This window comes from Vibrio sp. 1288 (assembly GCF_033344475.1).
The window spans coordinates 35,093-129,974 of sequence record NZ_JAWPOX010000014.1 but is presented as its reverse complement, the minus strand read 5'-3'; the positions used below and the strand labels follow the sequence as shown (position 1 = coordinate 129,974).

The 94,882-nt window shown below is 44.6% G+C and carries 85 protein-coding genes and 1 tRNA gene; 35 read left to right on the top strand and 51 right to left on the bottom strand.

The annotated features are described in order from the left end of the window. Positions 1–240 precede the first annotated feature (240 nt). Positions 241–2,943 carry a bifunctional acetaldehyde-CoA/alcohol dehydrogenase gene (gene adhE / locus R8O11_RS12725; protein ID WP_005380731.1) on the bottom strand — a complete coding sequence of 901 codons (2,703 nt, stop codon included), beginning with the start codon at positions 2,941–2,943 and terminating at the stop codon, positions 241–243. Between the two features lie 650 nt (positions 2,944–3,593). Here adhE and R8O11_RS12720 point away from each other — a divergent pair. Beyond that, entirely contained in the window at positions 3,594–4,232 is a 639-nt protein-coding gene (locus R8O11_RS12720; protein WP_005380729.1) for a YchE family NAAT transporter, read from the top strand. A 35-nt stretch (positions 4,233–4,267) separates the two neighbouring features. Continuing rightward, complete coding sequence (locus R8O11_RS12715; protein WP_005380728.1) at positions 4,268–5,131, top strand: ion transporter; 864 nt, start codon at positions 4,268–4,270, stop codon at positions 5,129–5,131. 57 nt (positions 5,132–5,188) lie between these two features. On the opposite strand, the gene asd is transcribed toward R8O11_RS12715, so the two are convergent. Then, on the bottom strand, positions 5,189–6,304 hold the full coding sequence (gene asd, locus R8O11_RS12710; protein WP_005380727.1) for an aspartate-semialdehyde dehydrogenase: 1,116 nt from the start codon (positions 6,302–6,304) through the stop codon (positions 5,189–5,191). A 431-nt stretch (positions 6,305–6,735) separates the two neighbouring features. Here asd and nhaC point away from each other — a divergent pair, with 431 nt between their 5' ends. After that, positions 6,736–8,169 carry a Na+/H+ antiporter NhaC gene (gene nhaC, locus R8O11_RS12705; protein ID WP_005380726.1) on the top strand — a complete coding sequence of 478 codons (1,434 nt, stop codon included), beginning with the start codon at positions 6,736–6,738 and terminating at the stop codon, positions 8,167–8,169. A gap of 89 nt (positions 8,170–8,258) precedes the next feature. Here nhaC and R8O11_RS12700 read toward each other — a convergent pair whose 3' ends face one another. The 3 genes from R8O11_RS12700 to yejK form a co-directional block, all read right to left on the bottom strand. Then, positions 8,259–9,422 (bottom strand): chemotaxis protein, encoded by a 1,164-nt coding sequence (locus tag R8O11_RS12700; RefSeq protein ID WP_033907343.1) that lies wholly within the window; start codon positions 9,420–9,422, stop codon positions 8,259–8,261. Between the two features lie 104 nt (positions 9,423–9,526). Then, positions 9,527–10,855, bottom strand: a complete 1,329-nt coding sequence (locus tag R8O11_RS12695; RefSeq protein WP_318194197.1) for an Hpt domain-containing protein — start codon at positions 10,853–10,855, stop codon at positions 9,527–9,529. Positions 10,856–10,937: 82 nt separating this feature from the next. Beyond that, positions 10,938–11,936, bottom strand: coding sequence for a nucleoid-associated protein YejK (yejK, locus tag R8O11_RS12690; protein ID WP_005380723.1), 999 nt, complete (start codon positions 11,934–11,936; stop codon positions 10,938–10,940). A gap of 85 nt (positions 11,937–12,021) precedes the next feature. Between yejK and R8O11_RS12685 the strand changes: the two genes are divergently transcribed. The 3 genes from R8O11_RS12685 (at position 12,022) to R8O11_RS12675 (ending at position 14,326) form a co-directional block, all read left to right on the top strand. Beyond that, positions 12,022–12,249 carry a YejL family protein gene (locus R8O11_RS12685; RefSeq protein ID WP_005380722.1) on the top strand — a complete coding sequence of 76 codons (228 nt, stop codon included), beginning with the start codon at positions 12,022–12,024 and terminating at the stop codon, positions 12,247–12,249. A gap of 22 nt (positions 12,250–12,271) precedes the next feature. Beyond that, complete coding sequence (locus R8O11_RS12680; protein WP_318194196.1) at positions 12,272–14,080, top strand: DUF3413 domain-containing protein; 1,809 nt, start codon at positions 12,272–12,274, stop codon at positions 14,078–14,080. Between the two features lie 155 nt (positions 14,081–14,235). Further along, positions 14,236–14,326, top strand: a tRNA-Ser gene (locus R8O11_RS12675). A 193-nt stretch (positions 14,327–14,519) separates the two neighbouring features. Here R8O11_RS12675 and R8O11_RS12670 read toward each other — a convergent pair. Continuing rightward, positions 14,520–15,443 (bottom strand): histone deacetylase, encoded by a 924-nt coding sequence (locus R8O11_RS12670; protein WP_005384909.1) that lies wholly within the window; start codon positions 15,441–15,443, stop codon positions 14,520–14,522. A 271-nt stretch (positions 15,444–15,714) separates the two neighbouring features. Here R8O11_RS12670 and R8O11_RS12665 point away from each other — a divergent pair, with 271 nt between their 5' ends. Beyond that, a complete protein-coding gene (locus R8O11_RS12665; protein WP_017635826.1) occupies positions 15,715–16,404 on the top strand; it encodes an SDR family oxidoreductase in 690 nt (229 codons plus the stop codon). 183 nt (positions 16,405–16,587) lie between these two features. Then, positions 16,588–16,794, top strand: a complete 207-nt coding sequence (locus R8O11_RS12660) for a hypothetical protein (protein WP_005380717.1) — start codon at positions 16,588–16,590, stop codon at positions 16,792–16,794. Positions 16,795–16,838: 44 nt separating this feature from the next. Here R8O11_RS12660 and R8O11_RS12655 read toward each other — a convergent pair whose 3' ends face one another. Beyond that, positions 16,839–18,806 carry a DNA topoisomerase III gene (locus R8O11_RS12655; RefSeq protein WP_033907348.1) on the bottom strand — a complete coding sequence of 656 codons (1,968 nt, stop codon included), beginning with the start codon at positions 18,804–18,806 and terminating at the stop codon, positions 16,839–16,841. Between the two features lie 103 nt (positions 18,807–18,909). After that, positions 18,910–19,458 (bottom strand): NAD(P)H nitroreductase, encoded by a 549-nt coding sequence (locus R8O11_RS12650; RefSeq protein ID WP_005380711.1) that lies wholly within the window; start codon positions 19,456–19,458, stop codon positions 18,910–18,912. Between the two features lie 173 nt (positions 19,459–19,631). Between R8O11_RS12650 and R8O11_RS12645 the strand changes: the two genes are divergently transcribed. After that, positions 19,632–20,948, top strand: coding sequence for an MFS transporter (locus tag R8O11_RS12645; protein WP_064376890.1), 1,317 nt, complete (start codon positions 19,632–19,634; stop codon positions 20,946–20,948). A gap of 59 nt (positions 20,949–21,007) precedes the next feature. On the opposite strand, the gene R8O11_RS12640 is transcribed toward R8O11_RS12645, so the two are convergent. Further along, entirely contained in the window at positions 21,008–23,020 is a 2,013-nt protein-coding gene (locus tag R8O11_RS12640; protein WP_005380708.1) for an NADPH-dependent 2,4-dienoyl-CoA reductase, read from the bottom strand. A 224-nt stretch (positions 23,021–23,244) separates the two neighbouring features. Here R8O11_RS12640 and sppA point away from each other — a divergent pair, with 224 nt between their 5' ends. Next, the gene (sppA, locus tag R8O11_RS12635) at positions 23,245–25,095 is read left to right on the top strand and encodes a signal peptide peptidase SppA (RefSeq protein WP_005380705.1); all 1,851 of its coding nucleotides are present in this window, start codon (positions 23,245–23,247) and stop codon (positions 25,093–25,095) included. Between the two features lie 164 nt (positions 25,096–25,259). Next, positions 25,260–26,273 carry an asparaginase gene (ansA, locus tag R8O11_RS12630; RefSeq protein WP_171344346.1) on the top strand — a complete coding sequence of 338 codons (1,014 nt, stop codon included), beginning with the start codon at positions 25,260–25,262 and terminating at the stop codon, positions 26,271–26,273. 95 nt (positions 26,274–26,368) lie between these two features. On the opposite strand, the gene R8O11_RS12625 is transcribed toward ansA, so the two are convergent. Next, the gene (locus R8O11_RS12625) at positions 26,369–26,653 is read right to left on the bottom strand and encodes a YeaC family protein (protein WP_005380700.1); all 285 of its coding nucleotides are present in this window, start codon (positions 26,651–26,653) and stop codon (positions 26,369–26,371) included. 101 nt (positions 26,654–26,754) lie between these two features. Here R8O11_RS12625 and R8O11_RS12620 point away from each other — a divergent pair, with 101 nt between their 5' ends. Continuing rightward, the gene (locus R8O11_RS12620) at positions 26,755–27,576 is read left to right on the top strand and encodes a DUF2989 domain-containing protein (RefSeq protein ID WP_005384926.1); all 822 of its coding nucleotides are present in this window, start codon (positions 26,755–26,757) and stop codon (positions 27,574–27,576) included. Positions 27,577–27,693: 117 nt separating this feature from the next. On the opposite strand, the gene msrB is transcribed toward R8O11_RS12620, so the two are convergent. After that, positions 27,694–28,101: a peptide-methionine (R)-S-oxide reductase MsrB gene (gene msrB / locus R8O11_RS12615; RefSeq protein WP_042522504.1), complete on the bottom strand. Its 408-nt coding sequence runs from the start codon at positions 28,099–28,101 to the stop codon at positions 27,694–27,696. Positions 28,102–28,438: 337 nt separating this feature from the next. Between msrB and gap the strand changes: the two genes are divergently transcribed. The 10 genes from gap to R8O11_RS12565 all read left to right on the top strand — a co-directional run bounded on the left by gap (position 28,439) and on the right by R8O11_RS12565 (position 38,538). Continuing rightward, positions 28,439–29,434 (top strand): type I glyceraldehyde-3-phosphate dehydrogenase, encoded by a 996-nt coding sequence (gene gap / locus R8O11_RS12610; RefSeq protein ID WP_005380697.1) that lies wholly within the window; start codon positions 28,439–28,441, stop codon positions 29,432–29,434. A 155-nt stretch (positions 29,435–29,589) separates the two neighbouring features. Continuing rightward, positions 29,590–30,474, top strand: a complete 885-nt coding sequence (locus R8O11_RS12605) for a D-hexose-6-phosphate mutarotase (RefSeq protein WP_005380695.1) — start codon at positions 29,590–29,592, stop codon at positions 30,472–30,474. A 197-nt stretch (positions 30,475–30,671) separates the two neighbouring features. Next, complete coding sequence (locus tag R8O11_RS12600) at positions 30,672–32,708, top strand: methyl-accepting chemotaxis protein (protein ID WP_033907353.1); 2,037 nt, start codon at positions 30,672–30,674, stop codon at positions 32,706–32,708. A gap of 96 nt (positions 32,709–32,804) precedes the next feature. Continuing rightward, positions 32,805–33,632 carry a 23S rRNA (guanine(745)-N(1))-methyltransferase gene (gene rlmA, locus R8O11_RS12595; protein WP_062730495.1) on the top strand — a complete coding sequence of 276 codons (828 nt, stop codon included), beginning with the start codon at positions 32,805–32,807 and terminating at the stop codon, positions 33,630–33,632. 97 nt (positions 33,633–33,729) lie between these two features. After that, the gene (locus R8O11_RS12590; protein ID WP_053349599.1) at positions 33,730–34,677 is read left to right on the top strand and encodes a ChaN family lipoprotein; all 948 of its coding nucleotides are present in this window, start codon (positions 33,730–33,732) and stop codon (positions 34,675–34,677) included. Positions 34,678–34,928: 251 nt separating this feature from the next. After that, entirely contained in the window at positions 34,929–35,288 is a 360-nt protein-coding gene (locus tag R8O11_RS12585; protein ID WP_053349598.1) for a hypothetical protein, read from the top strand. Between the two features lie 398 nt (positions 35,289–35,686). Continuing rightward, positions 35,687–37,264 (top strand): alkaline phosphatase, encoded by a 1,578-nt coding sequence (locus tag R8O11_RS12580; RefSeq protein ID WP_025767190.1) that lies wholly within the window; start codon positions 35,687–35,689, stop codon positions 37,262–37,264. Positions 37,265–37,400: 136 nt separating this feature from the next. Next, complete coding sequence (locus R8O11_RS12575) at positions 37,401–37,700, top strand: ribbon-helix-helix domain-containing protein (protein ID WP_318194195.1); 300 nt, start codon at positions 37,401–37,403, stop codon at positions 37,698–37,700. Positions 37,701–37,840: 140 nt separating this feature from the next. After that, complete coding sequence (locus tag R8O11_RS12570; protein ID WP_005380685.1) at positions 37,841–38,236, top strand: VOC family protein; 396 nt, start codon at positions 37,841–37,843, stop codon at positions 38,234–38,236. Between the two features lie 17 nt (positions 38,237–38,253). After that, entirely contained in the window at positions 38,254–38,538 is a 285-nt protein-coding gene (locus R8O11_RS12565; RefSeq protein WP_005380684.1) for a putative quinol monooxygenase, read from the top strand. 69 nt (positions 38,539–38,607) lie between these two features. On the opposite strand, the gene R8O11_RS12560 is transcribed toward R8O11_RS12565, so the two are convergent. Further along, on the bottom strand, positions 38,608–40,287 hold the full coding sequence (locus tag R8O11_RS12560; RefSeq protein ID WP_318194194.1) for a mechanosensitive ion channel domain-containing protein: 1,680 nt from the start codon (positions 40,285–40,287) through the stop codon (positions 38,608–38,610). 191 nt (positions 40,288–40,478) lie between these two features. Further along, positions 40,479–40,919, bottom strand: a complete 441-nt coding sequence (locus tag R8O11_RS12555) for a YcgN family cysteine cluster protein (RefSeq protein ID WP_005384948.1) — start codon at positions 40,917–40,919, stop codon at positions 40,479–40,481. A 188-nt stretch (positions 40,920–41,107) separates the two neighbouring features. On the opposite strand from R8O11_RS12555, the gene R8O11_RS12550 reads away from it, so the two are divergent. From R8O11_RS12550 to aqpZ, 3 genes are all read left to right on the top strand, one after another. Continuing rightward, entirely contained in the window at positions 41,108–41,356 is a 249-nt protein-coding gene (locus tag R8O11_RS12550) for a GlsB/YeaQ/YmgE family stress response membrane protein (RefSeq protein WP_318194193.1), read from the top strand. Between the two features lie 138 nt (positions 41,357–41,494). Then, complete coding sequence (locus tag R8O11_RS12545) at positions 41,495–41,743, top strand: YkgJ family cysteine cluster protein (RefSeq protein ID WP_017820793.1); 249 nt, start codon at positions 41,495–41,497, stop codon at positions 41,741–41,743. A gap of 229 nt (positions 41,744–41,972) precedes the next feature. Then, entirely contained in the window at positions 41,973–42,671 is a 699-nt protein-coding gene (gene aqpZ, locus R8O11_RS12540) for an aquaporin Z (protein WP_053349564.1), read from the top strand. 51 nt (positions 42,672–42,722) lie between these two features. Here aqpZ and recR read toward each other — a convergent pair whose 3' ends face one another. From recR to R8O11_RS12505, 7 genes are all read right to left on the bottom strand, one after another. Further along, positions 42,723–43,322, bottom strand: coding sequence for a recombination mediator RecR (gene recR, locus R8O11_RS12535; RefSeq protein ID WP_005380619.1), 600 nt, complete (start codon positions 43,320–43,322; stop codon positions 42,723–42,725). 30 nt (positions 43,323–43,352) lie between these two features. Continuing rightward, a complete protein-coding gene (locus R8O11_RS12530) occupies positions 43,353–43,682 on the bottom strand; it encodes a YbaB/EbfC family nucleoid-associated protein (protein WP_005380618.1) in 330 nt (109 codons plus the stop codon). A gap of 82 nt (positions 43,683–43,764) precedes the next feature. Then, positions 43,765–45,870 (bottom strand): DNA polymerase III subunit gamma/tau, encoded by a 2,106-nt coding sequence (gene dnaX, locus R8O11_RS12525; RefSeq protein ID WP_318194192.1) that lies wholly within the window; start codon positions 45,868–45,870, stop codon positions 43,765–43,767. Positions 45,871–45,878: 8 nt separating this feature from the next. Beyond that, on the bottom strand, positions 45,879–46,424 hold the full coding sequence (gene apt / locus R8O11_RS12520; RefSeq protein WP_005380615.1) for an adenine phosphoribosyltransferase: 546 nt from the start codon (positions 46,422–46,424) through the stop codon (positions 45,879–45,881). A 162-nt stretch (positions 46,425–46,586) separates the two neighbouring features. Further along, positions 46,587–46,973, bottom strand: a complete 387-nt coding sequence (locus tag R8O11_RS12515) for a YbaN family protein (protein WP_412035063.1) — start codon at positions 46,971–46,973, stop codon at positions 46,587–46,589. 33 nt (positions 46,974–47,006) lie between these two features. Beyond that, the gene (locus R8O11_RS12510; RefSeq protein ID WP_005380608.1) at positions 47,007–47,138 is read right to left on the bottom strand and encodes a hypothetical protein; all 132 of its coding nucleotides are present in this window, start codon (positions 47,136–47,138) and stop codon (positions 47,007–47,009) included. Between the two features lie 223 nt (positions 47,139–47,361). Further along, positions 47,362–48,468 (bottom strand): response regulator, encoded by a 1,107-nt coding sequence (locus tag R8O11_RS12505; RefSeq protein WP_005380606.1) that lies wholly within the window; start codon positions 48,466–48,468, stop codon positions 47,362–47,364. Between the two features lie 289 nt (positions 48,469–48,757). Between R8O11_RS12505 and R8O11_RS12500 the strand changes: the two genes are divergently transcribed. Then, on the top strand, positions 48,758–49,633 hold the full coding sequence (locus tag R8O11_RS12500) for a LysR family transcriptional regulator (RefSeq protein WP_005384959.1): 876 nt from the start codon (positions 48,758–48,760) through the stop codon (positions 49,631–49,633). A gap of 66 nt (positions 49,634–49,699) precedes the next feature. On the opposite strand, the gene purF is transcribed toward R8O11_RS12500, so the two are convergent. The 10 genes from purF to fabB form a co-directional block, all read right to left on the bottom strand. Further along, complete coding sequence (purF, locus tag R8O11_RS12495) at positions 49,700–51,214, bottom strand: amidophosphoribosyltransferase (protein ID WP_005380592.1); 1,515 nt, start codon at positions 51,212–51,214, stop codon at positions 49,700–49,702. 36 nt (positions 51,215–51,250) lie between these two features. Beyond that, positions 51,251–51,742 (bottom strand): CvpA family protein, encoded by a 492-nt coding sequence (locus R8O11_RS12490; RefSeq protein ID WP_005380590.1) that lies wholly within the window; start codon positions 51,740–51,742, stop codon positions 51,251–51,253. A 61-nt stretch (positions 51,743–51,803) separates the two neighbouring features. Next, the gene (locus tag R8O11_RS12485) at positions 51,804–52,397 is read right to left on the bottom strand and encodes an SPOR domain-containing protein (protein WP_005380588.1); all 594 of its coding nucleotides are present in this window, start codon (positions 52,395–52,397) and stop codon (positions 51,804–51,806) included. A 14-nt stretch (positions 52,398–52,411) separates the two neighbouring features. Further along, complete coding sequence (folC, locus tag R8O11_RS12480; RefSeq protein ID WP_318194191.1) at positions 52,412–53,674, bottom strand: bifunctional tetrahydrofolate synthase/dihydrofolate synthase; 1,263 nt, start codon at positions 53,672–53,674, stop codon at positions 52,412–52,414. Positions 53,675–53,720: 46 nt separating this feature from the next. Beyond that, positions 53,721–54,647, bottom strand: a complete 927-nt coding sequence (gene accD / locus R8O11_RS12475; RefSeq protein ID WP_005380583.1) for an acetyl-CoA carboxylase, carboxyltransferase subunit beta — start codon at positions 54,645–54,647, stop codon at positions 53,721–53,723. 197 nt (positions 54,648–54,844) lie between these two features. After that, positions 54,845–55,639 carry a tRNA pseudouridine(38-40) synthase TruA gene (gene truA, locus R8O11_RS12470; protein WP_005380566.1) on the bottom strand — a complete coding sequence of 265 codons (795 nt, stop codon included), beginning with the start codon at positions 55,637–55,639 and terminating at the stop codon, positions 54,845–54,847. Positions 55,640–55,781: 142 nt separating this feature from the next. Further along, on the bottom strand, positions 55,782–60,077 hold the full coding sequence (locus tag R8O11_RS12465) for a FimV/HubP family polar landmark protein (protein WP_222716581.1): 4,296 nt from the start codon (positions 60,075–60,077) through the stop codon (positions 55,782–55,784). A gap of 197 nt (positions 60,078–60,274) precedes the next feature. Then, the gene (locus R8O11_RS12460; protein ID WP_005380562.1) at positions 60,275–61,288 is read right to left on the bottom strand and encodes an aspartate-semialdehyde dehydrogenase; all 1,014 of its coding nucleotides are present in this window, start codon (positions 61,286–61,288) and stop codon (positions 60,275–60,277) included. Continuing rightward, positions 61,285–62,418 (bottom strand): 4-phosphoerythronate dehydrogenase, encoded by a 1,134-nt coding sequence (locus tag R8O11_RS12455; protein ID WP_054575360.1) that lies wholly within the window; start codon positions 62,416–62,418, stop codon positions 61,285–61,287. The genes R8O11_RS12460 and R8O11_RS12455 overlap by 4 nt, the downstream gene beginning before the upstream one ends. Positions 62,419–62,758: 340 nt before the next feature. Further along, positions 62,759–63,970, bottom strand: coding sequence for a beta-ketoacyl-ACP synthase I (gene fabB, locus R8O11_RS12450; protein WP_005380557.1), 1,212 nt, complete (start codon positions 63,968–63,970; stop codon positions 62,759–62,761). Between the two features lie 128 nt (positions 63,971–64,098). On the opposite strand from fabB, the gene mnmC reads away from it, so the two are divergent. Further along, entirely contained in the window at positions 64,099–66,117 is a 2,019-nt protein-coding gene (gene mnmC, locus R8O11_RS12445; RefSeq protein ID WP_213868040.1) for a bifunctional tRNA (5-methylaminomethyl-2-thiouridine)(34)-methyltransferase MnmD/FAD-dependent 5-carboxymethylaminomethyl-2-thiouridine(34) oxidoreductase MnmC, read from the top strand. A gap of 76 nt (positions 66,118–66,193) precedes the next feature. On the opposite strand, the gene R8O11_RS12440 is transcribed toward mnmC, so the two are convergent. The 3 genes from R8O11_RS12440 to R8O11_RS12430 all read right to left on the bottom strand — a co-directional run bounded on the left by R8O11_RS12440 (position 66,194) and on the right by R8O11_RS12430 (position 67,684). Beyond that, positions 66,194–66,718 carry an NADPH-dependent FMN reductase gene (locus R8O11_RS12440; RefSeq protein WP_005380552.1) on the bottom strand — a complete coding sequence of 175 codons (525 nt, stop codon included), beginning with the start codon at positions 66,716–66,718 and terminating at the stop codon, positions 66,194–66,196. Positions 66,719–66,864: 146 nt separating this feature from the next. Next, complete coding sequence (locus R8O11_RS12435) at positions 66,865–67,128, bottom strand: YfcL family protein (protein ID WP_005380548.1); 264 nt, start codon at positions 67,126–67,128, stop codon at positions 66,865–66,867. 25 nt (positions 67,129–67,153) lie between these two features. After that, entirely contained in the window at positions 67,154–67,684 is a 531-nt protein-coding gene (locus R8O11_RS12430) for an elongation factor P hydroxylase (protein ID WP_005380546.1), read from the bottom strand. A gap of 332 nt (positions 67,685–68,016) precedes the next feature. Here R8O11_RS12430 and R8O11_RS12425 point away from each other — a divergent pair, with 332 nt between their 5' ends. Further along, a complete protein-coding gene (locus R8O11_RS12425; RefSeq protein WP_005380544.1) occupies positions 68,017–68,640 on the top strand; it encodes a trimeric intracellular cation channel family protein in 624 nt (207 codons plus the stop codon). 223 nt (positions 68,641–68,863) lie between these two features. Here the strand turns inward: R8O11_RS12425 and aroC are convergent, their stop codons facing one another. Both aroC and prmB read right to left on the bottom strand, forming a co-directional pair. Next, the gene (gene aroC / locus R8O11_RS12420) at positions 68,864–69,949 is read right to left on the bottom strand and encodes a chorismate synthase (protein ID WP_033907375.1); all 1,086 of its coding nucleotides are present in this window, start codon (positions 69,947–69,949) and stop codon (positions 68,864–68,866) included. 181 nt (positions 69,950–70,130) lie between these two features. Further along, positions 70,131–71,063 carry a 50S ribosomal protein L3 N(5)-glutamine methyltransferase gene (prmB, locus tag R8O11_RS12415; RefSeq protein ID WP_005380541.1) on the bottom strand — a complete coding sequence of 311 codons (933 nt, stop codon included), beginning with the start codon at positions 71,061–71,063 and terminating at the stop codon, positions 70,131–70,133. 62 nt (positions 71,064–71,125) lie between these two features. On the opposite strand from prmB, the gene smrB reads away from it, so the two are divergent. Then, positions 71,126–71,656: an endonuclease SmrB gene (gene smrB / locus R8O11_RS12410; RefSeq protein ID WP_005380539.1), complete on the top strand. Its 531-nt coding sequence runs from the start codon at positions 71,126–71,128 to the stop codon at positions 71,654–71,656. Positions 71,657–71,752: 96 nt separating this feature from the next. Here the strand turns inward: smrB and sixA are convergent, their stop codons facing one another. Next, positions 71,753–72,217, bottom strand: coding sequence for a phosphohistidine phosphatase SixA (gene sixA / locus R8O11_RS12405; protein ID WP_005380537.1), 465 nt, complete (start codon positions 72,215–72,217; stop codon positions 71,753–71,755). A gap of 374 nt (positions 72,218–72,591) precedes the next feature. On the opposite strand from sixA, the gene R8O11_RS12400 reads away from it, so the two are divergent. Continuing rightward, the gene (locus R8O11_RS12400; protein ID WP_318194190.1) at positions 72,592–75,369 is read left to right on the top strand and encodes an insulinase family protein; all 2,778 of its coding nucleotides are present in this window, start codon (positions 72,592–72,594) and stop codon (positions 75,367–75,369) included. A 169-nt stretch (positions 75,370–75,538) separates the two neighbouring features. Then, the gene (locus R8O11_RS12395) at positions 75,539–75,793 is read left to right on the top strand and encodes a hypothetical protein (protein ID WP_017635936.1); all 255 of its coding nucleotides are present in this window, start codon (positions 75,539–75,541) and stop codon (positions 75,791–75,793) included. Between the two features lie 62 nt (positions 75,794–75,855). Here the strand turns inward: R8O11_RS12395 and fadJ are convergent, their stop codons facing one another. Both fadJ and fadI read right to left on the bottom strand, forming a co-directional pair. Further along, entirely contained in the window at positions 75,856–77,967 is a 2,112-nt protein-coding gene (fadJ, locus tag R8O11_RS12390; protein WP_054575364.1) for a fatty acid oxidation complex subunit alpha FadJ, read from the bottom strand. Continuing rightward, positions 77,967–79,274: an acetyl-CoA C-acyltransferase FadI gene (fadI, locus tag R8O11_RS12385; RefSeq protein ID WP_005384447.1), complete on the bottom strand. Its 1,308-nt coding sequence runs from the start codon at positions 79,272–79,274 to the stop codon at positions 77,967–77,969. The genes fadJ and fadI overlap by 1 nt, the downstream gene beginning before the upstream one ends. 720 nt (positions 79,275–79,994) lie before the next feature. Here fadI and R8O11_RS12380 point away from each other — a divergent pair. The 4 genes from R8O11_RS12380 to R8O11_RS12365 all read left to right on the top strand — a co-directional run bounded on the left by R8O11_RS12380 (position 79,995) and on the right by R8O11_RS12365 (position 84,477). After that, positions 79,995–80,570: a sigma-70 family RNA polymerase sigma factor gene (locus R8O11_RS12380; RefSeq protein ID WP_005380528.1), complete on the top strand. Its 576-nt coding sequence runs from the start codon at positions 79,995–79,997 to the stop codon at positions 80,568–80,570. Beyond that, entirely contained in the window at positions 80,563–81,294 is a 732-nt protein-coding gene (locus R8O11_RS12375; RefSeq protein WP_054576272.1) for a DUF3379 domain-containing protein, read from the top strand. The genes R8O11_RS12380 and R8O11_RS12375 overlap by 8 nt, the downstream gene beginning before the upstream one ends. A 297-nt stretch (positions 81,295–81,591) precedes the next feature. Further along, positions 81,592–82,851, top strand: a complete 1,260-nt coding sequence (locus R8O11_RS12370; RefSeq protein WP_053304159.1) for an outer membrane protein transport protein — start codon at positions 81,592–81,594, stop codon at positions 82,849–82,851. A 309-nt stretch (positions 82,852–83,160) separates the two neighbouring features. Further along, a complete protein-coding gene (locus R8O11_RS12365; protein ID WP_104979589.1) occupies positions 83,161–84,477 on the top strand; it encodes an outer membrane protein transport protein in 1,317 nt (438 codons plus the stop codon). A gap of 74 nt (positions 84,478–84,551) precedes the next feature. Here the strand turns inward: R8O11_RS12365 and R8O11_RS12360 are convergent, their stop codons facing one another. From R8O11_RS12360 to R8O11_RS12300, 13 genes are all read right to left on the bottom strand, one after another. After that, positions 84,552–85,325: a VacJ family lipoprotein gene (locus R8O11_RS12360; protein ID WP_005380523.1), complete on the bottom strand. Its 774-nt coding sequence runs from the start codon at positions 85,323–85,325 to the stop codon at positions 84,552–84,554. Positions 85,326–85,541: 216 nt separating this feature from the next. Further along, positions 85,542–86,756: a c-type cytochrome biogenesis protein CcmI gene (gene ccmI, locus R8O11_RS12355; RefSeq protein ID WP_017820807.1), complete on the bottom strand. Its 1,215-nt coding sequence runs from the start codon at positions 86,754–86,756 to the stop codon at positions 85,542–85,544. Then, positions 86,756–87,241: a cytochrome c-type biogenesis protein gene (locus tag R8O11_RS12350; RefSeq protein ID WP_017820808.1), complete on the bottom strand. Its 486-nt coding sequence runs from the start codon at positions 87,239–87,241 to the stop codon at positions 86,756–86,758. The genes ccmI and R8O11_RS12350 overlap by 1 nt, the downstream gene beginning before the upstream one ends. Next, positions 87,238–87,792: a DsbE family thiol:disulfide interchange protein gene (locus R8O11_RS12345; protein ID WP_005380518.1), complete on the bottom strand. Its 555-nt coding sequence runs from the start codon at positions 87,790–87,792 to the stop codon at positions 87,238–87,240. Before R8O11_RS12345 ends, R8O11_RS12350 begins: the two co-directional genes overlap by 4 nt. A gap of 1 nt (position 87,793) precedes the next feature. Beyond that, positions 87,794–89,770 carry a heme lyase CcmF/NrfE family subunit gene (locus R8O11_RS12340; RefSeq protein ID WP_021034009.1) on the bottom strand — a complete coding sequence of 659 codons (1,977 nt, stop codon included), beginning with the start codon at positions 89,768–89,770 and terminating at the stop codon, positions 87,794–87,796. After that, positions 89,767–90,252 carry a cytochrome c maturation protein CcmE gene (ccmE, locus tag R8O11_RS12335; RefSeq protein WP_005380516.1) on the bottom strand — a complete coding sequence of 162 codons (486 nt, stop codon included), beginning with the start codon at positions 90,250–90,252 and terminating at the stop codon, positions 89,767–89,769. Before ccmE ends, R8O11_RS12340 begins: the two co-directional genes overlap by 4 nt. Beyond that, on the bottom strand, positions 90,249–90,455 hold the full coding sequence (gene ccmD / locus R8O11_RS12330) for a heme exporter protein CcmD (protein ID WP_005380515.1): 207 nt from the start codon (positions 90,453–90,455) through the stop codon (positions 90,249–90,251). Before ccmD ends, ccmE begins: the two co-directional genes overlap by 4 nt. Positions 90,456–90,466: 11 nt before the next feature. Next, complete coding sequence (locus tag R8O11_RS12325) at positions 90,467–91,210, bottom strand: heme ABC transporter permease (protein ID WP_005380513.1); 744 nt, start codon at positions 91,208–91,210, stop codon at positions 90,467–90,469. A 109-nt stretch (positions 91,211–91,319) separates the two neighbouring features. Beyond that, on the bottom strand, positions 91,320–91,988 hold the full coding sequence (ccmB, locus tag R8O11_RS12320; RefSeq protein WP_005380512.1) for a heme exporter protein CcmB: 669 nt from the start codon (positions 91,986–91,988) through the stop codon (positions 91,320–91,322). Between the two features lies 1 nt (position 91,989). Then, on the bottom strand, positions 91,990–92,607 hold the full coding sequence (gene ccmA / locus R8O11_RS12315) for a cytochrome c biogenesis heme-transporting ATPase CcmA (RefSeq protein WP_005380511.1): 618 nt from the start codon (positions 92,605–92,607) through the stop codon (positions 91,990–91,992). 289 nt (positions 92,608–92,896) lie between these two features. Then, positions 92,897–93,391 (bottom strand): DUF2802 domain-containing protein, encoded by a 495-nt coding sequence (locus tag R8O11_RS12310; RefSeq protein ID WP_025767176.1) that lies wholly within the window; start codon positions 93,389–93,391, stop codon positions 92,897–92,899. 13 nt (positions 93,392–93,404) lie between these two features. Further along, the gene (locus R8O11_RS12305; protein WP_005380507.1) at positions 93,405–93,899 is read right to left on the bottom strand and encodes a chemotaxis protein CheW; all 495 of its coding nucleotides are present in this window, start codon (positions 93,897–93,899) and stop codon (positions 93,405–93,407) included. Positions 93,900–93,934: 35 nt separating this feature from the next. Beyond that, positions 93,935–94,882: chemotaxis protein CheW (locus tag R8O11_RS12300; RefSeq protein WP_206949301.1), on the bottom strand; the 948-nt coding region annotated here is incomplete at its 5' end.

The following is a 94,882-nucleotide window of genomic DNA, read 5'->3' as shown; positions in this document are numbered from 1 at the left end:
TGAGGCTTCCTTTTTCAACCTCATCAACTACAGTGAGTTTAAAAGCGAGGGAGTAATCGCGCTGAGTTCTTTTAGTTGTTGATTTCATAACACTCTCCAATTTTGGGGGTAGAAAGTGTCAACCTTATTTAGGACGGCACAACCCAAAATAAAAAAAGCCCCAGTCATTTGACTGGGGCTTTAACCTTTTCCCGATTAAGGTTCCGTGCTAGCGAAAACCTTGCTCACTCGATTTTTTAATTACGCGTCAGCTTTTTCTTTCTTTGCTTTAGGTGCTGCTTTTGCTGCTTCTTGGTCTGCTTTCTTCTTGATAACAGTTGTACCTTCGAAAGTTTCGCCTTCAACAAATGCTTTACCGTAGTAAGAAGCCATCAACACATCTTTAAGTTCGCTGATTAGAGGGTAACGTGGGTTCGCACCAGTACATTGGTCATCGAACGCTTCTACCGCTAGCTCATCCAGTTTCGCTACGAAATCTGATTCAGCAACACCTGCCGCTTGGATAGACATTGGGATGTCTAGGTTAACTTTTAGTTCATCCAACCATGCTAGTAGACGTTCAATCTTCTGAGCAGTACGGTCACCTTCTTGGCTTAGGCCTAGGTGGTCAGCAACTTCAGCGTAACGACGACGTGCTTGTGGACGGTCGTATTGAGAGAACGCAGTTTGTTTAGTTGGATTGTCGTTCGCGTTGTAACGTACCACGTTAGAGATAAGTAGTGCGTTAGCTAGGCCGTGTGGCAAGTGGAACTCAGCACCCAGTTTGTGAGCCATTGAGTGACAAACACCTAGGAATGCGTTCGCAAATGCAACACCAGCGATAGTAGCTGCGTTGTGTACTTTCTCACGAGCGATTGGGTCATTTGCACCGTTCGCATAGCTTGATGGTAGGTACTCTTTTAGCATCTTAAGTGCTTGAAGAGCTTGGCCATCTGAGTATTCGTTAGCAAGAACTGATACGTAAGCTTCTAGAGCGTGAGTTACTGCATCGTAACCACCAAATGCTGTTAGAGACTTAGGCATGTTCATTACTAGGTTCGCATCAACGATTGCCATGTTTGGCGTGATTTCGTAGTCAGCTAGTGGGTATTTCGCACCAGTCTTGTCGTCAGTAACAACCGCGAATGGAGTAACTTCTGAGCCAGTACCTGAAGTTGTAGTGATACATACAAGCTCAGCTTTTTTACCCATTTTAGGGAACTTGTAGATACGTTTACGGATGTCCATAAAGCGCATTGCTAGTTCTTCAAAGTGAGTTTCTGGGTGTTCGTACATTACCCACATGATTTTCGCTGCATCCATTGGTGAACCACCGCCTAGCGCTAGGATAACGTCAGGTTGGTAGCTAGCCATTTGAGCCGCACCTTTTTCTACTACAGACAGTGTTGGGTCAGCTTCAACATCGAAGAATGTTTGAACTTCCATGCCTTGAGCTTTCAGTAGGCTTACTACGTCATCTGCATAACCGTTGTTGAATAGGAAACGGTCAGTTACTAGGAATGCACGTTTCTTACCTTCTAGGTCGCCCAGTGCGATTGGAAGGCTACCACGACGGAAGTAGATTGACTTAGGTAGTTTATGCCACAACATGTTTTCAGCTCGCTTCGCTACAGTTTTCTTGTTGATTAGGTGTTTAGGACCTACGTTCTCAGAGATAGAGTTACCACCCCAAGAACCACAACCTAGCGTTAGAGATGGCGCAACGTTGAAGTTGTACAAGTCACCGATACCGCCGTGAGTAGTCGGGATGTTGATTAGGATACGAGCTGTCTTCATCTTGTCACCGAAGTAACGGATACGGTCAGCGTTAGTATCTTGGTTAGTGTAAAGACCAGATGTGTGGCCGATACCACCAATCTCAACCATAGTTACCGCTTGAGCAACCGCGTCTTCGAAGTTGTCAGCACGGAATAGACCTAGAGTTGGAGATAGTTTCTCGTGAGCGAATGCGTCATCGTGAGATACTTTGCCCAGACCTTCACCAACAAGAACTTTAGTGTCTGCTGGAACTTTAACGCCTGCCATTTCAGCGATTGCTGCTGCTGGCTGACCTACGATTTTCGCGTTTAGCGCGCCATCGATAAGAAGCACTTTACGAACTTTATCAGCTTCTGCTTTGCTTAGGACATAAGCTTTGTGAGAAGCAAAACGCTCTTTCACTTCGTCGTATACTTCGTCAACTACGATTGCAGCTTGCTCAGAAGCACATACTACACCGTTGTCGAAAGTCTTAGACATAAGGATAGAAGCAACAGCACGTTTGATGTCTGCTGTTTCATCGATAACAACCGGAACGTTACCTGCACCTACACCGATTGCTGGCTTACCAGAAGAGTAAGCGGCTTTAACCATGCCTGGACCACCAGTTGCAAGGATAAGCGCGATGTCATCGTGTTTCATTAGAGCGTTTGAAAGCTCAACAGAAGGCTGGTCGATCCAACCGATGATGTCTTTTGGTGCGCCTGCTGCTACTGCTGCATCTAGAACGAGTTTAGCTGCATCGTTAGTTGAGTTTTTCGCACGTGGGTGTGGTGAGAAGATGATACCGTTACGAGTCTTCAAAGAGATTAGAGATTTGAAGATCGCTGTAGAAGTTGGGTTAGTCGTTGGTACGATACCGCAGATGATGCCTACAGGCTCAGCGATAGTCATAGTACCTAGGTTGTCATCCTCTTCTAAGATGCCACACGTTTGTTCGTCTTTGTATTTGTTGTAGATAAACTCAGAGGCGAAGTGGTTCTTGATTACTTTATCTTCAACAATACCCATACCAGATTCTTCTACCGCTTGTTGAGCTAGCGGGATACGGGCCTGGTTAGCTGCAAGCGATGCTGCACGAAAGATTTTATCTACTTGCTCTTGAGAGTAAGTAGCGAACTCTTCTTGCGCTTTCTTAACGCGAGCAACCATTGCATCTAGTTCAGCCATATTAGTTACAGGCATAGGGAATCTCCTAAAATTAACAAATATTAAAAACTTTTTACTAAGGCTATTACTTATCGTTTTTACTGTTTATCAGTCACTTAGAAAACAAACGTCTTAGTAAATTGCTTTCAGGACTGAGTATAATATTTCATAGTGTGAAAAAAATTGACTTGGATCAGTTCTCACCACCTAAATACTACCAAAGTGGTGCCTCATCACACCAAAATGACATAACTCACTGATAAACAAATAAATTAACTTTCATTTTTTATTGAGTAAAAAAGAAGCAAATGGACAAATAAATAAAAGAAACTACAACAACCTGTAAAAAAGTTTCATTTTTGACCAACAAAATTACATGTAGGCCCAATTCTTTGTGCTACTGAGAGTATATCGAACCGAATACATCTCTCTACAAACCACCTTGGTTTTTATCAAAAATGTGCGAATGTTAACGTTTATGTAAAACAGCGCAATTTATCAGCAACTTTATACATAACATTTCCTTTCCAGATTAGATACAGTTTATTAAAGAATTAGTTTTTCTCACTTAAATGGCAGGGAATGCGTTAGTTTTTTTCATTTCTTACAACCTAACTTTTGCCTTACATTACGCCCAAATTACCCCTTCTCCTTTTCACTAATGTGAACTTTGATGAGTACGCAACATGCAAACTTTTGAACTTGCTATCTTCTTGCAGTTTTTTCTCGGTTTGGTCGCCGCAGTAAACCCTGTTGGTATCATGCCTGTGTTTGTGTCACTAACCGGGCATATGACTCCAGACGAAAAGCGCAATACGGCAACAACAGCAAATGTGGCTGTTGCGATCATCCTGATCATTTCGCTTTTTGCTGGTCAGTTACTGTTAGACATGTTCAGTATTTCTCTGGATTCGTTTCGTGTCGCTGGCGGGTTGCTATTACTTAGCATCGCATTCTCGATGATGAGCGGTAAACTGGGGGAAGATAAGCAGAACAAACAAGAGAAAACGGAATACGTCAGTCGTGAACAGATTGGTGTGGTCCCTCTTGCAATGCCTTTAATGGCAGGTCCTGGTGCAATCAGTTCGACTATTGTTTATGGTGCACGCTACCCAAGCATGTTCGATACCGTGGGCATTAGTATTACGATTGGTTTGTTCTGCCTTTGTTCATGGCTATTATTCCGTTCTGCCCCATTGATCGTACGATTTTTAGGTCAAACTGGAATCAACGTCATTACTCGTATCATGGGTTTGATATTGGGCGCGCTTGGCATAGAGTTCATTGCGAATGGCTTACGCAACTTATTTCCAGGATTAGCCTGAGTTTCTATAAAATTGTATGATAGAGCGATTCAACAATGGATCGCTTTGTCATGACGACTGACTCTCTTAAACATACTCTATATGTCACCATTTTTGGTACTCATACCAAAGCTGGTAAAACGTTCGATATTGCTCTCATTATCGCGATCATCAGTTCGTTAATCGTACTGGTGTTAGATTCGATACCCTCCGTTCGGGCCGAGTGGGAAAAAGAGCTGAAGTTTATTGAATACACATTTACTGGCCTATTCACGATTGAATACCTTCTAAGGCTTTATTGCTCTCCTAAACCTGCCGCCTACGCAAAGAGTTTTTATGGTGTCGTCGATTTACTTGCGATTTTGCCCACCTATTTAGCACTCTTCTTCCCATCCGCTTCGTTTATGGGTGTGATCAGGGCGCTGCGAGTGATGCGAATATTCCGCATACTCAAGTTAGTCCGATACCTCCAAGAGTCCAATATCCTCTTACGTTCACTGCTTATGGCGCGCAGAAAGATTTTTATCTTCTTTAGTTCCGTCGCCATTATGGTAACGATTTTCGGCTCGTTGATTTTTATCATTGAAGGACCTGAAAACGGATTTACTAGCATTCCTAAGAGTATTTATTGGGCGATCGTGACCATCACAACGGTTGGGTATGGTGACTTGGTCCCTCAAACAGACCTAGGTAAAGGGCTTGCATCACTCACCATGTTACTGGGTTATTCCATTTTGGCGGTACCTACAGGTATTTTCACTGCCGAACTGCACCAAGAGATGCAATCGCACAAAGTATTGGTGAAATGCCCAAACTGCTCCCACGCAGGGCACGACTCTGACGCAATTTACTGTAAACATTGTGGTAGTGAACTGGCCGATCCAGACAAAAGAGTCGTTCGAACGGAAGACGACGCATGAAAAAAGAGCTCCCTACGGAGCTCTTTTATTTTGTCATCAAATAAAGGATTGATGTGATTATGCTTTCTCAGACAGAATAATTCTCAGAGTACGACGCAATGGCTCCGCAGCACCCCAAAGCAGTTGGTCACCAACAGTGAAAGCATTTAGGAAATCATCACCCATCGCCATCTTACGTAGACGACCCACTGGTACAGACATTGTGCCCGTAACTTTTGCCGGTGTTAGCTCTTGAGCAGTGATGTCACGGTCGTTAGGAATCACTTTCACCCAATCGTTATGAGTGGCGATGATTTCTTCGATTTCGTCCATTGGTACATTTTGTTTAAGCTTGATAGTAAGTGCTTGAGAGTGACAACGCATCGCGCCAATACGCACACAAGTACCGTCAATTGGGACAGGTGAACTTTGAGAACCCAAAATTTTATTCGCCTCGGCGCCCGCTTTCCACTCTTCTTTACTCTGACCATTATCGCGCTTCACATCGATCCATGGGATCAACGAACCAGCTAGTGGCACACCGAATTTATCGGTAGGGAAAGAGCCGCTGCGCATTGTATCCGCGACTTTCTTATCGATATCTAGGATAGAGCTTGATGGGTTTGCAAGTTCAGAGCTAACAGAGTCATTGATAACGCCCATTTGCGAGATCAATTCACGCATATTTTGCGCACCAGCACCAGATGCGGCTTGGTAAGTCATTGCGCTTGTCCACTCAACAAGACCTTTCTCAAATAGACCACCTAGCCCCATTAGCATTAAACTAACCGTACAGTTACCACCGACAAATGTGTTCGTGCCACCGTGGATGCCTTGTTGGATTTGCTTTAAGTTCACTGGATCAAGTGTGATGATCGAATCTTCAGCCATACGTAGCGTAGAGGCCGCGTCAATCCAGTAGCCTTTCCAACCAGCCTGACGAAGTGCAGGGAAAACTTTTTCTGTGTAGCTACCACCTTGACAGGTGATTACCGCATCAAGCTGTTTTAAGCTTTCAATATCATATGCGTCTTGCAGTAAGCCTGCGTCTTTTCCTAAGTTAGGAGCAGGAATACCAACTTGAGAAGTACTGTAGAATACTGGTTCGATTAGGTCGAAGTCTTTCTCTTCAACCATACGCTGCATAAGGACTGAACCAACCATACCGCGCCAACCAACTAAACCAACTCTCATCGTATTAACTCTCCATGTATTAAAAAACCTACCCCATAGTTAATTTTTCACAGCAAAATCTCAACCCCTATTTTGTAAATAAGCGCGTTTTTTAACCTTTTCCTCTGAAAAACAGGGTTACACGAGATTTTTTAGTGTTTGGTTTGCGGTTTTAACCATTTTTCAAGTAGGGAAAGCACTTTAGCCCCCTAATTGGTCTTACCACTCAATGAGAAAATAACACATGAAGCACAATAATTTCACATCACACAACATTTAAAACCAAAAAAGTTAAAATAAACTAACAGTTAATTTCACAAGCAAACGTTTTTACCGACGAACATCAAGATAAAACACCAAATGTTCGAAATATAATTTTTGTTAATGTATGTTATGCGCGATTACAACAAGGAGCGCCTTCCTCTATTGCTCCAAGATTGACAGAGGCACATATGAAGCAAGTTACACCACGCCTACCAAGCTTGATACAGGTATTTATCTCGCTCGGTTTATTTCTCCTGCTGGCATTTTCGTTCACAGCCAAGCTAGACCTACCGATTCAGCTAGCGCTATACATCGGTTGGTTCATTGTCATGATATTGGGCATAAAGCTTGGCCACCAGTATAAAGATCTGGAAAAAGCAGCACTAAATGGCATTTCCAATGGACTTGGAGCCGTTTTAATCCTTTTGGCCGTTGGCGCGCTTGTAGGTACTTGGATCTCTGGTGGTATTGTTCCAACCATTATTTACTACGGCCTTAAAGCCATCCACCCTTCCATCTTTTTGCTCGCGACCATGATCATCTGTTCATTGACTGCGCTAGCGACTGGCACATCTTGGGGGGCGGCTGGCACGGCAGGTATTGCAATGATGGGTATCGGTCAAGGTCTTGGTGTTCCTGCGCCAATCACTGCAGGTGCCGTACTTTCAGGCTGTTACTTTGGTGACAAAATGTCGCCTCTATCGGATTCAGTAATCCTTGCTTCATCTATGTCTAACGTTGAAGTGATGGAACATATTAAAGGCATGTTGCCGATAGCACTCATTAGCTACATTATTACAGGCATTATGTTTACTGCATTTGGCTTCCACTACGCAGGTCAAGTTGACATGAGCCAGGTAGACTCTGTCATTAAAGCGATGGAACAGCAGTTCTACATCACCCCTTACTCATTTGTTCCTGTGATCATCGTATTGTCACTTCTAGCGATGCGTATGCCTTCATTCCCAGTGATCAGTTTTGGTTCTCTGCTAGGTATTATTTGGGCAGTGATGATCCAAGATGTCGATTTCCTAACCGCGTTCAACACGGCTTGGGCTCCATTTGCAATCTCATCTGGCGTAGATTTCATTGACTCAATCCTTAACCGTGGCGGCATGTCTTCAATGCTTGGGTCGGTAGCGGTTATCGTATTCGGCCTTGGTTTTGGCGGTCTACTAGATAAAGTAGGCGTGCTAGAGACTATCGCGAAGCTGTTTGAAAAACGCGTTCAAAGTGCAGGTTCATTGGCAACAAGCACAATTGGTACGGCCTTTATGGGCAACGTATTTGGTTCAGCGATGTACGTTTCACTTATTCTGACCCCAAAAATCTGTGCGAAGAACTATGACCGTCTAGGCTACAAACGTAAGAATTTGTCTCGTAACGCAGAATTTGGCGGCACGCTAACCTCAGGTATGGTCCCTTGGAGTGACAACGGTATCTACATGGCCAGTATTTTGGGTGTTGCTACACTGTCTTATGCCCCGTTCATGTGGCTGAGTTTTGTATGTATCATCGTAACGATCTTCACTTCTTACATGGGTTGGTTTGTTGATAAGTGCGAACCAACAGCAGAAGCAGTTGAAGAAGCTGAAGGCGAATTAAAGCAGCAAACCGCTTAACTTCGCAGAGATAGAAAGAACCTCCCTTCCGAATTCAATACTAAAAAAGAGCGCTTTAAAGCGCTCTTTTTTATTTCCAAAACAAATCGTTAGCTTTGTTTGACTGACGTTTTCACGGCTGTACGCTTCCCAAACCAATAGCCCAAGCTAAGCGGTGCAAAGAATATAACGGCAATGAACAGAATAAAGTAGATGATGGTACTTTTGACAAGTTCAATCAGCTTAGTCATTGCGAGATTCACAACCTCTTGCGACACTCGATCCATATCTTGAGCAAACTTCTCGCGCTCATGGGTAATGATCTGTGCGATTTCTTGGCGCTCTCTGGCAACCATCAGCTCTATAGCTTGGCGTTCTTCACCCAACTGAGATAAACGCGCCTCCGTCCTTTGATCGATATCGTCAACCAAAGGTTGTAACTCCAGCGCCATTTGTTCTGCCAAATAACGCATGTACTCTGGGTTGTTATCGATAAAATCCCTCATCGAATCAGCGGTAACTTGCAAACTATTGAGCGCCGCATTGACTTTTTCGATACTGGCAGAGCTATTCAAGGCCAACAACTGCGCTTTCCACGTCATAATTTTTGGTGTCTGCTCTGATACCAGACTTAGACGATCAGAGACATCCCCAAGTGCTTCTGGCATCGTGCCTAGCGTTGTAACGGCTTCCTCTTCGCTAATTTGGTTTGCATCTAACCACCTACGGTAAGCCGGAGTCCTAATCATGCTTAAATCAGCGAATGGATGCTGCTTGGCGAACTCTGCAACAAACGTTTGTGTCTTGATGTATGCTTCTTTCTTCAATAAAGATTGAGCCAGTTTATCTACCTCTTTCGCTAAATAAACGGAAACTAACTTGGCCTCATCAGACGCAAAGAGCTCATTACCAGAAGCGGTAGTAAAGAACTGTTCCATTTGTAGCGTGAAAGTCCATGTATCAATCAGTGCAGCCATTGGGGACACTTGGTATGCAGAAGCTTGGATGCCTTCTTCAGCATTTATCTTCCAAAGTAAAATATAAGATTGATGAACTTTATCATGAGGCTCATATTGTTCGTGTAGTGCGTCTGCTGCTTGCTCAACCTGAGCAAAAAACTGCTGCGCATACTCACGAGTCAAAAGACGCATATTGAGCTCTTGTTTGGTAAGAGGGACGGTTTGACTCTCGATCTTGACTTCGAGCAGGGAGCACCCTGAAAGCATCATAACCAGCCCTATCAACATCATTGAAGACATTCGGCGAACGGACATGAAAACACCTTTAACAAATTGTATAGAACAGGAATAAAGCGAACTAAGTCATATAGTTCGAGCCTTTATTACCTCAACTCTTATGACATTAAGTCAGAGCAATATCAATCTGTTAGCGCTTCTGTTATCTTTTCACTATTGAGAACATTATTAGCAAAAAGTATGGTTTGTTTTAGGACATCATCTAAACATGCCAACTTCTCTTCCGGCACTTTTTGCCCTTGTTTAATCAACAGTTCAATATCACCCGAAATACAGTGCAATGGCATTGCACCTAAACTCCCTGAGACCCCTTTAAGACTGTGTGCGGCTCTTTGCGCTTGCTCTTTATCCTCTTCTAACAGCTGATACATTTTAGTGCCATCGCCAGAGTGATCCTGAATAAAGACCTCCAGTAACATCCGCACAGCGCCCTCGTCACCAGACAGAGAATCTAACATTTTATTGATATCTATGTACGGCTCACGTTTCACTACTTCCACTTGTGATGAATTCACCTCATTACAACTTTTTTCGTTCATTTGGACATTTTGAAAATTTTCTGACTGAGCTGAGGGAACAGTGTTAGCTCCATTTTCATCATCGCCAACTTGCTCTGACTTTTTATCATCGGTTCTGGGTAGTGGTATCGGTTGAATCGTTTTTGGGGAGAAGGCTCCCCATGAAATGAGGAAAAGGAGCAAACCACTGATTACAGACAACCAAACAATAAAAGTCATTAGCTTCTGTTCCAACTGATCATTTATCGAAGTTAACTGGTTCGGGAAATCTGGATTAAGCAGTTGATTAGATAAATAACTGCCCTGTGCCTGAGCAGATAGTGCGCTTGAGGTTTGAGCAAGCTGGCGCTGAAGAGCGCTTCGCTCTTCGGGAGAGAGCGTCTCTGATTCAATAAAAAGTCGGTCTAAGTCACGGTAAGTATCGCTATTCGTTGCAGAGTCACTAAAGACAGACTCAAAAACAAGCGCACCTAAGCGATAGTACATTGCCTGAATTTTCTCAGAGTTTTCTGTTCGAGCACGGCTGCTTCGTAACTGTTCTGCTAACGAAACCAATTCACTGTCACTTCTTACAAAAGCTCGAGCACTTTCTAAAAATCGGTCGGTCGTATAAAGCAATTGAGTGATGTCTGGTGTGATTTTCCCTTCAGAAAACTCACTTTCAAGCTGTAAGCGAACTGCATAAGCCAACTGAAGTTTCAGTGAAATTTGGTCGACGTGTTTAACACGGTAAGGCAGATCGAAGTTAAAAAAGTGCCTGACTTCTTCAACTTTACTTCCTAACTCATTTACAGTCGAAATCGTTTGAATCGTTTGTTTGGCTTGCAGCCAAATGCCAAGTGCTAAAACACACCACAAAACGAACCAGAACCAAACAAACCGCCGTATTCCTTCTTTTAGCTTCAGCAACACTTGCCCCTCGCATATCTCCATTAATTACAAGCATATACTATGGATGTTTCTTATTCACATAAAAAAAGAGAGCCGTTTGCTCTCTTTATTTAACGATATGATTTTAATTGCGACTTAACTGATCTTTTAGATTTGGAGGCGTCCCTTTAATCGTTAAGGTATCCGTCTCTGGATCATAAAAAATACGCTCGCCAAGTAAGAGACTATCGAAGCTAATATTCAAACCACCACCAGCTCCAACAAATTTAGTCAGTTTGCGAACCGTCGCACGATCACCTGGGAAAGACTCTTCAAGCTCGTACCCTTGCTCTTTGGTGAAATCCATAAAGCTCGTGCCATCTTGGCTTTGAGGAAGCTCTCCGGAAAGCTCTGAGATTTGAACCTCATCACCGGATTTAATTTGCTCATTGCAGTAGTCGTAAACTTGTTTCTTGTACTCGTTCACTTCTTGCTTTTCTAGCTTCGAGTCAGCACAAAAATCATCCACCGCCTGCATCAACACTAAGTTTTGTTGTTTAGTATCTAAGCCAATATCCGCTTGCAGAAAATCTAGGAAGAAGTCCGCCACTTTACGGCCAACGCGTCCTTTAATGTATTGCAGATAACGATTGGATTCCTTGTCGGTCTCGTAGCTCGACAGGTCGATGCGTGCGGCAATATCCATTTTGGTGATATCTAAGTAATCTGTCGCACTGATGTCCAAACCTTCGGTCACTTTTAAACTCTGATTCATTGGTAAGATACCGATGAACAAGTAGTCCGTTGCTAAACTCTGATACTCAGCGAAAACCAAGATACCTTCATCCGCAAATGGGTACTTAATCAACTCTTCTTTCAAGCGATTTGCACTAATTTGTGAGAAGTCGTAAAAATCTCGCTCTCCTTTGCGCATTTCTTGAAGCCAAAATTGAAATTCGCTGTCTGACTGGAAAGCGCCAAAACCTTTACCAGCTTTAGAATGGAATACTCGGTGAAGCTCAGCGACTAAGTTTTCTGTAGATGCATCGTTCTCTAATGATGCTGGACGAAAGTTTACAACCAGCTCGTCCTGATCGTTTTTGCACAGTTGATGCAGAATAACGTTTGAAAGATGAAGACTCATAGTGATTTTATCTTGCTACAAGGTTTTAGTTGATGGGCATTGTAGGTTATCATAAGCCGCTTTTACTATCATTATTAGAGTCTTTATGCCGATTACATCTAAATATACTGACGAGCAAGTAGAAAAAATTCTTGCTGAAGTAGCAACAGTTCTTGAAAAACACGCTGCTTCTCCTGAGTTGACGCTAATGATTGCCGGAAATATCGCAACCAATGTCTTAAATCAACGTGTTGCTGCTTCACAACGCAAAGCGATTGCTGAAAAATTTGCTCAGGCGCTGATGTCTTCTTTAGAAACACCAAAAACACACTAATCACGGACAATAGAACACATACATGGTAGACAGCGGAAACTCATACAGCGAACGTGTATCTCGACTAGTTGGTTGGGGTCACTGGTTTGCATTCTTCAATATCGTTGCATCGATGTTGATAGGCACACGCTACATTGTTCAGTCTCCTTGGCCCGAGACGTTACTTGGTCAGTTTTATCTGGCGGTTTCTTGGGTTGGTCACTTTGGCTTTCTAGTTTTCGCACTTTACTTGCTTGTTCTATTCCCGTTGACGTTTATCCTGCCATCGCGGAAATTGTTCCGTTTGGTGGCAGTGATTTTCGCAACCGTTGGGCAAACCATATTATTAATTGATACCCAAGCGTATCAGTCGATCAATTTGCACTTAACTCCCGTTGTCTGGGAGTTACTATTCAGCGAAGACAAAAGTGCACTCAGCACTGACCTACAACATTTATTTGTTGTGATGCCGCTGATCTTCCTTATTCAACTCGCACTATCCGAATGGGTATGGCGAAAACAGCGCAAACTATCTCATAAGCACGTAGGACGCCCTCTCGCGGCCGTCTTTTTCCTCAGCTTTATGACCAGCCATTTGGTTTACATTTGGGCAGATGCGTATTTTTACAACCCAATTACTAGCCAGCGTTCAAACTTCCCGTTGTCTTACCCGATGACGGCGAAGAGTTTTATGGAAAAACATGGTCTACTTGACCGTGAGGAATACCTAAAACGTTTAGCAGAAAACGAAGGCAACGTAGAGTTAGTCAACTATCCTCTTGAAAAGCTTGAGTTTAACCGCCGAGTTAATAAGCTCAATGTGTTGATGATCAGCATAAACAATTTACGAGCGGATGCGCTTAACCAAGAAGAGATGCCTAACCTCTATGAGTTTGCTGAAAACAATCAGAACTTCCGTAATCATTACAGCTCAAGTAATGATACATACGGGGCCTTTGGTTTGTTCTATGGCTTACCGACCAGTTATGCATCAAGCATCAAGGCGCAAGGTGCTTCCCCAGTATTGCTCGATGTACTGAAAGATCAGGGCTACAACTTTGGTTTATTCAGTGGCAGTGGGTTTGAAGATGATCTCTACTCAGAAATTATTTTCCGCGACTTGAACTTAGCGGAAGACCTAGATGGCACGCAAGCTCATACCGATAAACAATCTATCGCAAACTGGAATACATGGTTAGCAGAGAAAGCAAGTCAGCCATGGTTTAGTTACATCGAAGTCACCACCGTTGATAATTTTGAATCGATTCCTTCAAATAATGACGAAGAAATGCCCGCAAGTGAGCGATTCAAAAAAGCTTATGAATATGCAGTGAAGTCGGCGGATAGAACTATCGCCGGTATTATTGATGAACTAGAAACGACGGGACAACTGACAAACACCATCGTAATCATCACTTCTAATCACGGTAGTGAATTTAACGAAACCAATACGAACAGCTGGGGAGCAAACAGCAACTACAGCCGTTATCAATTACAAGTTCCGATGGTGATCCATTGGCCTGGAATGCTGGCTGGCGAGTTTAATCACAGCACAAGCCACTTGGACCTCTCGGTTACACTGTTGCAAAATATGCTCGGCGTATCTTCCAACCCATATGATTACAGTAGTGGTCGCAACCTATTCGATGAAAGCCGTCGTCGCTGGATCTTGGCGGGCGATACTCGCGAGCTTGCCTTAATTACTAGCTCACAAACCACAGTGATCGATAAGTTTGGCAACTACAAGCTGTATGACAAAAACTACAAACGACTTCGAGATGATGCACCGAAGTTGCCAGTTTTGATGCAAGGTTTAACTGAGTTACAGCGTTTTTATTCTAAAAACGATTAATACCTAGCAATCCATATACTATTCAAACTCCCCTTTTTGGGGGAGTTTTTGTTTATTTAAACAACACAAACCACAAATTTGCGCAGTAAACATCCAATCAGTTCAACTAGGGGTTTACAACATTTTCAAAGCCTTATATTATGCGCCTCAACAACGGAGAGATGGCTGAGTGGTTGAAAGCACCGGTCTTGAAAACCGGCATACGTTAATAGCGTATCTAGGGTTCAAATCCCTATCTCTCCGCCACTTTTAGAAAAATCCCGCTAAGAAATTAGCGGGATTTTTCGCATCTCCAGACTTAAAAGATTTGTACAAATCACTTATCACTTCTTGAACGCAACTAAGCACTCCGCCACACTCCGAAAGAACCCACAAAAAATTAATGCCCTTTTCGTTCGTTCCAGTGTTGAATCAATTTGATATTTACATCTAGTTGTATCTACTCATCAATAAAGACTTCTTTAGCGGCATTGATAAGCTGCAAATGGATTGGGACGAGGTCAGCATGATTCGTTCGATATCCACCTCCAACGACAGCTGCGACAGGGATACCTCGAGATTTCACTGTTTGCATTAAAAATCTATCACGTTCTAAAATCCCTTGAGTCGACACATCAAAATATCCAAGCTCATCGTCTTGATGTATATCGACACCAGCATCGTAGATAACTAAATCAGGGCGATGAAGATTAAGTGCCATATCGACCACTTCTTTAAACGCCATTAAAAAATCCTCATCACCTGTCCCTCGCACCAAAGGCACATCGAGGTCAGACTGAGGCTTCCTCGCTGGGAAGTTTTTATCACAGTGGAAAGAAAGCGTGATGATATCTGGCTCATCGTCACATAAAGTTGCTGTTCCATCCCCATGGTGAACATCACTATCAATGATCAATACTTTATCGACATGCTCGACTTCGAGCGCTTGCCTGGCCGCGATCACTAAGTCATTAAATAAACAAAAACCACTGCCAAACTCTTTGTGTGCGTGGTGATACCCACCACTCAAATGAATGGCCACACCGTACTCAAGTGCCTTTTTTGCGGTCAGAGCCGTGCCCGCTGCTGAAGTTAGCGTTCTGGTAATGAGAGACTCACTCCAAGGAAAACCTATTCGGCGCATCTTCGCAGCTGGCATGTTTCCACTAACAAGTAACTCGACGTATTCCTCGTCATGAACACGTTTTACTTCCCCAACAGTTAATGCTTCGGGCTGGAAAAACTGCGTGTGCTCTTTCCAGTTATCTTTCTCCATATGCACCAATACCGATTCATAGAGGTACTGGTATTTCATAATTGGGTAACGATGCCCCTCTGGCAACTCAAGTTGAGAATAAATCGGGTGGTAGATAAATGGCAGCATGAGAAATTCTTAATAACAATGGTAACGAAATAGTATCAACTTAAAGGGTTGAATAAAACGCAATTTAATTGATAATGATTTTCAATATCAATTAAATTTAATATACATATGAATTCTACTTTCTTTGCTATTCTCGGCGCACTGTTTGGCTCTCTTTGTGCCCTGTCCCTATTTTCATCTCTTGTTGTTGGTGCGTGGTGGTTGGTTGATTTTATTGTGCTTAACTAACACAATGACTTTCAACTGAAATCAAAAAAACATAGGTGTTTGTATGAGTCAAACCGTCTTTATTACCGGAGCAAATCGCGGCATTGGCCTTAGCTTAACTGAGCTGTACCTGAAGCAAGGCCACCAAGTACATGCTACTAGCCGTTCCTTAGAGAACAGTTCAGAACTACAAACTCTAGCCTCACAATTCAGTAATTTGGTTTTGCACGAACTGGATGTCACTCACTACGAACAAGTCGCTAAGCTTGCCGATAAACTCCCTGCCATCGACTTACTCATCAATAATGCAGGATATTACGGCCCCAAGGGATATGGCTTTGGAAACACTGACGTAGAAGAATGGCGTAAAGCCTTCGAAGTAAACACCATTGCACCGTTAAAACTGGTTGAGCACTGTTACCCTCGCTTACAACAAGGCAAGATAAAAAAGATTGCTTGTATCTCATCAAAAGTGGGGAGCATGACCGAAAATACGTCCGGTGGCGGTTATATTTATCGCTCATCGAAAGCGGCGCTTAACTCGGTTGTGAAAAGCTTAAGTAATGATTTAACACCTGAAGGATTTACCGTTTTAGCGCTTCACCCTGGTTGGGTAAAAACGGCGATGGGCGGGCCAAATGCTTTGATAGATACGCAAACCTCCGCGCAAGGCCTAGCGAACGTGATAGAGCTGAGCACACCGCAGCTTTCAGGTCGATTTATTAACTACGATGGTACTGAGTTACCTTGGTAGCAGCATTAAGACACAACCATCACTAAACCAAATACCATCAAAGCCAGGCTTCATAATCGTGACTTGGTTGGCAAACATAATGTTCATCAGTGATCCACCAGCATAATTCACGCAATCTAACTTGAATTTATCTACATCCAATCCAGACTTAGGAAAAAGTAGAACAAATAAGGAGAAAGCACGATGGCAGCAGATAGGGATTTGGTTAATTTTAGCGAAGAGCACGAACTAAATTACTGCTTGAGAAGTGCTGGTAAACGCCAAACTCAAGCGAATCGAGATACATTAGTTGACTTGGGCAACCAGGTGAAAGAGGTACTGGACAAACGCGTGTTAACTCAAGGTGAAGTAAGAGGCGCGATCCAAAACCACGGTGACCTGTTCGAGTAATCTATTTTCAAGCATGCGCGGTGTTTAATTACACCGCGCTTGTCCTATGCCTGCTTACCTTTGGTTGCACGAGATTTAGTCGCGCCACCATTCTTTGAATAACTGCGCTTTTTACGTTTAAACGCAGGACGTTCCACCTTGGGTAAATGACGTAATGAATCAGGGATAGGGCCTGCTTTTACTTGTGCCATCAAGCTATCAATGCGTTGTTCCAGTGCTTGCATGAACGGCTGATATGCTTGATTTCTCTCTGCCATACCTTGTAACTGGTGCTCCCAATGAGCCGTCATATCAGGGTATGTTGAATCTTCTGGCAAGGCATGAATGAGACCTCTTCCCGCAGGAGAACTGAGAATTGACTTACCTTGACGCGTAAGCAGTTGGCGTTTGAACAGCGTGTCCAAAATACCAGCGCGAGTCGCTTCCGTGCCTAGCCCATCAGTGTCACGAAGGATTTTTTTCAGTTCTTTATCCGCAACGTAACGGGCGATCCCGGTCATCGCTTGCAACAGCGATGCTTCGGTAAAATGCTTTGGTGGCTCGGTTTTTCGGTCTTTTATTTCCCCTTCACGACAAGTTAACACGGTGCCTTCGGGTAGCGGTGGCACGGCATCAATACCTTCATCTTCCTTGTCAGTTTTGCCCATTAGCGCTTTCCAACCCGGCGAAACTAACTGACGACCTTTCGCGACAAACGTACCACCAGCGATATCGAAAACCAATTTCGCTTCTGCGTAAACCGCCGCCGGATAGAACTGCATGAGGTACTGGCGCGCAATCAATTGATACACTTTCATCTCATTGCCGGAAAGCGCATTCACATTAGCTTGCTTCGGTGTAGGGATAATCGCATGGTGCGCATCCACTTTTTTATCGTTCCAGGCTTTGGACTTTAATGTTAAGTCTGCTCCCTGAACGGCAACTTGCAACTCTTTTGCGTTATTCGCAATAGCAGTTGTCACCGTCCCTGCTTGTGAGTAGTGTTCCATCGGTAAATAGCGACAATCTGAACGCGGGTAAGTGATCAGCTTGTGCTTTTCATACAATGCCTGACAAGTATCTAGTACTTGTTGCGCACTCATACCATAGCGCTTCGCGGCATCGATCTGTAAAGCAGATAACGAATAAGGTAATGGTGCTGATTGCTTGGTTTGCTTTTGTTCCGACTCTGTCACTTTTGCGGGTTGATTTGCAATACGGTTTGCAACATTTTCTACCAACTTACGGTTTAATACTCGACCTTCTTCGTCCTGCCAAGGCTTACATGCCTCACTTGGCTTCCAACGAGCACGAATATCAAAAGTACCATTGGCATCTTGATATGGGATCAGAGCATGTAGGGTAAAATAGTCCTTCGGGACAAAGTTTTCGATTTCTTCATCACGACGCACCACTAAGCCAAGAACTGGCGTTTGCACTCGCCCTACCGAGAGAACACCTTGATACCCTGCTTTTTGACCAAGCAAGGTATAAGCACGAGACATGTTCATACCATACAGCCAATCAGCCCGAGAGCGGGCCAATGCTGAAACTGAAAGTGGGATAAACTCGCGATTACTGCGCATAGAACTGAGAGCACGTTTAACCGCAGGTAAGTTCAAGTCGGAAATCAACAAACGCTGTGTAGATTCCTTCTTGGTTTTAGATAACTTGCAATAGTCCAGAACTTCATCAACTAACAGCTGACCCTCTCGATCTGGGTCTCCTGCATGAATGACTTCGTTAGCTTCTTTGAGCAATTTACGAATCACTGTTAATTGCTTACTTGCGCTTTTCCTCGGTCTGAGCTGCCATTGCTGCGGAACAATTGGTAAATCTGCCATATTCCACTTTTTATAACGCTCATCGTAAGCGTCAGGTTCGACTTGTTCGAGCAAATGGCCGATACACCAAGTAACGATATCCCCGTTCCCACAGCGGATGAATCCTTGATCTTTCTTTTGAGGGTTTGCCAGTGCAGCGGCAATCGCACGGCCTAAGCTTGGTTTTTCAGCAATAAACAGACGAGACATAACGTTTTGGAAATAAATATAATTAGGGCCACATTAACGAATGTAGCCCTAATAAATCAAGAAAAACTGTATAAATAAACAGTCAGTTTATTTAAGTTTTTAGTTATAGGAATTCAACAAACTGAGAAAGGTCACGCTCAGGAACTTTCATCGGTGTACAACCAGGCGTGCCTAAGTACAAGAAACCAACAATCTCATCGTCACCCTCTAAACCAAATGCTTGATGAACTTCTGGATGGAACATCCACTTACCTGAGCGCCAAAACCCTTGAAAGCCTTGCGCTACAGCTGCCATTTGCATCGCTTGTACAGCGCATCCCGCAGATAAGTGTTGCTCTAGTGCTGGTACTTTCTCATGTTCTGTTACTTTAGCAATCACCGTGATCACCATTGGTGCGCGAAATGGGGCATTCTTTACCTTTTCGACCACCGCTTCATCACTATTTTCAGCTTCTGCCGCTTTTACCAATATATCTGACAGTTTTTTCAAACCATCGCCCTGTGCGATAACGAAACGCCAAGGGGTTAATCCCGCATGGTCAGGCGCACGAAGGCCAGCACGAATGATGTTCTCAAGTGCTTTACCTTCTGGAGCAGGCGCGGATAACTTCGCGATAGATCGGCGATTGAGCAAAAGATCGAGAGCGTCCATGAAAGAATCCTTATTGAATATCGTTGTTATTTTGTTTACGCCACTTTAGCACAATCTGCTCCTGCGAATAACAACCGGTTTTCTGTGGGCTTGATAACGTGCTTCACTTAACATCAATCTGGGTTTAATGTTAATTTATTCGCGAAATGAATAAGTTGAACATAGGCAGGTTGATGAACAAGGACAAACAAAACAGCATTTACGAAAAGATCGTTAATGACGAAGATGCCCGTGCCTGTAAGGCGATTCCTGAATCAGCTTGTCATCAAGTTCCCGGCAACTTTCTTAAAATAATTCTCGCTCAGTTTTTAACGAAAGTCGGCGATGCGTTAATCAATCCTAAAGTCACGTTGCCGTGGATACTACAAAGTCTCGGGGCACCGGTTTACTTAATTGGTTGGCTCGTTCCTATTCGTGAATCAGGTTCCCTTATCCCACAACTTAGCATCGCGCACTACATCCGACGCATTCCAGTAAGAAAATGGGTCTGGGTAATTGGCAGCATCTTGCAGGCTCTTTCCATATTTGCAATCGGAGTGGTCGCATTAACTCTGACAGGAGCTGCTGCGGGTTATGGTGTAATTGCATGTCTTGTGATCTTCAGCCTCTCACGCGGTTTAAATTCCGTCGCATCAAAAGATGTATTGGGCAAAACCATCCCTAAAAACCAACGAGGTCAAGTCAACGGCTGGTCTTCAAGTGCTGCTGGCCTGGTTACGCTGCTTTTCGCGAGCCTTCTGGCACTAGCCTGGTTATGGGACGTAGAGCCGACAGAGCGCTTTTACGGTCTGAGTTTAGGCTTAGCGGGCGTCATATGGCTCATCGCGGCATTCGTCTATGCGCGAATTAATGAGTATGCCGGTGAGGTAGACGGTGGTCGAAATGGCGTCCTCGAAGCATTTAAACAACTCGCGTTACTTAAGACAGACGTGACCTTTCGTCGATTCGTTATCACGCGGACACTATTTTTATGTTCTGCGCTGAGTGCACCGTACTACGTTGTGCTGGCACAGCAATCTCTGGGTGGACAGCTCTGGGTGCTAGCTCTCTTTATGTTTGCGAGTGGCTTAGCCTCCTTTGTGTCAGGTCCTTTCTGGGGAAGAATGTCCGATCGCTCTAGCCGCAGTGTGATGGTCATAGGCGCAATGATGAGCGCGCTACTTGGTGTTGTGTTATTTGTTTACGATACATGGGTCACCGCTAGCCAAAGCTTCCTATTCGTGATTCCTCTGCTTTACTTTTGTGTTTGTATTGCCCACGACGGAATACGAGTCGGACGAAAAACCTATTTAGTTGATATCGCAGAAGGTGACAAACGGACGAGCTATGTAGCCGTGAGTAACACAGTGGTTGGGATAATGCTGCTTCTAATGAGCTCTCTTGGTGTTATGTCGAACTTCTTGAGCCTTTCAGCTGTGGTGTTAGTGTTCTCTTTTATTACTTTTGCTGGCGTGGTAATGGCCAAACAACTGCCAGATATCAGTGACTAGTTCTATACAAAAAAGCTGCGCTCAAAGCGCAGCTTTTATGGTAAACACACATTAAAAGGCTAGAGTTTTACCGCCAATTTAACACCTTGACGAATCGCACGCACAGCATCAAGTTCACCCGCATGGTCAGCTCCGCCAATGATATGAATCTTCTCTCCAAGTTCAGACCATTTATCTTCAAACGGACGTACAGACTCTTGCCCAGCACAAATGATAACTTTGTCTGCATTAAGTACCTGCGCGCTTCCGTCTACATGAATGTGCAAACCTTGATCATCAATTTTATCGTAAGACACGCCGCCGACTAAATGTACGCCCCGTTTTTCAAGGGTACGTTTATGGATCCAACCTGTCGTTTTACCCGGACCTTTACCTACACGACCTTTACGACGCTGAAGTACCCAGACTTCTTTATCGCTGACCGCATCAGGGTAAGGATATAAACCACCCGGCTGAGACATCTCCTTGTCGATTCCCCATTCATGCAACCAGTCATCTAACGTTTGTCCAACTGGCTCTGTGAGCATGGTCGCGACATCTACGCCAATGCCACCAGCACCAACGATAGCCACTTTCTCACCGACTGGCGTTTTGTCTCGAATGAGAGTTTGATAGTCGACGACTTTCTCTGGGTTATCAATTCCATCAATATTGACTTTACGTGGCTCAACACCCGATGCCATCACTATCTCATCATATTCTGTGAGTAAGTCATAGTTCGCTTCCGTCGATAAGTGCAGATTCACGCCTGTTTCATCAATACGGTTAGCGAAATATCGTATCGTCTCTCGAAACTCTTCCTTACCAGGGATCTGCATCGCAAGACGGAACTGACCACCGATGCGGTCGTTCTTTTCGAACAAATCAACCTTATGGCCACGTTCAGCCAGTGTGGTCGCACAAGCCAAGCCCGCAGGTCCAGCACCAACAACTGCAATGTTTTTCTTTTTAAAGGCTGGTTCAACAACAATTTCGGTTTCATAGCACGCTAGAGGGTTCACTAAGCAACTGGCGCGCTTACCTTTAAACACGTTATCTAGACACGCCTGATTACAACCAATACACGTATTAATAAGCTGCGCTTTTTCCTGTTCGGCTTTAGCAACAAAGTAAGGATCGGCCAAGAATGGGCGCGCCATCGAAACCATGTCGGCATGACCTGAAGATAAAATACGTTCTGCTTCATCTGGCGTATTTATACGGTTGCAAGTGATAATAGGAACCGAAACGTGAGGTTTAACTTTTTCCGTAACCCATGTAAACGCACCACGTGGTACTTGAGTCGCAATGGTCGGAATTCGAGCCTCATGCCAACCGATACCCGTATTAATAATCGTGACGCCAGCCTCTTCAAGTGCTTTCGCCAATTCGATAACGTCTTCAAAAGTGCTGCCCTGCTCGACAAGATCCAGCATAGAAAGACGGAAGATGATGATGAACTTGTCACCCACCGCCTTGCGTACCGCTTTAACAATTTCTAGCGGAAAACGCATACGTTTTTTATAGCTGCCACCCCATTCGTCGTAACGCATATTAGTACGTTTACATAAGAATTGGTTTATCAAGTAACCTTCCGAGCCCATTAACTCGACGCCATCATAACCAGCAAGCTGTGCTAACTCCGCACTATTAGCAAACGCGTCGATGGTTTTCTTTATCTGGCGGTCGCTCATTTCACTCGGAGCAAACTTTGCAATCGGCGCTTTAATGCCAGATGCACTTTGCGAGAATGGATGCATTGCATAACGCCCAGCATGGAGAATTTGCAACGCAATTTTACCACCGTGCTTGTGCACCGCTTCTGTCACAACTTTATGGGCTTTAGCATGTTTTGGCTTGCTGAATTCAGCACTCAACGGGTGTAAACGACCACGTAAGTTAGGAGAAAAACCTCCGGTTACAATCAGTCCGACACCGCCTTTCGCGCGTTCTTCATAAAAAGCAGCGAGCTTCTGTAATCCTTCTTTGTGCTCTTCTAAGCCCGTGTGCATTGATCCCATCAGAACTCGGTTTCGTAATTGTGTGAAACCGAGGTCCAGTGGCTTTAATAGGTTTGGGTACATGGCAGACATCACTTAACATCCATTGTTATTATCATGGTCTGACCAGATTAAGCCTGCTCAACCAAAAAATCAAACAAGCGTTTACATTTTTGTAACACCGATCAATCTCGTGTGAAAATATGCCAATTGTAGAGTGGTCGTGATAAGCTAAAAAAATGTTATCTTTTGAGATCTTAGAGATAAGAACCCATACTTTGTTAGACTCGGCGTAACTATCTCGTTATGGAGACAAGATGAAAAAACTCTTCAAATTTATTGGTTTGATATTTAAAGGGATATGGAAAAGTATCACTTTCATCAGACTCGCACTGGCAAACCTAATTTTCTTGCTGATGATTGCCGTTTTCTACTTTGCCTTTACTTATACCGGAGACGGTCAACCTGTCGTCGAAAAAGAATCGGCATTGGTGATGAACCTTTCAGGCCCAATTGTCGAACAAAGACGTTATGTAAACCCAATGGACTCTTTTGCTGGTTCCCTTTTGGGTAATGAGCTACCGAAAGAAAACGTCCTTTTCGATATCGTTGATACTATTCGCTACGCGAAAGACGATCCTAAAGTGTCTGGATTAGTGCTAGCACTGCGAGACATGCCAGAAACAAATCTCACGAAACTACGTTACATCGCGAAAGCGTTGAACGAATTTAAAGCGTCAGGCAAACCCGTTTACGCCGTAGGTGATTTCTACAACCAAAGCCAATATTACTTGGCAAGTTACGCTGACAAAGTTTATCTGGCACCTGATGGTGGTGTATTGATTAAAGGTTACAGCGCTTACTCAATGTACTACAAAACGTTACTTGAAAAGCTTGACGTTTCTACTCATGTTTTTCGCGTAGGTACTTATAAATCCGCTATCGAACCGTTTATTCGTGATGACATGTCCGATGCGGCGAAAGAGTCAGCAACACGCTGGGTTACTCAATTGTGGAGTGCTTTTGTTGATGACGTAACAACAAACCGAAACATTGATGCGAAAGTGCTTAATCCAACCATGGATGAACTGATTAACGAGATGAAGTCTGTAAATGGCGATATTGCTCAGCTCGCAGTCAAATTGGGGCTAGTGGATGAACTTGCTACACGCCAAGACATTCGCACTCTATTCGCAAAACAGTTTGGTAGCGACGGCAAAGACAGCTACAACGCGATTGGTTACTACGACTACCTTGCAACGATTCGTCCCGATTACACACTACCTCAGCACGACATCGCCGTTGTTCTAGCAAGTGGCGCGATTATGGACGGTCAACAACCTCGCGGAACTGTTGGTGGTGACACAGTCGCAAGCTTGCTGCGTCAAGCACGCAATGATGAAAAAGTGAAAGCGGTCGTATTACGAGTAGATAGTCCAGGAGGCAGTGCCTTTGCTTCTGAAGTGATTCGTAACGAAGTAGAAGCTCTGAAGCAAGCAGGTAAGCCGGTTGTTGTATCCATGTCGAGTTTGGCCGCTTCTGGTGGTTATTGGATTTCAATGAGCGCAGACAAAATCGTTGCTCAGCCAACAACCCTGACGGGCTCCATTGGTATATTTAGTGTCATCACCACGTTTGAAAAAGGCTTTAGCAAGTTAGGTATTAATACTGATGGCGTTGGCACATCGCCGTTCTCAGGTGACGGTATTACCACTGGCCTTTCTGAGGGCGCGTCTCAAGTGTTCCAATTAGGTATCGAGCACGGTTACAAGCGCTTTATTTCTCTAGTTGGCGAGAATCGCGATATGTCTCTAGAGGAAGTTGACAAAGTTGCTCAAGGTCGAGTTTGGACTGGCCAAGATGCACTATCCTTTGGTCTTGTCGATCAAATGGGTGACTTTGATGATGCTGTAGAGCTAGCGGCGAAACTAGCGAACGTAACCGATTACGGCATTTACTGGGTAGAAGAGCCTCTTTCACCTACTGAACTATTTCTGCAAGAGTTTATGAAACAGGTGAAAGTCTCTCTAGGTATTGATGCAACAAGCTTGCTACCAAAAAGTCTTCAACCCGTAGCTCAACAATTCGAACAAGACGCAAGCTTGCTCCAAAGCTTCAACGATCCTAAAGGTCAATACGCATTTTGTTTGAACTGCCAAGTGCAGTAGTTTTTCCATCAATATTACAAAGGGCACTTCTACTTGAAGTGCCCTTTTTATTAGGCTTTGCATCTCCTCAGATGACTTTCTGATGCTGTGCGTATAGCCTCGCATCTCAAGGTTATTTAGGTATATAATCCCCGCCTCTGTTCCCCTACACGAAAGAAAAAACGATGACTAGAAAACACATCTACATCGCTTACACCGGTGGTACCATCGGAATGCAAAAATCCGACCACGGCTATGTGCCTGTTGCTGGCTTTATGGAAAAGCAATTAGCAAGCATGCCCGAATTCCATCGTCCTGAAATGCCGGATTACACCATCCACGAATACGACCCTCTGATTGACTCATCAGATATGACACCTGCTGACTGGCAGCAGATTGCGAATGATATTCGTGACAACTATGACAAATACGATGGTTTCGTTATCCTACATGGTACTGACACCATGGCGTACACAGCGTCAGCATTGTCTTTCATGCTTGAAAACCTTGGTAAGCCAGTGATTGTAACGGGTTCACAAATCCCTCTCGCAGAGCTGCGTTCTGACGGCCAAGCAAACCTATTAAACGCGCTACATATTGCGGCAAACTACCCGATCAACGAAGTAACTTTGTTCTTCAATAATCAATTGATGCGTGGTAACCGCAGCACAAAATCTCATGCAGACGGTTTTAATGCCTTTACTTCACCAAACCTTCCTCCACTATTGGAAGCTGGGATCAATATTCAAGTTAGCAACAGCATAACCGTTGGTGCACAACCAGAAGGTGAGTTTAAGGTTCACAACATCACGCCACAACCAATCGGTGTGATCACCATGTACCCTGGTATTTCACACGAAGTTATCCGCAACACGCTTCGTCAGCCCGTGAATGCGATGATTCTTCTGACTTTTGGTGTCGGCAATGCTCCTCAGAACCCTGAGCTGCTTGGTCACCTGAAAGAAGCCTCTGAGCGCGGCGTTATTGTTGTCAACCTGACTCAGTGTTTGGCAGGTAAAGTGAATATGGGCGGATATGCCACAGGTTGTGCGCTCGCAGACTCTGGTGTTATCAGTGGCTTTGACATGACGCCCGAAGCGGCGCTGGCAAAACTACACTACCTTCTAAGCCAAAACCTTTCTTACGAAGAAGTAAAAGCGAGAATGCAACAAGTACTGCGTGGTGAAATGAGCCTGTAAGTTCAAGCTTTCTGCGATCTAAAAAGCCCAATACAATTTGGGCTTTTTTCTTTCAAAATCAAAATAATAAAATTTTGAGAAATAAGGCGTAAGGATTAATCAATGTTCGGATTGACACGAACAATATCGCTCTCTTCTCCGCTGAATTGTTTTTTAAGCTCTTGTTTTGATTTAAAACTGATTTCACCACCGGCTGCAACCGTCATATGCTGCGCATCAGTATTATGTTTTGATTGATACAACATCACAGCTTGCATACACGAATCTCGCTGCTCTTTAGAAAGTGTTGTACCCTCAGGCCATCTTCCCGTTTCTACTGCATAGACTAAGCGATCATAAACTTCTGGAGTCATCGCTTGTAATAGTTGTTCTGCGTCCATAGTGTACCTTCTTATTACATTCTATTTACAGAACATAACGGGTTAAGAAACTGAGTCAAGAATACGAAAATGAATTGGTGTAACGGATCACAAGCAAAGCCATGAAAAGAACAAACTGGTTACTTCTCAGCCTCGCATGTTTTGTGCTATCGGGCTGTTTTGAAGGTAACGTGACAACCGAAGAGTTGTGCCAAAAAACACCAGAACTGCGTTGCGAGCAGCTCAATATGGATGACGGCCAATGTCGAATTCCAAGAACAAATTTGGTTTGGCATCGGTTTGAGCAATTGAAAAACCCATCGGAAGCCAACCAAATCATCGAATACGGTCTGGTCGCTGAATATAGGAAATGCTTAGAACTCGCCTCCCAAATCACCCCTATTGATCAAAGTGCTCTCAAAAGACAACGCTTTAATGCATTGGTACACAGTATTGATGAGCTAGAGCGCATTGTAAACGAGTTAAAAGGCTCAGAAGACCCGGCTACTTTGTATTTCTTATGGTCTCAAACGGGAGATACTCAAGCTCGGCGCGCATTTTTACAAATGGAAGGGTCTCCCCAATTAAATAATGCTGAGATGCAATATGCATTAGCCACTTTTTATACCAACCGAGATACCAAGAAAACCCTGGAGCTTCTTAATAACGCGTTGTCTTTATCTGATGAAGACAACATCAATCCGGTCATTCTCAAGTCAATGGCAAGTATTCATCAAGGGCTTGGAGACAAAGAGCAAGCGTATCTATGGGCAATGGTCGCGAAGAGATTCGACGTACCGCTTGCTGATGAAAAGCAGCTCCAACGTATGTTCAATTTCAGTCATCCAGAGCGATATAAGCAGTTGGATGAATTAGCCGAATCGGTGGCGAAAGCCATAGAGAAAGGTATCTATTCCCCAGCAATGATACCCAGTGAGATATAAACGAAAAACTCCCGCAATGAGCGGGAGTTTTTATTTAAGTCGAGCGACACTCAGATCACTGTTGAGCTTGAATCATCCTGAAAGGATAAAACAATCTCGAGCACAATTTTGTCGTTATTATTCTGATTTGTTGAAAATTAACGACACAGAGTTAACACAAAAACGCTCTCCTGTGGTCTGTGGGCCATCTTCAAAAACGTGCCCTAGATGGCTATCACACGTTGCACAACGAATCTCTGTACGTACCATTCCGTGACTTAGATCTTCTAAATAGCGCACCGCTTGATCGTTGATAGGCGCATCAAAACTTGGCCATCCGCAGCCAGAGTCATACTTGTTATCAGAGACAAAGAGAGGGGCATTACAACAAGTACAAGCATAAACACCAGTTTCCTTATTATGCAGTAGCTTACCGCTGAAAGGAGGCTCTGTACCTTGCTCTCGGCAAATACGGAACTCTTCATCAGACAGTTGCTCACGCCACTGTTCATCTGACTTCGTCACTTTTTTCCCGCTTTGTTCCACGACTTTCGGCTCCTTATTTACTGTTCTTGGTATTGACTTTTTTAGCAAAAAACTTGCTTCTCTTAACAGTTGTAGCACATACTTTCTCACCAGGACACCATGCGTAATTAATTTGATAAGAGCACTTATCTCACCAGTTATATTACGCCAACTGGGCTACAGAAGAATCAGTTAAAAGTTTAAAAAACGTACATTTGCAAAGAATTGTTAAAAAAAGCGTCGCTTTTTTTTGACTTTAAACAAGTTAAGTCCGATTATCACTTGCAGATGTTTACTGGATTCTGTAATTTTACTACCAGTTATCTTTAATCAGAAATTAAGTTGTGGAGCAACTATAATGACTATCAAAGTAGGTATTAACGGTTTTGGCCGTATCGGTCGTTTCGTATTCCGTGCAGCGCAAGAGCGCAACGACATCGAAGTAGTAGGTATTAACGACCTTATCGATGTAGATTACATGGCATACATGCTTAAGTATGACTCAACTCACGGCCGTTTCAACGGTACTGTTGAAGTTGAAGGCGGTAACCTAATCGTTAACGGTAAAACTGTACGTGTTACTGCAGAGCGCAACCCTGAAGACCTAAAATGGGACGAAATCGGTGTTGACGTTGTAGCTGAAGCAACTGGTCTTTTCCTAACTGACGAGACTGCACGTAAGCACATCACTGCTGGCGCGAAAAAAGTTGTACTAACTGGTCCTTCTAAAGACGCTACTCCAATGTTCGTTAACGGCGTAAACTTCGACACTTACGCTGGTCAAGACATCGTTTCTAACGCTTCTTGTACTACTAACTGTCTAGCGCCTATCGCTAAAGTTCTTAACGACAAGTTCGGTATCGAATCTGGTCTTATGACTACAGTTCACGCAACTACAGCAACTCAAAAAACTGTAGATGGTCCTTCTGCTAAAGACTGGCGCGGTGGTCGTGGTGCTTCTCAAAACATCATCCCATCTTCAACTGGTGCTGCTAAAGCTGTAGGCGTTGTACTTCCAGAAGTAAACGGCAAACTAACTGGTATGGCTTTCCGCGTACCAACTGCTAACGTTTCTGTAGTTGACCTAACTGTTAACTTAGTTAACGGTGCTTCTTACGAAGACATCTGTAAAGCGATGAAAGAAGCTTCTGAAGGCGAACTAAAAGGCGTTCTAGGCTACACTGAAGATGCAGTTGTATCTCAAGACTTCATCGGCGAAGTTTGCACTTCAGTATTCGATGCTAAAGCTGGTATCGCGCTAACTGACAAATTCGTTAAGGTTGTATCTTGGTACGACAACGAAATCGGTTACTCAAACAAAGTTCTAGACCTAATCGCTCACATCTCTAAGTAATTAGAAAGTTAGCAATTAGCGAATAACTTCGTTAAAGAAAAGGCGGCTCTAGAGTCGCCTTTTTTGTATCTGGAATTTGAGAGAATGCAGGCTCGATGTTGCATTTAATGTGCGAAGCGCGTCTAAAAGCTCTCCCCAGCGATAGGAAACTACACATGGATTTAAAAACTCTCCCAGCCCTAACGGTGCTATCTGATAACGTCACTATCGTTGAAGTTGATCAGATAAAAATCGTCCGCGTGATTCATGACAAAGCAACGGCAGGCATCTCGCTACACGGTGGTCATGTCGTGTCGTTCACGCCTAAAGGTCAAGAAGATCTGATCTGGATGAGCGAAAAAGCTGTCTTCGATGGTAAAGCTGCTCTTCGCGGTGGTATTCCGGTTTGTTGGCCTTGGTTTGGGCGTATTGCTGCTCCAGCTCACGGCTTTGCCCGCACCGCAGAATGGGAGTTGGTTGAACATCGTGAGAACCATAACGGTGTGATTGTTGAACTTGCTCTGTTCCCGACAGAAGAAATCCACGATATTTGGCCCCATATGTTTGACGCTCGTTTGGTGATTGAAGTGGGCGATGAGCTAAAAGTGACGCTCAAAGTCATGAACATTGATGACGAGGCTTGGACCTTCTCTGGCGCATTACATACTTACCTAAACGTTGGAGACATTAAGCAAGCACAAACGACAGGCATGGGTGCCGAGTACATTGATAGCTTGAAAGCTGATGCGGTATGCCAAGGTGGTAATGTTCTACAACTAACTGACACCATTGACCGCGTTTACACGCAACCAGAAGCGAAAATTTTGGTAAAAGACCCGGTATTGGATCGTACGCTAAGCGTACACAACCAAGGCCACAACTCAGCAGTATTATGGAACCCTTGGGCAGAAGGTGCGCAAAGCATGGGTGACATGGCTGACGATGGTTATCAAACCATGTTGTGTGTGGAGTCTACTGTTCATGCACCAAGTATTGAGCAAGGTCAAACCCTCCAACCAGGTGAGACACATGAACTTGTCACTGTCATTTCAGCGCAGTAAGAATCACCATATAAAGGCCGGGATACCCGGCTTTTTTTGTAATAAAAGCTCTGCTTAGATGGTCCTATCTTTACTAACTTATTGGTTACTGGTCACTTTTGACGGTTTCATTAATAAATATCAAAAAAATTGATCATATAAACCGATAGCATACCGATACAAAACTCATAAATAATAAAAATATCAGGAATTAGTCTATGTTAGAGAGATACCGAAATCAAAGTGTCGGATTCCAGTTGAAACTGGTGATCACTTTGTGTCTATTCATTGCTTTCAGCAGTATTGCAGCGCTTGTTTACCGCAACGCTTCCGATGTTCTATTGGAAAGCACACTGAAAGAACACCAATCTAAAGTAGAATCAATGGCAAAAACCATTGCTGGCCAATTCGATGCTTACCTGCACACCGCTAAAGTCCTCGAATCTACTTTTCGCAATGGCTACCTTGCCGGTGTCTATGTCGAAAATTACACGGTTGACTTCATGGGACATGAAGTACCAAACATCACTCAATACAGTGAAAGCTTAATTAATGACACCAAGTTGGTCGACAGTTTCACACGTGATACCGGCGCTATAGCAACGCTATTCGCACCATTGGGTGACGACTTTATTCGGGTGTCCACCTCCCTAAAAGATCCACAAGGTCAGCGAGCGGTCGGAACCACGCTAGGCATCAACCATCCTGGTTATCAGCAACTTAAAGCAGGACAACCGTATTACGCTCAAATTAAATTGTATGGCGAGCGCTACATTACCTACTATGCCCCAATCAAAGATGCGACAGGAAAGGTAGCAGGCCTATCGTTTATTGGCTTACCAGTAGACCAAGCGACACAAACCTTATTCGATGCACTCGAAGAGATAAAATGGGGCGACACTGGTTACACCATTATCGTTGATAACGACGAAAACAATCTTGGTAAATACCTACTTCATCCAGCAAAAAGCGGCTCAGATTCGTCAATACTAGAAGTCGCCGACTACAATGGTCACAAGCCTTTTGGCCAGATTTTCGAACAATCTAGTGGATTAATTCGCTACCCTTTCGAGTACCAAGGTAACGTAGGCGAAAAGTATCTTGTCTACACAGAGGTTCCAGGTTGGAACTGGAAACTGCTAGGCGGTACGTTTATCAAAGAAGTTACAAAAGGTAGCGACACGCTTCTCACACTCATTGCCATCATTTCTTCGGTAGCGGCAATCATTACTTTTGTTGTACTGACACTTTTCTTGAATCACAGCTTACAACCTCTCACGACTCTAAACTCATACATGACTCGCTTAGCCGGCGGCGAAGTCAGCTTGAGCATCCCAGCGTCTCGTAAAGCATCAAAGAATGAAATTACGAACCTGAGCTCGGGTGTCGCCAGTATGGCAAGTCAGCTCAATGAACTTGTCGGTAAGATCCGTTCAACAAGCGACTTAGTGGAGAGCAACTCCACCAGCGTTGCCAACGATGCACATAGCAATTTGACCCAAGCCGACCGACAACAACAAGAAGTCGAGCAAGTTGTGACAGCGATTGAAGAAATGGCCTCTTCCGCTCAATCTGTCGCACAACAAGTCGAAAGCATTGCGGAAAACGTACGCTCAGCAAATACCGATAGCCAGTCTGGTCTCGCGATTGTTGAAGGCGTATGTATCGACGTTGCTCAACTTAACGATCAATTGGATCAATCAGCAACGGCTATCGAGCAAGTAAATCGCGATAGCGAGAGTATTCAAACCGTCACTAAAATGATTGATGAAATTGCTGAGCAAACCAATTTACTTGCCTTGAATGCCGCCATTGAAGCAGCACGAGCAGGTGAACAAGGTCGTGGCTTCGCAGTTGTAGCAGATGAAGTGCGCACACTTGCGCACCGAACCCAAAGCTCAGTTCAGGATGTCGTGGAAATTATCGAGAAACTAAAAGGGTCGACTCATAATGCAGTTAATATGATGACAGACAGCCAACGCAGTGCAAACCAGGTCTTGGACAAAGCACAAGACGCGGGCACAGCATTAGAAGCCATCGCAGTACAAGTGCAGTCGATAGCCTCTCAAGCCGACGCCATTGCAGCGACTTCAGAAGAACAAGCTCAAGTTTCACAAGAAATTGCAGCAAATGCCCATTCTATCAGTGAACTTAACCGAGAAAGCCGCAACACGAGCGCAAAAACCTCGCAAAGTGCCATTGAACTTCAACAACAAGCACGAAACTTGAAAGAGCAAGTCGACTTCTTCCACTAATACTTAATAAGAGCCGACCCAGTCGGCTCTTTTTGTTTCACTTGATACCACGCTTTTTGATAGAATTTGCCGCCCTACTTTCTGTTCGAGATCGTCATGAACTATCAATGCCCTCTATGCCACCAAGCTCTAGCGTTAAATGAAAAAACGTTTAAGTGCGAAAACAATCATCAGTTTGACTTAGCAAAAGAAGGCTACGTTAACTTGATGCCAGCGCACCACAAACGTTCTAAAGATCCTGGTGACAACAAAGAGATGATGCAAGCTCGTCGTCGATTCCTCGAAGGAGATTACTACAACCCAATGCGCCAAGAAGTGGCGCAGCTGTGTGCAACATACACTGAGGGGAGCACCCATCAATTATTAGATATTGGTTGTGGTGAAGGTTACTACACAGATCAAGTACAAAAGACGATAGAAACACAAGCGAACCATGCCACGATTTATGGCTTAGACATTTCCAAAGTTGCCATTCGTTACGCGGCGAAGCGTTACACGCACTGCAACTTTAGTGTGGCTTCTAGTCACCGACTTCCCTTCGCAAATGAATCCTTAGATGCCATTTTGCGCATTTATGCCCCGTGTAAAGCTGAGGAGCTGCAGCGCGTTGTAAAAAACGACGGCGTTGTTGTCACGGTTACTCCTGCTAGTCGCCACTTATACCAACTGCGTGAGCGGATTTATCAAGAAGTTCGTCTTCACAATGAAGAACCAGAACATATTGAAGGGTTTGAATTAGAGCACCAGCAGCATCTTAACTATGTTATGGACTTGAAAAACGGAGCCGCAGTCGATTTATTGCAAATGACGCCATTCGCATGGAAAGCAACCGATGCTCTTCGTGAAGAGTTGAAATCCGCTACACTTTTCCAATGTGAGGCTGATTTTATGTTGCGTGTATATCGCAAAAAAACACTCAATTAATACGTCAAAAAAACAACAAACGCAAATAGTTATCATTTATATTGATTCATTGCTCAGCCTCCATTAATATCATCCGGACATTTTTGGAGGCTTTTCAATGCGCTTTTCTACTTTGAGCTTGCTCTTTGCAGGCTTACTTACTGGTTGCTCTTCATATACGCACACCAACTCTCACGCAACCTCAGCGGAAGTCACTAGTTTTTACGACTACCAACTATACACCCCTTCTGGCGAGCACATCGCTCTAAGCAAACTGCCAATTGAGCTGCAACAAGCAGATGTCATTCTTATTGGTGAATGGCACACACACGCCGGCATTCATCGCTTTCAAACCGATATGCTCAAACAACTTACGTCCTACGACCGCTCACTCGCGTTATCTATGGAACAATTTACCCGCGACAAACAACCTGTTGTTGACGCTTACCTACGTGGGGAGATCGGCGAACAGTACTTAATGAAACAAGCCAACGCTTGGCCCAATTATGAAAGCGACTATCGCCCTCTCGTGGAGTTTGCTAAGCAGAAAAATCTCCCGGTCATTGCAGCAAATGCACCAAAGAGCATTGTCCGATGCATTGGTCGACAAGGGCTAGATTACATTAACAAGCTCGATGATGATCAGCGGATGTTCATTGCACAAGCCATCAACACTGGTAGTAGTCCGTACAAAGAAAAGTTCATGGCATCCATGCATCACGGTAAGCCAGAGCAGACGGAAAAACAGTTTGCAGCTCAAGTTACTTGGGATGAAACTATGGCGGAATCTATCGTTAGCTATCTAGACGACAACCCAGGCGCTCAGATTGTCCATGTTGCGGGCAAGTTTCACACCGAGCAAGGGTTGGGTACGGCAGCATCAATCTTAAGCCGCAACCCGAGCTTAAAAGTGGTTGTAATTAGCCCAACAGATAACGTGCTTTCTGATAATACAGACTATCAGTTAGAGGTTCTCGCACCACCAGTACGGTATGTACAAGATGCTCACCGCATGGCGGCATATCAACATCTAACTAAACGCAATAACGATCTTCAATGTAAGTAGCTGGTCTTCAATTTAAGTTACTACCTTGCCGTTGCGTTGCATCATCACACCGCTTCGAGTTCATAGAGTGACAAGGGTCTGCTTCCTGCTGGTCTATTTTTTGCTAATGATCACCAATAGAAACTAGAAGCGGCAAAAGCAGACCTGTTTTTATCCAAATAGCTTCAGAAATAAACTTTGCCGCCGATAAAAATATAACTGCTTTTTACCCGCACTCAGTGACCGAGTGTCGATGTTCCAAGGAGTATTCGATGAATCCAGTAGGAAGCACTTCTGTTAATAGCTATGCCAAACAACCTGTCGCCTCTAAACAAGCAAGTATTGCACAAGAAGAAACTAGTGCTTCGCCGCTGAAAGTCGAACACAATAAGGTGACGCTTTCGACCGAAGGCAAAGCGCTACTTGCCGCTCTGCAACAAATCGAGCACGACAGCAAAAAAATAGAAGCAGAAGATAAATCTGTTGGTGAAAAGGTCGAATCTTTCACACATGGTGCGCTTGGCATGGATCACCCCGATAAAATTGAGAAAGAAGAGGATGGCTCATATTCTGCGGGTCAATACCTTTCTGCGGCACTTACCGTTGGTGGCATCATACTGGCATTAGTCTGATAACCAGTCTGATAATCGTCACGACAACAAATCCTATTTGAACCAAACACTTACTGCAGCCCATAATTTAATAAGCCAAAGAACGATATGATGCAAACGTAAGTGAATTCGACCGCTCTTGTGGCCCGATAATATATGCTCGTTTATTGCTCCCTAAACTAGGTTTCTTGTGAAGGCACTGAATGGATAACTTTAGTCCATGCTTTCAACTCCTAAGCGTAATCCAAGCCCACGTTTGTGGGCTTACTTCTTTCCAAACTAACGAACGTTAGAGAGCGACTCATTTTTTCTGCAAAACCAAACAAAAACGACAATTTGGTTAAACTTTTATTACCGACACAAAACTTTCATAAATCATTGCTTTAATGCCTGCGCTTTCAATAAACAAGGAAAATATAATGAAGCGCTTAGTATCTCCAATCGTTACGGCAGTGGCTGCATCTACCCTCTCTTTCAACGCACTCTCAGCTGAAATCAAAAACGTCATTTTGATGATCGGCGACGGCATGGGTCCTCAACAAGTTGGTTTACTCGAGACCTACGCAAAACACGCACCTAACTCGGTTTACAAAGGCGAAAGCACAGCGTTATACAAACTCGCTCAAGAAGGTGTGATTGGATCATCACTAACCAATCCAGAAGACGCAATTGTCGTCGACTCTGCGTGCTCAGCTACGATGCTAGCGACAGGAATCCCTACCGCTTCTGAAGTCATTGGCATTGATAGCCAAGGCAACCATGTCGAAACTATTTTGGAAAAAGCCAAAAGTAAAGGTAAAGCAACTGGGCTCGTCTCTGATACGCGTATGACCCACGCAACGCCAGCAGCATTTGCCGCTCATCAACCACATCGCTCCCTAGAAAACAGTATTGCGGCGGATATGCTCGAAACAGGCGTAGACGTGATGATGTCTGGGGGACTTCGTCATTGGATTCCAAAGTCGACAAACGACAAGGGAGAGACATACGAGCAACTTGAAAAGCTCACTGAAGGTAATGTCTACCTAAAGTCGAAACGTAAAGATGAGCGCAACTTGCTTACTGAGGCGCAAGACCAAGGTTACAACCTTGCTTTCAGCCGCGATATGCTCACACAAGCTAAAGGTGACAAATTACTTGGACTTTTTGCTTACTCGGGCATGAACGATGGTATTGCCTACAGTCAAAGCAAAAACGATCCAAAACGCACGCAGCCATCGCTGAAAGAAATGACCACCAAAGCAATCGACATTCTTTCAAAAGACAAAGACGGTTTTTTCTTGATGGTTGAAGGCGGCCAAATTGACTGGGCTGGCCACAGTAACGATGCAGGTACGATGCTGCATGAAATGCTTAAATTCGATGAAGCGGTAAACTCAGTTTATGAGTGGGCAAAAGGCCGTGATGACACTCTGATCATTGTTACTGCTGACCACGAAACCGGCTCTTTTGGCTTTAGCTACTCATCAGCAAACTTGCCTAAACCACAAAAACGCGACGGCGAAGCATTCAAAAATCAGGATTACGCGCCAAACTTCAACTTTGGTCAGTTCGAGATCCTCGATGGTTTATACAACCAAAAGAAAAGTTACTACGGCATGATCAGTGAGTTCCAAGCGCTTGATAAGAAAGAGCAAACTCCAGAGAAGTTTGCGGAAGTCGTGAACGCAAATAGCGATTTTTCGATTACGCCTGAGCAAGCAGAACGCGTATTAGCAAGTAAACCAAATCCATACCGACTCGCTGGACACAAATACTTAAGCGAAGAGAACGTACCGACAATCAATGACTTTGATGCTTTCTTTCCTTACAACGACCGTGGCAACTTGCTAGCGCGTGAGCATGCAACAAAGCAAAACACAGTATGGGGGACGGGTACTCATACGCATACTCCTGTCAACGTATTTGCTTGGGGACCTGCAGAAACTATCCTTCCGGTATCAAAAATCATGCACCACTCGCAACTAGGCGAGTACTTGAAGCAACAAATTAAATAATCAACTTGCACTTACTTCACAACTCGTGATGTTTCAACGCTCTCGCAAGGGAGCGTTTTTTTATGCATGAAAACAGTTGACGTTTTAAATCGTACACCACAATAATTATGGGTCTTTAATTATATGAATAAAGAAAATGTGCGAAATCTTTGCTAAGCAACCCCAAGACAACTATCAGTTCATCTCCCGCTCTATCCGTATTGATGGTCACGCGACCAGTGTAAAACTTGAAGCGAGCTTTTGGACAATTCTTGAGGAAATCGCTAGTGCTCAAAACATGACGGTTCCTAAATTCATAAGCACTGTTTATCAAGAAGCACTCGAATACAATGGTAAAGTGAACAACTTTGCCTCCTTACTTCGATGCGCTTGCCTCACTTACGCCCGCCAACCTCAAGAGACCACTCGTCAAGCACTTGCGCAACTTAACAGTTAATAGCAACCAACCGAGCAATAACCATCCTAGGCTATGCATCCGTATTATAAACCCTTGAGCATCTTCTAATTTGTCGTACTAGAGTACTACCCAGACTCCTTTTGAAATCGCTAACCTGTGCGGACTATCAAGGAGTACCTATGACAAAAATGATTCACACCATGATCCGAGTAAGTGATCTGGACCGCTCTCTACAATTTTACTGTGACGTACTTGAACTAGAAGTCGCTGATCAATACATCTTTGATGGCTTTTCTCTAACCTATCTAGCCAACCAAGAAACTGGCTTTGAATTGGAACTGACGCACAATCACGACCAAAGTGAGCCCTACACTCACGGCTCAGGTTACGGCCACCTTGCCGTCAGCGTGGAGGACATTGAACAAGCCCACAAACGCATTAAATCTCTCGGCATTGAAACTGGTGACATCAAAGCCTTTGACCATCAACAAAAGCATTTAGCAACGTTCTTTTTTGTAACCGACCCTGATGGTTACAAAATTGAGTTCCTGCAACGCCAAGGGCGTTACCTATAACAAAAAGAGTAAACATTATGATTCACTTGACGGCTACCTTTCATGCACAACCGGGAAAAGAACAAGAGTTGAAAGAGGTACTTACCCGAGCGCTTGAACCTACTCGCAATGAAGAAGGTTGCGTTCGTTATCAATTGTTCCAAGATAAAGACAATACATGCCACTTCGTTTTTCAGGAGCAATTTAAAAACCAACAAGCATTTGAGCTTCATGGTAAAACAGAACACTTTGCTCTTTTGATTAGCCAGATCGACAACTTGTTAGAATGCGAGCCGAAACTGGTGTTCTTCGACGAACTGTAACTATAGCGCTAACCGAAGATCAAAAAAGGCACTCTATCTAGAGTGCCTTTCACTAGTTGGGACCTGTGATTAAGCGTCTTGCTTCTCCACCATATGCAAATGCACATCTTGTTGTGGGAAAGGAATCGAAATACCTTCTCGGTCGAAGCGTAGTTTAACCTCTTTTGTCACATCCCAGTATACATCCCAGTAATCATCCGTTTTTACCCAAGGACGCACAATAAAATCTACAGAAGACGTATTTAATGTATGAACTTTGATCATTGGCTCTGGAGTGCGAAGTACCGAAGGGTGAGAGGTAATGATATCAGACAATACTGACTCCGCTTTTAAGAGGTCATCCGCATAGCCAATGCTAAACACCATATCCACGCGGCGAATGCGTTCATGCGTGACGTTCTTAATAACATCTCCCCAGATTTTGCTGTTAGGCACAATAATAATTTGGTTATCAAACGTACGGATTGTGGTGTTCACCAAACTCATATGGCTTACCTTGCCATCCACACCGCCAGCATACACAAAATCACCAACATCAAATGGGCGATAAATAAGCAGCATCATACCCGCCGCGAAGTTGGATAACGTGTCTTGCAACGCGAAACCAATAATCACACCAGCAATACCGAAACCGGTTAGGATTGGCGCTAGGTTCAAACCAAGCTGAGATAAGCCCACCATGATACCGATCACCCACACGAATTTGCCGGACATCGAGATAAAGAAGTCCTGCATCAAGTGGGAAAGTTTTAAGTTTTTCGATGCAACTGCTTTACGGACGACTTTGCGAGTTAACTTAGCCAGTCCGCGAGCGATCAATAAAATCAGCGCAAAAACAAACAACTGGAAGATATGCTGCGGTGCATTCTCGGCAAACCAATCCAGTGCCGAGTTGGACCAGTGACTCAGTATTGACCACACAACTTTGGTATTCAGTAAATCATGGGTGATATTACCCGTCACTTCAAAAATTTGGCGTTTGTATTCAGACGTTTCTAAACCGACTTTATCACCAATTGAAATCAGGTTGCGTAAGCTTTCTGTCGCAATATTTAGCCTTTGTTTAGTAATGAGCTGACTAAGTTGCAACGACGCTTTTTCCGACTCTGGGCTAGACGAAAGTTGGGAGCCAATGATCTCACTTTGCTGACTCAAGTACTCAATTGAAGCAGACAGTAAGCGCATACGTTTATCAATTTTATCTTTTAGTTCCGCTTCTGCGCGCTCGTTTTGGGCCCCTAGCTCCTTCAACCAAGCGAGATTTTGCCAGCTCGAATCGAAGCTAACATCAAGATAACGCTGTAGCTCTCGATAATCATTAACAAGAGCAAGCTTCTCTTCATCCTTAGCCTTATTTAAATCCTCGACGACTTTCTTTATTTTTTCCGATAGATAGTTCGTCGCGTCCTCAGAGTATTGTTCTTGTTTTTTAACTAGCAAGATCAGCTTGTCGCGAGAGATAGTTTCACGTTCAATCGCTGACGCTAACTGGCTTCTTAATTCTTCATTCTTTTGGAATAGTTGCAGTTGAAGGGCATCACGCTCGTCGCCACTCGCTTGCGAGAGGCTTTGGGATAAATCCACAATCTCTCGGTTCAAGTTGTCAATCGAGATTTCGGCAGCAGAAGGCTCTTGGATATCGTCAGTAGCAGTCGCATGAACAGCCATTGGGGAGAACATAATGACGGCAAGTGCGAATAATGTCACCCAAGATGTCAGGCGTAGTTTCTGGGGGAAATGAAACGTCATGTTTACCTCATAGGGAACAGTCCTGATCAAAACAATCAGGAATAGAAGTGTAAAGCGTTGAAATCATACTCCTAAGTTTACAACACTAAATAATAAACTGAGCAGCATTTCGTTAGCGAGACGTCAAAGTTGGGAGCCCCAATAGTAAACAAGCCTTTCATTTAATCAATGAAAGGCTTGTTTGTATTCGACTAAGGACGGTTAGGATGATTTAAAATATGGTCTTCCCAATCCACCACATCAATCTCGTAAACAACTTTGTTACGGACACTTTCCCCTGCCGCATGCATTGCGGACTTAGAGCCTGTAATCAACGGATGCCATTCTGGTAAAGGCTGCTTTTCAGCCAACAGACGGTAAGCGCACGTGTGTGGCAGCCAAGTAAAATCGTCGATGTCTTCTCGGGTCAGCTTGGTGCACTCTTCACCCGAAGTGAAACGGTTTGGGTAATCCTTACACGAACACGTTTTACTGTTCAGCCAGCTACAGGCCACATTGGTATAGTAGATTTCATCAGTATCTTCATCCATCAGCTTATGCAAACAACATTTGCCACAACCATCACAGAGAGATTCCCATTCCTCTTCTGTCATCTGCTCTAACGATTTACTTTGCCAAAATGGAGTGCTCATACTTCAGGTCTCACCAAGGGAATTTAGGGGGCGATTTATACTCTTCTCAACGCAAAAGTTCAAGTTTTGAGAAGATCTTGCATCCTTCCCACATAACGGTGGAGATATTCAACTACTTTCGTTTTACTGTTCTATCCTTAAACAAGTTTCCATTACTCAATTGATCAAGAAGGCATTAAGGAGTTTTCATGGGTATTATTTCTTGGATTATTTTGGGCTTAATCGCCGGCGTACTTGCTAAATGGCTCATGCCAGGAAAAGATGGGGGCGGTTGGATTGCAACAATGTTACTTGGTATTGCAGGGGCATTTGTAGGTGGCTTCCTTGGCGGCATTCTCGGTTTCGGCGGAGCAACTGGCGTCAACATTGGTAGTATCATTACCGCAACACTAGGCGCATTTATTCTGTTGTTTGTTTATAACCGTTTCTTAAAATAAGCACGATGATTTAAAAGCAAAAAACCAAAAAGGGAGCGTAATGTTAAGCGCGCCCTTTTATTTTTTTCTTTCTTCACTCTTCCAATCCACGTCAAAATGACCATAATTGCCCCCTTAATTTTTTAAGAGGTTTACATTATGGATTGTCGATTAGGATGTGGAGCGTGCTGTATTGCGCCAAGTATCTCTTCACCAATACCTGGAATGCCCAAGGGCAAACCTGCAGGTGTTCGTTGTGTGCAACTCAACGACGACAATTTGTGCAAGCTATTTGGTAAGCCTGAACGCCCTAAAGTCTGTCACGATTTTAAACCGTGTCCGATTGTATGCGGCAACACCAATCAAGAAGCACTCGACAACATCACCGAATTAGAACAATTGACGTAACGCGACTCTAGACCACACGTTTAAAGTTAGTACCTCGGTTGTTTCTCTCCGAGGCAGTAATCAAAGCAAACTCAAGATTTAGCACTCCCCCCCTCAGCCTTTTATCTCACCCTTGAGAACTCTTGCGACATAGCGTTCCATTTGCAGTTTTCGCGCGATCTCCCTCACAATTTATTGACAATTCTCGACTATGTTCAGCGGGTCATTTAATTAAAGATCAGGAAAGAACATGAATAAGTATTTGGCTGAGGCTTTTGGCACGTTCTGGCTAGTGTTAGGCGGCTGTGGTAGCGCGGTGTTGGCTGCGGGTTTCCCTGAAGTGGGTATTGGTCTGTTGGGCGTTTCTTTGGCATTCGGTTTAACCGTTCTGACGATGGCATTTGCTATCGGTCATATTTCAGGTTGTCACTTGAACCCTGCAGTGACAGTTGGCCTTTGGGCTGGCGGTCGTTTTGAGACAAAAGACGTTGCTCCCTACATCATCTCACAGGTGATCGGCGGGCTTATCGCAGGTGGCGTGCTTTACGTTATTGCATCTGGACAAGCAGGATTCGATGTTGTGGGTTCTGGCTTTGCCGCCAATGGTTATGGTGAACACTCTCCAGGCCAATACTCGATGATCGCTGCACTTGTGACTGAAGTTGTCATGACGATGATGTTCCTGATTGTCATTATGGGTGCAACAGACAAACGTGCGCCACAAGGCTTTGCACCTATCGCAATTGGCCTGTGTTTGACTCTCATTCACCTGATCAGCATTCCTGTCACCAATACGTCAGTAAACCCTGCTCGTAGCACGGCAGTCGCAGTATATGTGGGTGACTGGGCGGTTTCTCAGCTATGGCTGTTCTGGGTTGCGCCTATTGTGGGTGGCGTGCTTGGTGCGGTTATCTACAAAAACCTTCTTAGTGAAGAATCGAACGATTAATCGTTCACAACTCCCAAGATCAAAAAAGCCGCTGAGTTCAGCGGCTTTTTATTAAATTCTGTGTCGACCTAATAGCGAATGTGACAACGTCGTGCCATCAACAAGCTCTAGCTCCCCACCGACAGGCACACCATGCGCGATGCGGCTGGCATCAACTTGGTGCTCTTTACATAGCTCTGCGATGTAATGGGCAGTGGCTTCACCTTCAACTGTTGGGTTTGTCGCCAAAATCACTTCGGTAATATCACCGCGACGTAAGCGGTAATCAAGGACATCCAATCCAATATCACTTGGACCAATACCATCTAATGGCGACAAATGCCCCATAAGAACAAAATACCGACCAGAATATTGGCCTGTTGCTTCAACGGCTGCGATGTCTGCCGGGCTTTCTACCACACAAATTTGACCATTTTCTTGGCGTTTTGGGTTGGTACAAATGTGACAGACTTCTTCTTCGGTGAAGGTTCGACACTCAGTACAATGACCTATTTCTGTCATTGCCTGACTAAGCGCATCTGCAAGCTGCAAACCGCCTTTTCTATCGCGCTGTAACAAATGAAAGGCCATACGCTGCGCTGACTTGGGGCCAACCCCAGGTAGACAACGTAAGGCCTCCATCAATTGTTCCAGCATATGACTGGTACGCATTAAAAGTCCGCTTAATTAAATATCAGCAGATTAGAATGGCATTTTCATACCTGGTGGTAGTTGCATACCGCCAGTTACAGAAGCCATTTTCTCTTTTTGAGTTTCTTCAACACGACGGGCTGCATCGTTGAACGCCGCAGCGATCAGATCTTCAAGCATTTCTTTGTCGTCTTCCATCAAACTTTCATCGATGTCAACACGACGTACGCTGTGACTACCAGTGATAGTAACTTTAACTAGGCCAGCACCAGACTCGCCAGTTACTTCCATATTCGCGATTTCTTCTTGAAGCTTTTGCATGCGATCTTGCATTTGCTGGGCTTGCTTCATTAGGTTGCCCATACCGCCTTTACCAAACATGTTTATCTCTCTGGTTTAATGAGGTGTTGCATCAATTAATGGGGTTATACCTTTGGGTTTTCAACCCCATTCCATTCGATTATTAGATAGGGCGCACACTATCTTTATCAAGCTCTGCAGCAAAACGACGTTCAATAAATTGAACATTTGGATCGTTTTCTAAACTGTTCAGCGCTTGCTGTAATTTCTCTTGGTAGAGCCTATCTCTCAGTTCAAGTGGTGTTTCTCCACTCTCCCCTATTTCGATGCTCATGTGGCACTCTTCACCTAACACGGTATTAAGTGCTTTGAGCAATTCGGCTTGAGCTCTATCAGTATTCAAATGAGCTTGGCTGCTTCTCAATAGTAACGAAACGGTTGTTCCTTGCTTACTATAATGAGAGTTTAGCGCAAGTTGCTCTACCAGCTTAGGGATCTCCATTAAGCTGATGAGCTTCGCCCATTCATTATGTTCTAATGACTCATCGATGAGCTTTTGTGCCATTTCAGGCGTTTTCTCATGCTCAAGTGCCTGCTTGAGCTGCGTAGGTGTCAGTTTTGTATTTACTTTTGTCTCAACAGGCTTGCTTGGACGCCAGCGATACGCTTCCTCAACTTGTGGCTCCGTCGACTTCGGAGCTGAGTTTGGCGACACCTGCGCGGAATTGCCATGCAATTGCGCTACTCGGTCGATAACCGATTCTGGTTGTGCAGATGCCGCTTTAGGCTTTTTTGAGCCACCATTTTGAGGAGTGTTCTGTTGTAGGCCTTGACGCTGAGAACGTAATTGGTGACGTAAACCGCTTAGACCACCGCGCGCCGGTGTTGAAACGCTCTCTTGCACTTGTTGAGGTGGCGTTTCATGCTGCGGTGCAGGGTTTTCGCTCATCGGCGGCGCCATATCATACTGTGGCGGAACCCTCTCATATCCACTCGCTTGATACTCAGGTTGTGAATTGGATGAAGGTTGAGGCGCCACTTGTGGTGAGCTTTGTGCTGGACTCGGCTGCTGAGCTCGAGGAGCTGCTACTGTCTGAGCTGGTGCAGTCTTTGATTGACTGGCACTTTGAACTGGGGCTGAAGCTGATTCGCAGTTACTGGAAACAACATTTGCCCCACTGTTACTTGATGGGCGGAACGCCATCATACGCAGCACAATCATTTCCAGACCGACTCGCCCATTTGGCGAGAGGGTCAAATCTTCACGACCTTTCAATGCAATTTGATAGTAAAGCTGAACGTCTTGCGGGCTTAGAGCTTTACTCAACAGCTCAATTTTCTCTGCATCTGGTTGTGCTCGGTCTAACGACGCGGGCAACGCTTGATACATCGCAATTCGATGAAGCTGTGTTGCGACTTGCTGCAACAAACCATCCCACTCAACACCATTTGCCGCTAATTGTTGGATTTTATCCATAGCTTGTTGAGGTTTCTTGCTGCTGATTGACTCTAGTAAGTGAATCGCTTGGTCGGTATCAATCGTCCCCAACATGTGGCTGACAATATCGGCTTGCACCGCACCGTTACCTAAAGCTATTGCTTGATCAGTCAAGCTGAGAGCATCACGCATACTGCCATCTGCAGCATGTGAGATCATACCCAACGCTTTTGGCTCTGCTGAAACTTGCTCTTGACCTAGGATGTAATCAAGTTGCTGGTGAATATCATCAACGCTGATTGGTTTCAGATGAAACTGAAGACAACGCGACAATATAGTGACAGGCAGCTTTTGTGGATCAGTTGTTGCGAGTAAGAACTTCACATACTCTGGCGGCTCTTCCAGGGTTTTCAACAACGCATTGAAAGAGTGACGCGATAGCATGTGCACCTCATCGATGAGGTACACTTTAAAACGTCCACGAGCAGGTTTGTATTGAACGTTGTCTAACAGTTCACGAGTGTCTTCAACTTTAGTACGTGATGCTGCGTCGATTTCAAGAAGATCGACAAAGCGACCTTCATCAATTTCACGACAAGTATCACACTTACCACAAGGTGTCGCGGTAATGCCGGTTTCGCAGTTCAAGCCTTTGGCAAACAGCCTACCGATACTCGTTTTACCCACACCACGAGTCCCGCTGAACAGATAAGCATGGTGTAAACGGTTTTGCGCCAGTGCGTTTTCCAACGCCGTCAGGACATGTTTTTGTCCGACAACTTGGTCAAACTGATTAGGACGCCATTTTCGCGCTAAAGCTAAATAACTCATTGAATGTATTAATGTCCTTCAAAATCGCAGATGCTGTACACGTTTAGACCTAGTGCTTCTAAACGTTTATCGCCACCGATTTCTGGTAGGTTGATAACGAACGCAGCGTGCTCAACTTCACCACCCAGTTGGCGAATCAGCTTAGTCGTCGCTTCAATAGTACCGCCCGTTGCCAATAAATCGTCGACAACCAGTACTTTGTCGCCTTCAACGATGGCATCTGTATGGATTTCTAGTGTATCAACGCCGTATTCAAGCTCATAAGATTGAGCAACAGTAGGGCGTGGTAGCTTGCCTGGTTTACGCACTGGTACAAAACCAACACCTAGCTCAAGCGCTAAAGGCGCGCCAAATAGAAAGCCACGGGCTTCCGTACCCACAACCTTGGTAAAGCCCATATCTTTGTAACGTTCAACAAGTAAGTTGATCGTCGCTTGGTATGCTTTCGCGTCTTCAAGAAGGCTCGTCACATCACGAAATAGAATGCCTGGCTTTGGGTAGTCTTGGATGCTTTTGATGCTAGATTTGATCAGTGAAATTGTTTCTGTAGTCATAATACCGATTTACTTAGATTGGCTCATCGCCCTCTCTAATCGCAGTATCACGAGGGCAACGAACAATAGGTTTTCACCACTATGTGCTTATTTTCGTAAAAGTCACAGGCGCTGAAAATACAAACGCCCACTCGAAGAGCGGGCACACTATTCTCTACAATCTTAGTGATTTTCTTCTCGGTCAGCAACCAACTCAATCACAGGCAGACGCATAAACCAGCTGAGTAAAACGGTTAGCATCACTAAAAGACCAATTTTTACCCAAACGAGGGGGACAACAACGATTGAAACCATGAAACTAAGCGCAATAAAAATCGCACCACGCTTTTTTACTTTTGAAGTAACAGCCCGATGCTTATGCCAATTGTCGAGAATGGGTCCAAACGTTTTGTGGTTATGTAACCATTGATGAAATGCGGGGCTACCACGCATAAAACATGCGCTAGCAAGCAAAATAAAAGGTGTGGTGGGTAACAGTGGAAGGGCTATGCCGGCTATGCCGAGCACAATACAGAGTCCACCAACAGTATTGAAAAAGTAACGCTTAATACGAATGGTGAACTCCGGTACAAAATAGCTAGATTAAAAGCCTGCGTAACCATTCATTACACGAAGCCAGGTTAGCGTTGCAGGAAGTGTTGGGATCAAAAGAACTGCAATAAAACCTAAAAAGTAAAAAATATTATAAGGCTCTTTAAAATCTTTGTCTGCCATGATGTGTCTTCTCACTAGTTGACTTTGCTTCTCCCAAGGCACAGCGTTAAATTATCGTTGCACAAATGGGTCATTATTGTTTTAAGCGCTGACTATACATTAAACAGCCAAATCTAAACACCAGTAAAAAGTAAGGTTATTAAACTAAACGTATGTTGTGTTGGTGGTTCTAAAAAGATAATAAGCAGCGTAAGGACGCTGCTTATTGGTTTGCAAGTCATAATTATACTAGTCGGGATTTCCGGGTAATACTTAAACTAAAACTTGAAGAACCTAAACACCCGATAGATAACTGTCCTGCAACACTAAGCGGTAAATCGCGGGTGATGAAGTTTTTCATACTTCCTCCCCCTAAACGGTTACCTGCTGCGATGTGTTGATTCGTATTTCCGTCAGACCAATGGCTATCTAAACCCGCAGGCAATATAGAGACCGAGGATGAAGCGAGGTCGGCGACACCAAACACAGCATTGACTGCACCCGCACACTCCGAACACTCAATTCCTTTTTCAATGATCCCTACCATGTCCTTGAGATCAGCACTGAAACTTTTCAAGTTACGGAGATAGTCGTCAAACAATGCCCTAACGAGCAATGTCGTCGCAACTCCATCATTAGCTTGGGAAGCAGAATCAACTAGATAAAACGCAAATTGACCATTCATTAACCAACGATAATCGAAAACCAAGGGCATCACATCCGTCGATTGCAATAAACGGTACGAGCAGCGCCAATCTCCCTGAGCAGCATCCTTTTCTGGCAATAGAGCTTGCAGTAAATCTCTTGCCGCACTCGGATTCTGTTGTAAATATTCCAGATGCCAATACAGCTCTTGTTCATCTGGGATTTCACCACCATCATCAACCCTGAACCACTGACTTGAAAAGTCACGTTGTTCTGAGAAGTGGCTATCGGTATCTTCTAGCGTATTCTCTATCGCCTGAGATAGGTGCTCATAATTACCTATCGGTTTAGGAAGAAAATCTTTAATACCAAATCGCAACGCTTTCGCGACATCGGACATTTCATCCGTGCCTGATACCACGATAAGCGGCATATATGGGTATTCGAGACTAACTTCTTCGACGAACTCGATACCATCTAAGACCGGCATCGATAAATCACATAAGATAAGATCGGGTTGGCATTCCCTGAGTTGTTGAAGCGCTTCTAGGCCGTTTTCTGCTTCTACTACTTTAAAACCCTGACTTTCTAAATAGGCATTGGTTACTTTACGAAATATTGGATCATCGTCCACCAACATTATTAGTTTTTGATTAATCACTTCCTGTGCCGAGACCATTGCCGTTTGACTGTGAGTCTTAAACATACCTTTATCCCTCACAAAGCTCAGTCAAAAAAACAGATTTATTATTAAGTCATTATTTTTGTTGTGTTTACTTCCAGCAAAACGTGTCACAGCAAGACCTGAGGCCGCTTTACCTTGTTATAAAACTTAGCTCGGAAACTGCATTAATACAAATATTACGGCGTATAACAGTATTTACTCAAACAGGGTTGCTGTGTTCAAATGATGCAACATGTTGACTTAAAGCAAGCTTTGATCACAAAGTTAATTATAAATTAACCGTAATCGGTAATTTAATGTGTCTGGAAATATGAAATTAGATGACTTAAACCTGTTTCGACTGGTTGTCGAAAATGGGAGCTACACCGCAACTTCGCGAAAAACCATGATCCCGGTTGCGACCATCACCCGACGCATTCAAGCGCTAGAAGACTCTGTCAATCTTCGACTATTGAACCGTCATGCTCGCAAACTTTCGCTCACTGAAGCAGGGGAACGTTTTTACCATGAGTGCTCTCCTTTACTACAAAGGCTAACAACCGCAGCAGAGGAAATCACTGACGACTGCCGAGGAGCATCCGGCAAGATTAAGATATCCGCGCCTTACAACTTAACTAAACGAATGATGATGCCGATGTTCAACAGCTTTATGAAGCAGTACCCGGACATCAACATTGAGCTAACGACAGAGAATAATGCGGACAAGCTTGACCCTACTGAATGGGATGTAATTTTTCGAGTGGGACCTCAACGCGACTCTAGCCTCATCGCGCGTAAGATTGGCGAAGTGAAGGATATTCTCGTTGCAAGCCCTGACTATCTAACCTCGAATCCTGCGCCACATCATGCAGAAGAGCTCTCTAACCATTCATTGCTAAAAGGGTACCCGCTTATTAAGTGGACCTTGATTAATAGCAAAGGCGAGTCTGTGGTGAATGTTGACCGTGGTCGTTTTCAAGCAAACGCGCTCAATGTGGTGCGCAGTGCTTGTTCCGAAGGTTTAGGCATCACACTAATGCCAGATGTCATGATCAAAGAGTACATCGAGAGCGGCGATTTGGTACGCGTACTGCCAGATTGGAGTGCAAACCCGCGCGACATTTATATGCTTTACAACCACAAAGACCACCTGCCAGAGAAAGTTCGCCTCTTTATTGACTTTGTGATCGCTTATAACATTCACTAACTAGATAGCGAAAACAAAAAACCAGAGCCAAAGCTCTGGTTTTTTTACGACTTAAGAAAGCGCATCCTATGCGCCTTCGTTATGAAGCTCTAGATTTGCTAAATCCTGTTGGATTTCAAGTTGTGTTTTCGCATCATCATTACGAAGACCATCTAAAAAATCTAGGTATTGTTGGTCAATATCACCCGTTACGTATTCGCCGTTAAACACGGAAGTATCGAACTGAGTAATGTCTTGATTTCCAAGACCTACAGCTTCTACCAAATCTTCTAGGCGTTGATAAATAAGCGCATCGGCACCAATCTGCTTACAAATTGTATCGTTGTCACGGCCATGGGCAATAAGCTCTGTAGCACTTGGCATATCAATGCCATATACGTTCGGGAAACGAACTTCAGGGGCCGCTGAGACCATGTACACTTTCTTGGCACCAGAATCACGAGCCATCTCAATAATCTGCTCTGACGTTGTACCACGAACAATAGAGTCATCCACCAGCAACACGTTCTTACCTTTGAATTCCGAACGAATAGCATTCAACTTGCGACGTACTGATTTCTTACGTTGTTGCTGGCCAGGCATGATAAACGTACGTCCAACATAACGGTTTTTCACGAAACCCTGGCGATAAGGGATATCGATCGCTTGAGCGATTTGCAGTGCAATGTCGCAAGACGTTTCAGGGATAGGAATGACAACATCGATATCAAGGTTTGCATAATCTTCACGAATACGTTCGCCCAGCTTTTTACCCATTTCAACGCGAGCGCTGTATACCGAAATTTTATCGATGAACGAATCCGGACGAGCAAAGTACACGAACTCGAAAATACAAGGGTTAAGCTTAGGATTATCTGCACACTGCTTCGTGTAAAGCTCACCGTCAAACGTTGCGTAAATCGCTTCCCCAGGTGCAACATCACGGACGAAATCAAAACCGACCGCATCCAATGCCACCGATTCAGACGCAACCATGTACTCTGCTCTGCCGTTAACTTCACGCTTACCTAAACACAGCGGGCGAATACCGTGTGGGTCACGAAATGCAATCATACCATGACCAATGATCATAGCTGTCACAGCATAAGCACCGCGAATTGTGCGATGAACATTGGTGACTGCGCGGAATACGTCTTCGGTCGTGACATTTCCTTTTACTGAGTCAATTTCGTGCGCCAGTACATTTAGTAATACTTCAGAGTCTGAAGTGGTATTGATATGACGGCGATCTTTTTCAAACAGCTTCTGACGAACTTCGTTAGCGTTAGTCAAGTTACCGTTGTGGGCAAGTGTAATACCGAAAGGAGAGTTTACGTAGAAAGGTTGAGCTTCTGAAGCGCTTGAACTGCCTGCTGTAGGGTAACGAACATGACCAATTCCGACCTCGCCTTGCAGGCGTTGCATGTGTCTTGCTTCAAATACATCCTTGACTAAACCGTTCGCCTTACGTAGACGAAAACGATTGCTTTCTATGGTACAAATACCAGCGGCATCTTGGCCACGATGCTGTAACACCGTTAACGCGTCATAAATAGACTGGTTTACAGGCGTTGTGCCCACGATTCCAACAATACCACACATGTCCTAATCCTCGATTTGCGACAGTAGCTGGCACTACTAGATAGTGCCAGACAGAAAACTTGATGTTGCTTGTAAATGCTCGAAGAATGGGGCGATGATACGGCTGAACTCAGGGATCAACTGTGAATCTTTCCACCAATCCGAGCTTGGGAATGCAGTAAACGCATCCATAAAAAACAGCACCGCAGAAACAATTAAGACTCCGCGTAGACCACCAAATACAATCCCGAGAATTCGGTCCGTACCTGATAGCCCTGTTTTTTGTACCAGTTGACCAATGACGTAATTCACCACTGCACCAACTACCAAGGTTGCGACAAATAACGCCGCAATCGCCGCTCCGTTACGAAACATATCATCTTCGATGTTGGTGAAGTACACCGCCAATTTGGCATAGTAATTACTGGAGATAAAAAACGCTCCGAACCAAATCACCAAAGACAAAGCTTCTTTAGCAAAACCGCGAACTAAACTGATCAGAGCTGAAAATCCGATCACACCTAAAATGATAAAATCTATCCAATTCATCTTTTCTTCATCTTAAGTTGGCGCGCATTTTAACAGAAAAAATGCTGACGCAAACGTTTTCTTATGGATTTAATGGCTTAAATTTAAGCAATTGACCTTTTGAACCTGTAATTTTTTGTAATTCTTGAACTTGTCGTTCAAGTTTACTTTTTGACACATCAGGGCCAACAATCACTCTCGTAAACTCGTTTTCTTTCTTTGTGTGAGCTTGATAACCACGCTTTTGCAAATCCGCGACAAGCGCGACAGCATTTTCGTGATTCTTAAGTGCCATCAACTGAATGATCCAAGCTGAATCTTCATATTGATTTTTCTCTTGAACAGGACGAGTGACGACCTCAACTTGCTCTGGTTGTTTGATGACCTCAGGTTTAGATGTTGGCACTGGCTCGGGCTCAGAAACGGCTACTTGAGCATCCTCACGTTCTTGCACTACAGCTTCAACCGGAGAATCCGGTAACGTAATGTCGTCTTCCACCGGCTCTAATATTTCGAAGTTTTCCACATCACTATCAAGTTCTGGTTTGATAGGAATACTGGCAAATTCTTCTTTGTAGTGCAGTTTCTTACCATCTAGCACATCGGGAAGAACAATGACTCCGACTGCGACTAGAATGATGGTGCCGACTAAACGACTTTGGAATTTACTTGCCATCAAAATACCTTTGCTTATTTATTATTTGATTGCCAATGTTCCAATACCTCTCCGACGGTATGGAATGAGCCAACCACCAGAATAACGTCTCCTGCCTTTGCGTGGCTTCTCGCACTCTCGAAGGCGTCAACAGGGTTTTCAAAATGAACTTGCCCATCAGGTAAGTATTGGCACAATTCATCAGCGGTCGCCGCTCTCGGTCCAGTAAGCGACGCTGGATACCATTGTGTTGCAACTGGAGTTAGCGCTTCAATGGTTGCTTTAATGTCCTTGTCATGCAGCATTGCAACCACAATATGGATATTCTTACCCAGATATTGTTGCTTCACTCTTTCTACCAAATACTCAGCAGAGTGCGGGTTATGAGCGACATCAAGGACTATTTCAGGTTCGTGATGCAGTACTTGCATACGCCCCGCCAAACGAGCATTATTCAAGCCATTGACAATATTTATGTCAGTGATTTGCAATTCCGAAGCCCCTAGTGCCATCAGTGCAGTGGCTGCATTTTGTAATGGTAGCGATGGGATTGGTAAATCCTCTAACTCAAATGCCCCACTGCTCCATTTCCAACCATTATCAGTTAGTTGGTAATCGTACTGAATACCTACTTGGAAGAACTCAGAACCAATATCGTCAGCATGAGCCGCCACGGTCGCTGGTGGCGTCGGTTGACCACAAATTGCTGGCTTCCCTGAACGGTAAATGCCCGCTTTTTCAAAACCAATAACATTGATGTCATCACCAAGCCAATCCACATGATCGATCGCTAAGCTCGTAATAACAGAAACATCATGGTCAACAACGTTAGTGGCGTCTAGACGGCCGCCAAGTCCTACTTCAAGTAAGACAACATCAACTTTCTCTACTTGGAAAATACGTAGCGCAGCAAGCGTACCGAATTCAAAGAGGCTAAGGCTAACATCACCACGCTGCTTTTCTACATAATCGAATGCTTCACAGTGCTTGGCATCTACAACGTCAACGCCATTAATGCGTACACGCTCGTTGTAACGAATCAGGTGCGGAGAACTATAAACACCGACTGAATAGCCAGCATCATGTAAAATGGCTTCCATTAACGCACACGTTGAGCCTTTGCCATTGGTTCCGGCAACGGTGATTACGGTTGGAGCTGGTTTGGTAAGATTGGCTTTGTTTGCTACCGCTTGGACACGGTCTAAGCCTAGATCAATTGCTGAGGAATGAATATTTGCTAAATAATCAAGCCACATCTCTAATGAAGATGTGGCTTGAGGAATTGGGTTTTGGGTCATCTAACTTTAACCATTAAATTCTTTGGTTTTTATGTTAGTTGATACTTTACCCTTTTTCGTCCGCTTCTGGTACAGAATATGGCTCTTCATTTGGAGATTCGTTAACCGAAACCACCAAAGGAGACTTGTGGTTAGTCATCTTAGCGATAAGACCACCCACACGCTGACGCATTTCACGACGGTCAACGATCATATCAATAGCACCGTGATCAAGTAGGAACTCACTACGCTGGAAACCTTCAGGAAGATCTTCACGTACAGTTTGCTCGATTACACGACGACCAGCAAAGCCAATGAGGGCCTTAGGTTCACCGATGTTGATATCACCCAACATAGCCAAACTTGCTGATACACCACCCATTGTAGGGTCAGTTAGAACAGAAATAAACGGCAGACCTTTTTCTGATAAACGCTCAAGCGCAGCACTGGTTTTTGCCATTTGCATAAGAGACATTAAAGCCTCTTGCATACGAGCACCACCACTTGCTGAGAAACAAACAAGCGCACAGTTATTTTCAATGGCTGCATCCACTGCTTTCACAAAGCGAGCACCAACGACTGAACCCATTGAACCACCCATAAAGGAGAATTCAAACGCACACGCCACAAGCGGCAGACCAAGCAATTCACCCTGCATCACAACTAGCGCATCTTTCTCACCGCTATTTTTTTGTGCAGCAGAGATACGCTCTTTGTATCGCTTAGAATCTTTAAATTTCAGTTTATCCTGTGGCTCAAGTTCAGAACCTAATTCAACTCGATTACCTTCATCTAAAAATGTTTCCAAACGACGACGCGCTTTCATACGCATGTGATGGTTACACTTTGGACAAACTTCTAAGTTACGCTCTAGTTCAGCATGGTATAAAACCTGTTCACAAGAGGTACATTTAGTCCACACACCTTCTGGGATAGAAGCTTTGCGTGAACTTACTAGATTGCTTTTCTCTAAAATCTTTTCAAGCCAACTCATGGAAGACCTTTTCTCTCAACTCTTCCGCTTCATTGCGAAAGATATAAATTCGACATAATACCGACGGATTAAACCATATCTTGCAGCTACTGTAGATAAAAAACTGGTTGTACCTATTTTTGATATCGTAAATAGCGTATGTTTTCCGTTCACATTCAATGTAAACACTACCGATATTTTGAAATAAGTTTGTAAAATTAGTTCAAATTATCTGGTAAAAACAGTGGACCGATCGGCACTTCAGGTAACCCAAACTCTTCTGGGTAGTCTACATCTACCAGGTACAGACCTTCCGCTTTCGCTGTCGCACCCGCTAGTTTGCGATCTTTGGCTTCTAATAACCACTTGATCCATTCAGGACTCTCTTCGCCACGTCCAACTTTTATCAAGCTACCCGTGATATTACGAACCATATGATGCACGAACGCATTAGCTTTAATATCAATAACCACATAGTTCCCATGGCGCGTAACGTTCAGATGCATCAAGTTTCGAAATGGGCTGCGAGACTGACAATGCGCCGCGCGAAACGACGTAAAATCATTTTCGCCAAGTAGGAACTGCCCTGCTTCATGCATTTTTTTCTCGTCGAGCTCACCATGATAGTGACTAACCCCCGAGTTTAGGATGCCTGGACGTAAAGCATGATTGAAAATAATGTAACGATAACGGCGAGCTGTCGCTGAGAATCTTGCATGGAAATCATCTGAAACTTCCTTAGCCCAACGAACCGCTATATCACTTGGCATGTTCGCGTTTGCGCCCATGGTCCAAGCTACCATTTTTCGAGTAACGTTGGTATCAAAGTGCACAACTTGTCCCGTGCCATGCACGCCTGCGTCTGTCCGACCAGCACACTGAACTTCAACTGGGTGATTAGCGACGACGGACAATGCTTTCTCTAGCTCTTCTTGGACACTTTTCACTTCTCTTTGGCGCTGCCAACCAAAGTAGTTTGTACCGTTGTACTCGATACCTAATGCGATTCTCATCTTAACCTTCGAACTCTAAAATGGGGCGGGAAGTATATACTCAAGTCACCTCAAGTTGCCAGTTTCACCAAGGGTGACATAAAGGTAGCATCCTACTAACGGGACACAAAAAGGGTAGCAAACGCTACCCTTTTGTTTCGGTTTATCGGCCATTAATGGCGTCAATCAGGCTTTTTGCTTCGCGGCGAATATCATCCTCACCGTAAACAATCGCCTCTTCTAGTAGTTTAATCGCCCCTTGAGAATCGTTCATCTCGAGATAGATTTTAGCCAAATCCAGTTTCCCAGCCGCTTCAGCATTGTTATCTACGTCAATATCGCCGATCTCGCCGATAACATCTGGAAACTCGTTCAATCCGACATCGAGCTTAAGGTCTTCTTCTTCGAACTCACCACCTTCTCTGTCGACCTGAGCCATCAATTCATCAATCGTCATAAATTGATTTTTCTTCGGGTCGAAGTCATCCAAGTCGCTTTGCTCTGCCCAGTTCTCTTGCGCGATCTCTGGCTGACTTAGTGCATCACTCGAATTCCAAACATCACGCTGGTCCTCAGGCACTTCTTCAGTAGAACTTACGTTATCAGCAGCGGGTTTAAAGCCATCCCAATCATCTCCAACATCAAGCATGGTTTCAAAATCCATACCTGCACTTGCGATGGTGTCACTGTCTAGTTTACCTTCAAATACTTCTGAGTTTGCGTCTTCCGCAAGAAGGTTAGCCATTGATGATTCATCATCCAAATTACTGAGCGGCTCACCCTCTGTCGCTGTTGGCTGCACTTCTGGGTCAGTATCAAAGCCGTTTTGCTGCGCAAATACTTCAAACAAAGCATCATGATCGTTATCGGCTTGAATAGCTGGTCTCGATGTCTCTGCTTCAACCTTAGGGCTCTCTGACGCACCCTCGTTCATTGACGCGAGAACATCTTCCTCATTGAACTCTGGAAGATCTTGGTCGTCAAAACTTAACTCTTCATCCTCACCGGAGATTGGTTCTATATCTGCAGTCTCAGAGCTCGGTAATTCTGGCTCTTCTTCCATCGACGCCAAGGCATCTTCTTCGCTGAACTCTGGCAAATCGAGCTCATCAAAATTGAACTCTTCTTCGGACTCAGTTGGCAAGTCGGCTTCAACTTGTTCTAGTTCAATGGACTCGGACGTTTCTAACTCCGGCTCATCCACCATAGACGCCAATGCGTCTTCTTCACTAAACTCAGGAAGATCCAGCTCATCAAAATTGAATTCATCTTCTGATTCAGCTGGCAAGTCGGCTTCAACCTGTTCTGGCTCAACGGACTCGGACGTTTTTAACTCCGGCTCATCCGCCATAGACGCCAATGCGTCTTCTTCACTAAACTCAGGAAGATCTAGCTCATCAAAATTGAATTCATCTTCTGATTCAGTTGGCAAGTCGGCTTCAACTTGTTCTGGTTCAACGGACTCGGACGTTTCTAACTCCGGCTCATCCGTCATAGACGCCAATGCGTCTTCTTCACTAAACTCAGGAAGATCCAGCTCATCAAAATTGAACTCTTCTTCGGACTCGGTTGGTAAGTCAGCTTCGACTTGCTCTGGTTTAACGGACTCGGACGTTTCTAACTCCGGCTCATCCGCCATAGACGCCAATGCGTCTTCTTCACTAAACTCAGGAAGATCCAGCTCGTCAAAATTGAATTCTTCTTCTGATTCAGTTGGTAAGCCTGCTTCAACTTGTTCTGACTCAACGGACTCGGACGTTTCTAACGCAGGTTCGCCAGCCATAGATGCTAGAGCATCTTCTTCGCTGAATTCTGGAAGATCTAGCTCGTCAAAATTGAATTCATCTTCTGAATCGTTGGTCGACTCAGTTTCCGGCTCCAATTCAGGTTCATCCAGTAGCCAATCTTCTTCTTGTGGAACACCGAATTCATTTTCTATTGTATTTGGTGTCGGCGTGAAGGCTGGAATGTCTTCCTCTTGCTCAACGTGAGGCTGTACCTCAGCATCGGACTCCACGGATGGTTCTTGTGTTGAATCAGTATCGGTAGCCTCTTGTTGTAGTGATGAAGCTTCCTCTATCTCCGTTTGTGTTTTTTCAACTTGCTGCGGTAAATCGTCTTCACTATCAAATAGAGCGTCAAGTTCAGCAGAAAAATCCGCTTTTTCTTGTTCTGTTGGCAGAAGTTCTTCACTGTCTGACTCAAATAGGTCGTCTAGCTCGCTCATTAAAGGATCATTCTCTGGTGAGAGGTCCTCTAAATCACCAAGAAATTCATCGCTGCTAAATGGCTCTGAGGCAGCCTCTGGCTCGGTTAATGGTTGATCTTCTACAGCTTGTTGCGTGTCTGGCTGGCTTTCACTTAATAAAGCGTCGATGTCCAACCCAGACTCAATGTCCTGATCTTCATGAGTTTGTTCTGACCCAACTACGGGAGATGGCTTTTCGTCGGCGTCTGGCTCACCAAAACCAAGTGATTTCAGTAACTCTTCCTCTTCCGATTTATTCTGCTCTGGGCTCTCGTCCTCTCGAATCAGATCATCAAACGGATCTAAATCAGCTTCAGTCTCTTCATCAAGTTCAGAGGTAACATCATCAATGAGTTCGTCCAGTAAGTCTGTGCTATCTGCGTCTAACTCTTCGATCGAGTCATCACCTTCAAAACCAGAGATTGCTTCTAGCTCGTTTAGTGGATCAAACTCGTCTGTGTCATCTTCATCAAAATCAATGAGTTCATCGAGTAGCTCTGTACTGTTTTCATCTAGAACAGGACCTTCATTGGCGTCAGCTTCTCGAACTTCCGATTCACTAGCCGGTTGTTCATACTGGGCCAATAGCTTATCGATATCGTCGTCAGATGCCTCTCCTACACTAAAGTCATCATCCGAAACGGGCTGTTTTAACTCAGGCTCATCAGTATCTAAATCGAAGTCATCGTTGCCAAGTTCAGCAAACAAGTCATCAAGCATATCCTGGTCGACAGTGTCACTTGGTAACTCTTCTGACGGCTCATCGGCTGCAAGTAACTCGGCAAATGCGTCGTCTGAAAGCGAGTCTGATTTCTCATTCGCATCATCCGAAAGATCGAAGCCAGACTCATCGTCATCGAGCACTTCTAGTTCTGGAGCAACCTCATCTAAGGCTCGCTCCATTTCTTCTAAACCAAGCGCCTTTTCTTCGCCGTTGACTTGGATACCATTGTTCGATGACTCAAACTCATCCAGACCAACATCTAGGTCACCGTCATCGCCAATATCTGCAAATGGGTCATCGTCCCCTTCCAGATTGAAATCAAGTTCTTCATCGTCGAGGTTAGCAAAGACGTCTTCTTCTAAATCTGACTTCTCTTCTTGTAAAGACTGTGCGTTGATATCTTCATCTGCAAACAATTCATCATCAAGCGTGAGCTCTTCATCCAGCTCATCCGCCGCCGCTAAACCGATTGGCGCTGCAAGAGGATCAACGTTTTGCTGTTCCTGCGCAGCCGCTTCTTCCTCTTTCGCTTTAGAGCGTCGGCCAAGAAGCATAACAACTAGCAACGCAATCAAAGCACCAGGAATTAATGCCGCAAGACCAACGAGCCAACCATTAGACAAAATTTTGTCCATGGTGCTTGGTTGCATGCGCTGTTGTTCAGCAAGGCGTTGGCGCTCTTCAGCAAGCAGCTTCTCGACTTCTGAGCGAATGCGTTCTTCGTCATTCAACTCGCTTTTCAAAGTTTCGACTTCGCTTTGCACTTCTGACAGCATCAATCGAAGACGATGGTTCTTCTCTTCTAATGACTCTAATTCACTTTGTGAGCCTTGAAGTTTGTCCTTTAGCGCACTGACCTGCTTTTCACCCTGCGGAGAGGTGGTTACTGGTGGCGCAGGGATGACGGGTATTGTTTTCGGAGTTGGTTTTGGCTCCGTTGCTGCCACTGTCTCTGGCTTAGTCGCAGACTTGGGTTCTACTTTAATTTGTGGCTTTGGTTGCTCGGTGACTCGTTGTGCTGGCGTCGCTCTATTTGTCGGCTTCGGCTGTTTTAACTTAGCTTCATGCGCCTTCATAATCGCAACAGCTTGCGCTGTGGTCGCGCTTTGCACTTGCTCTAAAGAAGGTACTCGTAGCCGACTCCCTGGGATCAATTCATGAATGTTTTGGTTCTCAAACGCTTGAGGGTTAATTCGGTAAATGGCAAGAAGCGTTTGTTGAACGGTAACACCGCGTGAAGGTCGTAATTCTGAAGCGATCGACCATAGTGTTTGATTTTCACCAGTCGGACCAAAGAAACGTGACGGTTGAGTATTCGCAGGAGGAGCAGGTAATGCTCGCTCAATATCTTCAGCATAGCTCGGAGATGATTGCACTTCACCAGACGGTCCAACAAGACGAATTCCTTCGGCTTGAACCACTGATGATGTCTGAGTCGCGCTCATCAACACAAGGGCTGCTAACAAACGCTTATAATTTTGACGCATAGAAGGCTCAGTTTTGTGCTAAATACAATTTGAAATGGTGCTCGGTTAAATATATCGGATATCGCATGCAAAACTATAGCGTTGAGAATAAAAAATGTGTGGCTCTCGCCATATTCGTACTAATCTCACACTATTTTGTTTCGTTCGTACAAAAAAGCCTCGCACTGTGCGAGGCTTTGAAATGAACTGTAAGCGACTTAGTAGTAATCGCGGATCAGAACTTCTGCGATTTGCACCGCGTTAGTTGCCGCGCCTTTACGCACGTTATCAGCAACAACCCACAGGTTTACGCCGCTATGATGGCTGATATCGTTACGGATACGGCCAACCATTACATGGTCTTTACCGCCCGCATCGCGAACTTGTGTAGGGAAGTCTTCACCGTGGAACACTTCGATACCGTCTGTTTGCTCAAGCAAGTTAACAACTTCTTGTGCATCGATAGGTGAACGAGTCTCAATGTGAAGTGCTTCTGCGTGACCGTAGAATACAGGAACACGTACACACGTTGGATTGACTGTGATTGATGGATCGTTAAAGATCTTCTGTGTTTCCCACACCATTTTCATTTCTTCTTTGGTGTAGCCGTTTTCCATCATCTGATCGATTTGTGGAATACAGTTAAACGCGATCTGTTGAGAGAATTGCTTCTTGTCTGCAGGCAGACCGTTTAGCAGCTTCGCCGTTTGACCTGCTAGCTCATCAATACCCGCTTTGCCTGCACCAGATACCGATTGGTAGGTTGATACGTTAATACGCTCAATGCCCACCGCATCGTGAATTGGTTTTAGTGCCACCAACATTTGGATGGTTGAACAGTTCGGGTTCGCAATGATGTTACGGTTACGAAACTCTGCAATCGCTTCTGGGTTTACTTCTGGCACAACAAGAGGAATGTCGTACTCGTAACGGAAGTGTGATGTATTGTCGATAACAATCACGCCTTCATCAGCGGCAATTGGAGCCCACTTGGCTGATAGCTCACCACCAGCAGAAAACAGTGCGATATGCGCTTGAGACCAATCGAACTCTTCTACGTTTTGAACGCGTACCGTTTTACCATTGAAGCGGTAAGTCTTGCCTTCGCTGCGCTCACTCGCGAGTAGGAAGATTTCGCCTACTGGGAATTTGCGCTCTTGAAGCACATCCAAAATTGTTTCACCGACCGCACCGGTCGCACCTAAAATGGCAACATTATATTGCTGGCTCATTGACTTACCTCAATCTGAAAACCTAGTTCTGCTAATGGAGCAAGGTTACATGTTTTGTTACCCACTAGCGTGACAGCGCTGTATTCACGGCGATCCCAGTAGTTTTTACGCATCAGGTCAAAAGCGCCTGGCTTACTGATTTCGCGGCGGAAAAGAGCGTCATCTCTACGCACATCATAGATTAACTGCGTGATGTTATGCAGTGTTGCTTCGTCCCAAGCTCTGTCCAATACCATAGTAGGAACAGGCGCGGTTGGCAGTAAATCACTGGCATGCGCACGTAATTCGTTATTTAAGAACTCACAATAGCTGTTGAAAATCATCGTCGTACCGCGAGCTTTCCCTTCCAGACCATAGCCTGCAACGTGAGGGGTTGCGAATGCTAGCAGAGGCAGAAGCTCCATATCAACCTCTGGTTCAAATTCAAATACGTCAAGTGCCGCTGTAAAGCCATCGTTTTTCAAAAGACGTTGCTTCAAAGCAGCGTTGTCAACGATGGGACCTCGAGCCGCATTAATCAAAATTTGATCGCTGCGGAGACCATTTAATACCTTCTCATCAATCAAATGATGCGTTGGGTATGGGCCATCTTTGGTGATTGGCGTATGTAGTGTAATGATGTCTGAGCTTTCAATCAGTTCTGTCAATGGAGTAAAGCTACGAGGATCACCAACCTCTTGTTTGAATGGGTCATTGATCAGAACTTTAATACCCATGCCTTTCAAACATTTCTCTAGGTAGCTACCTACTTGGCCTGCACCAATAATACCTACCGTCTTGTCAAATACCGAGAAACCTTGTTGCTGAGCGAGCACCATCATCACGCTGAACGCGTATTCCGCCACACCCACTTTGTTACACCCTGGCGCCGCAGTGAAGAAAATGCCTTTCTCTTTTAAGAGTGCTTGGTCAACATGATCCATGCCTGCCGTGGCCGTACCAACAAACTTCAGCTTGTTTGCTTTGCTGATCAGGTCAGCATTCACTTTGGTGACTGAGCGAATCATTAGGGCATCAACATCCACTAAATCATCGGCGGTCAGTGTACGACCTGGTTTTAGAATTACGTTACCGAGTTGGCTGAATAGTTCTTCAGCATACGGCATATTTTCATCAACAATAATTTTCATAGCGCCAGCGTTCTAACATCCATTTGTATGAGTTCGTTTATTCGCAAGATGCGAAACTAAAGCGATTGTGCCCTTTTCCCGAAAAATCTCAAGATATAACACCAATAAACCTCAAGGAGGTAACTCCTATAGAATCAATTGACGGGAAGCCTAGAGAAAAGCAGAAACAGAGAAAAGAAAAAGCCCGGCTAAATAGCCGGGCAAAGTTCCAGAACAAAAGGATCCTATCCCGCTCTCCATGGGATAGAGTCTGCGTCTGTTCGATCAGTGTGACTGATCAAGCTCTGGAAACTGGATTGTTGGCGTTTACAGTACTCTCGCAAGGCGCCAACAAATTCAGTTAACCTTGGTACTTTTTAATAACCAAAGTTGCGTTTGTGCCGCCAAAGCCAAAGCTGTTTGACATTACGGTCGTTAGCTCTGCATCACGTGCTTCTGTCACGATGTCCAGACCTTGTGCTGCTTCGTCCAAGTTTGAAATATTGATGCTTGGAGCAATGAAGTTTTTGTCTAGCATAAGTGTTGAGTAAATCGCTTCGTGCACGCCCGCTGCGCCGAGTGCGTGACCAGTCATTGCTTTTGTTGCAGAGATTGCAGGGCTGTTCTCACCAAACAATTGTTGGATAGCACCAAGCTCTTTCACGTCACCAACTGGTGTCGATGTGCCGTGCGTGTTGATGTAATCCACACCATCAACGTCTTGCATCGCCATCTTCATACAACGAATTGCGCCTTCACCTGATGGCGCTACCATGTCGTAGCCATCTGATGTCGCACCGTAACCTACGATTTCACCGTAGATTTTCGCACCACGTGCCAGTGCGTGCTCTAGTTCTTCAATAACCAGCATGCCGCCGCCGCCCGAGATAACAAAACCGTCACGGTCTGCATCGTATGTACGAGATGCTTTGTCTGGCGTGTCATTGTATTTGGTTGACAGTGCGCCCATCGCATCAAACATCATAGTTTGAGACCAATCTAGCTCTTCGCCGCCACCAGCAAAAACAATATCTTGTTTGCCTAGTTGAATAAGCTCCATAGCATGGCCGATACAGTGTGCAGATGTTGCACATGCAGAGCTCATTGAGTAGTTCACGCCACGAATCTTAAATGGCGTAGCAAGACAAGCAGAAACAGTAGAAGACATAGTACGAGGAACCATGTAAGGACCAACTCGCTTTACGCCTTTGGCGCGCATCGTGTCTGTCGCTACCGTTTGGTTGTATGCAGAAGCACCGCCAGAACCTGCAACGATACCGGTACGGTCGTTTGAAACCTGCTCTTCTGTAAGACCAGCGTCTGCGATTGCCTGCTCCATTGATAGGTATGCATAAGCAGCCGCATCACCCATAAAGCGCATCTGCTTACGGTCGATGTGTTCCGCCGGGTTGATTTTTAGGTCACCCCATACTTGCGAACGAAGACCGTGTTCTTTGAACTGCTCAGATGCAGTGATGCCAGATTTGCCCGCTTTAAGAGACGCTAGAACTTCTTCGACGTTGTTACCGATACTTGAAACAATACCCATACCGGTGATTACGACTCGTTTCATTATGACATTCCTATAATTCAAAAATCCGCTAGATGATAACTAAGATAGTCAACAAAAGTGGTCAGCTTTCCCATAAATTCGTACAATCGCCCCATTCTTACCGCGCCAAATCACAAATTTGCACCATTATGACTTCAATAAAAAACGCAGAACTTGGTTGGAACGAAGCTGGTACTCCGGTTTCAGACCAATTTGATGATGTTTACTTCTCTAACGTAAACGGTCTTGAAGAGACACGCTACGTTTTCTTAAAACAAAATCATCTCCCAGAAAGATGGCAGGAATTTGACCAAAGACGTTTTGTCATTGGTGAAACAGGATTTGGCACGGGATTAAACTTCTTAGCAGTATGCCAGTGGTTTAGTGAGTTTCGTCGTCAGCATCCGGACGCAACATTGAAAGAGCTGCATTTTATTAGCTTTGAAAAATACCCATTAAGCAAAGCCGATTTAAAGAAGGCGCATGAAGCTTGGCCTGAGCTAGCTGAGTACGCGGAAAAGTTACAAAAGCACTATCCTGCCGCTGTGCCGGAGTGTCATCGCATTGTTTTAGAAGACGGTGCAATCACACTCGACCTTTGGTTTGGTGACATTAAAGACTGCATGCCGCAAGTCCCATACAACGAACAAGGTTTGATTGATGCTTGGTTCTTAGATGGATTCGCGCCAAGCAAAAACCCAGAGATGTGGAACCAAGGCCTGTTCAACAACATGGCAAAGCTAGCCAAGCAAGATTGTACAGTTGCCACGTTTACCGCAGCAGGCTTTGTACGTCGTGGTTTGAACGAAGCTGGCTTTACAATGAAAAAGGTGAAAGGTTTCGGCACTAAACGAGAAATGATCGCCGGCTCTATGGAGCAACGTGAAAAGCAGTCGAACCATCTCCCTTGGTTCAATCGCACAGCATCTAGCAATCTTGATTCGATAGCCATCATTGGTGGTGGTATAGCCAGCGCGGCGTTAGCGAAAACGTTAGTTCGTCGTGGCCAAAACGTCACCCTTTACTGTAAAGACAAACAACCAGCCAAAGGAGCTTCAGGCAATCGACAAGGAGCCGTTTATCCACTGCTTAATGGCCCGCACACGGGTGTTTCACGAGTGTTTGCTCCTGCATTTTTGTTCGCACGTCAGTTTGTTGAACAAGCAGCACAAGAGATCGATTTTGATCATGACTGGTGTGGCGTGACTCAGTTGATGTGGGATGACAAATCCACAGACAAACTGGAGAAAATACTTGCGGGTAACTTCACACCAGAGCTCATTCACAAGCTGTCCGCCGAGGAGACTGCGAACACTATCGGGTTACCTATTGATATGGCATCTGTGCACTACCCAATGGGAGGGTGGCTGTGCCCTGCCGAGTTAACTCGTGGGTTAATTAAACAATTGGAGCAGACGTCGTTACTCTCAACGAAGTTTGAACACCATGTTGAGGCATTAGATTGGGATGAAAAGCGTCAGCTCTGGCTACTAACGGCGAGTGGTCAAACATTTGAGCACTCAACGGTTGTGATTGCGAACGGCCATGAGTTCCAGACATTGAGTCAAACCGCTTCCCTACCAATGGGACAAGTGAAAGGACAAGTCAGTCATGCGCCAGCAACCGAAACGCTGAGTCAGCTGAAAACGGTGTTGTGTTACGACGGTTACATGACACCTGTTAACCCAAGTAATCAACACTTGTGTATCGGTGCAAGCTACGACCGCAGTCACCTTGACTACGAATTTGATGAAAACGCCCAAAAAGATAATGCGGAAAAGCTAGTGAAATGTGTACCGAATCAAACATGGGCAAAAGAGGTAGATATCACTGGTAATCAATCTCGCCAAGGTATTCGTTGTGTTAGCCGAGATCACTTACCATTTGTCGGAAATGTGGGTGACTTTGAGACGATCAAAACGCAATACGCCAACTTACAAAATCAAAAAGCAGAAGAGGTAGAAACCATTCATCAGTACCCTAACCTATTCTGCTTCTTAGGTTTAGGATCTCGTGGACTGAGCTCTGCACCACTATTAGCTGAAGTGTTGGCCTCCCAGATCTGTGGGGACCCACTGCCATTACCTGTTGATGTATTAACCGAACTTCACCCAAGTCGAATGTGGGTTCGTAAACTAAGAAAAGGCAAAGCCATTACCGAGCTGTAAGAGTATTCTCTCGTTTTAATTCCCGACACAGATACGTGTCGGGAATCGCTAACTCACTAAGTTGCTCGTACTGAGATTACTTCAGCAGTGCAACTGCCTGTTTCACTTGCTCTGCCACTTCTGGGTTTACAACCTTACCCGATTCCACGTCAAAATTTTCGTAGAAGCTCGGCACCGATAACGATGCCTTTACATCCGCGCCAAAAAATTGTGCAGAACCTGTCGCCGCCGCAAGAACACTTTGTGCACCACCGGGACCTGGGGAAGTTGCTAAATAAACGACAGGTTTGTTTTGAAATACATTACGCTCAATGCGCGTCGCCCAATCGAACAAGTTTTTATAGGCCGCTGGGTACGAACCGTTGTGCTCTGCGAAGGAAACAACGAGAGCGTCAGCCTCCGCCAAGTCACGTAAAAACGCGACAGCCCCTTCAGCTTGACCTATTTCTTTCTCTTTGTCCTCGCTAAACATTGGCGCTTGATAATCGTTTAAGTCTAGAACATTCACTTGAGCGCCTTCGACTTGATTTGCTGCGTATGTAGCAAGTAGTTTGTTGATTGAGGTAGAGCTGGTAGATGCACCAAATGCGACAATTTTCATGGTTGTAATCCTTTGTTCACGTTTTATGCTGATCAGAATAAAAGTTGAACAGTTTCGCTACAACCACAAAAATTTTATGGAGAGGTTCGAATTTTTCGAAGTAGTAAATGACTAGGATTAAATAAAGGGAGAACGCTGCTTAGGGATTAAGCCTGAGCCTGGAGCTCTTGCCACAAATCACTGACAATCACGCGATCGGCCGGGCTTAACTCGGTACGCGCATCTTCTAAGCTGCTCTCAATGCGTGACTTCAGCTCAGTAATATCGCTAATCCCTTCTTCTTCACAAGACGCCGCGGATAAAGAGATGTGACCACGTAAATAACCACCAGCAAACAATTCATCGTCAGATGCTGTTTCAATTCGAGCATCAATCAGTTCCAGTAGTTTTTCTTCAAATTCAATAATCATGGTGTATCTCTGAGGTTATTAGTGGTTATTTAACGCAAAAGTCCGACGCTTCCAGTGGCTTAGTTTGATAAAATGCGCGCAGGGCATCAGAAAGCATTTTCACTCGCAAAGGCAAGCCAACGTCCAAAATACCTAGCACTTCTTTATGCACTTTTTTCATAAAGCCGAGCCTATCTGGTTCAAAATCGCCGTGTAGATTGTCACAACTCACCGTAAAAGGGAAGCCAGCGCTTTGTGCCAGAATCCATTCATAAGCTTGAGGTCGCACTTCAACTTTCTCAAACTCCGCTTGAACTTCTGCTGTTCGCCCATCGGGTTCATACCAATAGCCAAAATCTTCCAGCAAACGACGCTCTGGACCAGCCACACACCAATGCGAAATCTCGTGTAAAGCAGAGGCGTAAAAACCCCGAGCAAAAATAATCCGATGATGAGGGTGTTCATCATCAGCAGGAAGATAAATAGGCTCATCACCACCTAACTCTAATTTCGTATTAAATTGTTCTAAAAAGGTGTCATTAAAAATGGTGATTAAGTCTTGGTATTCGTGGGTCATCGTCGAGTTTGTACTTCAGTTTGACATGCGCTGCATATTGTCGCTGTTTTTAGCTATGAGGTAAAGGCAACCCCACATTTTTGGTTATTAGTTGAATTTATCTGAACATCGCTTTCTCCATACAATTTCTCATTCGTCAGCGTACTTATTTACCACTACACTCTCGCCTTATTTTGATGCCGTTCAAACCGCTATTTTTAAGCCGTTTGATTACAAGCATGTTGCTGGTTTTAATCACTTTTTAAGAGAGATAGAACCGTTTGTAAGTGTTGTTACTTCGCCTACGCTGATTCTCGTAGAACGTAGTGACTTTTTACGTTGAGTGTTTCCCTATGTTGCTAAGTGTGTTGTATATCATTGGTATCACGGCTGAAGCCATGACAGGTGCGTTAAGTGCTGGTAGAAGAAAGATGGACTGGTTTGGTGTTATGTTGGTGGCCAGCGCAACGGCCATTGGTGGTGGCACCGTACGTGACATTCTATTAGGCCACTACCCTCTTGGTTGGGTAAAAAACCCAGAGTTCCTTGCAATTACGTGTGTTGCAGGTGTGCTAACAACAGGTTTAGCGAAATGGGTGATTAAGCTGAAAGGTCTGTTCATTCGCCTCGATGCATTAGGTTTAATCGTGTTTAGTATCATCGGAACAAAAATTGCGATGGGCATGGGCTTGCACCCTGGTATTTGTATGGTTTCAGCGTTAGTAACTGGTGTATTCGGTGGGCTACTTCGCGACTTAATCTGTCGCCAAACACCATTGGTACTGCATGAAGAGCTTTACGCTTCTGTCGCTCTTATCGCATCAGGAATGTACTTAGCGCTATTAGAATTCAATGTTCCCGATGTCACTGCCACTATTATTACACTGGTTACTGGTTACATGTTGCGTATGGCTGCGGTACGCTTTAAGTGGCGTCTGCCTTCTTTCCATTTGGAAACCGAAGGCTCGATTCATTAAGCAAAAACTACTTAAACAAAAGAGGTTGCCTGATAAAATTGTGCCACCCGCGATTCAGTGAGTGGCATAATTTTATATTCAGTCATCCTGAACAGCGACGAAGGAGCATGATTCAGGATCTATTATCCGAGCACTCTGTTGTCAGAGATGTTTCTTTCTCTTTTCATCGCGCTGAAATTAGATTCCTAGTCTCGCTATAGCTCGCTGGAATGACACAAAGCTCTTAAATCTTCGGTGTTTCAGTTGTTACGCCATGGTTTTGACCACGGTGGCGTAGTAAATGATCCATCACCACAATTGCCAGCATCGCTTCTGCGATAGGCACAGCACGAATACCCACACATGGGTCATGACGACCTTTGGTGATCAACTGAGTTGGTTCACCTTCTTTTGTGATGGTCTCACCCGGCACAGTGATACTTGATGTTGGCTTAAGCGCAATGTTAGCGACAATGTCTTGACCAGTCGAGATACCACCAAGAATGCCACCCGCATGATTACTACCAAAACCTTCAGGAGCAAGCGTATCACGGTGCTGACTGCCTTTTTGGTTTACCACCTCGAAACCGTCTCCGATTTCTACGCCTTTCACCGCGTTGATGCTCATTAGTGCGTGCGCGATGTCTGCATCCAGACGGTCAAATACGGGTTCCCCGAGACCAACAGGCACGTTAGTTGCCACAACCTGGATTTTTGCGCCAATAGAGTCGCCTTCTTTTTTCAGGTCACGGATAAGTTGGTCAAATGCTTCTACTTTGTCAGCATCAGGGCAGAAGAATGCATTGTTCTCGATTTCGCTCCAATCTACCTTGTCGATAGATACATCACCCATTTGTGACAAGTAAGCACGAATCTCAACACCAAACTCATCTTTTAAGTATTTCTTCGCGATTGCACCAGCCGCCACACGCATTGCGGTTTCACGAGCTGAAGAACGGCCGCCACCGCGATAGTCGCGGATGCCGTATTTTTGGTGGTAAGTGTAATCAGCATGACCCGGTCTGAACTTATCTTTGATGTCAGAGTAGTCTTTTGAGCGCTGATCGGTGTTTTCAATTAGCAAACCGATCGATGTGCCCGTGGTTTTGCCTTCAAAAACGCCAGAAAGAATTTTAACTTCATCCGGTTCACGACGTTGTGTGGTGTAACGTGATGTGCCTGGACGACGGCGGTCGAGATCGATTTGTAGATCTGCTTCTGTAATTTCCAACCCCGGAGGACATCCGTCTACGATACATCCCAGTGCGATACCGTGACTTTCCCCGAATGTCGTCACTCGGAAATGTTGTCCGATACTGTTTCCTGCCATTACTTCCTCAAGTTTTTTATCGCCACGCTCTCTCAAAACAGAGCATAGCTGCTTTCCAATTCTTCGTGGATTCATAGTGGCTTTATTACGTTTTGATGTAAAGAGTTAATATCGGCGAGGTATGCATAAAAAAAACACCGAGCATAAAGCTCGGTGTTTTGATGTTTAGTGCAAGACTCTATTAGTCTTTGTACAGTTTAAACTCTTCTGCACACTCAACCAGCTGGTCACGCGTTAGCATAAATACGCCATGACCGCCGTTCTCGAACTCAATCCAAGTAAATGGAATCTCTGGGTACTGTTCCATCATATGAATCATTGAGTTGCCAACTTCACAAATAAGAATGCCGTTATCTGTTAGATAATCTGGCGCGTTAGCAAGAATACGACGCACTAGTTTTAGACCATCCGTACCCGCAGCTAAACCAAGCTCAGGCTCATGCGTGAACTCATCTGGCAGGCTGTTCATGTCTTCTTCATCCACATATGGTGGGTTAGACACGATTAGATTGTATTTCTCTTTTGGAAGATCACGGAACAAATCAGAGCGAATTGGGAACACTTGCTGCTCCATGCCGTGATCTTGTACGTTTTGCTCAGCCACTTGTAGAGCATCTGTAGAGATGTCGATCGCATCCACTTCTGCTTCAGGGAAAGCGTGCGCACAAGCAATCGCGATACAACCAGAACCCGTACATAGGTCCATGATGCGCGTAGGTTCTTCCACCAACCAAGGTTGGAATTCCGCTTGAATCAATTCGCCGATAGGAGAACGTGGCACAAGTACACGCTCATCGACGAAGAACTCAAGACCGCAGAACCATGCTTTGTTTGTTAGGTATGCTGTTGGCGTACGCTCGTTGATGCGTTTTACTACGCGCTCAACAATACGCAGACGCTCGCTTGTCGTTAGGCGAGAGTTCAATACGTGCGGAGGCACATCAATCGGCAAGTATAAGGTTGGCAGGATAAGCTGAACAGCTTCATCCCACGCATTATCAGTACCATGACCGTAAAACAGGTTCGCTGCATTAAAGCGGCTTACCGTCCAACGAATCATATCTTGAAGGGTATGCAGTTCCGATACCGCTTCTTCTACAAAAATCTTATCCAAAATTGCCTCCGAAAAGCGCTACAATACTGCCAATAAAGTTTATTAATGAAATTGTTTACCTAATGAGCAAAAAAGACACCGAGAACGATGACGATTTCGCCTTGTTTCAGGAAGCAGTACAGGGCGTAAAAAAGTTGCGACAGGATACCATAATCCAGCAACCAAAAAAAAATACTAAGCAAAAAGAAATCAAGCGCTCCAACCGTGAAGCGAGTGACTCTGAATTTTACTTTTCAGACGAGTTTGTCCCTCTATTAAACGATGAAGGTCCAACTCGTTATGCACGTGACGACGTCTCCACTTATGAAGTCAAACGTCTACGTCGTGGCGTGTATGTACCGGACGTGTTCCTCGATATGCACGGCATGACACAGCAAGAAGCAAAACGCGAGCTTGGTGCGATGATAGCCTATTGCATCAAAAACGAGATTCATTGTGCGTGTGTGCAACATGGTATTGGGAAACACATCCTGAAACAGAAAGCCCCACTTTGGTTAGCACAGCATCCTGACGTTATGGCTTTTCACCAAGCGCCACTAGAATTTGGTGGTGATGGTGCGTTGTTAGTGTTGCTTTCTATTCCTGAAAAGTAACAGGCTTGCTGTAGACACGACGAAACGAAAAGGCAGGGATCTCCTGCCTTTCTTATTCTGTCTCTAATTTGCAAACGCTTATTTTGGTTTAGACACTTATGGCGTAATATGCCAAAGCACTTCACCATTTTGTGTTTGTAAATCATATTCAATGCACACTAGCCCTGATGTAGGAAACATCGGTGGTGTCATGTCTTTTACAAACTCTGAAGTCAGATAACCGACCAAAGGCAAATGCGATACGAACAAAAGCGAGTCCAATTGTTCGACTTCGATTAACGCACTTGCGAAATCGAAGACATGCTCGGACTGGCCATAAGGTGTAATATCTTCACAAGTTTCAATGCTTTTTGCAGAGAAATACGCACTGATCTCTTGCCAAGTTTGTTGAGCTCTAATGTACGGACTCACCAACACTTTATCGAATTGCGCAAACCCCTGTTCTTTACAGGCTCTAGCAACCGCTTCTGATTCGACTCTGCCTCTTGGGGTCAATTGTCGTGCTGCGTCTGAATCTGCAAAATGCTCGGCTTCACCGTGACGCATGATGAATATTTTCATGTTATTTCCTAGGGATAGCTAACGCTACCAAAAGGTTGACTGCTATCTTTATTAGATAGACGGGGCTAACTTTAACAATGACGAAACAAAAATACTGATATAATTATCTGTTCATTATACCAATTCGCTTGTTAAAGATAGCGACTTTCTTAACAATCTATTAAAAGAATGTACTCAGTTCATCACACTATTTAACTGTGCAATGAGTTCAGAGCATTCACTCAAACAGTTCTTCCCCATACGCAAACGCGATGGGCCTGTGCAGAAGTCTACGAATAACAAAAATACGGCAAGCAGTATTTGTCGAAACGCAAACTTTGCGCCCCCCGCGAGGGGAGCCTAAATTACTGTAATGCGAAATCTGGAGACGCATCGTGCATCTAAGTCCTAACGATTCAAATCAATACCGCTACATTACCTTGAGCAATGAACTGCGTGTACTGCTGATTCATTCCGATACAGCTCAACAGTCGGCAGCTGCTCTGGCAGTGAACGTTGGACACTTCGACGACCCAAACGATCGCCAAGGTCTGGCACACTATTTAGAACACATGCTTTTTTTGGGTACGGAAAAATACCCTAAAGTGGGCGAGTTTCAAAGCTATATTAGCCAACACGGTGGAACAAACAACGCTTGGACTGGTACAGAGCACACTTGTTTCTTTTTCAATATTGCTCCAAATGCCTTTGAAAGTGCCTTAGATCGATTTAGCCAATTTTTTACCGCACCTTTGTTTAACGAAGAAGCATTAGACAAAGAGCGACAGGCTGTCGACTCCGAATACAAGCTCAAACTCAATGATGATTCTCGTCGCCTGTATCAAGTTAACAAAGAAGTCATCAATCCAGAGCACCCGTTTTCAAAATTCTCTGTCGGAAACTTAGATACTCTTGGCGACCGAGATGGTAAATCCATCCGCGACGAAATTGTGGAGTTTCACCACTCTCAGTATTCCGCCGATTTGATGACACTGACTCTATTTGGGCCACAGTCGCTCGATGAACAGCAAGCTTGGGTAGAAACCATGTTTGCCGACATCCCAAATCACCACCTTCGTGGAAAATCGATTGATGTACCGATAGGCACTGAGGAAAGCACGGGCATTTTGGTTCAAGTCGAGCCGCTCAAAGAGTTCCGTAAACTGATTCTCACATTCCCCATGCCGGGAATGGATGCGCATTATAGCGTGAAGCCACTCTCCTACTTTGCTCACCTGTTGGGTTATGAAGGAGAAGGCAGTTTGATGCTTCAACTCAAAGAAAAAGGCTGGATTACCTCTCTCTCAGCGGGCGGCGGCGCGAGTGGCAGTAACTACCGAGACTTTACCGTAAGCTGCACCCTGACGCCAAACGGCTTAGATCATGTTGATGATATCGTTCAAGCGGTTTTTCAATACCTCTCGATGATCAAACAAGACGGGTTAGATGAATGGCGCTATCTCGAAAAACAAGCGGTATTAGAATCGGCTTTCCGCTTCCAAGAGCCATCGCGCCCAATGGATCTCGTCAGCCATCTGGTGATCAACATGCAGCACTATCAACCGGAAGACACGGTTTATGGTGACTACAAAATGGCGGGCTACGATGAGGAGTTACAGCGTTCATTGCTGCGATACTTAACCATCGATAATGTACGCGTCACTTTGATTGCTAAAGGCCTGGAATACAACCGTACTGCCGAATGGTACTTTACCCCGTACTCCGTCACACCTTTTAGTGAAGACCAACGTCGTTTCTATCAACAAATCGATCCAAGCTGGCAATTCGTCTTACCGGAAAAGAACCCTTATATTTGCTACGATCTCGACCCCATGCCACTCGAAAATGGTGATTCACTGCCAGAGTTGATTGAGGATCTCGAAGGGTTTCGGCTGTGGCATTTGCAAGATGACGAATTTCGCGTGCCCAAAGGTGTCGTTTATGTCGCTATCGACAGCTCTCATGCCGTTGCATCACCAAAGAACATCGTCAAAACGCGCTTATGTGTAGAGATGTTCCTCGATTCGCTAGCAAAAGAAACCTATCAAGCAGAAATCGCAGGGATGGGTTACAACATGTATGCTCACCAAGGTGGCGTGACCTTAACCCTCTCAGGGTTCAGTCAAAAGCTGCCTCAGTTGCTAGAAATGATTCTGCACCGTTTTGCTTCTCGAGATTTCAGCCCTGCTCGCTTTGAAACCATCAAACAACAATTGTTACGAAACTGGAGAAATGCTTCACAAGATCGCCCTATTTCGCAGCTGTTTAACGCACTTACTGGGTTACTTCAACCCAATAACCCGCCTTTCGCAACCTTAGTCGAAGCGCTAGAAGAAATCGAAGTCGATGAACTCTCGGTATTCGTAGAATCCATTCTTGCAGAACTGCACGTTGAAATGTTTGTTTACGGAGACTGGCAACGCCAGCAAGCCCATGACATGGCTACGACCTTGAAGGATGCTCTAAGAGTTAACGAGCAACGTTATGAAGAGGCACTTCGTCCGCTCATTATGCTAGGTAAAAATGGCAGTTTTCAACGTAAGGTGCATTGTAATCAGCAAGATTCAGCAGTCGTTATTTACCACCAGTGCGAGGATATTGAGCCTCGCAGTATCGCGCTATACTCATTGGCCAATCACCTTATGTCGGCAACGTTTTTCCACGAAATCCGTACCAAGCAGCAATTAGGTTACATGGTAGGCACTGGCAATATGCCGCTAAATCGTCACCCTGGTATTGTACTGTATGTGCAGTCACCTAATGCAGCACCTGCCGAGCTGGTTACCTCAATCGATGAGTTTTTAAATGCCTTTTATATGGTGCTGTTAGAGTTAAACGATTACCAATGGCACAGCAGTAAGCGCGGCTTGTGGAACCAAATAGCAACGCCGGACACCACACTTCGAGGACGGGCTCAACGTCTTTGGGTTGCGATAGGAAATAAGGACACTGAGTTTAACCAACGTGACAAGGTACTGGCGGAGTTGAAGAAGCTGACGCGCGCAGACATGATTCGCTTCGTTGTGAACGAATTGAAACCTCGTACTGCAAATCGTTTGATCATGCACTCTCAAGGTCAAGCGCATTCGGAGGCTCCGCGCATCCATCTAGGACAAGAAATAGGATCGATTGAAGAGTTCCAACTTCGGCCAAAAGATTGCGGCTTGGGGTGATCTAGTTGCGCAGAAATAAAATTGTCGAATACTAAGTATGTACCTAGAGCCCAGTGAGATTGTCGGTCTCATAGATTGAATCGGCACCATAATTAGCAGAAAATTGAAATTACGCCATTACGGCTTATGCTCTAATTCCCCGCACTAAAAATAACTTAATGAGGTAGTCATGAAAAAAGCACTTTTACTTGTGGCTCTTATACTGCCATTGGCATCTGCTCACGCTGAAATCTCAGTCAAAGGCGATGGCTTCGAATTAAGTGACGACTGTGTGCGCCTTAGCGGAGACAATGTATCTATCAACTCAGATGATTGCTCTTCAAAGCAGTGGAATGATAAAGACAAAAAAGGTAACAGCAGCGTTCACGGGGACGACAACCCAGGTAAAGGCCACAATAAAGATAAGAAAGACAAGAAGAAGTAACCATTTCTTCTTTATGAAAAAGGCTTGCCACTGGCAAGCCTTTTTCTCTACCGAAGCAACGTTTAATAGAACGTTGTCCCTTCACCAGCTCGAGTAAGCAAACCATCACATGGCGCGTAACGATCGCCATACTTCGATGCAAACTCATTCATTTTCTCTACGAGCTCTTTAATGCCAAATTGGTCCATGTAACGGAACGGACCACCCAAGAACGGTGGGAAACCAATACCAAATATCGCGCCAATATCACCGTCACGTGACGAGCGAATGATGCCATCATCCAAACAACGTACCGCTTCATTCAACATTGGCAACACACAGCGCAACGCAATATCGTTATCGCTTAGCTTAGATTCAGGGTCGAGCTTAAGCAGTTTGTAAACTGATTTGTCGACATCTTTCTTCTTGCCCTTGTAAGTGTAAAACCCCTTACCACTCTTGCGTCCTTTACGTCCATCATTTAACAAGATATCAAACACATCCGGGCCTTTGAATCGGTCACCTAACTCATTAACCAGAATCGGCATAATTTTCGCGCCAATGTCGACACCGACTTCATCCAGTAAGGTAATCGGGCCGACAGGGAAACCAAAGTCAAGCAACGCCGTATCAATCTTTTCGATCGGTTCGTTAGCCAGCAGAATATGCGCCGCTTCGTTCATGTATGGCGCAAGAATGCGGTTCACGTAAAAGCCCGCTTTGTCTTTCACTACGATCGGGGTTTTACCTTGCTTCTTAGCAAGTGCAACAACTGTTGAAACGGTTTCATCTGACGTCGTTTCATGCGGAATCACTTCCACCAAAGGCATTTTTTCTACTGGGCTGAAGTAATGCAAACCCACTACGTTTTCTGGACGCTCTGCTTTTTCTGCAATTTTGTGGATAGGCAACGAAGAAGTATTGGTCGCAAAGATAGTTTCTGACTTAGCGTTCGCTTCAATGTCCGCCACCATTTTTTGCTTAAGATCTAAGTCTTCAAAAACGGCTTCAATTACGACATCAATATGATTAAAACTGGTAAAATCGACACCACCAGACAGTTGCAGCATTTTCGCTTGCAGATCGGCCTTGGATAGAATGCGACGTCTGCGCTGTTTCTCAAATAACTTGTAGTTGTAGTTGAGCGCATTTAAAACGCCATCGTTGCTAACATCTTTGATGCGAACAGGTACTTTTGCTTTTGCAACAGACACATGGCTGATTCCGGCGCCCATCAGACCACCACCAAGCACACCAACTTTATGAACTGGTGCTGGTTTCGCATCCGTGCCATTTTCTTTCTTCATTTCTGTTGTGGCAAAGAAGATCGAACGGAGCGCTTTTGACTCTGAGCTCATCACAAGCTCACCAAAGCGCTTCGCTTCAAGTTCTTGGCCTTTAGCGAAGCCTTTCTCTAAGCCATGTTGAATAACTTCTAGAATTGCAACCGTTGCTGGATAGTTACCGCGAGTTTTTTGATTCGTTTTCTTCGCAGCTTGCTCAAATACAAACTTGCGCCCTAGCCCGCTACCAGACATCACCTTTTCTTTCGTCGATAGCTTTTTCGTGCCCTTGTTTTTACCTTTGTCGATAAACTGTTTTGCTACGTCGAGCAAAATGGTGTCAGGCACACAGGCGTCCACAACGCCCAATTTTTTGGCTTTCTTCGCACGAAGTTGTTTACCCGTCAGGATCAAGTCCAACGACGGTAACAGGCCAATCAAACGTGGCAGACGCTGAGTACCACCAGAACCTGGCAATAAACCAAGTTGTACTTCTGGCAGACCTAAACGCGTTTTGTCAGAATCCGTACAAACACGATAATCACATGCAAGAGCCAGTTCTAAACCACCGCCCAAACATGGGCCATGAATAGCCGCAACGACAGGATAAGGTAAGTCCGATAGCTGCTGGAACAACTCCTGACCTTGCCTTGCTAAGGCTTCCGCTTCACTTGCTGTGGTGCATGCTTCTAGCATTCGAACATCAGCACCCGCAACAAAATTGTCCGGTTTTAGGGAGTGGATGATCATCCCTTTAATACCACTGGAGTCTTTTAGCTGAGCAAAAATTTCTTTCATTTCGTCAGCAAAAGCCGCCTGCAGCGTATTCATTTTTTCATTAGGAACATCGATGGCTAACCAAGCAATATTTTGCTCATCAACCTTTAGACTAAATGCTTTTTGCTCGCTCATTACTCAACCTCCAGAATCATTGCCGCACCAAGACCACCAGCAGCACATGCGGTATTCAATGCAATACCACCGCCACGGCGTTTTAGCTCTCGTAGGGTTTGCGTCATCATACGCGCACCAGTCGCAGCAAATGGGTGACCATAAGCAATTGATCCGCCAAGCACGTTGAACTTATCCATATCAATTTCACCAATCGCTTTTGAGCGACCAAGGTTTTCTTGAGCAAACTTATCGGAAGCAAACATCTTCACATTCGCCAATGCTTGAGCAGCAAAGGCCTCGTGCATGTCGATCAACGTCAGGTCTGACAATTCCAAGCCTGTATTTTCAAGCACTTTCGCTGTAGCATAAGTCGGCCCCATCAGCATGTCCTTTTCCACGCCGATAGCAGAGAATGCATAACCTCGGATGTAACCAAGAATCTCCATTCCGAGCTCTTTCGCTTTACCTTCTCGCATCAACATCACTGCCGCACCACCATCAGTCAATGGCGTACTGTTCGCAGCCGTAACACTGCCATACTGACGATCAAACGCAGGTCGCAATTTCGCGTATCCCTCAACCGTTGAGTCATGACGGATATTGTTGTCTTCCGAAATCCACTTTTTGTATGGTTCAGGGAAAGCCGTCATCACTTCATCTTGGATTTTTCCTTCTTTCCAAGCTTGAGAAGCCAGCGTATGAGAACGATGTGCAAGCGCATCCTGTTCTGCGCGAGAAATACCATGTGTTTTAGCCATTTGCTCTGCAGTTTGTCCCATGGATAAACCCGTAGAGTACTCTGCTACTGCTGGTGGCACTGGCATCAGGTCTTTAAAGCTCAAGTTTTTGAGGATACTAAGCTTCTGACCCATTGTTTTTGTCTTACTAAGAGCAAGCAGATTAGCGGCCAATTTCTTTGATACGCCAATAGGCAGGACGGAAGAAGAGTCTGCACCGCCAGCAATACCAATATCGATGGTTCCCGCCATGATGCTTTCTGCGACATTAACCGCCGCTTGAAAACTCGTTGCACACGCTCGAGTCACACTGTAAGCATCAGTATGGATGTTCATACCGGTGCCTAACACGATTTCTCGTGCGATGTTTGGCGCTTCAGGCATTTGTACTACTTGTCCAAATACCACTTGTTCGATTAGCTTCGGATCAATATCTGTTCGAGCAAGCATTTCGCTTACTACCATTTTCCCTAAATCGACCGCTGGCACTTGGCTAAATTCCGTGCTTTGACGAGCAAAGGGAGTTCGAAGCCCCGCGACAATAGCGACACGCTCACCATTGCGTGTTTTTACTTCCTGCTTGCCCATTGTTTCTCCTTAAATACAAGAGGTCTGACCTGATGCATTGTAATGAATTTGTTAAATTTATCAAACGTGCGTTTAAATAAACGTGAAGCAAGTAGTTCAATTACTCTACTTCTTTGATTATTATGCGATTACTAATGGTTAACTATAGAGAGTTAAAACGGTAAGAGGTATACGGAAAGTAAAATCGAAGCAAAAAAAAACCACACATAACTGTGTGGTCGGAATATCTATAAAACAATTAACTTACGCCAATTGAAAAGTAATCAGTTTCCTGATTAGGAGAAAGTAAAGTCAGCCTTCAAAAGGAAGTGTCATCTTGCTCAACATGTTAGTCGCAATGACTAACGAGATGACAAGGTGTACTATAACCCCTTCACTGCTTGATATTTTGAAATAGATCAATTTTATAGTGATTTTACGAGTTTTAAGCTCACCTAAAGCGATTATTGATTCAAAACAATTAAAGAATCCACCATCAGAAGTCCCTTTTAATGCTCCATCGAGTGAACTTATCCAAGCCATTGATTACTAATGATGATATTGTTAACAATATATATCAATTCGTGTTCGATGATATCTGACATTTGCGTATACACTTTTAGGTAACCACATGGCTTATTGTGTCAAAGGGGTTGCATGACAAATCCTGCAACCAAAACCGCTAAGCGATGAAGCAAATAAAGTCATGCTCAGAACAAATAAGAAACTCACAGAGCGAGGATGGAGGCTCCTGTGGCCATATTAAAAATGTTTGGAAAGAAAAATTCCAACAGTCCGGTCAACTCTGATATGGACAAGCAAAGAAAATACGAAGCGCTCGTCCGAGGGTATCATCGTGACTTGTACCGCTACGCATATTGGTTGTGCAAAGATAAAGCGGTCGCGGAAGATCTAGTTCAGGAAACCTGTCTTAGAGCTTGGAAGTCACTCGATAGCCTCCAGGACGAAAAAGCTGCCAAGTCTTGGCTCATCACAATATTGAGACGAGAAAATGCGCGCCGCTTCGAACGTAAACAATTTGATTTAGTTGATATCGATGATTACGGCAATGATGCTAAAGTCAGCGATGACTCACATCATCAGCAAGAATGGCTGCAGGCACAGATCATGAAGCTCGATGTTGAATACCGTGAGCCTTTATTTCTCCAAGTTGTCGGTGGTTTCAGTGGAGAAGAAATTGGCGACATTCTTGATTTAAATAAAAACACAGTGATGACTCGACTATTTCGCGCTCGTAATCAACTTAAAGAGATGTTGGATTCTCAAGATACCAAGAGAGGACAAAAGAATGGATGATTTAGAATTTCGTCGTCGTATTTTGTCGGATCCAAAACAAAAGGATGAAGAGATTCTGCAAGCTTTAGCTGGTAGCGACGCCAACAATAAGTTTGTTGATGACGTTTTGGATCTCGATGTAAAAATTAAACAAGCCATGAATGTGGATGTACCCGAAGATCTCGCAGATAAGATTTTATTTAGCCAGACGTCGAGTGCACTTGATGAAGAGAAGGTCGTCAGACCAAACTTTGTCCGCAAAGCAATGGCACTTGCCGCTTCTATTGCGTTCACCGCAGGATTATTCGTTGGTCAAGTAAACTGGGGAAATGTTTTGGTGTCTCCAGCACAAGCCAGTTTAGCGGATACCGCGATGAAACACGTTATTCATGAAGAACCGTTTGTTCGTCATCTTGATGAGGATGTACCGAGCTCGCAAATTAATGCGAAAATGTCGCCATTTCATTACCAGTTTAGTGAAAACTTTCCATATCACGTTTACTACCTAAACCACTGCGGTTTTGGCGAATCCAATGCGGTGCATATGGTGTTCCAAGGTCCAAAAGGTAAAGTAACGTTATTTATTACTGGTATTCCAAGCGAACAAAGTACCGACTTTAGTAAGGATGGCATGACCGGAATCGTTCAGCCCGTCGGGAGTTCAAGCCTGATTTTAGTCGGGGAAGAAGGTGAAAATATTGATGCGATCGCTACGACTCTTGCATCAATGATTAAGCCAATGTAACAACTTCGACGATTTCCAGCCTTCAAAAGGTTAAATGCCGCTAAATGATCTTATTTAGCGGCATTTTTGTATAAATAGAACACAAAACATTCACCACCCCTATCGCATTTAGAGCTTAAACTCTAAATTATGCATTTTAAGTGCAATTTCCCGTCTTTTAGACATCATTTCTGCAATTTTTATTCAATTTTATCCAATGGTCGGATTTGTCCAAGCAACTATTGATACTACTATCTGCGCCACTGAGCAAAAGCTCAATTTATCGTCCAAAGAGACGAATCTAATAAGGAAAAACAAATGACTCAGAACACGCGTCTGTTTAAAAAGACTCTCCTAGCAGTAACGGTAGCTTTTGCCTCAGGTCAATCGATGGCAGCGGGTTTCCAAATCAACGCTCAATCAGCAACTGGCATCGGCCGTGCATTTGCTGGTGATGCAGTAATCGCAGATAATGCAGCAGTAATGGCTCGTAACCCAGCAGCAATGGCTCTGTTTGATAAAATGGAACTGTCGCTAGGTTTCGAAAGCATTACTTCAATGATTGAAGTGAAAGATGCGAAATATAACGTTAATACTCCTTTGGGCTCCAGTACTGTAAATGTTGCTGACACTGATGATGTGGGTGATACGTCAATAGCTCCAAACATTCACCTAATCGTTCCAGTAAATGACAAGTTTGCATGGGGCGTAAACGCATACTCTAATTTCGGCACTAAAACTGAATTTTCAGATAACTACACCGCAACCGAGTACGGTGGTCTTACGGATGTAAAAAGCTTCAACTTTGGATTGGCGGGTTCTTACCGTTTAAACGAACAATGGAGCTTTGGTGCTGGTTTAGATTTAATCTACGGCCAAGGCACAATGAAGCGTACAACTAGCTCTTCAGTCCCAGGGGTTGGCGGTCAAAAAATTCTGGACGTAGATAAAGCTGATGGTTGGGCTGTTGGTTTCAACGTTGGTACTGTGTACGAACTAGATGAAAACAACCGTTTTGGTCTAGCGTATCGTTACAGCCCTGAATTTACGGCGAAAGACGACAAAGGTCAGGAAATCACGCTACCTCTACCAGATATGGCCGAGTTTTCTGGTTTCCACAAAATCCAAGACACTAAGTTTGCTGTACACTACAGCATCCAATACATCGGTTGGAAAGATTTCGACCAAATTGATTTTGAGAACCTAAATCAGGGTTTACTTAAAGGTGGTTACTCGAAAGACTATCAATGGCAAGATGGCTGGCACTACGCAATTGGTGGTACTTACTACCTAAACAACAACTGGACACTTCGTGCTGGTTACATGTACGACACAAGCGCTCAAGATAAAGTAACGTCTATCTCGGTACCAGACTCTGATCGCCAGTGGTTCTCCACAGGTTTCTCTTACCATATTGATAATAGCTCAAACATCGATTTTGGCTTCACGTACTTGTTAGGTGAAGATGTAAAAGTTAATGAGAATACTCAATTATCTCCTGTTCTTTCTACCGGTGTAACAGCAACAACTCATGCTGATGCAATTCTATTCGGCTTACAATACAGCCGTAGCTTCTAAACGCTTCGCTGTTAGTTAGTAGAAAAATACTTTATATAAAAGGCTGGATTTCCAGCCTTTTTTCATATCTGCGATTTATTGCCCACTCAATTTGAGTGAACACGTGTATCTAAATCTCACAATTAGGACGCACAGCTGTTCGCTGAATTCCGTTTACAAGCCTTTCACAGTTAGATTATTAAACCGCAAAAATAACATTTGAAAGGATAATATTTCAAATGACCACTTACGCTGGATTTTCATTTCTAAAGTAAAAACTCTACCTTTAAACTTTCGTCCCACGTTATAAACAAATCAGCGAACATTCGAATGAAAACCAACAAGACTCTTCTATCAACAGCAGTGGCATTAAGCCTACTTCTCACAACGGGCATGGCTAACGCAGCAGGTTTCCAACTTGCTGAATATTCTGCAACAGGCCTAGGTCGAGCATATGCTGGTGAAGCTGCAATGGCTGACAACGCAAGTGCACAATGGCGTAACCCAGCAATGCTAACTTATTTGGAAGGCACTCAAGTGTCCGTTGGTGCAATCTATGTGAACCCAAATATTGATATTGAAGGTGATGTAAACTTCCACGGTAGCACTTCTTCTGCATCTTCAGATGACTTCGCACATGATGCAATCATTCCAAACTTCTACCTATCACACCAATATAATGAGAAATTCGCGATTGGTTTGGCATTTGGCACCAACTACGGCATGGAAACCGATTTAGGTAAAGGCTTTGGTGCATCGCACTTCGGTAACGAAGCAAGCGTAACGACAATGGAAGCGAACTTAAACGCAGCTTACAAAGTCAATGAATCAATCAGCGTTGGTGGTGGTATCCGTTACATCATCGGCGAAGGCAGCTTTGGCGCAGCAGCTCCTAAGAATAACGTTGTAGGGTTAAATCCTGAAACTAATCAACCAATCAGTGTTCCTCAAGGTACCGCTCTAAAATACATGGAAGGTGACGATACCGCTTGGGGCTGGCAAGTTGGTACAGCATGGCAGATCAATGAAAATAACCGTATCGGCTTCGCGTACAAATCTGAAGTTGAACTGAAGCTTGAAGGCCATGCTGAAGGTCTTGGTTTTGGCTTCGGTACTTCTGAACGCGACAACGGCTACATGTATCTAAACCTGCCTGCAACGGCTGAATTGGCAAGCTTCCACCAAGTAACAGACCAACTTGCGTTACACGCAAGCGTTAACTGGACGGATTGGAGCTCTTTCGAGAAATTGGAAGCACGTCTAGATACTGCTGGCACGCATATGGTTAAAGTAGAAAACTGGGAAGACAACTATCGCTTTGCTGTTGGTGCTACTTACCAGCTTGATCCTAAACTAGCGCTACGCACTGGTATTGCATACGATACTTCAGCGGTAAGCGACAAAAACCGCACGATCACGATTCCAGAAACTGACCGCACTTGGCTAAGTATTGGCGCAACGTACGATTGGACGAAAGACTTCAGCCTAGACGCTGGCTTCACCTATATTTTTGCGAAAGACGCACCAATCGTTGAGTCTCGTGGTTACAAGTCAGACGACACTGCAGAACAAGTCGGCGGCCAATTCGTAGGCGAAACTACGGGTAATGTTTGGCTAATCGGTGTTCAAGCAAACTACCGTTTCTAACCAAGCTGCAAAATACAAAAAAGGCTTAGTATCAGCTAAGCCTTTTTTCATTTCTCGATTATGAAGAACAACGCTTAAAAGTCTTCTAGATATTCATCTAAATACTCTTCTTCTTCGATGTTAACTTCTTCTACCGTTTCAACTTCTGCTTTAAAGTTTTGACGCTGGATATAAACATCGCGAGTTAGAATATATGGATCCGGCGACGAGTCTAGCTGCGCTTCTTGCGGTACTAATAAAGCACGCTTCTCCATTCCTTCAAACGCCCACTTACCCAAACTCGCCCAGAAGTTGAGATAAGAGAGGGGTAAATACGTACTATCTACGGTATCTGTCACTTCACGTAAGGTATACGGACCATAACCTGGAACCATGAAGTAAGGACCATTTCCAACACCATAGTGGCCTACTGCATCACTGAACGCTTTCTCGTCGTACTTCGTAATACCCGCGGCACTTGCAATATCGAATAAACCGAAAATACCGAACGTCGAGTTAATCCAAAAACGGTTAAAGTGGTCCACGGCTTTCGTACCATTACCCATGATTAAGTTATTAACCATGCTTGCTGGCTCATCTAAGTTCGATAAGAAGTTAGCGATACCAGAACGAATAGGAACTGGCGTGTATTCTACATACGCAAGTGATACAGGACGAACCAAATACGGATCTAAATATTCGTAGTTGAGTTCCCACATGGTTCGGTTAAAGCCTTCCAACGGGTCATACACATCAGAAGTCGTTTGATTTGTTTCTTGTCCTGTTACTGCTTCATCAGGCGCACTTGAACAGCCAACCAGTCCAACGGCTAACAGCAACAAGAAGGTAGATTTACCCTTGTTATACATTTTATTTTCCATAACGACTATTAATGTACCTAAGTCACCCCGATTAACCATTGTACGTATGTTGAGCAGGATACATAGTAAAGATGACTCAGATATGGGAATAAATAAAGGCCAGCAATCGCTGGCCTTCGGTATTCTACTCGATCGTTTAGAGTCATACCACTAAAGGCAACTGACTCTACCTCGTTGTCATGTTTCAGAGACAGATGTTAACAATTAATACTGCTGATCAATGGTCACTTCTACTGGTGCGCCAAATTCAACGACGTCACTTTCTCCGTGCCAATCTTGATCACGCGTTGCTACGTTACCGTCAGAATCTACACGCACACGGACGATTAGCTTATCGAGTGAAGATAACTTTTGCCCTTGCATCATGGCATTGCCATCATCTAATACGACTGTGCGAGGGAAAGTACCTAGCGGATAACGAGCAGCAGCCACAGGCATTGGAGAGCCATCTGAACGATGTACTGACACAATCAGAACTGCGTTTGGATCCAACTGAGCATTTGGTGCCACATTAATTGTCACAGCTACACTCTTATCCGGTGAAACCGCTTCGCCCATTTGCTTACGAGCACTCTCAATACTGCGTGACAACATCTCGTAGCGGCTATCTTCTGGACCAATCATTTGCTGCATGATTCCCCAGTACTTTATGGCTGCCGGGAAGTCTTGACGCTCAAACGCATCGAACGCTAACAAAGAAAACACACGCAGATCGACATAGTCTTGCTGCATCAGCTTGCCGAGTAATGAGCGAGCCGTCGCTTGATCCATTTCCTCTTGAGACAGCATCAGAGCTTGTGCATAACCCAACATCACATCTGGGTCTTTTGGCTCTAGGCGGTACGATTTTTCCATCGCATCGATAGCTGTGGTGACATCACGATTTGCTAACGCAATACGACCTAGCAGTAACCAACCTGTCGAGTCTTCCGGCTGGTAATGTAAGCGAGTTCGAAGGGCTAGGGTCAAATCCGCCATTTCATCGTCACTCAGCGGCTCAGAAGAAGCCGACATCAGCTTTTTCGATAACTCAGGTAGATTTGCAGACACTTCTTGCCATTGAACAATATCGTCTGACGCGCCAAATTTATAATACAAACCATAGCTCAGCACCACCGTCAGAATTACCGATGGAACTAAAACCGCGATTGGAGAAACCTTGGTTTCTTTTTGCGCTTTATCACCAGGGATATCGTCAAGCAGTGATTGCTTTAGATCAGAAATCAGTTCGTCTTCACTTTCAACCAGACCTTCGTCAGTTTCTTCTGCAAGCTCAGATAGTCGGTCTTTATAAAATGCCTTGTTGAGCTCATCGCGTAACACATCATCATTGTTCGCTTTTTGTTTAAGCAGCGGCAAAGCCACCAGCGCACAAGCAATAAGCGTGAGAGCAACGGTGGAAATCCAAAATAGTGTCATTACTTCTTATCTCCGTTGTTCTCTTCTTCAAACAATGCTTTTAAACGAGCTTCTTTTTGCTCATCCCATTGCTCGTCACTGCTCGCTTTTGCCTTAACTTTAGGTTTACGGCTACGCAGTACAATCAAACCAAAACCACCCAGTACTACAGCGAGTGGCCCTAGCCACAAAATCGCAGTCGCGACCGTAAATGGTGGGTTGTAAGTCACGAAGTTACCGTAACGGGCGATCATGTAATCAACGATCTCATCTTTGGACTTACCTTCTTTGGTCATTTCGTACACCTTATGGCGTAAGTCCTGAGCAAGTTCAGCGTTAGAATCCGAGATCGTGTTGTTCTGACATTTAGGGCAACGGAGCGTATGGCTTAACTCTTTGAACTGCTGTTCTTGTTCCAAATTATCAAACTCGTACACTTCAATGGCCGCATGAGCAGCAAGAGATAATGTCATCGCAGCAAAAACGGCAAGAATTAGCTTTCTCATTGCTTCGCCTCCTCAACCAATTTGTTGTAAAGCGGCTCCAGTGTTTCTGACCAATTACGTGGGTTTACATCCCCTACATGGCGATAGCGAATCACACCATTTGCATCAATAATGAATGTTTCTGGAGCACCATAAACACCAAGGTCAAGGCCAAGCATACCACTGCCATCAAATAGGCTGATCAAGTACGGGTTGCCGAGATCATTCAGCCAACCTATTGCTTTATTACGATCATCTTTGTAATTCATACCGATGATCTTAACGCCCTTACCCGCCAATTCGTTTAGGTATTTATGCTCTGCATAACACGTTGGGCACCACGTTGCCCAAACGTTCAAGAGCAACGGTTCACCTTTAAAAATTGATTGGTCGTACTGTTTTCCAGGCTCAGCCAGATCTTCTAAATGAAATTCAGGAACTGGCTTACCAACCAAAACCGACTCCAATTTAGTTGGATCATCGCCCTCTTGGTTACGCATTAATTGGGTTGCGAAAATGCCCGCTAGAATCATGAAAGCGACAAGCGGAATAAATAAGATTTTCTTATTCATGTTATGCCTCCTGCTCTTTTGACTTCGCGTTTTTCTTCGGCGATTTACGGAAGCGGTAGCGTTTATCAGAAATCGCTAGTGCGCCGCCTAATGCCATAATCAAAGAGCCAGCCCAAATCCAACGAACGAACGGTTTATAGTAAATACGAACAGCCCAAGATCGGTTGTCGTCTAAACGTTCACCCATTGCAATGTATAGGTCGCGGCTAATACCACGGTCAATGGCTGCTTCAGTCATCATAGACTTAGCCGTACGGTAGAAGCGCTTCTCTGCGTGAAGCGTATTCACGTATTTGCCATCATGTGTGATCTCAAAGTCTGCGATGTAGCCATCGTAGTTTGGACCATCTTTATCACGCAAGCCTGAGAAGTAGAAATCATAACCTTGAATTTGGAAGTGTTCGCCAGGTGCTAAACGTACATCTCGCTCGATGCTGTAGTTCTGTACCATCGCAATACCGATAACAGATACCGCCAGACCAACATGACCCAACATCATTGCCCAGTGGCTACGTTGCAGCTTGCGAACACCTTCACTAAAGCTATGACGGTGCGTTGCTCGCTCGTACAATTCAAAGCCATGCATCGCAATAATCCAAATCGCCATCACCCAACCAATGTAAGCCATGGTTGAGAAGAAATCGGCAAACAGGTACACGCATAGCGCGGCCAAAGCGAAAGCAAGCACACCTGAAACGAGCATTGGTTTCACAAGTTTAGATAAACTGTCTCGCTTCCAGCGAATAAGAGGACCAATACCAAGCAGAAAAGCAAATGGCATCATTAACCACGCAAATAGCATGTCAAAGAATGGCGCACCGATAGAGACCGACCCCAAACCAAGCTGCTTGTGTACGAGCGGCAACAGTGTCCCCACTAACACCACAACAAGAGCGGCGATAAGTAATACGTTGTTGGCTAAGAGCGCATTTTCACGTGAGACTAAGTCGAAGTTACCTCGTACACGCACTGCTGCCCCTTTTACGGCAAACAGCAATAAAGAGCCGCCGATAACGAAAACGAGGAAGCCTAGAATAAACATACCGCGCGACGGGTCAGACGCGAACGCGTGCACCGATACTAAAATACCGGAACGGACTAAGAAGGTGCCCAACAAACTCAACGAAAATGCAGAGATTGCCAATAGTACCGTCCACGCTTTAAATGTGCCGCGTTTTTCTGTCACGGCAAGAGAGTGCATTAATGCGGTACCCGCTAACCAAGGCATGAATGATGCGTTTTCTACTGGGTCCCAGAACCACCAGCCACCCCAGCCAAGTTCGTAGTAAGCCCACCAAGAACCTAGTGCGATACCAAGTGTTAAAAATACCCATGCTGCGGTTGTCCAAGGACGAGACCAACGAGCCCAAGCCGTGTCAAGGCGTCCGGTCATTAGGGATGCGATAGCAAAAGAGAACGCAACCGAGAAACCAACATAGCCCATGTAAAGCATTGGCGGGTGAACAATTAAACCAGGGTCTTGAAGCAGAGGGTTCAAGTCACGTCCGTCAACCGGGAAGAACGGTAACGTACGTAGGAATGGATTTGACGTTAAGATGATAAACAGTAGGAAACCCACTGAGATCATGCCCATAACAGCAAGTACACGTGCAACCGACTCTTGCGGCATACCACGACTAAACGTCGCTACAGCGACAGTCCAAGCAGCTTGGATTAACACCCATAGCAACAGTGAACCTTCGTGTGCACCCCATACTGCGGTTAAACGGTAGTACCAAGGAAGCTGACTATTCGAGTTGCTCGCTACATACTGTAACGTGAAGTCGTTGGTATAAAATCCCCAACATAAAATGGCGAAAGAGAACAACAGCATCAGGAACATAGACCAAGATAGCGGTCGCGCTGTGTTCATGAGCATGGTGTTATTATTCGATGCTCCCCACAATGGCAATACGCTCAACAGCACTGCCATTGCAAGCGAGAGAATGAGAGCAAAGTGACCGATTTCAGCAATCATTGGCCGCTTCCTTGTTTCTGTTCGGTGCTGTATTGAAGCGGTTCATGCGTTTTCTTCATCGCTTCTGCAATTTCTGGTGGCATGTATTCTTCATCGTGCTTCGCTAGGACCTCAAATGCCTCAACTGTCGTGGCATCTTTCAGTACACCTTGAGCAACAATACCCTGCCCTTCACGGAACAAGTCAGGAAGAATACCGTCATAGGTAATCGTCACTTTCGGACCGACATCGTGCAGGTCAAAACTCACTTTCAAAGAATTAGGATCTCGACGAACTGAGCCCACAACCACCATTCCACCGATACGCAGACGCTGGCCTACTTCTGGCTTGGTGCCATCTGGCTTACCATTAACCAATTCCGTTGGAGTATAGAAAAGGTCCATATTTTGGTTAAGCGCATAAAGTATCAAACCAATGGTGGCACTAATACCGATAAAGATCGCTAGTACAATACCTAGCCTCTTTTTACGTCTCGGGTTCATAAGGTGTTCTCCATGTTCTTCGCTGCGTCGATACGAGCTTGACGGTCAATTTTTGCTTTCACTTCTTTCAATAATGCATCACCGCGGCGAAGGCTAGTGATCAGAAGAATCAGCATGGATAAGAAAGTAATACCAAACGCACTCCATACGTATGATGCGTAGCCACCCATGGCAAAAAAGTCGCTCAGAGATTCAAAATGCATAATCAGTTACCTCACTGAGTTTGTTCTGTTGCGAGTTTGCGCACCCAAGGGCGGTGACTTTCTTTACTGATGATTTCGTTACGAAAACGGACCATCGTCACGGCACCAAAGAAGAACGCAAAGCCAAAGATGTTCAGCAATAACGGCCAAAGCATGTCGGATGAAATAGAAGGTTGTTCAAATTTCGTGATCGTCGCACCTTGATGAAGCGTGTTCCACCATTCCACGGAAAAGTGAATGATAGGTAGGTTTACTACGCCTACGATCGCTAAAATACCAGCAGCTTTTGCGGCGGTTTTTTGATCGTCAAACGCATGGTAAAGCGCAATCACACCAAGGTAGAGAAATAGAAGAATCAATTCAGATGTAAGACGGGCATCCCATACCCACCAAGTGCCCCACATAGGCTTGCCCCAAACAGCACCTGTAAGTAGAGCAATAAAAGTAAATACTGCACCAATCGGAGCCATCGCAAGTGCCGCCATATCAGATAGGCGAACTTGCCATACTAGGCCAATAAATGCAGCGATCGCCATCGACATATAAACGCCCATAGACCAAATAGCTGATGGGACATGAATGTAGATGATTCGGAAACTGTCACCTTGTTGGTAATCTGAAGGCGCAAATGCAAGCCCCCAAACCGTACCAACCGATAAGCATACGAGGGCCAATACAGAAAACCAAGGCAGAAACTTACCACTCAAACGATAAGCTGCTTCTGGCTTGGCATAAGGATGTAGCCATTTCCACATGTTTTGTTCTCACTCTTACTTCAGGGACACTGTCTAAAGGGTTGAGACCGTAGCAGTGCTTTAATAATAATTCTTTGATCAAGCGCCGCTTCATTGGCACTTTATTGAGTTAGTTGACACTAACTCGTAATGCGGCACTGATGGCAAAAGGCGTTAATGTCATCGCCCCCATTAGCATCGCACCTAAAATCGCTAGTTGACCGTTATACGCCATACCGAGTGCGGCAGCATCAATTGCCGATGTTGCGAAAATCAAAATTGGGATGTAGAGCGGAAGAATAAGCAAACTCAAAAGAACGCCACCCTTTTGCAACCCAACAGTCAACGCCACACCAATGGCGCCAATAAAACTTAGTGTTGGTGTACCGATCATCAAGGTTAATACAACCGATAGCCAAGTATTGAAGTCGAGCGAAAGTAAAACCGCCAATAATGGGCTAATTAAAATCAGAGGTAACCCTGTTAACAACCAATGTGCTATGACCTTTGAAACCACTACAAGTTGCAATGGAATCGGCATTAGCATCATTTGTTCTAGTGCACCGTCTTGAAAATCATCACGAAATAGACGCTCTAATGATAATAAGGCGGACAGCAATGCGGCAACCCAAACGATGCCCGCTGCAATACGTGCTAACAAATTAGGCTCTGGTCCAATACTCAGAGGAAAGAGAGTAATGACAATAATAAAGAACCACAGCGGGTTCAGAATGTCTGCCTGACGGCGAAATGCGATTAGGAGCTCACGACGAATGATGGTGGTCATCGAGGAAATCATATCAGTCACCCAGCTTTATTTTTCTAAGTTTCGGGCTGTCCGCAAACATATCTTGATGCGTCGTCAACACAACAATACCGCCATTATCAGCATGACTTGCGAACAAAGATTCAAGCACCTTGACACCTTGCTTATCAATGGCAGTCAACGGCTCATCTAAGATCCATAAAATTTGCTTACTGAGCCATAACCTTGCCAATGCGACTCGTCGTTGCTGACCTGCGGAAAGTTGTGCTACAGGCACATCTTCTCGACCAGCTAATCCTACTTGAGTCAAAGCGATAAAGATTTCTTCGTCTGAAGAGCGATTATTTTGAATAGATTGATAAAAACGTAAGTTTTCTAATGCGGTAAGCTCTCGTTTCACTCCTGTTTGATGTCCTAAGAAAAGCAGATCTTGATGGAAAACATCACGAGATTTTTCAACCTCTTCGCCTTTCCATTTAATGACACCTTCTTCTCTATCACCTAACCCTGTCACAATCCGAAGCAATGTAGTTTTACCAGTACCATTACGCCCTTCGATCTGGACCAATTCACCAGGCTTAATTTCAAACTGCAGGTTTTCAAACAGAACCCTTTCATCACGGATTGCTGTCAGGTTAGACACTTCTAACATAGAGCTTCAACTAAAAAATGAACGAGCCGCTATATTAGCACAGCTTAGTTATGACAAAACAGGATAAGAGGGCTAGGTTACATGTAAGTTCATGTATTTTTGTTAATTAATCATCACACTTTAATAAAATTAACTATAAGTAGTTATAAGCGCTCATTTTGAATTTGAGAGGCCAGAACTAAGAGCAAGATCGACTGAAGGTTGTCTAGGGTTGTATTTAAGAAGAGCATTAGAGGCTAAAAACAAAAAAAGAGGCGTAATAACGCCTCTTTTTTTCGCTTGATAACCTTTAGCGTCGACGACGTCCACGCGTTGGATATTCTGAGTCATCTGATGGCTGACCACTTAATGGTGGAATCTTCTCTTTCCCCGCCAGTTTCTTCTGCAGTGAAAGCATCAACTCAGCTTCGGCTTTTGGTAGTTCGCACTCTTCAATCAGCTCGTTGATATCAGCGCCAAGCTGTACCATTTTAGAAGCGCGACTGTACAAGCGACCATCAGTATCAGCGTGTTCGAGTTCGCGAATTCTCTCGTTTAAGTGCTGAATAATGTCTTGTTGCTCGGTCACTTTTTGTCCAAGACCAACAACAACCGAGCGCACTTCGAGTAACTGCTTACTCAACTTTTGCACTTCTTTATCTGCGTGTCGAGATTGAGCTCGTTGTTGATCTAACTGCTTTTGTAACCCCGAGCGAATCCGCAGTTGCAAAACAACCAATACCAACACGATAAAAGCAACGCCACCCGCAAGGAATGGGGCAGATAAAAGAGTCTCTTCAGCCATCATCATTCAGCCATTAAAGGTGAGCCATCTCGTCCCACTCGTCATCTGTTAGCAGCTTGTTCAAATCCACAAGGATAAGAAGCTTGCCGTCACGGTTGCTCACACCCTGGATGAACTTCGCACTCTCGTCGGTACCAACTGAAGGCGTGGTATCAATTTCAGAAGAACGCAGATAAACAACTTCTGCCACGCTATCTACTAAGATACCAATCACTTGACGCTCAGACTCGATCACAATAATACGAGTGTTGTCAGTGACTTCGCCTTCCATCAGGCCAAAACGTGAACGTGTATCGATAACAGTAACTACATTACCGCGTAGGTTGATGATACCAAGTACATAATCTGGTGCACCTGGAACAGGGGCAATTTCAGTATAACGAAGTACTTCACGAACTTGCATTACGTTGATGCCGTACGTTTCTTCTTCTAGCTGGAACGTCACCCACTGAAGAACTTCGTCATTCGATGCATCTTTCTTCACTTCTACTTCAAAAGCTTGAGACATAGTTAATCCTCGTTAATGTCGTTCCCGACTTAAATCTAATTCAGTGATTTGACATCTAAACCGGCGTTTAGCATGTCAATGAGCGCCTGGACATGAATTAAGGCACACATTTTTTCTTTTACCATGCCCGCTAGCCAAGGGCGTTTACCCGCCTGCTCACGCCAGCGAACCTTGTCGATATTAAGCGTTTCAGTCCCCATTAATTGGTTACTGGCCAACCCCCACATGCTCTCACCAAGCATGACGACATATTGGTAGTTATCTTTATAGCTATCATCACGAAGCTTATCTGCCATCACCCATTTCGCGGTATCGACGACATCAAACTGCTGCTCGCGATTTGTTTGTAGCCCCAAATACCAGGCGGGTTTTCCTATCAAATGGTTAAGCTCGCTAATGCGATGAATACCACCTAACTCATCAAGAGGTACAGCAAACGTGACACCATTCACATCAAAGTAAAGAACTTGGAAGTCCTCACTTCGCTTCGTGCTTTCCCAGACCGTTGGTATATCGGAATCTGCTTGTGTTTCGAGTTCAGTATCGACGTTCGATTCTATATTGATACTTTGTTCGATCACTGCGTGAGGTTCATCCACCTCTGGTTGCGCTTCCTCAAAAACTGGCTCATCAATCACCCAGTCCTGTATTTCCTCAACACCCTGAAGCTCAGGCACCTCACTAAAGGTTTGTACCTCAGGCTCAGCCGCTTTTATCTCTGCTGCAATATCAATCGTATTTTGTTCAAGAATACTATCAATATCCAACTCAGCCACTGGGTTGCTTGCTTCAAGCTGACTTAATAGCCTTTGAACATCTTCCAGGTTTGGAGCTTCCAACTCTGGCGGATATGTTTCTTGAAACTGGTACGTTTCTGGCTCCGAGTATTGTAGCTGTAATTCTGGCTCTGGCTCTGGCTCTGGCTCTGGCTCTGGCTCTGGCTCTGGCTCTGGCTCTGGCTCTGGCTCTGGCTCTGGCTCTGG

Excerpts from the sequence above, each read along its gene's own strand:
- adhE (WP_005380731.1), bottom strand. The coding sequence starts at position 2,943 with ATGCCTGTAACTAATATGGCTGAACTAGATGCAATGGTTGCTCGCGTT.
- R8O11_RS12720 (WP_005380729.1), top strand. The coding sequence starts at position 3,594 with ATGCAAACTTTTGAACTTGCTATCTTCTTGCAGTTTTTTCTCGGTTTG.
- R8O11_RS12715 (WP_005380728.1), top strand. The coding sequence starts at position 4,268 with ATGGATCGCTTTGTCATGACGACTGACTCTCTTAAACATACTCTATAT.
- asd (WP_005380727.1), bottom strand. The coding sequence starts at position 6,304 with ATGAGAGTTGGTTTAGTTGGTTGGCGCGGTATGGTTGGTTCAGTCCTT.
- nhaC (WP_005380726.1), top strand. The coding sequence starts at position 6,736 with ATGAAGCAAGTTACACCACGCCTACCAAGCTTGATACAGGTATTTATC.
- R8O11_RS12700 (WP_033907343.1), bottom strand. The coding sequence starts at position 9,422 with ATGTCCGTTCGCCGAATGTCTTCAATGATGTTGATAGGGCTGGTTATG.
- R8O11_RS12695 (WP_318194197.1), bottom strand. The coding sequence starts at position 10,855 with ATGGAGATATGCGAGGGGCAAGTGTTGCTGAAGCTAAAAGAAGGAATA.
- yejK (WP_005380723.1), bottom strand. The coding sequence starts at position 11,936 with ATGAGTCTTCATCTTTCAAACGTTATTCTGCATCAACTGTGCAAAAAC.
- R8O11_RS12685 (WP_005380722.1), top strand. The coding sequence starts at position 12,022 with ATGCCGATTACATCTAAATATACTGACGAGCAAGTAGAAAAAATTCTT.
- R8O11_RS12680 (WP_318194196.1), top strand. The coding sequence starts at position 12,272 with ATGGTAGACAGCGGAAACTCATACAGCGAACGTGTATCTCGACTAGTT.
- R8O11_RS12670 (WP_005384909.1), bottom strand. The coding sequence starts at position 15,443 with ATGCTGCCATTTATCTACCACCCGATTTATTCTCAACTTGAGTTGCCA.
- R8O11_RS12665 (WP_017635826.1), top strand. The coding sequence starts at position 15,715 with ATGAGTCAAACCGTCTTTATTACCGGAGCAAATCGCGGCATTGGCCTT.
- R8O11_RS12660 (WP_005380717.1), top strand. The coding sequence starts at position 16,588 with ATGGCAGCAGATAGGGATTTGGTTAATTTTAGCGAAGAGCACGAACTA.
- R8O11_RS12655 (WP_033907348.1), bottom strand. The coding sequence starts at position 18,806 with ATGTCTCGTCTGTTTATTGCTGAAAAACCAAGCTTAGGCCGTGCGATT.
- R8O11_RS12650 (WP_005380711.1), bottom strand. The coding sequence starts at position 19,458 with ATGGACGCTCTCGATCTTTTGCTCAATCGCCGATCTATCGCGAAGTTA.
- R8O11_RS12645 (WP_064376890.1), top strand. The coding sequence starts at position 19,632 with ATGAACAAGGACAAACAAAACAGCATTTACGAAAAGATCGTTAATGAC.
- R8O11_RS12640 (WP_005380708.1), bottom strand. The coding sequence starts at position 23,020 with ATGTCTGCCATGTACCCAAACCTATTAAAGCCACTGGACCTCGGTTTC.
- sppA (WP_005380705.1), top strand. The coding sequence starts at position 23,245 with ATGAAAAAACTCTTCAAATTTATTGGTTTGATATTTAAAGGGATATGG.
- ansA (WP_171344346.1), top strand. The coding sequence starts at position 25,260 with ATGACTAGAAAACACATCTACATCGCTTACACCGGTGGTACCATCGGA.
- R8O11_RS12625 (WP_005380700.1), bottom strand. The coding sequence starts at position 26,653 with ATGGACGCAGAACAACTATTACAAGCGATGACTCCAGAAGTTTATGAT.
- R8O11_RS12620 (WP_005384926.1), top strand. The coding sequence starts at position 26,755 with ATGAAAAGAACAAACTGGTTACTTCTCAGCCTCGCATGTTTTGTGCTA.
- gap (WP_005380697.1), top strand. The coding sequence starts at position 28,439 with ATGACTATCAAAGTAGGTATTAACGGTTTTGGCCGTATCGGTCGTTTC.
- R8O11_RS12605 (WP_005380695.1), top strand. The coding sequence starts at position 29,590 with ATGGATTTAAAAACTCTCCCAGCCCTAACGGTGCTATCTGATAACGTC.
- R8O11_RS12600 (WP_033907353.1), top strand. The coding sequence starts at position 30,672 with ATGTTAGAGAGATACCGAAATCAAAGTGTCGGATTCCAGTTGAAACTG.
- rlmA (WP_062730495.1), top strand. The coding sequence starts at position 32,805 with ATGAACTATCAATGCCCTCTATGCCACCAAGCTCTAGCGTTAAATGAA.
- R8O11_RS12590 (WP_053349599.1), top strand. The coding sequence starts at position 33,730 with ATGCGCTTTTCTACTTTGAGCTTGCTCTTTGCAGGCTTACTTACTGGT.
- R8O11_RS12585 (WP_053349598.1), top strand. The coding sequence starts at position 34,929 with ATGAATCCAGTAGGAAGCACTTCTGTTAATAGCTATGCCAAACAACCT.
- R8O11_RS12580 (WP_025767190.1), top strand. The coding sequence starts at position 35,687 with ATGAAGCGCTTAGTATCTCCAATCGTTACGGCAGTGGCTGCATCTACC.
- R8O11_RS12575 (WP_318194195.1), top strand. The coding sequence starts at position 37,401 with ATGTGCGAAATCTTTGCTAAGCAACCCCAAGACAACTATCAGTTCATC.
- R8O11_RS12570 (WP_005380685.1), top strand. The coding sequence starts at position 37,841 with ATGACAAAAATGATTCACACCATGATCCGAGTAAGTGATCTGGACCGC.
- R8O11_RS12565 (WP_005380684.1), top strand. The coding sequence starts at position 38,254 with ATGATTCACTTGACGGCTACCTTTCATGCACAACCGGGAAAAGAACAA.
- R8O11_RS12560 (WP_318194194.1), bottom strand. The coding sequence starts at position 40,287 with ATGACGTTTCATTTCCCCCAGAAACTACGCCTGACATCTTGGGTGACA.
- R8O11_RS12555 (WP_005384948.1), bottom strand. The coding sequence starts at position 40,919 with ATGAGCACTCCATTTTGGCAAAGTAAATCGTTAGAGCAGATGACAGAA.
- R8O11_RS12550 (WP_318194193.1), top strand. The coding sequence starts at position 41,108 with ATGGGTATTATTTCTTGGATTATTTTGGGCTTAATCGCCGGCGTACTT.
- R8O11_RS12545 (WP_017820793.1), top strand. The coding sequence starts at position 41,495 with ATGGATTGTCGATTAGGATGTGGAGCGTGCTGTATTGCGCCAAGTATC.
- aqpZ (WP_053349564.1), top strand. The coding sequence starts at position 41,973 with ATGAATAAGTATTTGGCTGAGGCTTTTGGCACGTTCTGGCTAGTGTTA.
- recR (WP_005380619.1), bottom strand. The coding sequence starts at position 43,322 with ATGCGTACCAGTCATATGCTGGAACAATTGATGGAGGCCTTACGTTGT.
- R8O11_RS12530 (WP_005380618.1), bottom strand. The coding sequence starts at position 43,682 with ATGTTTGGTAAAGGCGGTATGGGCAACCTAATGAAGCAAGCCCAGCAA.
- dnaX (WP_318194192.1), bottom strand. The coding sequence starts at position 45,870 with ATGAGTTATTTAGCTTTAGCGCGAAAATGGCGTCCTAATCAGTTTGAC.
- apt (WP_005380615.1), bottom strand. The coding sequence starts at position 46,424 with ATGACTACAGAAACAATTTCACTGATCAAATCTAGCATCAAAAGCATC.
- R8O11_RS12510 (WP_005380608.1), bottom strand. The coding sequence starts at position 47,138 with ATGGCAGACAAAGATTTTAAAGAGCCTTATAATATTTTTTACTTTTTA.
- R8O11_RS12505 (WP_005380606.1), bottom strand. The coding sequence starts at position 48,468 with ATGTTTAAGACTCACAGTCAAACGGCAATGGTCTCGGCACAGGAAGTG.
- R8O11_RS12500 (WP_005384959.1), top strand. The coding sequence starts at position 48,758 with ATGAAATTAGATGACTTAAACCTGTTTCGACTGGTTGTCGAAAATGGG.
- purF (WP_005380592.1), bottom strand. The coding sequence starts at position 51,214 with ATGTGTGGTATTGTTGGAATCGTGGGCACAACGCCTGTAAACCAGTCT.
- R8O11_RS12490 (WP_005380590.1), bottom strand. The coding sequence starts at position 51,742 with ATGAATTGGATAGATTTTATCATTTTAGGTGTGATCGGATTTTCAGCT.
- R8O11_RS12485 (WP_005380588.1), bottom strand. The coding sequence starts at position 52,397 with ATGGCAAGTAAATTCCAAAGTCGTTTAGTCGGCACCATCATTCTAGTC.
- folC (WP_318194191.1), bottom strand. The coding sequence starts at position 53,674 with ATGACCCAAAACCCAATTCCTCAAGCCACATCTTCATTAGAGATGTGG.
- accD (WP_005380583.1), bottom strand. The coding sequence starts at position 54,647 with ATGAGTTGGCTTGAAAAGATTTTAGAGAAAAGCAATCTAGTAAGTTCA.
- truA (WP_005380566.1), bottom strand. The coding sequence starts at position 55,639 with ATGAGAATCGCATTAGGTATCGAGTACAACGGTACAAACTACTTTGGT.
- R8O11_RS12465 (WP_222716581.1), bottom strand. The coding sequence starts at position 60,077 with ATGCGTCAAAATTATAAGCGTTTGTTAGCAGCCCTTGTGTTGATGAGC.
- R8O11_RS12460 (WP_005380562.1), bottom strand. The coding sequence starts at position 61,288 with ATGAGCCAGCAATATAATGTTGCCATTTTAGGTGCGACCGGTGCGGTC.
- R8O11_RS12455 (WP_054575360.1), bottom strand. The coding sequence starts at position 62,418 with ATGAAAATTATTGTTGATGAAAATATGCCGTATGCTGAAGAACTATTC.
- fabB (WP_005380557.1), bottom strand. The coding sequence starts at position 63,970 with ATGAAACGAGTCGTAATCACCGGTATGGGTATTGTTTCAAGTATCGGT.
- mnmC (WP_213868040.1), top strand. The coding sequence starts at position 64,099 with ATGACTTCAATAAAAAACGCAGAACTTGGTTGGAACGAAGCTGGTACT.
- R8O11_RS12440 (WP_005380552.1), bottom strand. The coding sequence starts at position 66,718 with ATGAAAATTGTCGCATTTGGTGCATCTACCAGCTCTACCTCAATCAAC.
- R8O11_RS12435 (WP_005380548.1), bottom strand. The coding sequence starts at position 67,128 with ATGATTATTGAATTTGAAGAAAAACTACTGGAACTGATTGATGCTCGA.
- R8O11_RS12430 (WP_005380546.1), bottom strand. The coding sequence starts at position 67,684 with ATGACCCACGAATACCAAGACTTAATCACCATTTTTAATGACACCTTT.
- R8O11_RS12425 (WP_005380544.1), top strand. The coding sequence starts at position 68,017 with ATGTTGCTAAGTGTGTTGTATATCATTGGTATCACGGCTGAAGCCATG.
- aroC (WP_033907375.1), bottom strand. The coding sequence starts at position 69,949 with ATGGCAGGAAACAGTATCGGACAACATTTCCGAGTGACGACATTCGGG.
- smrB (WP_005380539.1), top strand. The coding sequence starts at position 71,126 with ATGAGCAAAAAAGACACCGAGAACGATGACGATTTCGCCTTGTTTCAG.
- sixA (WP_005380537.1), bottom strand. The coding sequence starts at position 72,217 with ATGAAAATATTCATCATGCGTCACGGTGAAGCCGAGCATTTTGCAGAT.
- R8O11_RS12395 (WP_017635936.1), top strand. The coding sequence starts at position 75,539 with ATGAAAAAAGCACTTTTACTTGTGGCTCTTATACTGCCATTGGCATCT.
- fadJ (WP_054575364.1), bottom strand. The coding sequence starts at position 77,967 with ATGAGCGAGCAAAAAGCATTTAGTCTAAAGGTTGATGAGCAAAATATT.
- fadI (WP_005384447.1), bottom strand. The coding sequence starts at position 79,274 with ATGGGCAAGCAGGAAGTAAAAACACGCAATGGTGAGCGTGTCGCTATT.
- R8O11_RS12380 (WP_005380528.1), top strand. The coding sequence starts at position 79,995 with ATGGAGGCTCCTGTGGCCATATTAAAAATGTTTGGAAAGAAAAATTCC.
- R8O11_RS12375 (WP_054576272.1), top strand. The coding sequence starts at position 80,563 with ATGGATGATTTAGAATTTCGTCGTCGTATTTTGTCGGATCCAAAACAA.
- R8O11_RS12370 (WP_053304159.1), top strand. The coding sequence starts at position 81,592 with ATGACTCAGAACACGCGTCTGTTTAAAAAGACTCTCCTAGCAGTAACG.
- R8O11_RS12365 (WP_104979589.1), top strand. The coding sequence starts at position 83,161 with ATGAAAACCAACAAGACTCTTCTATCAACAGCAGTGGCATTAAGCCTA.
- R8O11_RS12360 (WP_005380523.1), bottom strand. The coding sequence starts at position 85,325 with ATGTATAACAAGGGTAAATCTACCTTCTTGTTGCTGTTAGCCGTTGGA.
- ccmI (WP_017820807.1), bottom strand. The coding sequence starts at position 86,756 with ATGACACTATTTTGGATTTCCACCGTTGCTCTCACGCTTATTGCTTGT.
- R8O11_RS12350 (WP_017820808.1), bottom strand. The coding sequence starts at position 87,241 with ATGAGAAAGCTAATTCTTGCCGTTTTTGCTGCGATGACATTATCTCTT.
- R8O11_RS12345 (WP_005380518.1), bottom strand. The coding sequence starts at position 87,792 with ATGAATAAGAAAATCTTATTTATTCCGCTTGTCGCTTTCATGATTCTA.
- R8O11_RS12340 (WP_021034009.1), bottom strand. The coding sequence starts at position 89,770 with ATGATTGCTGAAATCGGTCACTTTGCTCTCATTCTCTCGCTTGCAATG.
- ccmE (WP_005380516.1), bottom strand. The coding sequence starts at position 90,252 with ATGAACCCGAGACGTAAAAAGAGGCTAGGTATTGTACTAGCGATCTTT.
- ccmD (WP_005380515.1), bottom strand. The coding sequence starts at position 90,455 with ATGCATTTTGAATCTCTGAGCGACTTTTTTGCCATGGGTGGCTACGCA.
- R8O11_RS12325 (WP_005380513.1), bottom strand. The coding sequence starts at position 91,210 with ATGTGGAAATGGCTACATCCTTATGCCAAGCCAGAAGCAGCTTATCGT.
- ccmB (WP_005380512.1), bottom strand. The coding sequence starts at position 91,988 with ATGATTTCCTCGATGACCACCATCATTCGTCGTGAGCTCCTAATCGCA.
- ccmA (WP_005380511.1), bottom strand. The coding sequence starts at position 92,607 with ATGTTAGAAGTGTCTAACCTGACAGCAATCCGTGATGAAAGGGTTCTG.
- R8O11_RS12310 (WP_025767176.1), bottom strand. The coding sequence starts at position 93,391 with ATGGCTGAAGAGACTCTTTTATCTGCCCCATTCCTTGCGGGTGGCGTT.
- R8O11_RS12305 (WP_005380507.1), bottom strand. The coding sequence starts at position 93,899 with ATGTCTCAAGCTTTTGAAGTAGAAGTGAAGAAAGATGCATCGAATGAC.